Source organism: Sulfurimonas sp. ST-25, from assembly GCF_048079205.1.
Lineage (GTDB): Bacteria > Campylobacterota > Campylobacteria > Campylobacterales > Sulfurimonadaceae > Thiomicrolovo > Thiomicrolovo sulfuroxydans.
Window position 1 is genome coordinate 2,075,035 of the sequence record NZ_CP182225.1, and the last position, 114,472, is coordinate 2,189,506.

The 114,472-nt window shown below is 58.5% G+C and carries 111 protein-coding genes and 1 other RNA gene (2 of these 112 running past the window's edge); 37 read left to right on the plus strand and 75 right to left on the minus strand.

The genetic code is table 11. The features are described from left to right. On the minus strand, positions 1-906 hold the 5' portion of the coding sequence (gene gap, locus ACM66T_RS10810) for a type I glyceraldehyde-3-phosphate dehydrogenase (RefSeq protein WP_231019011.1). Its footprint begins 90 nt before the window's first position; the window shows 906 of its 996 coding nt (coding positions 1-906); the start codon lies at positions 904-906; its stop codon lies beyond the left edge, outside the window. Positions 907-990: 84 nt separating this feature from the next. Beyond that, positions 991-2,745 (minus strand): alkaline phosphatase D family protein, encoded by a 1,755-nt coding sequence (locus ACM66T_RS10815; protein ID WP_416768552.1) that lies wholly within the window; start codon positions 2,743-2,745, stop codon positions 991-993. A gap of 159 nt (positions 2,746-2,904) precedes the next feature. Here ACM66T_RS10815 and ACM66T_RS10820 point away from each other — a divergent pair, with 159 nt between their 5' ends. Beyond that, on the plus strand, positions 2,905-3,522 hold the full coding sequence (locus tag ACM66T_RS10820) for an HD-GYP domain-containing protein (protein WP_231019013.1): 618 nt from the start codon (positions 2,905-2,907) through the stop codon (positions 3,520-3,522). A gap of 11 nt (positions 3,523-3,533) precedes the next feature. Here the strand turns inward: ACM66T_RS10820 and ssrA are convergent. The 6 genes from ssrA to lptM form a co-directional block, all read right to left on the minus strand. Continuing rightward, positions 3,534-3,901, minus strand: a transfer-messenger RNA (tmRNA) gene (ssrA, locus tag ACM66T_RS10825). 81 nt (positions 3,902-3,982) lie between these two features. Next, positions 3,983-5,257 carry an OmpA family protein gene (locus ACM66T_RS10830; protein WP_231019014.1) on the minus strand — a complete coding sequence of 425 codons (1,275 nt, stop codon included), beginning with the start codon at positions 5,255-5,257 and terminating at the stop codon, positions 3,983-3,985. 195 nt (positions 5,258-5,452) lie between these two features. Next, entirely contained in the window at positions 5,453-7,003 is a 1,551-nt protein-coding gene (gene guaA / locus ACM66T_RS10835; protein ID WP_231019015.1) for a glutamine-hydrolyzing GMP synthase, read from the minus strand. A 126-nt stretch (positions 7,004-7,129) separates the two neighbouring features. Then, entirely contained in the window at positions 7,130-8,437 is a 1,308-nt protein-coding gene (gene nhaD, locus ACM66T_RS10840; RefSeq protein ID WP_231019016.1) for a sodium:proton antiporter NhaD, read from the minus strand. Between the two features lie 49 nt (positions 8,438-8,486). Further along, on the minus strand, positions 8,487-9,926 hold the full coding sequence (gene nadB / locus ACM66T_RS10845) for an L-aspartate oxidase (protein WP_416768553.1): 1,440 nt from the start codon (positions 9,924-9,926) through the stop codon (positions 8,487-8,489). After that, positions 9,926-10,033, minus strand: coding sequence for an LPS translocon maturation chaperone LptM (lptM, locus tag ACM66T_RS10850; protein WP_416768554.1), 108 nt, complete (start codon positions 10,031-10,033; stop codon positions 9,926-9,928). The genes nadB and lptM overlap by 1 nt, the downstream gene beginning before the upstream one ends. Here lptM and ACM66T_RS10855 point away from each other — a divergent pair. From ACM66T_RS10855 to ACM66T_RS10880, 6 genes are read left to right on the plus strand one after another with little or no spacing between them, the layout of a single operon-like run. Beyond that, positions 10,016-10,480: a hypothetical protein gene (locus ACM66T_RS10855; protein WP_416768555.1), complete on the plus strand. Its 465-nt coding sequence runs from the start codon at positions 10,016-10,018 to the stop codon at positions 10,478-10,480. The two genes, lptM and ACM66T_RS10855, sit on opposite strands and share 18 nt — an antisense overlap. Then, positions 10,452-12,248 (plus strand): excinuclease ABC subunit UvrC, encoded by a 1,797-nt coding sequence (gene uvrC / locus ACM66T_RS10860; protein ID WP_231019020.1) that lies wholly within the window; start codon positions 10,452-10,454, stop codon positions 12,246-12,248. The genes ACM66T_RS10855 and uvrC overlap by 29 nt, the downstream gene beginning before the upstream one ends. 60 nt (positions 12,249-12,308) lie before the next feature. Then, positions 12,309-12,728, plus strand: coding sequence for a PAS domain-containing protein (locus tag ACM66T_RS10865; protein WP_231019021.1), 420 nt, complete (start codon positions 12,309-12,311; stop codon positions 12,726-12,728). Positions 12,729-12,743: 15 nt separating this feature from the next. Further along, positions 12,744-14,477, plus strand: coding sequence for an Hpt domain-containing protein (locus ACM66T_RS10870; RefSeq protein WP_231019022.1), 1,734 nt, complete (start codon positions 12,744-12,746; stop codon positions 14,475-14,477). A gap of 12 nt (positions 14,478-14,489) precedes the next feature. Continuing rightward, a complete protein-coding gene (locus tag ACM66T_RS10875) occupies positions 14,490-17,606 on the plus strand; it encodes an ATP-binding protein (RefSeq protein WP_416768556.1) in 3,117 nt (1,038 codons plus the stop codon). A 17-nt stretch (positions 17,607-17,623) separates the two neighbouring features. Beyond that, positions 17,624-18,001 carry a response regulator gene (locus tag ACM66T_RS10880; protein ID WP_231019024.1) on the plus strand — a complete coding sequence of 126 codons (378 nt, stop codon included), beginning with the start codon at positions 17,624-17,626 and terminating at the stop codon, positions 17,999-18,001. A gap of 25 nt (positions 18,002-18,026) precedes the next feature. On the opposite strand, the gene ACM66T_RS10885 is transcribed toward ACM66T_RS10880, so the two are convergent. Both ACM66T_RS10885 and ACM66T_RS10890 read right to left on the minus strand, forming a co-directional pair. Continuing rightward, positions 18,027-18,776, minus strand: a complete 750-nt coding sequence (locus ACM66T_RS10885; protein ID WP_231019025.1) for a 3'-5' exonuclease — start codon at positions 18,774-18,776, stop codon at positions 18,027-18,029. 2 nt (positions 18,777-18,778) lie between these two features. After that, positions 18,779-19,087 (minus strand): hypothetical protein, encoded by a 309-nt coding sequence (locus ACM66T_RS10890; protein ID WP_231019026.1) that lies wholly within the window; start codon positions 19,085-19,087, stop codon positions 18,779-18,781. Positions 19,088-19,145: 58 nt separating this feature from the next. On the opposite strand from ACM66T_RS10890, the gene ACM66T_RS10895 reads away from it, so the two are divergent. The 10 genes from ACM66T_RS10895 to ACM66T_RS10940 all read left to right on the plus strand — a co-directional run bounded on the left by ACM66T_RS10895 (position 19,146) and on the right by ACM66T_RS10940 (position 31,895). Beyond that, positions 19,146-20,273, plus strand: coding sequence for a DUF819 domain-containing protein (locus ACM66T_RS10895; protein WP_231019027.1), 1,128 nt, complete (start codon positions 19,146-19,148; stop codon positions 20,271-20,273). Next, entirely contained in the window at positions 20,270-21,301 is a 1,032-nt protein-coding gene (locus ACM66T_RS10900) for a dipeptide epimerase (protein WP_231019028.1), read from the plus strand. Before ACM66T_RS10895 ends, ACM66T_RS10900 begins: the two co-directional genes overlap by 4 nt. A 381-nt stretch (positions 21,302-21,682) precedes the next feature. Next, on the plus strand, positions 21,683-24,610 hold the full coding sequence (locus ACM66T_RS10905; RefSeq protein WP_231019030.1) for a hypothetical protein: 2,928 nt from the start codon (positions 21,683-21,685) through the stop codon (positions 24,608-24,610). A 121-nt stretch (positions 24,611-24,731) separates the two neighbouring features. Further along, positions 24,732-24,980, plus strand: coding sequence for a GIY-YIG nuclease family protein (locus ACM66T_RS10910; protein WP_231019031.1), 249 nt, complete (start codon positions 24,732-24,734; stop codon positions 24,978-24,980). 61 nt (positions 24,981-25,041) lie between these two features. Further along, positions 25,042-25,302 carry a hypothetical protein gene (locus ACM66T_RS10915; protein WP_231019032.1) on the plus strand — a complete coding sequence of 87 codons (261 nt, stop codon included), beginning with the start codon at positions 25,042-25,044 and terminating at the stop codon, positions 25,300-25,302. A gap of 7 nt (positions 25,303-25,309) precedes the next feature. Continuing rightward, positions 25,310-26,071 (plus strand): pyrroline-5-carboxylate reductase, encoded by a 762-nt coding sequence (locus tag ACM66T_RS10920; RefSeq protein ID WP_231019033.1) that lies wholly within the window; start codon positions 25,310-25,312, stop codon positions 26,069-26,071. Positions 26,072-26,432: 361 nt separating this feature from the next. Further along, a complete protein-coding gene (locus tag ACM66T_RS10925; RefSeq protein ID WP_231019034.1) occupies positions 26,433-29,939 on the plus strand; it encodes a hypothetical protein in 3,507 nt (1,168 codons plus the stop codon). Then, on the plus strand, positions 29,939-30,598 hold the full coding sequence (locus ACM66T_RS10930) for a prepilin-type N-terminal cleavage/methylation domain-containing protein (protein WP_231019035.1): 660 nt from the start codon (positions 29,939-29,941) through the stop codon (positions 30,596-30,598). Before ACM66T_RS10925 ends, ACM66T_RS10930 begins: the two co-directional genes overlap by 1 nt. After that, on the plus strand, positions 30,595-31,440 hold the full coding sequence (locus ACM66T_RS10935; protein ID WP_231019036.1) for a prepilin-type N-terminal cleavage/methylation domain-containing protein: 846 nt from the start codon (positions 30,595-30,597) through the stop codon (positions 31,438-31,440). The genes ACM66T_RS10930 and ACM66T_RS10935 overlap by 4 nt, the downstream gene beginning before the upstream one ends. Next, positions 31,416-31,895: a hypothetical protein gene (locus ACM66T_RS10940; protein WP_231019037.1), complete on the plus strand. Its 480-nt coding sequence runs from the start codon at positions 31,416-31,418 to the stop codon at positions 31,893-31,895. Before ACM66T_RS10935 ends, ACM66T_RS10940 begins: the two co-directional genes overlap by 25 nt. 41 nt (positions 31,896-31,936) lie before the next feature. Here ACM66T_RS10940 and hpf read toward each other — a convergent pair whose 3' ends face one another. Beyond that, positions 31,937-32,470 (minus strand): ribosome hibernation-promoting factor, HPF/YfiA family, encoded by a 534-nt coding sequence (gene hpf, locus ACM66T_RS10945; protein ID WP_231019039.1) that lies wholly within the window; start codon positions 32,468-32,470, stop codon positions 31,937-31,939. Positions 32,471-32,583: 113 nt separating this feature from the next. Here hpf and recG point away from each other — a divergent pair, with 113 nt between their 5' ends. Beyond that, positions 32,584-34,377, plus strand: a complete 1,794-nt coding sequence (gene recG / locus ACM66T_RS10950) for an ATP-dependent DNA helicase RecG (protein ID WP_231019041.1) — start codon at positions 32,584-32,586, stop codon at positions 34,375-34,377. 165 nt (positions 34,378-34,542) lie between these two features. On the opposite strand, the gene ACM66T_RS10955 is transcribed toward recG, so the two are convergent. The 9 genes from ACM66T_RS10955 to ACM66T_RS10995 all read right to left on the minus strand — a co-directional run bounded on the left by ACM66T_RS10955 (position 34,543) and on the right by ACM66T_RS10995 (position 40,769). After that, positions 34,543-35,787 (minus strand): M16 family metallopeptidase, encoded by a 1,245-nt coding sequence (locus tag ACM66T_RS10955; protein ID WP_231019042.1) that lies wholly within the window; start codon positions 35,785-35,787, stop codon positions 34,543-34,545. A gap of 47 nt (positions 35,788-35,834) precedes the next feature. Then, positions 35,835-36,884, minus strand: coding sequence for a dehypoxanthine futalosine cyclase (locus tag ACM66T_RS10960; RefSeq protein ID WP_231019043.1), 1,050 nt, complete (start codon positions 36,882-36,884; stop codon positions 35,835-35,837). A gap of 120 nt (positions 36,885-37,004) precedes the next feature. Continuing rightward, the gene (nusB, locus tag ACM66T_RS10965) at positions 37,005-37,412 is read right to left on the minus strand and encodes a transcription antitermination factor NusB (RefSeq protein WP_231019044.1); all 408 of its coding nucleotides are present in this window, start codon (positions 37,410-37,412) and stop codon (positions 37,005-37,007) included. After that, positions 37,412-37,882, minus strand: a complete 471-nt coding sequence (gene ribE / locus ACM66T_RS10970; RefSeq protein ID WP_231019045.1) for a 6,7-dimethyl-8-ribityllumazine synthase — start codon at positions 37,880-37,882, stop codon at positions 37,412-37,414. Before ribE ends, nusB begins: the two co-directional genes overlap by 1 nt. 41 nt (positions 37,883-37,923) lie before the next feature. Continuing rightward, complete coding sequence (gene kdsA / locus ACM66T_RS10975) at positions 37,924-38,721, minus strand: 3-deoxy-8-phosphooctulonate synthase (protein WP_231019046.1); 798 nt, start codon at positions 38,719-38,721, stop codon at positions 37,924-37,926. Continuing rightward, a complete protein-coding gene (locus ACM66T_RS10980) occupies positions 38,718-39,005 on the minus strand; it encodes a hypothetical protein (protein ID WP_231019047.1) in 288 nt (95 codons plus the stop codon). The genes kdsA and ACM66T_RS10980 overlap by 4 nt, the downstream gene beginning before the upstream one ends. 102 nt (positions 39,006-39,107) lie before the next feature. Next, on the minus strand, positions 39,108-39,854 hold the full coding sequence (locus ACM66T_RS10985) for a TerB family tellurite resistance protein (protein ID WP_231019048.1): 747 nt from the start codon (positions 39,852-39,854) through the stop codon (positions 39,108-39,110). Beyond that, positions 39,842-40,336 carry a hypothetical protein gene (locus ACM66T_RS10990; protein WP_231019049.1) on the minus strand — a complete coding sequence of 165 codons (495 nt, stop codon included), beginning with the start codon at positions 40,334-40,336 and terminating at the stop codon, positions 39,842-39,844. Before ACM66T_RS10990 ends, ACM66T_RS10985 begins: the two co-directional genes overlap by 13 nt. Then, positions 40,329-40,769 (minus strand): phosphoribosyltransferase, encoded by a 441-nt coding sequence (locus tag ACM66T_RS10995; RefSeq protein ID WP_231019050.1) that lies wholly within the window; start codon positions 40,767-40,769, stop codon positions 40,329-40,331. Before ACM66T_RS10995 ends, ACM66T_RS10990 begins: the two co-directional genes overlap by 8 nt. A 66-nt stretch (positions 40,770-40,835) precedes the next feature. On the opposite strand from ACM66T_RS10995, the gene ACM66T_RS11000 reads away from it, so the two are divergent. Further along, positions 40,836-41,780, plus strand: a complete 945-nt coding sequence (locus tag ACM66T_RS11000; protein WP_231019051.1) for a hypothetical protein — start codon at positions 40,836-40,838, stop codon at positions 41,778-41,780. Between the two features lie 16 nt (positions 41,781-41,796). Here the strand turns inward: ACM66T_RS11000 and ACM66T_RS11005 are convergent, their stop codons facing one another. The 9 genes from ACM66T_RS11005 to trpA all read right to left on the minus strand — a co-directional run bounded on the left by ACM66T_RS11005 (position 41,797) and on the right by trpA (position 52,594). Further along, positions 41,797-42,201, minus strand: a complete 405-nt coding sequence (locus ACM66T_RS11005; protein ID WP_231019053.1) for a hypothetical protein — start codon at positions 42,199-42,201, stop codon at positions 41,797-41,799. A gap of 12 nt (positions 42,202-42,213) precedes the next feature. Beyond that, positions 42,214-43,401, minus strand: a complete 1,188-nt coding sequence (locus ACM66T_RS11010) for a putative metal-binding motif-containing protein (protein ID WP_231019054.1) — start codon at positions 43,399-43,401, stop codon at positions 42,214-42,216. Between the two features lie 150 nt (positions 43,402-43,551). After that, a complete protein-coding gene (locus ACM66T_RS11015; protein ID WP_231019055.1) occupies positions 43,552-44,808 on the minus strand; it encodes an ATP-dependent DNA helicase in 1,257 nt (418 codons plus the stop codon). A 30-nt stretch (positions 44,809-44,838) separates the two neighbouring features. Further along, a complete protein-coding gene (locus ACM66T_RS11020; protein WP_231019056.1) occupies positions 44,839-47,016 on the minus strand; it encodes a polyribonucleotide nucleotidyltransferase in 2,178 nt (725 codons plus the stop codon). Continuing rightward, the gene (locus ACM66T_RS11025) at positions 47,017-47,655 is read right to left on the minus strand and encodes a phosphoribosyltransferase (protein ID WP_231019057.1); all 639 of its coding nucleotides are present in this window, start codon (positions 47,653-47,655) and stop codon (positions 47,017-47,019) included. Next, positions 47,655-49,847 carry an LPS-assembly protein LptD gene (locus ACM66T_RS11030; RefSeq protein WP_231019059.1) on the minus strand — a complete coding sequence of 731 codons (2,193 nt, stop codon included), beginning with the start codon at positions 49,845-49,847 and terminating at the stop codon, positions 47,655-47,657. Before ACM66T_RS11030 ends, ACM66T_RS11025 begins: the two co-directional genes overlap by 1 nt. Then, positions 49,810-50,259, minus strand: coding sequence for an RDD family protein (locus tag ACM66T_RS11035; protein ID WP_416768557.1), 450 nt, complete (start codon positions 50,257-50,259; stop codon positions 49,810-49,812). The genes ACM66T_RS11030 and ACM66T_RS11035 overlap by 38 nt, the downstream gene beginning before the upstream one ends. 3 nt (positions 50,260-50,262) lie before the next feature. Beyond that, positions 50,263-51,528: a phosphoribosylamine--glycine ligase gene (gene purD, locus ACM66T_RS11040; protein WP_231019061.1), complete on the minus strand. Its 1,266-nt coding sequence runs from the start codon at positions 51,526-51,528 to the stop codon at positions 50,263-50,265. Positions 51,529-51,850: 322 nt separating this feature from the next. Next, positions 51,851-52,594 (minus strand): tryptophan synthase subunit alpha, encoded by a 744-nt coding sequence (gene trpA / locus ACM66T_RS11045; RefSeq protein WP_231019062.1) that lies wholly within the window; start codon positions 52,592-52,594, stop codon positions 51,851-51,853. Between the two features lie 176 nt (positions 52,595-52,770). Here trpA and panB point away from each other — a divergent pair, with 176 nt between their 5' ends. Genes panB through ACM66T_RS11065 form a run of 4 tightly spaced genes read left to right on the plus strand, consistent with a single transcriptional unit; the run spans position 52,771 to position 55,841 of the window. Next, positions 52,771-53,562: a 3-methyl-2-oxobutanoate hydroxymethyltransferase gene (gene panB, locus ACM66T_RS11050; protein WP_231019063.1), complete on the plus strand. Its 792-nt coding sequence runs from the start codon at positions 52,771-52,773 to the stop codon at positions 53,560-53,562. Positions 53,563-53,573: 11 nt separating this feature from the next. Beyond that, positions 53,574-53,765: a hypothetical protein gene (locus ACM66T_RS11055; RefSeq protein ID WP_231019064.1), complete on the plus strand. Its 192-nt coding sequence runs from the start codon at positions 53,574-53,576 to the stop codon at positions 53,763-53,765. A gap of 2 nt (positions 53,766-53,767) precedes the next feature. Further along, positions 53,768-54,778, plus strand: coding sequence for a Holliday junction branch migration DNA helicase RuvB (gene ruvB / locus ACM66T_RS11060; protein WP_231019065.1), 1,011 nt, complete (start codon positions 53,768-53,770; stop codon positions 54,776-54,778). A 10-nt stretch (positions 54,779-54,788) separates the two neighbouring features. Further along, positions 54,789-55,841, plus strand: a complete 1,053-nt coding sequence (locus ACM66T_RS11065) for an AI-2E family transporter (protein ID WP_231019067.1) — start codon at positions 54,789-54,791, stop codon at positions 55,839-55,841. Between the two features lie 51 nt (positions 55,842-55,892). Here the strand turns inward: ACM66T_RS11065 and ACM66T_RS11070 are convergent, their stop codons facing one another. Next, a complete protein-coding gene (locus ACM66T_RS11070; protein WP_231019068.1) occupies positions 55,893-56,984 on the minus strand; it encodes an OmpA family protein in 1,092 nt (363 codons plus the stop codon). A 71-nt stretch (positions 56,985-57,055) separates the two neighbouring features. Further along, entirely contained in the window at positions 57,056-57,736 is a 681-nt protein-coding gene (locus ACM66T_RS11075; protein WP_231019069.1) for a dUTP diphosphatase, read from the minus strand. A 154-nt stretch (positions 57,737-57,890) separates the two neighbouring features. Between ACM66T_RS11075 and ACM66T_RS11080 the strand changes: the two genes are divergently transcribed. Continuing rightward, complete coding sequence (locus tag ACM66T_RS11080) at positions 57,891-58,832, plus strand: carbon-nitrogen hydrolase family protein (RefSeq protein ID WP_231019070.1); 942 nt, start codon at positions 57,891-57,893, stop codon at positions 58,830-58,832. Here the strand turns inward: ACM66T_RS11080 and ACM66T_RS11085 are convergent. The 12 genes from ACM66T_RS11085 to greA form a co-directional block, all read right to left on the minus strand. Continuing rightward, entirely contained in the window at positions 58,780-59,241 is a 462-nt protein-coding gene (locus tag ACM66T_RS11085; protein WP_231019071.1) for a pyridoxamine 5'-phosphate oxidase family protein, read from the minus strand. The genes ACM66T_RS11080 and ACM66T_RS11085 overlap by 53 nt on opposite strands. Before the next feature lie 65 nt (positions 59,242-59,306). Beyond that, positions 59,307-59,531, minus strand: a complete 225-nt coding sequence (locus ACM66T_RS11090; RefSeq protein WP_231019072.1) for a hypothetical protein — start codon at positions 59,529-59,531, stop codon at positions 59,307-59,309. A 93-nt stretch (positions 59,532-59,624) separates the two neighbouring features. Beyond that, positions 59,625-60,350: an SIR2 family NAD-dependent protein deacylase gene (locus tag ACM66T_RS11095; RefSeq protein WP_231019073.1), complete on the minus strand. Its 726-nt coding sequence runs from the start codon at positions 60,348-60,350 to the stop codon at positions 59,625-59,627. Between the two features lie 100 nt (positions 60,351-60,450). Beyond that, complete coding sequence (locus tag ACM66T_RS11100; protein ID WP_231019074.1) at positions 60,451-61,161, minus strand: hypothetical protein; 711 nt, start codon at positions 61,159-61,161, stop codon at positions 60,451-60,453. An 80-nt stretch (positions 61,162-61,241) separates the two neighbouring features. Then, positions 61,242-62,432, minus strand: a complete 1,191-nt coding sequence (locus ACM66T_RS11105; protein ID WP_231019075.1) for a PatB family C-S lyase — start codon at positions 62,430-62,432, stop codon at positions 61,242-61,244. Further along, a complete protein-coding gene (locus ACM66T_RS11110; protein WP_231019077.1) occupies positions 62,419-63,054 on the minus strand; it encodes an ABC-type transport auxiliary lipoprotein family protein in 636 nt (211 codons plus the stop codon). Before ACM66T_RS11110 ends, ACM66T_RS11105 begins: the two co-directional genes overlap by 14 nt. Then, a complete protein-coding gene (locus ACM66T_RS11115; protein WP_231019078.1) occupies positions 63,051-64,019 on the minus strand; it encodes an MlaD family protein in 969 nt (322 codons plus the stop codon). The genes ACM66T_RS11110 and ACM66T_RS11115 overlap by 4 nt, the downstream gene beginning before the upstream one ends. Continuing rightward, positions 64,016-64,756, minus strand: coding sequence for an ABC transporter ATP-binding protein (locus tag ACM66T_RS11120; RefSeq protein ID WP_231019079.1), 741 nt, complete (start codon positions 64,754-64,756; stop codon positions 64,016-64,018). Before ACM66T_RS11120 ends, ACM66T_RS11115 begins: the two co-directional genes overlap by 4 nt. A gap of 1 nt (position 64,757) precedes the next feature. Next, positions 64,758-65,876, minus strand: a complete 1,119-nt coding sequence (locus tag ACM66T_RS11125; protein ID WP_231019080.1) for an MlaE family ABC transporter permease — start codon at positions 65,874-65,876, stop codon at positions 64,758-64,760. Positions 65,877-65,881: 5 nt separating this feature from the next. Then, complete coding sequence (locus ACM66T_RS11130; RefSeq protein WP_231019081.1) at positions 65,882-66,625, minus strand: UDP-2,3-diacylglucosamine diphosphatase; 744 nt, start codon at positions 66,623-66,625, stop codon at positions 65,882-65,884. Then, complete coding sequence (gene argC / locus ACM66T_RS11135) at positions 66,615-67,622, minus strand: N-acetyl-gamma-glutamyl-phosphate reductase (protein WP_416768931.1); 1,008 nt, start codon at positions 67,620-67,622, stop codon at positions 66,615-66,617. The genes ACM66T_RS11130 and argC overlap by 11 nt, the downstream gene beginning before the upstream one ends. Next, positions 67,615-68,097, minus strand: coding sequence for a transcription elongation factor GreA (greA, locus tag ACM66T_RS11140; protein WP_231021239.1), 483 nt, complete (start codon positions 68,095-68,097; stop codon positions 67,615-67,617). Before greA ends, argC begins: the two co-directional genes overlap by 8 nt. Positions 68,098-68,289: 192 nt before the next feature. Here greA and ACM66T_RS11145 point away from each other — a divergent pair, with 192 nt between their 5' ends. Then, positions 68,290-69,639: an NAD(P)/FAD-dependent oxidoreductase gene (locus ACM66T_RS11145; protein WP_231019082.1), complete on the plus strand. Its 1,350-nt coding sequence runs from the start codon at positions 68,290-68,292 to the stop codon at positions 69,637-69,639. Positions 69,640-69,689: 50 nt separating this feature from the next. Here the strand turns inward: ACM66T_RS11145 and ACM66T_RS11150 are convergent, their stop codons facing one another. The 4 genes from ACM66T_RS11150 to surE are packed head-to-tail and all read right to left on the minus strand — an operon-like array spanning position 69,690 to position 73,359. Next, a complete protein-coding gene (locus ACM66T_RS11150; protein WP_231019083.1) occupies positions 69,690-70,637 on the minus strand; it encodes an AEC family transporter in 948 nt (315 codons plus the stop codon). Between the two features lie 18 nt (positions 70,638-70,655). Then, positions 70,656-71,945, minus strand: a complete 1,290-nt coding sequence (locus tag ACM66T_RS11155) for a redoxin domain-containing protein (protein ID WP_231019084.1) — start codon at positions 71,943-71,945, stop codon at positions 70,656-70,658. Further along, positions 71,942-72,583, minus strand: coding sequence for a ThiF family adenylyltransferase (locus tag ACM66T_RS11160; RefSeq protein ID WP_231019086.1), 642 nt, complete (start codon positions 72,581-72,583; stop codon positions 71,942-71,944). Before ACM66T_RS11160 ends, ACM66T_RS11155 begins: the two co-directional genes overlap by 4 nt. Positions 72,584-72,585: 2 nt before the next feature. Further along, a complete protein-coding gene (gene surE / locus ACM66T_RS11165) occupies positions 72,586-73,359 on the minus strand; it encodes a 5'/3'-nucleotidase SurE (RefSeq protein WP_231019087.1) in 774 nt (257 codons plus the stop codon). A 74-nt stretch (positions 73,360-73,433) separates the two neighbouring features. Between surE and ACM66T_RS11170 the strand changes: the two genes are divergently transcribed. After that, complete coding sequence (locus ACM66T_RS11170; RefSeq protein WP_231019088.1) at positions 73,434-73,814, plus strand: hypothetical protein; 381 nt, start codon at positions 73,434-73,436, stop codon at positions 73,812-73,814. Here the strand turns inward: ACM66T_RS11170 and ACM66T_RS11175 are convergent. The 4 genes from ACM66T_RS11175 to ACM66T_RS11190 are packed head-to-tail and all read right to left on the minus strand — an operon-like array spanning position 73,809 to position 78,182. Beyond that, entirely contained in the window at positions 73,809-75,089 is a 1,281-nt protein-coding gene (locus ACM66T_RS11175; RefSeq protein WP_231019089.1) for an ArsS family sensor histidine kinase, read from the minus strand. The two genes, ACM66T_RS11170 and ACM66T_RS11175, sit on opposite strands and share 6 nt — an antisense overlap. Then, positions 75,086-75,754, minus strand: a complete 669-nt coding sequence (locus tag ACM66T_RS11180; RefSeq protein ID WP_231019090.1) for a response regulator transcription factor — start codon at positions 75,752-75,754, stop codon at positions 75,086-75,088. Before ACM66T_RS11180 ends, ACM66T_RS11175 begins: the two co-directional genes overlap by 4 nt. Positions 75,755-75,799: 45 nt before the next feature. Then, the gene (gene feoB / locus ACM66T_RS11185) at positions 75,800-77,962 is read right to left on the minus strand and encodes a ferrous iron transport protein B (RefSeq protein ID WP_231019092.1); all 2,163 of its coding nucleotides are present in this window, start codon (positions 77,960-77,962) and stop codon (positions 75,800-75,802) included. After that, positions 77,955-78,182: a FeoA family protein gene (locus ACM66T_RS11190; RefSeq protein ID WP_231019093.1), complete on the minus strand. Its 228-nt coding sequence runs from the start codon at positions 78,180-78,182 to the stop codon at positions 77,955-77,957. The genes feoB and ACM66T_RS11190 overlap by 8 nt, the downstream gene beginning before the upstream one ends. A 143-nt stretch (positions 78,183-78,325) precedes the next feature. Here ACM66T_RS11190 and ACM66T_RS11195 point away from each other — a divergent pair, with 143 nt between their 5' ends. Further along, positions 78,326-78,880, plus strand: a complete 555-nt coding sequence (locus tag ACM66T_RS11195) for a CDP-alcohol phosphatidyltransferase family protein (protein WP_231019094.1) — start codon at positions 78,326-78,328, stop codon at positions 78,878-78,880. Here the strand turns inward: ACM66T_RS11195 and ACM66T_RS11200 are convergent. From ACM66T_RS11200 to ACM66T_RS11220, 5 genes are all read right to left on the minus strand, one after another. Beyond that, positions 78,849-79,073 (minus strand): hypothetical protein, encoded by a 225-nt coding sequence (locus ACM66T_RS11200; protein ID WP_231019095.1) that lies wholly within the window; start codon positions 79,071-79,073, stop codon positions 78,849-78,851. The two genes, ACM66T_RS11195 and ACM66T_RS11200, sit on opposite strands and share 32 nt — an antisense overlap. Then, positions 79,070-80,056: a sensor histidine kinase gene (locus ACM66T_RS11205; RefSeq protein ID WP_231019096.1), complete on the minus strand. Its 987-nt coding sequence runs from the start codon at positions 80,054-80,056 to the stop codon at positions 79,070-79,072. Before ACM66T_RS11205 ends, ACM66T_RS11200 begins: the two co-directional genes overlap by 4 nt. Beyond that, positions 80,053-81,423, minus strand: coding sequence for a DNA recombination protein RmuC (gene rmuC, locus ACM66T_RS11210; protein WP_231021240.1), 1,371 nt, complete (start codon positions 81,421-81,423; stop codon positions 80,053-80,055). Before rmuC ends, ACM66T_RS11205 begins: the two co-directional genes overlap by 4 nt. Before the next feature lie 99 nt (positions 81,424-81,522). After that, positions 81,523-83,946, minus strand: coding sequence for an endopeptidase La (lon, locus tag ACM66T_RS11215; protein ID WP_231019097.1), 2,424 nt, complete (start codon positions 83,944-83,946; stop codon positions 81,523-81,525). Further along, positions 83,946-84,698, minus strand: coding sequence for an outer membrane protein assembly factor BamD (locus ACM66T_RS11220; RefSeq protein ID WP_231019098.1), 753 nt, complete (start codon positions 84,696-84,698; stop codon positions 83,946-83,948). The genes lon and ACM66T_RS11220 overlap by 1 nt, the downstream gene beginning before the upstream one ends. Positions 84,699-84,945: 247 nt before the next feature. Here ACM66T_RS11220 and ACM66T_RS11225 point away from each other — a divergent pair, with 247 nt between their 5' ends. Beyond that, positions 84,946-86,442: a DEAD/DEAH box helicase gene (locus ACM66T_RS11225; protein ID WP_416768558.1), complete on the plus strand. Its 1,497-nt coding sequence runs from the start codon at positions 84,946-84,948 to the stop codon at positions 86,440-86,442. A gap of 3 nt (positions 86,443-86,445) precedes the next feature. On the opposite strand, the gene ACM66T_RS11230 is transcribed toward ACM66T_RS11225, so the two are convergent. The 3 genes from ACM66T_RS11230 to gspG are packed head-to-tail and all read right to left on the minus strand — an operon-like array spanning position 86,446 to position 88,666. Further along, positions 86,446-87,660, minus strand: a complete 1,215-nt coding sequence (locus ACM66T_RS11230) for a type II secretion system F family protein (RefSeq protein WP_416768559.1) — start codon at positions 87,658-87,660, stop codon at positions 86,446-86,448. A gap of 9 nt (positions 87,661-87,669) precedes the next feature. Beyond that, positions 87,670-88,236, minus strand: a complete 567-nt coding sequence (locus tag ACM66T_RS11235; RefSeq protein WP_231019102.1) for a prepilin-type N-terminal cleavage/methylation domain-containing protein — start codon at positions 88,234-88,236, stop codon at positions 87,670-87,672. Further along, the gene (gene gspG / locus ACM66T_RS11240) at positions 88,214-88,666 is read right to left on the minus strand and encodes a type II secretion system major pseudopilin GspG (RefSeq protein WP_231019103.1); all 453 of its coding nucleotides are present in this window, start codon (positions 88,664-88,666) and stop codon (positions 88,214-88,216) included. Before gspG ends, ACM66T_RS11235 begins: the two co-directional genes overlap by 23 nt. Positions 88,667-88,824: 158 nt before the next feature. Here gspG and ACM66T_RS11245 point away from each other — a divergent pair, with 158 nt between their 5' ends. The 9 genes from ACM66T_RS11245 to ACM66T_RS11285 are packed head-to-tail and all read left to right on the plus strand — an operon-like array spanning position 88,825 to position 96,879. Further along, positions 88,825-89,727 carry a hypothetical protein gene (locus tag ACM66T_RS11245; protein WP_416768560.1) on the plus strand — a complete coding sequence of 301 codons (903 nt, stop codon included), beginning with the start codon at positions 88,825-88,827 and terminating at the stop codon, positions 89,725-89,727. Next, entirely contained in the window at positions 89,711-90,667 is a 957-nt protein-coding gene (locus ACM66T_RS11250; RefSeq protein ID WP_416768561.1) for a hypothetical protein, read from the plus strand. Before ACM66T_RS11245 ends, ACM66T_RS11250 begins: the two co-directional genes overlap by 17 nt. Continuing rightward, positions 90,660-91,067 (plus strand): hypothetical protein, encoded by a 408-nt coding sequence (locus tag ACM66T_RS11255; protein WP_231019106.1) that lies wholly within the window; start codon positions 90,660-90,662, stop codon positions 91,065-91,067. Before ACM66T_RS11250 ends, ACM66T_RS11255 begins: the two co-directional genes overlap by 8 nt. Next, positions 91,064-91,594 carry a hypothetical protein gene (locus tag ACM66T_RS11260; RefSeq protein WP_231019107.1) on the plus strand — a complete coding sequence of 177 codons (531 nt, stop codon included), beginning with the start codon at positions 91,064-91,066 and terminating at the stop codon, positions 91,592-91,594. The genes ACM66T_RS11255 and ACM66T_RS11260 overlap by 4 nt, the downstream gene beginning before the upstream one ends. Next, positions 91,578-92,387: a PDZ domain-containing protein gene (locus ACM66T_RS11265; RefSeq protein ID WP_231019108.1), complete on the plus strand. Its 810-nt coding sequence runs from the start codon at positions 91,578-91,580 to the stop codon at positions 92,385-92,387. The genes ACM66T_RS11260 and ACM66T_RS11265 overlap by 17 nt, the downstream gene beginning before the upstream one ends. Beyond that, entirely contained in the window at positions 92,371-94,278 is a 1,908-nt protein-coding gene (locus tag ACM66T_RS11270) for a secretin N-terminal domain-containing protein (protein WP_231019109.1), read from the plus strand. Before ACM66T_RS11265 ends, ACM66T_RS11270 begins: the two co-directional genes overlap by 17 nt. A gap of 2 nt (positions 94,279-94,280) precedes the next feature. Continuing rightward, positions 94,281-95,795 (plus strand): GspE/PulE family protein, encoded by a 1,515-nt coding sequence (locus tag ACM66T_RS11275; RefSeq protein WP_231019110.1) that lies wholly within the window; start codon positions 94,281-94,283, stop codon positions 95,793-95,795. Then, complete coding sequence (locus ACM66T_RS11280; RefSeq protein WP_231019112.1) at positions 95,795-96,268, plus strand: prepilin-type N-terminal cleavage/methylation domain-containing protein; 474 nt, start codon at positions 95,795-95,797, stop codon at positions 96,266-96,268. The genes ACM66T_RS11275 and ACM66T_RS11280 overlap by 1 nt, the downstream gene beginning before the upstream one ends. After that, the gene (locus tag ACM66T_RS11285) at positions 96,265-96,879 is read left to right on the plus strand and encodes a type II secretion system protein (protein ID WP_231019113.1); all 615 of its coding nucleotides are present in this window, start codon (positions 96,265-96,267) and stop codon (positions 96,877-96,879) included. The genes ACM66T_RS11280 and ACM66T_RS11285 overlap by 4 nt, the downstream gene beginning before the upstream one ends. 6 nt (positions 96,880-96,885) lie before the next feature. Here ACM66T_RS11285 and dxs read toward each other — a convergent pair whose 3' ends face one another. The 16 genes from dxs to clpA form a co-directional block, all read right to left on the minus strand. Next, the gene (gene dxs, locus ACM66T_RS11290) at positions 96,886-98,721 is read right to left on the minus strand and encodes a 1-deoxy-D-xylulose-5-phosphate synthase (protein WP_231019114.1); all 1,836 of its coding nucleotides are present in this window, start codon (positions 98,719-98,721) and stop codon (positions 96,886-96,888) included. 73 nt (positions 98,722-98,794) lie between these two features. Then, positions 98,795-99,661, minus strand: a complete 867-nt coding sequence (locus ACM66T_RS11295; RefSeq protein WP_231019115.1) for a hypothetical protein — start codon at positions 99,659-99,661, stop codon at positions 98,795-98,797. 12 nt (positions 99,662-99,673) lie between these two features. Beyond that, positions 99,674-100,768: a histidinol-phosphate transaminase gene (gene hisC / locus ACM66T_RS11300; RefSeq protein ID WP_231019116.1), complete on the minus strand. Its 1,095-nt coding sequence runs from the start codon at positions 100,766-100,768 to the stop codon at positions 99,674-99,676. After that, the gene (gene pheA, locus ACM66T_RS11305; RefSeq protein WP_231021241.1) at positions 100,765-101,847 is read right to left on the minus strand and encodes a prephenate dehydratase; all 1,083 of its coding nucleotides are present in this window, start codon (positions 101,845-101,847) and stop codon (positions 100,765-100,767) included. The genes hisC and pheA overlap by 4 nt, the downstream gene beginning before the upstream one ends. 20 nt (positions 101,848-101,867) lie before the next feature. Next, positions 101,868-102,653, minus strand: a complete 786-nt coding sequence (locus ACM66T_RS11310) for an HAD-IIA family hydrolase (protein ID WP_231019117.1) — start codon at positions 102,651-102,653, stop codon at positions 101,868-101,870. A gap of 4 nt (positions 102,654-102,657) precedes the next feature. Continuing rightward, positions 102,658-103,872 (minus strand): diaminopimelate decarboxylase, encoded by a 1,215-nt coding sequence (lysA, locus tag ACM66T_RS11315; protein WP_231019118.1) that lies wholly within the window; start codon positions 103,870-103,872, stop codon positions 102,658-102,660. Between the two features lie 95 nt (positions 103,873-103,967). Continuing rightward, the gene (locus ACM66T_RS11320) at positions 103,968-105,047 is read right to left on the minus strand and encodes an LptF/LptG family permease (protein ID WP_231019119.1); all 1,080 of its coding nucleotides are present in this window, start codon (positions 105,045-105,047) and stop codon (positions 103,968-103,970) included. A 23-nt stretch (positions 105,048-105,070) separates the two neighbouring features. Continuing rightward, entirely contained in the window at positions 105,071-105,628 is a 558-nt protein-coding gene (gene pth / locus ACM66T_RS11325) for an aminoacyl-tRNA hydrolase (RefSeq protein ID WP_231019120.1), read from the minus strand. Positions 105,629-105,630: 2 nt separating this feature from the next. Next, a complete protein-coding gene (locus ACM66T_RS11330; RefSeq protein WP_231019122.1) occupies positions 105,631-106,167 on the minus strand; it encodes a 50S ribosomal protein L25/general stress protein Ctc in 537 nt (178 codons plus the stop codon). 70 nt (positions 106,168-106,237) lie between these two features. Beyond that, complete coding sequence (locus ACM66T_RS11335) at positions 106,238-107,458, minus strand: type IV pilus twitching motility protein PilT (RefSeq protein ID WP_231019123.1); 1,221 nt, start codon at positions 107,456-107,458, stop codon at positions 106,238-106,240. 3 nt (positions 107,459-107,461) lie between these two features. Next, entirely contained in the window at positions 107,462-108,445 is a 984-nt protein-coding gene (locus ACM66T_RS11340; protein ID WP_231019124.1) for a transaldolase, read from the minus strand. A gap of 342 nt (positions 108,446-108,787) precedes the next feature. Further along, entirely contained in the window at positions 108,788-110,587 is a 1,800-nt protein-coding gene (locus ACM66T_RS11345) for a DUF4105 domain-containing protein (RefSeq protein ID WP_416768562.1), read from the minus strand. A 77-nt stretch (positions 110,588-110,664) separates the two neighbouring features. After that, positions 110,665-111,111, minus strand: a complete 447-nt coding sequence (locus tag ACM66T_RS11350) for a DUF3015 family protein (protein ID WP_416768563.1) — start codon at positions 111,109-111,111, stop codon at positions 110,665-110,667. Positions 111,112-111,206: 95 nt separating this feature from the next. Continuing rightward, positions 111,207-111,779, minus strand: coding sequence for a hypothetical protein (locus tag ACM66T_RS11355; RefSeq protein ID WP_231019127.1), 573 nt, complete (start codon positions 111,777-111,779; stop codon positions 111,207-111,209). A gap of 12 nt (positions 111,780-111,791) precedes the next feature. Further along, positions 111,792-112,463: a leucyl/phenylalanyl-tRNA--protein transferase gene (gene aat / locus ACM66T_RS11360; protein ID WP_231019128.1), complete on the minus strand. Its 672-nt coding sequence runs from the start codon at positions 112,461-112,463 to the stop codon at positions 111,792-111,794. Beyond that, on the minus strand, positions 112,460-114,472 hold the 3' portion of the coding sequence (gene clpA, locus ACM66T_RS11365) for an ATP-dependent Clp protease ATP-binding subunit ClpA (RefSeq protein ID WP_231021242.1). It continues 192 nt past the right edge of the window; the window shows 2,013 of its 2,205 coding nt (coding positions 193-2,205); the start codon falls outside the window, past its right edge; the stop codon is at positions 112,460-112,462. The genes aat and clpA overlap by 4 nt, the downstream gene beginning before the upstream one ends.

The window sequence follows — 114,472 nt, forward strand, 5'->3', positions numbered from 1 at the left end:
ACCGTCGATGACGCTCAGCATATCCGGGACGAAGGTGCAGCTGTAGGAGGAACCGACGAAGTCGCTGGAGACGCGCTTGTCGTGGTCGACCTCGACACGGCCAGCATACTCGCCCGCCGCGGCGGCTTCGAAGGCGGCAATCACCTCCTCTTTCGTTGTCGCTTTTTTCAGGTTGACCGTCAGGTCGACGACGGAAACATCCGTCGTCGGGACACGCATGGCGTAGCCGTTAAGCTTGCCCTGAAGATGCGGCATGACCAGGCCGATCGCCTTGGCGGCACCCGTTGTCGTCGGGATCATATTGACCGCCGCCGCGCGGGCACGGCGCATATCTTTTTTATGCTTGACGTCAAGCAGATTCTGGTCGTTCGTATAGGAGTGGATCGTCGTCATCAGACCGTTCTCGATCCCGAACGTGTCATCAAGGATCTTCGTCACCGGCGCCAGGGCGTTGGTCGTACAGCTGGCATTTGAGATGACCGCTTCGCCCTTGTAGCTGTCGGTATTGATCCCGATGACGTATGTCGGGGTATCGTCCTTCGCCGGTGCGGACATGACGACCTTTTTCACGCTGCCCTTGAGATGCTTGGAGGCGGTTTCCGTCGTCAGGAAAACGCCGGTACACTCGACGACGACTTCCGCGCCCGCTTTGCTGAAGTCCAGAGACTCGGGGTCGCGTTCGCTGAACATCATGACCGGTTTGCCTCCGACCTCGATGGTATTTTCATCGATCACTTTCGTATCGATTCCCGCGTGAACGGAGTCGTATTTCAGCAGGTACTCCAGCATATCCGGTTTGGCGGTCGTATTGATTGCCACCAGTTCCATATCGTCGCGTTGCGCCGCGATCTTGATCGCGATCAGGCCGATCCGTCCCGTTCCGTTTACCGCTACTTTGATTGCCATAATAATTTCCTCGTAGGATAATTTATGCCGCCATTATAGTAGAAATGGTGTATAGATTAGGTTACATCTCTGTACAAAATCCGCTCACAGCGCCGTGACGTCCTTCATGACGGGCGTGCCGTCACCGACTTCAAAACGCCTGATCGTCTCAGCGGTTGCCGATGTTTCACGGATCGTCGCAACGGCTCTGAAAGAGACCGTTACCCGTTCGGCGCTTACTTCGGCAACCGCATAACCATGCTGATGGGAGTTGAAATAGCCGATATGCGGGTTGGGAATGCGCATCGCCTCCTCAACTCCTTCCGGCCCCATCTGTTCAATAAGCGGCTGCAGCAGTGCACTGAGCGTACTGTCACCCGAGACACTGCTGGCAAGGCCCAGTCCCAGCTCGTAGAGGTTCGACGAGGTAACGGAGGTCCCGACAAACTCCGGTGCGATGATTTCGGCCAGCGGGTTGTTGAAGTCTTTGGTCAGATGCCCTGTAATATAACTGTGGATATCCCCCGTCAGCGCAACGAAATTCTGCAGCGTCCCCTCGGCCTTGTAGACGGCGACGGCATCAATGATCTCCTGCCGCTCCGCCTGAAATCCGTCCCACTGGTCCAGGTTGAAATAGCTATCAAGCAGCCCGGCTATGCCGGTGAGTTTCATCTGCATTAGCGTCACCTCGTTCCCCCAGAAAACCCAGCGTCTCCCCGAACGGCGTACCGTATCGAGGAACCAGCGCTTCTGTTCGCTGCCGAGCATCGTCCGTCCCGGGTCGGCAATGGCATCGCATCCCGGGGTCACATAGCGCTCGCCGTACTCCCCCTCCCCGCAGGGATGGGCCGAGCGGTAAAGACGCTGGTCCGTCAGCACGAGTTCCATCAGTTCGCCGAAACGGAACGTGCGGTAGACGCGGATGTTGAACGGGGTGGGGCTCTGTGCATCGTACCAGACGTCGACGGGCTGGTTGGCGAACCAGGCGAGGTTTGCCGCCAGACGAAGGTTGAACAGCCCTTCGGCATTCCCGTCGGCGGTATAGTTGTGGTCGGGGGCATGGTCGCCGTCGTAGCAGTCGTTGGCGAACTCGTGGTCATCCCAGATCGTGATAAACGTAAACCGTTCGTGGACCCGTTGCAGCTTCTCGTCGCTGCGATAGGTATTGTACAGGTGGTAATAGTCCGCCAGATCCTGGGCATAAAGCGCGCCGCTGGGCAGCGCGATCGTCCGAACAAGGTTATTTTGATAAGAGGGGTCGCCGACGGCTTCGTAGATGTAATCGCCCAGCCAGAGGACACAGTCAATCTCCTCCTGCACAAGATGGTCGTAGGCCGTATAGTAACCGTTGGTATAGTCCTGGCAACTCAAAAAGGCAAAGCGTACCGATGCCACTCCCGTGTCCGGCAGGGTCTTGAAACGTCCCGTCCGGGAGGCCGTCTGCGCATAGACAAAGCGGTAATAATACGTTGTTGCCGGGAGCAGAAGGTCGGAAGCCACTTTGAGCTTTACCGTATGGTTGAGCTCCGCCGGGTTAACAACGGCACTGCCGTGCAAAAGCACGTTTTCAAAAGCCTCGTCCGATGCGATCTCGTAGCCGACCGGCAGAGTGCTGTCCGTGATCACATCAGGAGAGACGCGTGTCCACAGGACAACGCCGTTCGTCGCCGGATCGCCGGATGCGACGCTTTGGGGAAAAACCGTTTCACTCATATTTTCCGGGTCGAATCCGAGCAACGTGCCGTCCGGCTCTGTTGCTCTCCCCGTCGTCGTGCTGTCGCCGCATCCTGCCATCGTCGTTGCGGCCGCCCCGGCCGCTGCCAGCGCCGAAAAATGCTTCAGAAAGCCCCGTCTGTCCATGTCGTACCTCCAGCAAAAATCGCCGGATGATACCTTCGGGCGGTTACCGCGACATTACGCAACGGCGACCGTCCGATTCCATCGACTTTATCTTCTGCTACAATGGTTCCCAAACGATCTCTTGCCCGCAGGAAACTACTGCGCATGCAAAGGGGAACCATGAACCTTTTCGAATCCCTCCACGCCCAGCCGTGCAGCATCAAGGGGCTGCGCGAAAGCCTTCGGCAGCGCCATATCCAGACCCACGAGCACTGCGAACGGGTCGTCCTGCTCGCAGACGCCTTCGGCCGTGCCTGTGCCCTCTCCCCGGACGAGCAGGTCCAGCTGCTCTACAGCGCCATGTTCCATGATATCGGCAAAATCGGCATACCCGACAGCATCCTCCTGCACCCGGACGCCCTGGGGCCCGAACAGCGCAAAACGATGCAGCAGCACTCCACCATGGGCGAAGCGATCGTCCGGTTGATGCAGCTGCCTCAGGGCGACAGGATTGCCGACTATGTGCGATACCACCACGAGCACTTTGACGGCAGCGGATACCCCGACGGGCTTGCAGGCGAGGCGATCCCACGCATCGCCCGGATGCTCTCTATCCTCGACAGCTACGACGCCCTGCGCGAAACGCGCCCCTACCGCGCGGCCATGCAGCACAACGATGCCATTGAGATTATGCAAAGCGAAAACGGTACCAAGCACGATCCGGCATTGCTGACAATTTTTTTGCAGCTCGATGCGATGGATATTGTTGAAAAACAGTATGGTGAAAATGAAAAGTAATTGTGAAAGATTGGTGGAGCTGTGGAGAATCGAACTCCAGTCCGAAAACAAGCTACCTGCGGCGTCTACATGCTTAGAGAGGTTGTTTGATTTAACCGGGCTTCACACAACCTGCAAAGCTAGACCGGGCGAGTCTCGAAGTTCTTCTGCAGATGAGACGCTCTGCAGATATATCTGGAGAAGGGTGATACTTCAAAATCCTTCCTATCCAGAGTCGGAAGGCGAAGCAGTCCTAAAGGTTAGTTAAAACTTACGCTACAGCGTAAGCAGGACGATAATTTGTGTTGTTTGCAGTTATGCAATCTGAGCCGTATAACGGGATGCTCAGCCCGGCATGCAACCGTAGGCGACCTGCTCCCGTCGAAACCAGGTCAGCCCCGTGTTTAAGTAAACATTCAATTATACCATAATTCCGGAGACGCCGGAGAAAACGGCGCACCGGCAGGTGTGAAGCGGCTCCTTATTTCAGCAGCCAGACTTCGATGCGGCGGTTTGCCGCGCGGCCCTCTTTGGTACCGTTGTCGGCGATCGGCTGGGACTCGCCCTTGCCTTCGGCGATGATACGGTCTTCGGAAATACCGTTGGCGATCAGGAGTGTTCTGACGCTGTTCGCACGCGCTTCGGAAAGCCCCTGGTTGTACTTGTCGCTGCCGCGGCTGTCCGTATGGCCGAGGATCTTCACATTGTATGCAGGGCTCTCTTTCAGGAACTCTGCGAATTCAACGACTTTGCCTTCGGACTCTTTTGCGATGACGGCAGAAGCCGTCTCATAGCGGATCTTCAGGGTCTTGACGACCGGGCAGCCGACCATATCAACCTTGAACCCTTCCGGCGTGTTCGGACAGTTGTCTTTCAGGTCACTGACGCCGTCGCCGTCGCTGTCCACTGCACATCCAAGCTCATCTACGCTTGCACCTTTCGGGGTACCGGGGCATTTGTCGGAAGCATCGACCACACCGTCATGGTCGCTGTCAAGCTGACATCCCATCGCATCGACCGTCGCGCCTGCAGGGGTCTCCGGGCACTTGTCCGCCCCGTCGACCACGCCGTCGTTGTCGCTGTCGAGTGCACATCCGTTCGCATCAACGCTCACGCCGGCTGCCGTGCCGGGACATTTGTCCGCGTCATCTGCAACCCCGTCGTTGTCGCTGTCCGCCGGTGCCGCAGCGACCTCAGGTGCCGGTTCCGGTGCGGGCTCGGCCGCCGGTTCGGAAGCGCCGAAAGCAACATTCACACCGGCAAGAACTGCCAGGTTGTTATCCCAGCGGTCGTCATTGTATTTCAGCATATAGAGCGCTTCGAGTTTCAGTGCAACCTCTTCGGCGATCGGGAACTTAAACCCGAGGCCGGCATCGGCCATCACGCTGTCTTCATTGTCATACTTCAGCTTGGTCATGTTTTCATACCCCAGACCGGCTTTCATATAGGGGATCGCCGTCCCGAGCGGACCGTATTCGTGAACACCGTTGAGCATAACACGGGTGATCGTCGTCTGGCCGCCTGCTTTTTTGTAGACGACATCCGGCGAATAGAGCAGCTCAAGCTCGGGCTTGATACTCTCAAAAATCGCATTGAACTGGACCGCTGCACCGATCGTCCCCTGCTTGTTCATCTCCAGATTACCTTCCGGGATCACTCCACCGACTATCGCCGTCACTTCATAATCTCCTGCTGAAGCCGTTGATGCCAGTACCGCAGCAGTGACCGCAGACATGAAAAAGCCTAGTTTGCGCATTGTTTCTCCTTTAATTTATAACGAAATTTCCCCTCACTTCATGGGAAGTACGTCATTTTGCTGCATTATAGCACGTCAAAATCTCATACTTAATGACAAAAACAAAAAAATTGATAGCAATTTGATACAAAGAGGAAACAAAAGGAGGAGAGATAAGGATTGCTGATACGGGAGCACCGCCCTAAGGGGCGCTGCTTACTCCCACTCGATTGTTGCAGGCGGCTTGGAGCTGATGTCGTAGACGACGCGGTTGATCCCGTCGACTTCGTTGATGATGCGGCGGCTGATGCGCTCGAGCAGGTCGTGCGGGAGGTGCGCGAAGGTCGCCGTCATCCCGTCGACCGCCTCGACGACGCGGACACAGACGGTATTGTCGTAGGTACGGTTGTCGCCCATGACCCCGACGCTCTTGACGTTTAGCAGCACGGCAAACGCCTGCCATGTGCGGGTGTAGTAACCGCTCGCCTTGAGCTCGTCGAGCAGAATGACATCCGCTTCACGCAGCAGGTTGAGGTCAGGCTTGTTGACGTCGCCCATGATACGGATCGCCAGACCCGGTCCTGGGAAGGGGTGGCGGTTGATCATCGATTCGGGGAGCCCCAGTTCGCGGCCGAGCTTGCGGACTTCATCCTTGAAAAGTTCGCGAAGCGGCTCGATCAGCTCAAAATCCATCCAGTCCGGCAGGCCGCCGACATTGTGGTGGGATTTGATCGTCTCGGAAGGTCCTTTGACGGAGACGGATTCGATGACGTCGGGGTAGAGGGTACCCTGGGCCAGGAACTTGATGCCGGAGTGCTTCTTCGCTTCGGCTTCGAAGACCTCGATGAAAGTGTGTCCGATCGTCTTGCGTTTCGTCTCCGGGTCGGTGACGTTCGCCAGGCGCTCCAGGAAGAGCTCGGAAGCGTCCGCCACGACGAGGGGGACTTTCAGGTTGACCTTGAAGACCTCCTCGACCTGTTCGCGCTCGCCCTTGCGCAGCAGCCCGTTGTCGACGAAGACGGGGATCAACTGGTCGCCGATTGCTTCGTACAGCAGCGCCGCGACGACAGAGGAGTCTACCCCGCCGGAGAGCCCGCAGAGGACCTTGCCGTCACCGACCTGCTCTTTGATCTTCGCGATCTGTTCTTTGAGGAAGTGACCCATATCCCACTTCTCGGTCACGCCGCAGATCTTGCGGGCAAAGTTGCGCAGCATGAGGTACCCCTCTTCGCTGTGCTGGACTTCCGGGTGGTACTGCATAGCGTAGACGCGCTTCTCCTCGTTCGCGATCGCCGCGAAGGGGGAGTTGTCGGAGTGGGCGATCGGGGCAAAGCCCTCCGGGAGAACATCAACACGGTCACTGTGGCTCATCCAGACGACACGGCCGTTCTCGCATGATTCGAACAGCGGGGAGACGTTGCCGTGCTCCTCGTTGATATAGAGCTCCGCCTTGCCGTATTCGTGGTGATCGGAGCGGATGACCGAACCGCCGAAGTCGACGGCGATACGCTGCATCCCGTAACAGATACCCATCACGGGGAGGCCGAGGTCGTAGATCGCCTTGTCCACTTCATAGGCGTCTTCGTCGTACACCGAAGCCGGGCCGCCGCTGAGGATGATCCCTTTGGGATTTTTCGCGGTGATCTCTTCGACCTTGGTGAAGTAGGGAACGATTTCACAGTAGATGCGTTCCTCGCGCAGGCGGCGTGCAATAAGCTGCGTATACTGCGATCCGAAATCCAGTACGATAATGCTGACGTCTTTCACGGTAAGACCTTTATGAATGGTTGATTGATAATGAAAGGATAGCTTAAAAGGGGTTAGATTTGGGTTAGTGTCGGGCGGTGCGCCGGAGGGGTGTTCCGCCCCGGCAGGCAACGCCGAAAGAGGCGCCTAGTAGAGGCCGAGGATCTCAAACTGGATGTACCAGAGCAGCAGCGAGAGGAGATAGCCCGCCAGGATCGTCCAGGCATATTTCATATGCGCGCCGAAGGTGTAGATCCCGCGCAGACGCCCCATGACGCCGACGCCGGCTGCGGATCCGAAACTGATCAGGCTTCCGCCTATTCCCGCCGTCATGGTCACGAGCATCCACTGGTCCAGCCCCATCTCCGGGCTCGCTTTGAGGATCGCGCTCATGACCGGGACGTTGTCGACGATCGCCGAGAGGAAGCCGACGCCGATGTTCGACGCCGTCGCACCGATCACCCCGTAGAGATCGTGGATGTAGTTGAGAAAACCGACATAGTGCAGCGCACCGACGGCGGAGAGGATTCCGAAGAAGAAGAGCAGCGTATCGTTCTCGATCTTCTGCATATTGACGAAGATATCGAACGAATCGCGCTTCTGCTTCGTCAGGCGGAAAGAGTAGAGCTTGAGCAGCGCCAGACCGAAGACCATGCCCCACATCGCCGGGAAGTGGAAGAACTGGTGTCCCAGGACCGCGATGACGATCGTTGCAGCGCCCAGGTAAACAACCGTCATCCCGCCGTCGCGCATCTGCGGTGCCGCTTCGCTGCTCGCGTCAAACGCCGGTGCACCCGCCGGAACGAAACGGGCCAGCAGCCATGCCGTCAGGACCCAGCCGCCGATGGAGGGGACGAAGAGGAAAAGGAAGTCGATAAATTCGCCCTTCTGCGCCGTCCACGCCATCAGCGTTGTGATATCCCCAAAGGGGCTCCAGGCACCACCGGCGTTGGCCGCCACGACGATATTGATCGCCCCCGGTACGAGGAACTTGTGGTTGTCACGGTCGATCGTGAAGAGTACCGTCGAAAGGATCAGCGCCGTGGTGAGGTTGTCGGCTACCGGCGAAATGAAGAAAGCCAGCAGGCCCGTCAGCCAGAAAAGTTTCTTGTAGCTGTATCCCTTGGAGACGAGCTTGTATTTCAAGACGTCAAAAACGCCCCGTTCGATCAGGGTCTCGATGAAAGTCATCGCCACGAACAGGAAGAAGAATATCTCCGCGATCTCCTCGATCAGCGTGCGCATCTCCTCGTGCAGCGGGTCCGGAGAGAGCCCGTTGAGCGCATAATAGATCCCGATCAGCATAAACGAGAACGTCCCGATGAACAGCGCCGGCTTGGCCTTGTTCAACTCATATTTTTCTTCCGTTGCAATAAAATAATAGCCGATGATAAAGACGGCCAGCACGGCGATCCCGACCCACGTCGAGGTCAGGTCAAGCATGGTATCATGCATATAAAACTCCCAATTGAAATATATTTCACACCTCCAACGGTGTCATGACTCAGTTTTCGCGGTAATGGACCCCGACCGATTCTTCCCTGGCCAGGGCGGCGCGGACGATCTCGTGCGCCGTCAACAAGCGCAATCTCAGCATCCGGCCGATCGGGGAAGCAAGCATGGCGTCGAGCGTGGCCAGTGCTTCCTGGAGCCCTTCTGTCGTCCGGACAATGGAAACGAATTTCCACATTATACGGCGCAGCTGCTCCTTTTTCTCTTTGTCCCCCTCGACAAACAGGGGCTCATCTCCCGGGGCGAAAGGGGTGGAACAGCGGCTCCCCGCTTCGCTCAGCAGCGCCGCGGTCGCGCGTTTGGCGAAGACCAGCCCCTCCAGCAGCGAGTTGCTGGCCAGACGGTTGGCGCCGTGGACCCCCGTCGACGCCGCTTCACCAATGGCGTAAAGGCCCTTGATACCGGCAACGTGGCCCTCCAGGTCCGTCTTGATCCCGCCGATGGCGTAGTGAAACGCCGGGGAGACCGGCACCCGGTCTTTGGGGACGTCAAAGCCCATATCCCGCAGGTTGGCGCTGATATTGGGGAAGCGTTTGTGGAAATAGGCCGGATCGAACTCCCGGAAGGAGAGGTAGATCTGCTTTTTCGTCTTGCGGCGGTAGTCGAAAAGCGCCCGGCTGACGATGTCGCGGGGGGCAAGTTCGCCCCGGGGGTCGTAATCGAAGAGGAAACGGTAACCGTCTTCATCCTCGACCTGCGCCCCCTCGCCGCGCAGCGCTTCGCTGAGCAGCTGCTTCTGCACGGACTGGTTGCCGAGGTAGACCGTCGGGTGGAACTGCATCATCTCCATATTTTCGAGGGCGATCCCCTTTTCGACACAGATGCCCTGGATGTCTCCGCTGATGCTGTAGGCGTTCGTGTGAAAACGGTAGAGCGAACCCACCCCGCCGCTGGCGAGGATCACCTGGTGCGCGAGGATCACTTTGCGCTCGCCCTTGTAAACGACCTCGACCCCGCAGATCTGCCCCTCCTCGATGAGAAAATCGATGACGGTGGCGTTGGCCAGCATGGGGTGGGGGTTGTTCAGCAGCAGGAAGTGGTGGAGGTGCCGTCCCGTCGCATCGCCGCCCGCGTGCAGGATCCGGTCGGCGGAGTGTGCCGCCTCCTTGGTATAGAGCAGGCGCCCGTCCTCGGCGGTGTCAAACTTGAACCCGCGCCCCATCAGGTCCCGGACCACCTCCTGCGACGTTTCGCTCAGGACCCGGACCGCCTCCTCGTTGCACATGCCCGCACCCGCTTCGAGGGTGTCTTTGATATGAATGGGGATGTCGGCGTCGTTGCGCGCCGTCGTCACGCCGCCCTGGGCGTAATAGGTGTTGCACTCCCAGGGGCGGGTCTTGTTGATCAGAAGCACTTTTTTGTCGGTGGGAATGTTCAGCGCGGCGTAGAGTCCGGCGACCCCGGCACCGATGATGAGGACGTCATACTGCATCAGCGCACCTTTTGCGGGGCTTCGTAGTAGGGATTACCTTTGTAGCCGCATCCAGAAAGGCTTAACAGGCAAACCGCTATAATCATCATATGAAAAATGCTTCGCATATTCTCGCTTCGCTGCGGCAAAAGCCGTCGTTTTCAAAATTGGCGCACTTCGAGTGCATCCGCCGCATCCAGGGGCTTTTTCCCCCGCACCTGCAGCGGCTCGTACGGTACGGCTATTTTCACAACAAAATACTCTATTTTGTCCTCAGCCATCCGGGCGCCAAACAGGAGTTCGATAATATCATTGCGTCGATTAAAGCCCCTTTAAAACGCTATACGCCGCCGGAGTGCCGGGAGCAGCTTCCCGAGGACATCCGCGCCTTCGTCACCCACCGCGCCCCGGCGGTGAACAGCAACGACCCGGGGATGGTACGCGACAGCGAAGCGCACTATATCGAACGCGCCGAAGGGGACTTCGGCAACGATACGCACCACCCCGAACTGCACCGCCTTATCGAACGGATCAGAGAACACATCCATGCTCGAACAGATTCAGAACCTGCCTGACCGTCCCGGCGTCTACCACTACTACGACGCCGGCGGCCACCTGCTCTACGTCGGCAAGGCCAAGAGCCTGAAGAAAAGGGTGAAGAGCTATTTCCGCTTTACCCCCGTGCTAGCCCCCAACCCGACCCTCTCCCCCCGCATCCGCAAGATGCTCGGCGAAACCGTTTCACTGAACTATATCGTCGTCGAAAGCGAACACGACGCCCTGATCCTGGAAAACTCTCTGATCAAGCAGCTCAAGCCCAAATACAACATCCTGCTGCGCGACGACAAGACCTACCCCTATATCTACATCGATCGCGCCCTCCCCTTCCCCCGTTTCGAGATCACGCGCAAAGTCATTACCGGCAGTCGTATCGAATATTTCGGCCCCTATTCCGTCGGGGCGCGGGACATCCTCGACTCTCTCTACGACCTCGTACCGCTCGTGCAGAAGCAGAGCTGCCTCGGCGGGGGGAAGACCTGCCTTTTCTACCAGATGAAACAGTGCCTCGGCCCCTGCGAAGGACTGGTGACGCCGGAGGCTTACGCCGCCCTTATCGACGAGGCCAAGAGCCTTATCGATTCCAAACGGAAACTGCTCTCCCGCCTGGAGGCGCGGATGGCTTTTTACGCCGAATCGCTTCGCTTCGAAGAGGCGGCGAAACTGCGCGACCGGATCGAACGGATCGAGCGCAGCGAACAGCTCTCCAAGATTGACCTGGCCAACGCCGCGGACTACGATATCTTTGCCGTCGCCCACAACGACAAATATGCCGCCATCGTCCGCCTCTTCATGCGACGGGGCAAGATCGTCTCCTCCGCGTTCGACACGATCCGCATTAATGCGCTTTTCGACCCCGGCGAACTCTATGAACGTACCCTGCTGGAGTTCTACGTCCATGACCAGCCCCCCATCGTCGCCCCCATCCTCGTTGCGGATGATTTCGATACCCGCGAGTGGGTCGCATCGGCGCTCTCAAAACACCTGGGGCGCAAAGTACAGATCCATGTCCCCCAGCGCGGCGAAAAACGCAAAGTGATCGATACCGCGCGCCTCAATGCCGAGGAGCTGCTCCAGAAGCAGCGGCATACGGGGGCCGAACGGACCGCGGAAGCCCTGCAGGAGCTCTGCGGACTCTCCGCCTTCCCCGAACGCGTCGAGGTCTTCGACAACTCCCACCTCGCCGGGGTCGCGCCCGTCGGTGCCATGATCGTGGCCGAAAAGGGGACGTTCCTCAAAAAGGCCTACCGCCACTACCACCTCGACTCACGGGACGAGTACGCCCAGATGCGCGAAATGCTGACCCGCCGGATCGAGGGTTTCGGCGCCAACCCGCCGCCGGACCTCTGGATCATCGACGGAGGGCGCACCCTGCTGCTGCTGGCGACGGACCTTCTCGCCTCCGCCGGGGTCAACCTCGATGTCATCGCTGTCAGCAAGGAAAAAATCGATGCCAAAGCACACCGCGCGAAAGGCAAAGCCGCCGACCTGATCCATACGTTTGAGGAGACCCTGAGACTCCCGACGACCGACCCCCGTCTGCACTGGGTACAGCGGCTGCGGGATGAAGCCCACCGCTTTGCTATCACCTTTCACAAAAAGCAACGAGAAAAGGAGGCAAAAAGCTCAAATCTCCTGCAACTGAAGGGCATTTCCGAGGCCAAGGTCAAAAAACTTCTCAACCATTTCGGTACCTTTGAAGCCGTTTATGCAGCCCCCGAAGAGGAACTCGCCGCCCTCCTCAACATTGCTGATGCAAAAAAGATCAAAAACAGTTATCGATAAGTTGCATTTTGCGGTTAATATGCTATATTTATCCAGACACAAATTAAAACAAGGCCGACTATGCAGGTAGTAGAACCGATAGATGAAGAGTTTAAATTCGAAGGCCGTGCGATCGTGAGCGAAACGGATCTCAATGGGATCATTACCTTTGCCAACCGGAAGTTCTGTGAAATCTCCGGCTACACCAAAGAGGAGCTGATCGGACAGCCGCACAATATCATCCGTCACCCGGATATGCCGAAAAAGGCCTTTGAGATGATGTGGAATACCATCAAACAGGGTAATGTGTGGACCGGTCTTGTCAAAAACCTGCGCAAAGACGGACGGTACTACTGGGTTGAAACAACGATCACACCGATCCAGGACGATACCGGAGCGATCACCAAATATGCCGCTGCGCGCAAAGGTGCCAGCGAAGCGGCCATCGAAGAGGCCGAAACGCTTTACGAACGCCTGCGCGGCGAAGAAGCAGAATCATAACCTGAAGGAGGCATTGTGCTGATCTACAACCACAACAAAGAATTGGTGGGTATTGACGACGAAACACTACACCATCTCGGATACAAAACCCTTTCCGAATTTCTGGCAGAACATAGGGATGTGGCTGAAATGTTTGTCAAGAAACCGGGTTACATCCACAACTTCCAGAACTTCCCCTGGATCGACTTCGTCCTCCATGCCGACGCCGAAGACACCCGTGCCATTATCCAGAACGACAAGGTCCACTTCTCCTGCACACTGGCCCTGTCGCCGATCTTCATGACCGATGCCCCTGACAACGAAGGGTATGTCGTTCATCTCAAACAGGTTAAGGCCCTCAGCGGGGCGATGGAGCCCTTTGAACGTCCTTCCCCGGCAGAGACGCCGGCATTTGAAGAGCTCCCGGTACGTTCCCCCGAACCCGAAGCGTCGATCGTACCGCCTGCACCGGCAGAGGAGTTTGAATTTGAGGAGCTCCCGGCGATCGACCTGCCAGACATCAACCTTGACGGCTCCCTGAGCGAACCGGAGAGCTTTGAACTCGAAAGCCACGAACCCGAGCCCTTCGCCCTGGAAGAAGAGCCTTATATGCCGGAAACCTTTGAACCGCCTTCCGCCCCGGCGAAAACCGAAAGGCCGATGCTCGGCGATTATATCAACCAGGAAGAGCAGGCCTATCTGGACAACCTTCAGACGGATCATGACTACGTTTTCGACCCCAATATCGCTGCAAGCGAACTCGGTCTTCCCGTCGAACTGATCGAGGAGTTCATCGGTGACTTTATCCAGCAGGCCCACGAATTCAAAACGGGGCTCTTCAATGCCAACCATGAAGAGGATTTCGATGAAGTCCACCTCCTTTCGCACAAACTCAAAGGGGTCGCGGCCAACCTGCGGATCGAAGACGCCTTCGAGGTTCTGAGCGTCGTCAACTCTTCACGTGACCAGGTCGAGATCGAAGCCAACTTGAAGCAGTTCTACCTTATCGTTGCCAAAATGGAAGGCAAACCGCTTCCGGAAATGACCGAAGCGGCGGCACCGGCAAGCGAAACCGTCGTACCCGAGGCCAGCGAGCCTGCTGTCTCAGAGCCGGCGGAAGAGGACGACCTCTATGACTTCGGCGACCTTCTGGGCACTTCCGCGCCGGAAGAGTCCCCGGTCCCCAAAGAGGAGCCTGCACCGCCGACCGTCGAGGAGGAGCCGGCGTCTCTGGAGCTGGGCAGTCTGATGGACGACGATATCGAACTGCCGCCGATCAAAGATGAAAATGCCCCGGCAATCGAGGAGGAGCCCCGCGAACCCGTCGAGGATGTCGAACCTTTCAGCCTCGATATCATCCCCGAAGAGGAGCAGCACCTGATCGACGATGCCGAAGAGGGGGAACACTACCGACAACTCAGCGGCGAGGCTTCAAAAGATAGCGCCCTGATGTCCGGTGCCGAGGAGACCAAGCTCCATTACGACCTCACGCGGGCCGCGGCCGAAATCGGTCTGAGCGAATCCTTCGTCAAAAGTCTGGTGACAGATTTCGTCGAAGACGCCAAAAAGAAAAAAAGCGAAATCATGCAGGCGATCGATGACGGTAACCTGAAGAAAGTGCGCTCCGTGGCCTTCGAATTCAAAGGCCTTTCAGACAACCTTCGCATCGAAGACGTCTCCCGCAGCCTGACCAAGCTGCTTAGACATGAGCAACTTCCGGCCCTGAAAAAGGAAGCGGAACACTTTTATTCACTCTTGAAACAACTCTAAAAAGGAAGCTATATGAATTTGGGACTTAAAAGCCAGTTACGCCTGATCAGCCTTTTGCCGATCCTCCTCCTGCTGAGCCTGGCCAGTTTCTACGTTTATACCTCGTTCAGGGACTACCAGTCCGCGGAAGTCCTGCAGACGAAGTTGGCTGAGAACAAATACCTCAACGGATTGTTCACCAATATTTCCCGCGAACGCGGGATGACCGTTATGTACATGGGTAACCACTCCGAAGCGACGAAAAAATCGCTGCTGGCCCAGCGGGACATCGTTGACCAGGGCCTGGCACAGCTCAGCAGTACGCTGAACGCCCAGGACAGCACCGCGCTGCAAGGAACGGCCAACACCATCGAAGAGGTCCGCAACGCCGTCGATACCGGCAACGCAGAGTTTGAATCCGTTTATGCCGAAGCCTACGGCAGCCTGCTGACGTCAATCCTCGATATTCTCGGGCACATCACCCAGATTTCCGACGACAAGGCGCTCTCCTCCAGTGCCTCCGCCTACTACAATCTGCTCCAGTCGGAGTTCTATACCGCTTCCGAACGCGACTTCATCTCTTTCATTCTCGCCCGCTCCACCGCGCTTGAGACGGAAGAGGTCAACCGCTGGCTCTCACTGATCGGCCGGGCCGACGCCATCAGTTACGATACCGCCCTCGACGCCGACCTCAAAGCCGCCATGGATGCCCTCTTCAAGAGCGAGGACAATGTCGAGCTCTTTGAAGATATCACCGCCGAACGCGCCGAGATCATCCAGGCCATCAACGACGGGCTCTACTCGACACAGTCCGGTGTCTGGTTCGCGATGCTCTCGGAAAAAACCAACCTTCTTTCCGAAGCCGAAACTGTTCTGATCGAGGCGATGGACAAACGGGCGGCCGTCGTCCAGACCCAGGCCCTCGAGATCCTGACCGCCGCCGTCGTCATCTGGGCCATCGCGATCATTATCGCGCTGCTAGGCTACTTCCTTGCCAACGATATCGCCCGCAACATCAAGGACCTCGAATCGGTCCTGAAACGTGCGGCAGAGGGTATCGAGACCGAAAGTTCCGATATCAACCTCGAAACAGCGAAGGGTACGGCGCAGGCCTACGCCCTGCTTGAAGGGGTCATTGAGCAGACCCGGATGGATAAGGTCTCCGCCCAGGAAGCGAGTGAAGCGAAATCGATGTTCCTGGCGAACATGTCCCATGAGATCCGTACGCCGCTCAACGGGATCGTCGGCTTTACCGAACTCCTCAAAGACACCGACCTCCAGGAGGAACAGCGCGAGTTCATCGATATCATTGAGAAGAGCTCCGAGAACCTGCTGGAAATTATCAACAACATTCTCGACCTCTCCAAAATCGAAAGCAACAAGCTCGAGATCGAAGAGATCGCCTTCAACCCTCTCGAAGAGTTCGAAAGCGCCGTCGAAGTCTATGCCGTCCGTGCTTCCGAAAAACATATCGACCTCGGCTGTTTCATCGACCCGAGCCTGGAACGTCCGCTCAAAGGGGACCCGACCAAGATCAAAGAGGTCCTTATCAACCTCCTTTCCAATGCGGTCAAGTTTACCAACAGCGGCGGCGCGATCAACGTCAATGTCCGCCGCGAAGCGTGCGATACGCCAAACCGCGCCCGCATCCGCTTCGATGTCAAAGACAGCGGGATCGGCGTTACCGCGGAGCAGAAAGCCCGCATCTTCGAGGCCTTCGGTCAGGCGGACACCTCCATTACCCGTAAATACGGCGGTACCGGCCTGGGTCTGACGATCTCGAGCAGCTTCATCGAGCTGATGGGCGGCAAACTCGACCTTGAAAGCGAACCGGGACAGGGAACCACCTTCTTCTTCACCCTTGAACTCGAAGAGATCGAGACCCTTAACGAATCGCTTCAAAACAGTTTCACCAATATCAACGCGCTCATTATGAACGATGAAACGCGCCAGAAGGCACAGACGGAATACCTGCTCGAGTACCTCAACTTCTACGGCGTCAAACATACGACATTCAATGACCTCCGCGAGCTGCAGCAGCTCCAGCAGAAGGGCAGTTACGACATTCTGATCGCCGACTTCGACTATTGTGACGAAGAGGTCCTGCAACAGGTCAGTACAACGCCGGAAGCAACCATCTTGATCACCAAGTCCTACTACATGAAGAAGATCGAGAGTATGGAGCTCGAACTGTTCAAGGTCCTCTACGAGCCGCTGAACGGTACGAAACTGCAGTCGGTGCTCGAATCCTTCGACGCCGAAGACTACGTCGTCAAAAAAGCGCAGAAAAAACGTAAAAAAGTCAGCGCTGACAGCCGTTTCGACGCGAAGGTCCTCGTCGCCGAAGACAACATCATCAACCAGAAGCTGATCCGCCGCACCCTCGAAGAGCTCGGCCTGGAGATCACCATCGCCAATAACGGTCTCGAAGCCTTCGAGAAACGTAAAAACGGCAACTTCGACCTTATCTTCATGGATATCCAGATGCCGGTCCTCGACGGGATGGAAGCGACCATGGAGATCCTCGACTTCGAAGAGGACGAAAATCAGCCGCACGTGCCTATTATCGCCCTGACGGCCAACGCCCTCAAAGGGGACCGCGAACGGTTTATGGACGTCGGGATGGATGAGTATACGACCAAACCGCTGGTACGTACCGAAATCCTCAACCTGCTCAGCCAGTTCATCGGCGACAAGATCGTCGATGTCCGCCAAACGGAAACAGCCGAGGAGACGCTCCCGACCACAGCAGAAGCAGCCCCGGAAGAAACGGTTGCCGCTGCTGCCCCGGAGATCACCTATAGCGCCGATATCCTGCTGGTGAAAAAAGGGATTCTTGAGAGCAAGCTTTTCGGGCAACTTCTTGCCGATCTCGGCTTCACGTACGACAGCGAAAGCGGTGCCGAAAACATGATGCATGCCCTCGAAGAGAAGGCCTACAAGCTCGTGCTGTTCGACCAGGAGATCGAGGGGCTTGACTTAGAAAGCCTGCAAAAGACGCTGGAAAGCAAAGGGCATAAAACCGCGACTGTCATGATGGTCGACCCGGGTGTCGAGCCCGATGAAACCACACGCAGCCGCGTGAACGACGTCATCAAAAACGTCATTAACAAAGACCTTCTGCGTCTGATCTTTGAAAAATACGTATAAACTCTAAAGGAAACTGAATGCCGAACAAACAACTGAAAGTACTCGCCGTCGATGACGACCTGATCAACCTGAAGCTGCTCAAGTCCATGCTGATGAAAACAGGATATGTCGCCGAAGTCATTGAAGCCAAAAACGGTGCCGACGCCATCGGTGAGCTTAAAAATACCGCGGACATCGACGTCGTACTTCTCGACATTATCATGCCGGTCATGGGCGGTCTGGACATGCTTCGCGTCTTGCGTGCAGACGAGAACCTGAAGCAGCCGCCGGTCATCGTACTGACGACGGACGAGACGAAAAAAGCCGAGGCCCTCGAAGCCGGTGCCAACGGCTTCCTGATGAAACCGGTGCGTGAGAAAGAGCTCAGCGCAAAGATCTCCCAGCTGATCCTCTGATCGGCCGGGCTCCCTCCTTTTCCCCCTACACGCCTGAGAGAACGCGATTGACCGAATAGCGCATATCGTCGTCCAGGTTTTCCATCTTATCCATCATCCACTGTAGATACCCGCGATCATCCGCCGCGATTTCAAAGAGCGTCTTTCCTTTGTATTTGCCAAAGCGCATCGGCCCTTTGTAAAAGACCGGTTCCTTCGTCAGCGCGACCATCTTCTCGACAGGGTTCTCTCCGGGAAAACGCTCCTGGACACGCGCGCGCAGACGGCTCAAAAAGAGTTTCAGCGTCAGGACGTCGCCGATGGCGTCATGGGCCTTGATCTCGACCCCCAGTTTCTGCGCTTCCGCCGCTTCCTCTTTGTAAAGCCCCATCTTATAGCGGAAATACTGCAGCCGGTGGGCCTCTTCCTCTTCGAAAACATGGCGGGCACAGCGCAGAGTATCGATGAGTTTCATGCCATTGGCAAACCCCTCTTTTTCCAGCATCCCCAGGTCAAAAGGGGCATTGTGGATCACGAGGTAGTTCTCGTCCCGGTTCAGCGCCATGAGTGCCCGGTACGCCGCCGTCTCGGTACAGAGGGGTTTACCTTCGATCATCTCCGGCGTAATGTGGTGCACTTCCATCGCGCCGAACGCGATCGGCACTTCCGCGGAACAGAAATCGTTGTAAACCTCCGTCTGCTGTCCCGCTTCCAGGACAATGAATCCAAGCTGGATAATGCGGTCCGTTTCCCCTGCCCCCGTCGTCTCCGTGTCCAGCAATACGAATTTCGCCATGCCTATCGTTCCTCCTCGTCAAAAAGTTCGTTGAAAAGCCGCTCCATATCAAACACGGCCTTGGGCGTCTTCCACAGCAGATGCGGCAGCAGTTCGAGGAAAAAGTAGCCTACATAGATCATCGGGTAGAAGATCTTGACCTCGTAATAGAGCTGTTTATAGGTGTGGTGCGCACGGATCCACCGCCGTGCCATCTTCGACCCCCCCATCGCCAGGTTGACCTCGAAGGAGACAATGAAGCCCCAGACGAGATAGGTGAGAATCGTTCCGAAAAAGAGGTACCAAAAAGAGAACTGGAGTGAATAAAACATCCTGTCATTGTGCCATAGCAAACCCGTAACTAACCAAAAAGTGTCTACAATGTGTCCCATGATATCAAGTGTCTTCGGTTATCTCGGTATTGTGCTCGCACTCGGCGGCGGACTCTGGCGGATCGAGACGCGCACCCCTCTCAAACTCTTTACCTGGCTGCCCGCCATCGTCCTGATCTATCTCCTTGCCATTACGCTCTCTCAAAGCGGCCTCTTCGCCCAGAACGCTGCACAGACCTTCGCCTATAAAGAGGTAAAATCCTGGCTCCTGCCGATGATGCTCTTCATCATGCTGCTCCGGCTGGACCTGCGTGCATTCCTCACGCTGGGCAGACCCTTGCTACTGGCCTACGGTGCTGCCGTCCTCTCCATCGCCGGCGCCTTCTTCGGCATCTTTGCCCTCTTTGACTTCGGACCAGAAGCCGCCGGCGTCTTCGGAGCGCTTGGCGGGAGCTGGACCGGCGGAACGGCCAATATGCTCGCCGTCGCCGCGGCCCTTGGCATCTCCGAAGCCCAGTTGGGGCCGGCGCTGGTCGTCGACTCACTGCTCTATACGCTCTGGGTCAGCGCCCTGCTGCTTGCCGTTCCCTTTGCCCGCCGTTTTGACCGCTGGAACGGGACCAAAACCATGGAAGCGGCCCCATCGGAAACCGTAGAGGGCAGAGGCGGCTTCCGCTCTTTCCTCATCCTCACTGCTGTCGCCCTCCTTATCGCGTTCGCGCTCAGATACATCGCCGCGCTGCTTCCCCTCTTACCCGAAAGCACCTGGAGCGTACTTCTCGCGACACTTGCGGGCGTCGCAGGCAGTTTCACGCCGATGAGACGCCTGGGAGGCAGCAGCACGCTCGCTTCCTTCCTGCTCTATCTGCTGGTGGCGCTGATCGGGTCCCATGCCTCCTTGCATGGTTTCACCGAAGTGCCGCGCTACCTTGCTGCGGCCGCCTCCATTCTCATCCTTCACGCCCTCTTCATGCTCCTGATCGCACGGCTCTTCAGACTCTCGTTCTTCACGATCGGTGTCGCTTCCCTGGCCAATATCGGTGGGGTCGCCTCGGCCCCCATTCTGGCGGCTGCCTATAACCGTCTGCTCATCGGCCCCGCCGTCATTATGGCCGTAATGGGCTATCTGATCGGTACCCTCGTCGGCCTGCTGATCGCCTCCGGCCTGCAGAGTATCGCCGCATGACCATCAGCAGTACGCGCGTCTATCGCGCATCCATCCCTCTCGCCACTCCCTTTGTCACGGCACTTCGGCGTGTTGAGGATGTCACCTTTGTCGTCCTCGAATTACACATGGACAACGGTGCTCGCGCTTACGGCAGTGCACCGGCGACCAAGGCGATTACCGGCGAAACCCTTGAGAGCATCGAACAGGCCCTTCAGACCAGCATCCTTCCGCTTTTGCAGGGGCGTCCTTTCGAACTGCAGGCACTGCTGCATACCGTCGCCACTTCCTTGCCGGGCAACAGCAGTGCCAAGGCGGCGGTCGACATGGCACTCCATATGCTGGCGGCGCAGTGCGTGGATCTCCCCCTTTACCGCTACCTCGGCGCGAAAGAAGCAACGCCCGTCACCACTGCCGTGACCGTCAGCCTCGATACACCCGAAACGATGCGGAGCAAAGCCACCGAACTTTTCGCGTGCGGATACGACATTCTTAAAGTCAAAGTCGGCGGGGGGGACGGATTGGACGCGCAGCGCATTAGGGGGATCGCCGATGCCCTCCCCGGGGCGCAGCTGCTCGTCGATGCGAACCAGGCCTGGAACCTGCAGGAGAGCCTCGCTTTCATCGATGCGTGTGCCGATCTGCCCCTCGCCCTGATCGAACAGCCCGTGCCCGCACCGGAGCTTGAAGCGCTCCGGCAGATCACCGCCCTCTCCCCCTTTCCCATCCTGGCCGACGAAGCCGTTTTCGACGCCGAGGATGCCCGGCGCGTACTCGATGCCGGTGCGGCAGACCTCATCAATATCAAGCTGATGAAATGCGGCGGTCTCGCCGGTGCCCTCGCCATCCTGGACGTCTGCCAGACCTACGGGGCCCAATGCATGCTCGGCTCAATGCTCGAAGGTCCCGTCTCCATCACCGCAGCGCTCCACCTCGCCACGGCCTACCCCGACCGTTTCGCCTGGATCGACCTCGACAGTCCCCTGCTCTACCGCACCCTGCCCTCCGATCTGCCTTTCAGCGTCCACGGAAACTGCTATCGTCTATAGCCCGCTTCCACCTTCTTTTATCATATCTCTCCATTTTCAATAATCCATATCAATTTCAATATTTTTTTGTCAAAATGAACATTTTCTACAGCAACTTTTCATTTTTTTCTGTTTTTAAGTTTTATCAAAATATTTCGATCTATACTTTGGAATATTTGAATGAAAATATTTAAAAAATAACAGTTTTGTTATCAACTCTATTCGAGGTTCGAAATTATGACAAGCAGTAAATCCATACGTTTGTTTGTCGCTGCTGCCACGACCTTTGTGCTTTTCTCCCATGATGGTCATGCGGCGTGTGAAGATCAAAATAATCTCAATCAGTGCAACCGGACCGGGTATTGTGCCTGGGATACGGATGCTGGGGTCTGTAGAACCGGCATGCAGGAGGACCTCTGTTACGATACGCCGGTGACGGAGTGTTCTTTACATGCTGTCGTCGGCAGCGTACTTGATATCGCAACGGATGTCCTGCCCATCCTCACCCCTATCCTTGACAGCCAGGGAATCGTCTACACCGTCGTCGACGGTGTCATTTATATCGCCTGCGATGTCGTCGATCTTGTCCAAAGTATTCTGGATGCCATCAATATCAATCTGCTGGGGCTTATCCAGATCAATTTGGGAGAGGGTATCCAGATCCTGCAAAAAAACACGATCCCGATCAAGCACGCCAATATGGACGGTGACCTTTCCGATGTTCAGGTCATCGCCGACAATTCGCTGCTCCAATCCCTGATAGGGCTCGTCGATTTCTGCGGTGTCGATGGGAACCCCGGAAACTGTCAGCGCGAAAGCGCGCTGCAGATCAATCTGGGCTACCTCGGTCTTGTCGATCTCCTGGGCGACGCCATTGTATACGACATGCCGAACATGGCCGTTGCGGACGGGAACCACACCGTCTTCGCGCTGACAACACTCAACATCGATATTCTGGCACTGCTTGGCAACGCTTCTTCGCCGCTGCTGTACGGGCGCTACGCTAAAAACGGCGAAACGTTCGGCGGCCTGATCGCCAGCTGTTCCGCCGCAGGAGGGGGAGGAAGCGGAGAGCCCTCCGTCCCCTCGACAGCGGACATCGTCGACACCGACGAATATCCCAATTTTGCGAGCCGCCAGGTTCTGAAAACAAAGGTCGCGGGGAACCCGCAGACCGCGCTGACGGTCGTCTACCTCGATCCGACGACGCATGAGCCCAAAGTCTACAACAGCAGCGGAGAGTTCAAATGGTTACCGCCCCTTGAAGTCCTGCTCTACCGCACGGACAGCAGCTGTACGGACGAGCTTCCCCTGGCGGCGCCGACGACGGGGAACCCCGTGGGCGAACCCGTCATCGCCTACATTGAAAGCGGCACAAGCTATGCCGACGCCAATACCTTTACAATGGCTTCCGTCGCCAACAGCAATACCCGTATACTCGCCCAATACGCCGACTGGGGCGATCTGCTCAACGATCTCGCCTCAGCCAGCAGCTGTTTTTTGAACTCCAACTGGGAGGGTAACTTCAACGGCCTTCCCCAGTGTCTGAACAACCTGGGTAGCAGCAGCGGAATTTCTCAAGAACTAATAGAGAAATACCCCAATATCGCCACGGTATGTCTCAACCCGCTTTTAACGGGCGACCAGCAGCCGTGCGGCTCCTCCGCCTACGACAACAGCGGCTCCAAGGGCTTTATCCTGCCGGAAAAATACAATCACGCCTACGGGTGCCTGGCCTGTATCCTTGACAATGCTGCGGATGTGACGGCCTGTTCAAGCGACAATTTTGCCATCCGGCCATCATCCTACACCCTGGGGCTCAGCGACTCCTCCACCCCCAAAATCGCCGGTATGTCCTATACGCTGGAATCCGACGCCCTTTACGTCGGCGGGGGAACGGCTCCGACCAGCGGTTATACCACGACGCTTGACAATAGCAACGACAAAAATGCCTCTTTCATTTTCAGTCCTGTAGCTGCCGCGACCAACTGCCCCTACGGCGATCACGGTTTCACGTTCAGCTTCACAGACGGCGTAGGCTCGGGTTCGATCAGTTACCCGAACGTCGGCGATGTCAATATCACCCTGGCCGATGCAAACTGGACGGGTGTAGATCAAAACAAAGTCGGATGGCAGGAGTGCCTCCCCGATTCGAACAGGACATCCCCTGACCCCGTAGGGTGTTTGGTGACGGCAAGAGTATCCGAACGTTTCATCCCCGACCATTTCGACGTCAACGCCTCGCTCGACAACGCCGGCAGCGGCTTCACCTATCTTTATGACATGAACAAAGACAACGACGTCAACCAGACAGGTTATGACTACAACCTCTCAACCGCCTCCCTGGAAATAGAGGTATCGGCGATGGGTGCGAACGGCATCGGTACCCTGAGCAACTATCTCGACAGCTGTTATGCCCAGGACACCAATATCACGCTGCAGACGGCAGGTACACAGATCAGCCCGCCGTCGGCGCTGGACTATTTCCTCTATTTCAACCCGACCGAAGCGGATCCGAATGTTTCCAACAGCGGTGAAGGAAAAACCGCCCTGCCCGCGAGCGGTCTATTAAGTTCCTTGCCCATTACCAACGTCACGGCAAGTTTCCCGTCCCGGACGGCGCCGGACGCCAACGGGACGACGTTGATCGCATACCGGATCAACTTCGACCGTCGAGTCAATCAGCCTGTCAATCCGTTCCGGCTCTCGTTGTCCAGCGTCGACATTGTGGATACCGACGGCGTTTTCGGCTCTGACAACAGCCCAAGCCCCGATACTGCCACCTTCCTCTACGGCCGGGTACACGCACCCCGCTACCGTATTGATTGCAGCAGCGCCGCGCTGAGTTCCTGCTCGTCGACACAACCGCTGCAGCTCTTTTTCGAGTTCTACAGCAGCGATAACAATCTGACGCTCAGACGACAATACGCCCTGGACAACGAGCGAAGCAAAGATGCGATCCTCTGGTTCCGCAACACGGACCACAGCGCCCTGCTTGAGGGCAATATCACCGTGCTCAGCCACCGCTACAACGGCTATGACCTCTATACGACATCGGCACCGCTGCATCAAAACGGCGGCATCGGCACTCCGGCAGCCGGGGCTTCCTCGGTGAGCATCGGTTATGACGGCAGCAGGGGCTACCCCTACAAATCATCCATCGGTCTGCATACGCAAAAGTGGTTGAACTACGACCGGTTCAATACCGATCCGGATGTCAACAGCTCTTTTATGATCGAGTTCAATGCCGTCGGCCAGAAGACAGGCGAAGGCAACGTCCCCAATACGGATAGCGGGCCGGCCAATTCGAACAGAAGAATCATGTGGTAAAGTGACCTGTCACCCATTTTTCAGCCCGTATAAAGATGCCGCAGGCGACAATGGGGCTATCGAAGACAGCATCAATCCTGTTACGGGTCCTACCGCGCTGTCCTCTGTCGGAGGAAATACCATGCCCTATAGCGTCTATATCGTTCAATGCAGCGACGGCACCTATTATACGGGCATCGCTACGGACCTTGAGCGACGCCTCAACGAGCATAACCACTCTGCCAAAGGGGCCCGTTACACGCGTGCGCGCCGCCCCGTCACCCTCGTTTACGCTGAACGCTTCCCCGACCGAAGCAGTGCACAGAAGCGCGAATACGCCATCAAGCAGATGCCCCGCACCAAGAAGAGCGCCCTGATCGAGAAGCGCTGACCTTCAAGCCTCTGCCCGCAGAGGTATGTTATAGTTTTATAAATATCTTGAAAGGCCCCCAATGACCGAAGCCGAAGACCTTACCGACCTGTTGGAGAATGACGTGATCCCCGAGATCGAATCGTTTATCGACGACCTTTATGAAAAAATTGCCGAAACCAAAAACGCGACAGAAGAGGACAAGACACAGCTGGCTGAACTGCAGGAGCTGAAAAAGGAGTTCTCCTTATTGCTTGACGAGGTCAAAAACGGCGAACTGGACGAGGAAGAGTGTCGCGCCATCATCGACGAGATCGACATGATGCGTGAAGAAGAGGAGTAAGAGAGCCATGAAAAAAACAGTGACCTTTATCGGCAACGGCAACATGGCTGTCGCCATGGCGAAAACCCTGAAAGAGCGTTATCTCATCGAGGTGGTCGGCCGGGATCTCGCGCACCTTGACACCTTTGAAGCCGCCGTCGACACCGACGTCACCAAGCACCTCCTTAATGACTTCGACATCACCGGGAAAACCCTGCTGCTCTGTGTCAAACCGGCCAATATCGTCGAGGTCGGCGGGAAACTCCAGGGAAAAGCCGAAGCCCTCTATTCCGTGCTTGCCGGCACAAAGGTTGAAACCCTCAAAAGCCACATTGCCGCCGCCGGGACCGTCCGCGCCATGCCCAATCTCGCCGCGACCGTCGGCAGGTCCATGACGACGCTGACCGGCGACCGGCACCTCGAAGCCGAAGCCATTGCCCTGTTCGATGCGATCGGGATGACGCTCTGGCTCGGCAGCGAGAAAGAGCTCGATATCGCCACGGGGCTTGCCGGGAGCGGCCCCGCCTACCTCGCGCTTATCGCCGAAGCTCTCGCCGACGGCGCTGTCAAACAGGGACTCAAGCGCGATGACGCCATGACCGTGATGCGCGGGCTTTTTGCCGGTTTCGGGGAGCTGATTCAGCACGAACACCCCGCCTTGCTTAAAGACGGCGTCATGAGCCCCGGCGGCACGACGGCTGCCGGCTACAGCGCCCTGGAAGAGGCCGGGGTCCGAAACGGCTGTATCCAGGCCGTGGAGCGTGCTTTTGAGAAGGCGCGTTCCTCCTGAACAGTGCATCTTCAAGCACCCAGCTCTCCTTCTCTCCAGCGCCATCCACAGAACATTGATGGCACCCAAAAAAAGTGTGGATCAGTGGCAGCGTTACCGACTCAACTGCGGACCGAAAAACAGAATCATATGCTTTTCATAATGGTATTCAGGCGACTCCAAGTCGTTGAGATTGTCCCATTTTTTCTATATTTTCGCTTTAAGAATAAATGAAACTATTTCAAAATACAATAGATGTAACAGGTATGAAATGTTTGATTTAAAGTATTTTTCCAAGATTTCAGACAGTAAAAGGACCACGATGTTTGGAAATGTTATTTTTCATTTTGCCAAAACAGCAAGCGCAATTTTGCTCTTTTCAATGCTGTTTTTTCTTCCCCAAACCCTCTCGGCAGTTATCACAGGTGTGCCGGGTGACTGTAGCAGCGTCACAGATACCGCCGTTTTTGATCAGTCCAATCTCTCCTATACGAACTCTACCTACGTGGGGGGAGACTCAGAGAAGTGGGATTATTACTACTTCTCCGTCGATATACCGGGCGAACTTACCATTACGTTAGAGACGAACGCCAGCCTGGATCTTCTCTACAGTGAATCCTCCTGTACCACCATGACGGAGATCACCAGCCCCTATAGTATTAGCTATCTAAACCCGACGGATCTGATGGTCAAAGTCGAATCGGGCTCGGCGAACCAAAAAGATTATATTCTAAAAGTCACCTTTGTACCGGCACCGCTCTCCCTTGTGAAAACGAATGTTCCCGGGCAGATCCTGCAGAACAGCTCCACCAACATTGATTATTCACTGATGGGGGTCAACAACCAGGCTTTCGATAGCGGCAGCATCACTATTACGGATCAACTCCCTTCCGAAGCAAACCTTTCCACGTTCAACATCATCAATGACGGCGGCTGTACCTGTACAGCCCCGGATGCAACGAGAACCTTCAGCTGTAGCTGCCCTGCACTGGCTGCTGGGGATTATACGATCGTCGATTTCAACGTCACGCTCTCCGCCGGAGCGGCCCCGGATACGATCACGAACAATGCCAGTATGACGGACGGGATACAGAGTGCCGTCACCTCGTCAACTGTCGACGTTGTCGACGGCAAAGGGGTCGTCGAACTGAAAGTGGAAAAATATGCCGAAGCCGAAGCCATTCCGGTGGATACGGATTTCTCATACTACATCTTTATCACCAACTACGACAATGCCTATGCCTATGGTGTCCAGATCTGGGACCAGATGGACCCGAACATCTACTACACCGGCTATGACACTTCGAGCGGCTGGATCTGTACCCCGCCGAACAGCCCCGCAGTCAAAGGTGACTCCTTTACGTGTAGCTACGTCGGGACAGACGGGACCGGTGCCATGGGCAAGGGGATCGTCTACCTGAAAATCAACGCGCGCACGGCCAGTGCGCTTGATACCGGCGTGACTGCCGACGTCAACGTCAGCACATGGAACAACGTCGACTTAGACGCCGCCAATACCCTTCACAACAATTCCATCACGCATGCAAGTCGAGAGGTCAATATCACCTTGAACGATGTTGCACCGGGTGGCGGGGCCATCGGCGGTGTTTACATGAAAGGGGGCCTCGTCGAGATCTCCGAGAACGATCTCAGTGGTGGCAGAAGTACAGCAGAGCTGCGTACAAAAGTAGCCGCTCAGATCGGAAGAGCCAGCGCTTCGTACGCCACGGGTGAAATGCATGTCCCGACCTACTTTCTCAACGGCAGCAGCGACAGTGCCACGCCGACCGCCTATAACCCTACGACTGCCGCCGGTTCCAACCCCATACCGCTGACGGTCATCATCAGACTCGCGAACGATGCGTGCGAGGAGGCAAGCCAGACATATGTCACTTACACAAGCGATCCTGCCGTGAGCGGGGCACCGCTAAGCGCACTTTTCGAACCTGGCGACACTTCACCACGTTATGCGGGTACGAGTACAGAGGGTATCCCCGGTGATTTCAAACTGCGCAATATTGCGCTCAAAAAAGCACGCTATATTATGAAATATGTCGATATCAACGCGAAAATCGCGGATTCGGATGAAAAGTGTACACAAACCTCGACAACGCAATCAAATATCATGGGACTGCCCCAATGTATGAACTCCGGGGGTTCCACAAGCCTTGACAACAATAAATATCTCAACGTCTTTGGAACGTCCGCATTCGTACGCTGTTTCGGCCAGAACGGCAGTCCCTGCGATTCCAACAATCACGGCTACAGCTGCGGCGAAGGCAATACCAACTGTATCGGCTACAATGCGGAATACGACCATGAATACGGATGCTACGAGTGTACGGTCGGGGGGCTCGGCTACTGTACTCAAGACAACTTTGCCATCCGCCCCAAAGCCTTTGATTCAAACATCACAACACTCGTCAGCGGCGGCGACCCCGTCAAAGCCGGTCTGGATTACGCTCTGGCGTTCAAAGGGCTGACGGGTAATACGGCCGATCCGTCCGAAGCGACCCTCCTCTATAATGAGATAGAAGACACCCTGACCGACGGCACAACGTTCCAGATCGACCTGAACATCAGTGATCCGACGAAGGTCTGCCCGCAAACCAATATCAATATGACCCCCGCAGTCCACTTTGTTGACGGCGTAGATTCAGGCCTCTTCCGTTTTGACAATGTCGGCGATATCAATTTCAGCATCCACGAAACGAACGGAACGGAGTTTGCGAAAGTGGATGTGAATGACACACCGTGGAGTGACAGACGTATCGAACCGTTCAACCTCTCCTTCCGCATTATTCCGGACCATTTCGAGGTCAACGCGACGCTTGACGACTACGGCGACGACTATACCTACCTCTATGACATGAACCTGTATGACGACTACAACGTCTCGACCGCGACATTGATGTTGGACATCAAAACAATGGGTGCAGACAACAACGTCACGAGCAACTATATGGAGACCTGCTATGCCAAGGAGACCAATGTTACCCTGCAGATGCACAGCACCCAGATCAAACCGGCCGGTGCCGTGACCGAATTCCTCTATTACAACCCGGCGGAAAACAATGGAACGGCAAACAGCGGCGAAGGTTCGTACACACTGCCGGGCGGCACCCTGACATCGGTTCTGCTTGAAAACACGACGACGAGCTTTCCGGATGATGCCGTGGATGGAAACGGTACGACCCATATCGAATACAGGCTCAACTTCAACCGGAAGGTCAACAAACCTGTCGATCCGGTGCGAATCGCGCTTAACAGTGTCTATGTGAATGACAGTGAACCATCACCTTATACCGTGACCGGTTCTCATACTTCGACGGATACGGCCACCTTCCTCTATGGACGGGGGCATGCACCGCGCTACCGCGTCAACTGCGGTACAGTCGTCACCGGCCCCTGCCTGTCGCAGAATTTGGAGCTCTTTTTTGAATTCTATGCGGACAACGACTCCAACCTGACGCTGCGCAGAGGATATGCCCAAGACAATGAGCGGAGTAAAGATGCTATCATGTGGTTCCGCAACACCAAGCACGATTCCGGGGCGGACGGCAATGTCACCCATTTGAGCCACAAGTTCTTCGGCTATGACCTCAACAGTTCGACAAGCCCCCTCTATCAGGGCACGTCGATCACCGCCCCGGGCAACGGCATTTCGAATGTGCGGATCGGTTACCGGGGCAGCGACGGTTATCCGTACAAGGCTTCCGTCAATCTCCATACGGATCGGTGGCTCAAGTACGACCGTTTCAACGCCAACCCCGACGTCAATGCGTCGTTCCTGATTGAATTCAACGCCATCGGCGTGGAGGCGGGAGAAGGCAACCTTGACGGCACGGACAGCGGTCCGGCCAACTCAAATAGGAGAATCCGGTGGTAATGAAACGCGCATTTACGATGATTGAGATGATCTTCGCAATCATCATTATCGGCATCACGGTTGCCGGCGTTTCGCAGATCATGACGCGAAGCGGGAATACAATGGAGGGCGCCCTTTCGCAAGAAGCGGTCTTCCTGGCTTCCATGGAAGCAGCCAAGATCTTTTCGCACCGATGGGACCCTAATTCCAAAGACACCTCGAGCGAACTCGCCTATTCAAAAATTCTCGATACAAACTGGGATGCCAACCACAAACGCACCTGTCTCGACACGGCTACTGGCTCAAAATATGCGGTCCCGTGTGCTGCCGACGACATCCAGACCGTCCTGCGCTACGGCGGTATCGCCGAGGACAAACACCGCCGTTTCCACAGCCAAAGTACCGCCTCCTCACAACCCTATCCTGACGGTGTCCCTAATGGTACGACGGATATCAACATCACCAATGAGCACGGCTACAAACGCACCTACCAGGTCGCCGTCAACTCCGGCTATATCGGCACGGCTTTCGCTACGGGAACGGTGGGAGGACCCACCGACATTAAAATGACCGTTGTCTCCATCAATGATAAGAACAACGGCAACGCCAATCTTGTCCGGATGCGGGTCTATTCATACAATATCGGTGAAATCGACTATGCCAAGAGGACGTTCCAATGAGAATGTATTACAATAGGCTACGGCGTGCGTTTACGATGATCGAACTGGTCTTCGTCATTGTCATTATGGGTATCCTTGCCAAGTTCGGCGTGGAAATTTTCCTGCAGATCTATGAAAGCTATACGCGGACGACCATCGCCGCCTCGCTCTTGAGCAAATCCGAGGCTGCCGTCAGTCAGATCGCCAATCGCCTGACGTATAGGGTCAAAGATTCCATCATCGCCAGCAGCAGCCCGGCGGCATCCTTCGTACCGCTCTCCAGCGTCACCGGCAACGAGACCGTCTTTGAATGGATCGGGCTGGACAGCAACGGATGGGATAAGGGCAACTTCAGCGGCATCGTCGACCTTAATGACGGCAATACGACCTATACCCAGCTTCACAGTCCCGGGACCACCACGTTACCGGCGAACGGCGCCCTGCTCTTTATCGGTTCGAAAGTCAATGTCCAGAACAGTTTTGGGTGGCACGACACGAATGCTTCTTCGAACAGCCACCAGGATCTTTATGTCTACGATGCCGTCGCAGTCACATCGCAGAACATCAACTTTGCCACCAACCCCTTTACGGCGGGTGATGAGATCTTTGAGTTCTATCATGTTGCGGACAGTGCATACGCGCTTGTGCTCGACACGGTCAATCATAAGCTCTATCTTCACCAGGACTATCAACCGTGGCAGGCTGAAATCTATACGGGCACGGGTGACCTGCTGACGGATAACGTCAAAACCTTTACGCTGCAAAAAGCGGGGGACATCATCAGAATCGAGCTTTGCCTCAGCAACAATGATTTCATGGGTGAAGGGGAGTATTCAATATGCAAAACAAAAATCGTGTTCTAAAACGGGGCGGCTTTGCCGTCATTGCCGCCGTTTTCATGATGCTGTTGATCACGCTCATGCTGCTGAAGATGCTCTCGTACTCCACCGACGTCTCTGCGCGTACCAGTAACGACTATCTCAACGAGCAGGCACAGCTGCTGGCGTTCAATGCCACCGAAGACGCCGTCTACCGCATCTCGGGAGAAAACCGCGATGCAAACCTGAGCTGTACCACTTCCTTCAGTGACACCTACCCTTCAACGGGCACGGCCATGTTCAATATCAACGTGACGATCCAATACATCTGGCAAACCGGCATGATCCCCGGCGGCACCGGATGTAACAACATCCTGACCACGGTGACGACCGATACCCAGCATGGCTCCGCATTGATCGACGTTTATATTACATCGCATGCTTCACTGAATCTGGATGAACCGATCCGGTTTCACCGGCGCACGCTGCAAAAATTGTAAAAGAGATAACAGAAGCGCGGCGGGGCGGTGGCCCTACGCGATTAGTAGAGACCGAAACGACCGTCGTTTCGTTTGTAGAGAACCCGAGTCTTCCCGTCGTTATCAAGGAAGATCTCAAACTGCTTTTCACCCGTTTTCAGCTCATCCAGCACATCGGCGACTTCCCTCGGTTTGTAACTCTCCAGTTCAACCGGGATGACTTCGTCCTCCAGTGCTTCGGCCGCCGCTTTGACGTCCGCCGAATCGCTCTTGGCATCGTTCATACTCTCATGATGATGATCGCTCAGCTTGTCATGCATACGGCGCAGCGCCTTCTGTGCCCGCTCGATCGCGATGTCGATTGCAGCGTACATATCATCGTCGCTCTGCTTGATAACAACGGTATTCTTGCCGGCAAGGTTGATGGTAAACTCCACCGAGACACCCTGTTTTTTCCCGATGCTTCGCTTGGCGCAGACCGCCTGTGCCGAAATGATGTCCAGGTTGAACTTCGAGAGCGATGCGATCGCATTTTGCAAATACTCTTTAATGGGATCGGTCAACTCGATCGCTCTACCGGTCAGTGAGATATTCATCATGGAACCTTTCCGGGCCTCGCCCTCTGTGTGAATTGTCGTAGGCAACGATTATAACACAGGAAACATGTCATTTTTCAAGCCGTAGAGCGACAAACGCGCTAAAATATCCCATGCAAATTGAACAGGCCGATATCGAAAAATTCAAAAAACTCGGCGTCTACTCGGCCGCAGAGCTCGCCATTCACACCCCGGTCCGTTTTGAGGACCGTCGGCTTTACCCCAGGCTCAAGGAGGGCACCGAGCAGGCTATCGATGCTACCGTCGAATCGATACACCGCTCCCCGCGGACCGTGACTATCTCCCTTTATGTGCACAACTTCGGGCATCGCATCGAGGGGGTCCTATTCAACCCGAAACCCTATATGCTGCGTTTTTTCACCGAAGGGGAACGCACCTTTTTCTTCGGCCGTATCGACTGCAGGCAGGGACGCTGCCAGATGAGCCACCCCCAGCGTATCCCCGAGGCGGGGACGCTCACCCCCAAATACAAAACATCCCTGCGTACCGACGTCATGGCCCGACTCGCCGCACGCTACATCACCCGCAAAAATCTCCTGGATGAGGGGCTGCCCCCTGCTGTCGCCGATGCACTGCTCGGTCTACATTTCCCCAAAGAGGCTCCGCTGAAGGAACCCACACCGCAACAGCTCTACGCCCTCAAATACACCGAGCTCTACAGTTATATGCGTTCGCTCCAGGGGAAACGACGCTATTTCCATGCATTGAAAAAACTGGAAAATGACTGGCGCGGCTGGGCCATGCGTCTGCCGTTTCTCCTGACCGGTGAACAGACAAAAGCCATCGAGGCGATTGAAACGGACTTCAAAAAGCCCCATGCCGCCAAACGGATGGTCGTCGGGGATGTCGGCGCGGGCAAAACGATGGTGATACTGGCGGCAATGCAGATGGCCTCCCCCCACCGCAGCATCCTGATGGCGCCTACGACCATCCTCGCCAACCAGCTATACGAAGAGGCACGTAAGTTCCTCCCGGAAAAAAAGATTCTGCTCATCACGAATGCCACGCCGAAAAAAATGCCGCTGGGGGAGGCCGATGTCCTTATAGGCACCCATGCCCTGCTCTACCGTAACCTCCCCGAAGCCGCGCTCATCATGGTCGATGAGCAGCACCGCTTCGGTACAGCCCAGCGCCACCGGCTGGAGAAACTGCTCTCGGAGGGTACCCGTCACCCCCATTATTTGCAATTCTCCGCCACGCCCATCCCCCGTACACAGGCGATGATCGATTCCGCCCATATCGACGTCAGCCTCATTACCAAGACCCCCTTTAAAAAAGACATCTCGACCGCGGTCATCCACAAGCCCGACTTCCCCGCCCTGCTGCAGCACATCCGCGCGGAGATCGCACAAGAACACCAGGTCCTCATCGTCTACCCCCTTGTCGAAGAGAGCGAGAATTTCGGCTATCAGAGCATTGAAGAGGCCAGAGGCTACTGGGAAAAACATTTCAAGAACGTCTACGTCACCCACGGCAAAGACAAAGAGAAAGAGGCGATTCTTGAAACGTTCAGGGAGCAGGGAGACATCCTCCTAGCCACAACCGTCATCGAGGTCGGCATTTCACTGCCGCGCCTGACGACGGTTGTCATCGTCGGCGCCGAACGGCTCGGGCTGGCCACCCTGCACCAACTGCGCGGACGCGTCAGCCGGACAGGCCTCAAGGGGTGGTGTTTTCTCTATACGAATCTGGGGGAAAGCGAGCGCCTCGACGCCTTCCGCCAAACGGACAACGGCTTTGACATCGCCGCACTGGACTTAAAGTACCGTAAAAGCGGCGATCTACTCAAAGGCAGTATCCAAAGCGGGAAAAAGTTCCTCTGGGCTGATCTGGCAGAGGATGAGGCGATCGTGAGGGAAGTCAAAGCAGCGCTATCGCACTTATAAGTAATGAGACAGCTTCAGAGTTGTCAAGGCCAAAACGGTCGTTAGCGTGTCAGGCGGCTCACCGGGGAATGGAGTGTCCCGAAGGCGTCAGCCCTTTGTGCTTTCTTCTTCCCGGTTCGGCTTCTGCTTTACACAAGTAAAGAAGAAGGGGAACGAAAAAACCTTTTACTCCTCCGTCACAATCGCGAAGGTCAGTTTCTCGATCTCTTTATGCTTTTTGATGAACGCATTGAGGGTGGCAAGATCAAGTCCCTCGATCTGTTCCAGTTCACGAGCAGACGAACCGATCCCCTCTCCTTTGTAATACTCCAGGAATGTACGCGAAAGGCGCTGGGAAAGGGTCTCGACCCGCAACGGTTCGGAACCGAGCAGGAAACGCTTCGCCTGGTCAAGCTCCTCCTGGGTCGCGCCCTTCTCTATAAACGTGTCGATCACTTCGCGCACGGTTTCAAGGGCCTCCTTTTGAGAAGCGATCTTCGTCTGGAGGTAGCCGAAGAAGTAGCTGTTGGAACGGGCGATATTCGCACGGCAGTAGGCAGAGTATGCCAGGCCGCGCTTGACGCGGACCTCCTCCATCATACGACTGCCGAAGCCCCCGCTGCCGAGAATAAACATGGCCACGCGGCTGATATAGTGCTCGGCGTCACCTACCTTCATATCAAAAGGAGCGCCGAAATAAACATAGGCCTGTTCCGTTTTTCGCTTGAACTGCTCCGTCTGTGCCGCCGCGCTGGCCGGGTAGTACCCCAGGCTCTCCAACGCCCCTTTCGGCAAGGTACTGAGCAGCCGGCGCGCGGCATCCTCTGCAGCCGTTTTGGAGATATCGCCGCCGATGACGACAATGGCCCGAGAGGCCTGGAGGTGATTTTCGACAAAGGCTTTGACCGTTTTGAGTTCCATCGCCTTGACGCTTTCAACCGTCCCGGACGCCGGGGACGCCAGCGGCGTATCGGTGAAGAGCATTGCCCTCAGTTCGCGGTTGGCGACATAGTCGAAATCATTCTCTTTGCGGCTCAGCGCGCCGACCATGGTTGTCTTCACCTTCTGAAGAGCCTCTTTACTGAGGTTCGGAGCGGTAAGCAGCTCTTCGAGCAGACCGACCGCTTCACCGAACTCCTCTTTGAGCGAGCCCATTTCAAAGACCATCGTCTCCGTCCCGGCATGCACGCTGAGATGGATGGCGCGTGCGTCGAGCGCCTCGGCAAAACCGACGGCGCCGCGTTTTTGGGTCCCTTCGTTGAGCATTGAGGCACTCACCTTCGCCAGCCCCGCAAGCGCACCGTCCTCGATCGAACCGCTCTGGCGGAAGACCAACTGCATGGAGACGATCGGTAACCGGGAATCGTGCTCAAATATCATCGGCACTTTGATGCCGTTTACTTCTACCTGTTCCACCGTCGTTTCAGCCATTACAATCTGTCCTGTCAAAAAAATGAATAATAGTAGCGCTTTGAGGCTCACGCAAAAAGCTCCAGGGTTTCATACGCCGTATTCCGGATCGCCGGGGTCTCGCCAATATCGCGGATCAGGCGGACCATTTCATCCTTGGCCATACGGAAGCCCGCCCCCGCACTGCGGACAACGTTCTCCTCCATCATCGTTGAGCCCAGGTCGTTGGCCCCGAACTGCAGCGCCATCTGACCAATATAAGGCCCCTGGGTCACCCAGGAACTCTGCAGGTTCGGTACGTTGTCCAGGAAGAGACGCGAGACTGCCAACAGGCGGAGGTAGCGGTTGGCCGAATGTTTTTTCATCTCGGGGAACTCTTCGAGCAGTTTGGTATTCTCGCCCTGGAACGACCACATGATAAAGGCGCGGAACCCCCCGGTTTCGTCCTGCAAGCGGCGAACCATATCCCAGTGCTCGACGATCTCTTCGTCCGTCTCCATCGTTCCGTACATCATCGTCGCCGTCGATTTGATCCCGAGCTTGTGCGCCTTGCGGTGGATATCGATCCAGACGTCGGCATCGATCTTGCGCGGCGCGATAATATCACGGACCCGGTCATTAAGGATCTCCGCGCCGGCACCCGGGATGGAGGAGAGTCCCTTTGCCTTCAGCCGGGTCAGGACCTCCTCCACACTGATGCGCGATACCTTGGCGATAAAGTCGATCTCGATAGCCGAAAAGCCGTGAATGGTGATCTGCGGGTATTTCGTATGGATATGCTCCACGAGATCTTCATACCACTCGATTTTCAGTTTCGGATGGACCCCGCCCTGGAAAAGGATCTGCGTTCCGCCGATGGCGAGCAGTTCGTCAATCTTTGCATCGATCTCGTCATAGGTAAGGACGTAGGCATCCTCGTCCTTTTCATGGCGGTAGAACGCGCAGAACTTGCAATCGACCCAGCAGATGTTCGTATAGTTGATATTGCGGTCGACGACAAAGGTCGTGACCCCTTTGGGGTGCAGCGCTTTTTTGCGGGCCGTGGCAAGCTTCCCGAGGGTTTTGAGATCGGCGTTGCGGATCAGGTCAACCGCTTCTTCTTTGGTGAGTCTGCTCATAGTGGTTCCACTCCCTCGTACAATATTTCCTTGGCCGCAGTATACCGCTCAAGGATTCAGCTCCGCCCCCCTGTCGGGAACGGCAGCGTTTAAAAAGATTGATTTAAGCGCAGGCAGGGCTTAGGATGCAGCTTTCTCTTTGGCGATCGCATCGAGCACGCCGTTAATGAACTTGGGAGACTGTTCCGTACCGAAGGCTTTGGCCACCTCAATCGCCTCGTTGATCACGACAGCGGAGTCCAGATCGCTGTGAAGCGCCTCGTAGGCTCCCAGACGGAGTGTCGCCCGTTCAATAGAACCCAAACGGTCGAAATCCCACTCCTTAAGGTGTTTGACAATCGCTTCGTCCACCTCTTCCAGATGCGCCATAACCCCGTCAAAGAGCGTCAGGGCAAAATCCTTCTGCTTGTTGCGGATCTTCTTCTCTTCGAGAATCTCATCGGTATGGTCGGCAATCGCACCGTTACCGAGGTCATAGGCATACAGCAGGCTGACGACCGCCATGCGTGCGTGGTGACGTGTCGCCATTACGCCTCGATCTCCGCGTACAGGTTCAGCATCTCAATGACCGTCGTCATCGCTTCGAAACCTTTGTTCCCCGCCTTCGTACCGGCGCGTTCGATCGCCTGTTCGATCGTATCGGTCGTCAGCAGGCCGAAAGCGACCGGCTTGGCGTACTTGAGCGACACCGTCGCGATCCCCTTGGTTGCCTCCGCAGAGACATAATCAAAATGCGGTGTCGCACCGCGGATCACGGCACCCAGCGCACAGACGGCGTCGTACTTGCCGGTGGCAAGCAGGCGTTCCGTCGCCATCGGCAGTTCAAACGCGCCCGGGACCAGCACAAGATCCAGCTCCGCGTCATTTCCGCCGTGGCGGGCATAGGCGTCTTTGGCGCCTTCGACCAGGCGGTCGGTGATCAGGTGGTTGAAACGCGCCGCGATAATGGCAACTTTCTTGTCCGTGGGGACTTGCAGTTTTCCCTCGATTACTTGCATCTTTCTTTCTCCTTGTTTAACTTTCTTCCGTGCCGCTTCGCCTAACGGCTGCACGCCTCGATGGCGAGCAGTGTTTCCGTCAGCTGCTTCAGTCCTTCGAGCGTGATCATATTCGGGCCGTCGCTCAGGGCGCACGAAGGGTCGAAGTGGGTTTCGAAAAAGAAACCGTCGACGCCGACAGCGGCCGCCGCTTTCGCTAGATAGGGTACCATCGAGCTGTCACCGCCGGTCTTTCCGCCGCCGCTGCCGGGCATCTGTACCGAGTGCGTCGCATCGAAAACGACCGGAGCAAACTCGCGCATGATCACCGGTGAGCGCATGTCCACGACGAGGTTGCCGTAGCCGAAACTCGAACCGCGTTCGGTGAGAAGCACCTTGTGCTTTTTCGCATTCTCATACCCCACCTCATCGCAGCCGCGGGTCTTGAGGACTTTCAGGACAGAGTAGCGCATATCCGCGGGGTTCATGAACTGTCCCTTTTTGATGTTGACGATACGGTCCGTTTTTGCCGCGGCGACGAGCAGGTCTGTCTGGCGGCAGAGAAACGCCGGGATCTGGATAATATCCGCGACTTCCGCCGTCGGTGCCACCTGGTAGGACTCATGGACATCGGTGACGATCTTATAGCCGAAATGCTCTTTCACCTTCTGCAGCAGCCGAAGGCCCTCCTCCAGGCCCGGTCCGCGGTAGCTCTCAAGGGAGGTGCGGTTGGCCTTGTCGAAACTCGCCTTGAAATAGAAGTCGAACCGCGCATCCTCATGGTAGGGCCGCAGCGCTTCTGCGATACGGAAAAGGGATGCTTCGCTCTCAATGACACAGGGACCCGCCATTAAAATCATTCGATACTCCCGTTACCCTCAATCATCGCCTTGGATTCGACCGGCCGCATCTGCGGAGAGACGACCCGCTCTTTGTATTTGCTGTTCCCGACGGCATCGTCGAAATCGTCGACCGCCTGCTCACGGAACTCCGTCAGGGAGTGGCCTGTTTCATGCGAGTAGACGATATATCCCAAAACAACAAGGACCAAAACCATTGTTTTCTTAGAGTTTGTCTGCCACTGCATGTACGCCAGAATCAACAAAACGACGATTGTCCCCGGATAAAGCCATGATGCATCCATGATGTACCCTTTTCGTGCTCGGCAGTGCCGCCGAAAATAAATAGGATTATACCAGAGGTTGTTAACAAATCCGGCATTGTGCTGCCGGTGTAAGGCACACGACTACCGCGACGCCTTGATCGTTTCATAAGCAGCATTGATCTGCTGCATCTTCTGCGTAGCCTCGGCCATATACGCCTCATCCGCCCCTTTTGCCTTCATAAGGTCGGGATGATACTGCTTCACCAGAGCACGATACTTCTTCTTGATACTCTCCATCGCTTCACCCTCTTCCGCGCCCAGCAGCGTGTACGCCTCCTGCAGAGTGGTACGGGTCGGCCCCGTTTTGTAGATCTGCGCGAACTGGGCCATGATCGCCTCGACCTGGTCCGGTGCGATCTGCAAAAACGCCGCGATCTTGGTCAGCAGATTCTCTTCGTTTCGGCTGAGCTCCCCGTCAACGAAGGCGAGATTGACAAGAAATGAGAACATCCCCAGACGCTGCTGCGGGTGGCGCACGGTCGCATAGGCCAGGCGCTGCGCAATCGCATCCGCATTGAAGCGCTGCTCCTTTTCACGGTTGAAAATCGATTTGAGCTCTTCACGGACCATCTGCGGGTCCGGAAACGCGTTGGCGATATCCGTGAAGGTGTTTCCGATCAGTTCCGCCTCCAGGGTGTCAACCCGGCCGTCGGCTTTGGCCACCTTTGCCATCAATGCGACAAAAAGCCCCAGCTCGGAGTTGCGCACCACTTCGGAGGTCACGGGACCTCTCCCGGTCGCTTCCGCCCGGTACTGGTAGCGACCATAGCTTCTGAAAACCCAGACGAGAAAGAGCCCCACAAACAGGTAAAAAATCAGTGATCCCATACGCTATCTCCCTCCACATCGATCTCGATGCCGACGATCCGATCGCACGGCACGATCAGCGTCTTTTTGGGCGCACTGACCACATAAAACCACCGGCTCTCCGCCATCAGCGCCTCGTCATACTCCCCCGTGCGTTTGACGTCTTCGGTCTCCATCCGGCGCAGAACGACCCCGGTAGAAAATCCCTGCCGGTAATCATCGGCCGCCGTATCGACATCCGCGAACTCCACCCGGTCGGCGGTGCGGATAAGACGGCAACGGTTCTTGCGGGCCCATCCTCGCACGCCGAACCAGAGTGTGACCATCCCAAGAAGCGCCACGCCCCCGGCGGCCACCGTGTACGTGAAAGCGACGGCGGCGACAAAGATCGTCAACGCTCCCCAGACAACAAATGCCGCTTCGTCGATTTTTTCAAAAGCGATGACCCGGAATGCCAATACGAGCGTCCGCAAGTACTGCAGCCACGCCAGGAGTTTAGCCATCAAAACGGTCCCAGAAAAATTCGATCCACTCCGTCGCTTCCCGGCAGCTGAAATCGGGTTGCTCGCAGGCGGTGGGCTTGGACCACGGCGCGGCGCATTTGATCGTGCTTTGCGGATAGCGCTCCCGAAGGTAGGCCTTCACCTGCTGCAGGGTTTTGCCCGAGTCAACGATGTCATCGACGATCAGGATCCGCCGGAAGGTTCCGCCGGGGCAATCGCCGTCGATGGTGACCGTTTCGCGCTGGGAGGCGTCATCGTAGGACGCCACCCGCAGCAGGCCGATGTTGCGGACATCCAGGCCGTATCCGAGCAGCTGCGCCCCCATCATGCCGCCGCGCGCAAGCGCCACGATCATATCCGGCGCGTAGGCACGGCAGGCGGGGAGCAGGGAACGCATGTCCGCTTCGAAAGCCTCATAACTGTAATAAAACATGGCCGCATTATACCACTAAAGCCCCCCTTTACCCATGCATTGCTACCATGACGAAAAGGGAGTTTTATGCGCTTGAATTTCTTGGCTCTTTTGACGGTCACCCTCCTCTTTTCGGGCTGCCTGACACCGACAACCCCCGAAGTCCCCGCCTGGGTCGAACACCCGCCGCCGCCGACGGCAACAACGCTCTACGGTGTCTCCGTTGCTAAAAGCAAAGAAGAGGCGCATATCTCCGCCCTCGGCAATATCGCTACCACCATGCTCAGGGGCGCGGAACCGGCCCTTGAGCAGCGCGTCCGGGATGTCACTGAGCGCAGCCAGACCGCAGCCGCGATGCGTACGGTACTCCGGGAAATCGACTATCCGGGTGTTACCGTCAAAGAAGAGGCGGAGATGGGAGAGGATCATGCGGTCTTGATCACCATGCCGCGCAGCGTTTTCGCCGCACAGATCGATGATCGGCTCAAAGCGCACCGTCAAACGATCGAAGCGCACCTGCCTTCCGACGACGCCCCGCTTTTCGAGCAATTGGGCAGGCTTGGCGCTGCCCATGAAGAGAAACCGATGCTGCTGGCGGAGGTATTGCTCCTCGAAACGGCCGACCCGGCGGCCGACACGAAACCCTACTACGCGTTTATGGAAAAAACGGATGCGGCGTACAACGCCCTGAAATTCGGCGTAGCCATCAGCGTCATCAGCGATGCGGAGGCGATCGTCTACGTTGATACCGTGGAGCAGACCCTGCGCTCCGAGGGGATGACACCGACAGGCAATCGTATCGGTCTGCTTCTGCTGCATGCCGACAGCCAGCAGGAACGGCGCAATGGCGTGTTTAACGTGACCATGCGTGTCCGGCTCGAATCCGTCGCGAAGGGCGAGCGGCTCGCACAAAACGAGTTTTTCCTGGAAGCCGTGTCGCCGCAGAGTTTCAGCGATGCCAAACGCCGCACCGCCGAAGCCCTCAAAGCACGTCTGCGGGAGCTGGGTCTGTTTCGTACACTCGGGTTTTAGTATCCGCTAACGCCGTTTACTCCTCCCCGAAATAGTGTTCCCGTTCGGGCTCATGTGCCCGAAGACGGTTGAACGCTTCATTGTTTCCGCTGCTCCGTGCGCTGTTCAGCGCTTTGCGCCACTCCCGCCGGGCTTCCATATATGCAATCCTGCCCCGCTGCCGGCTCGCACGCCGTTCTTCGGCGACCATGCGGTTATAGGCTCTCTCCTCTTCCCTGAGGGCGGGGACCTCCGGGGGCAGGTCAGATACGATCTGTTCCGGCAGGGCGTCCGCTGCCGGCGATGGTGGTGGCGACACCGCCTCGAACGAGGTCGGCACGGCGAGTTTTCCGTCAACCGGGGCATTTGGATGCCCCTCCATCCGTCCCGCCGCCAGGAAGGCAACGGTCATGACACCCGAGGCCAAAATAATCCAGCGCATCGCTCACTCCCTCTAGCTTGTCGGATCGCCGTCACAGTCCCAGTCTTTCGGGTCCAGCGGTCTTTCTGTCGCCCCCGGGTAGATCAGTGCGTTCGTGTCGTCGCAGTCAGGGGACCAGTCTTGGGTATAGAAGCCGTCACCGTCACTGTCGGTGCCGATCGGGACCAGGGCCGGAGCATACCAGGTCGTGGACGACCCGTTCTCCGACATCACCTCGAGGTAATAGGTCTGCGTCGTTGCAATCCCCCCGGCATCCGGCGTGCTCATCTCGATAATGCCCCCCGGGCCTTTCGAATCGGTAATCCCCAGGGCCGCCCCGCCGTTATCGAGCAGTGCGGTCTGCAGCCCCGCTGGCCCCTGTGAATAATCCACGATATAGGCCGCACCGTGCGGCGGGAGCGTCACCTTGTAGTAGTCGGTGTCGTTTCCCGGATCGATCGTATGGGCCAGGGTGTAGAGCGCACTTTGATAGATGATCTCGCCGACTGCGCTTTTGGTGCTGTAGATCGTCGTCGCTCCGCCCAACGTGCCATCCGGCTCGAAACCGTCGGTGCCGCTCGGGGCATCCGCCCCCGAACAATCTTCATCGATCCCGTTGCCGGCGATTTCGTTTGCGTACGGGTAGACGGCGTTATTGCTGTCGTTGCAGTCAAAGGTGGCGGAGTAGCCGTCGTTATCACTGTCGACAAAGAGCCGTACGCCGAGCTGATAACTGGCCATATCGTATGCATAAAACGAGTAGACATGGATCAGGTAGTTCCCCGTTTCCGTAATCGTGATCTGATCAATATTGCTGTCAAAGGAGAGGAAATTGTCGTTTGACGCTACCAGCGTCACCCCATCGGCTTTATAAAGTTCGATCACCGTGTCGGCCGTATAGTTCAGGTTCGTCGCGAAGAGTTCGTAAGTGTTGCCCGACACTAAGGCAACCTTTACCCAGTCCTCGTCCCCCTGCGGATAGATCGTGCGCGTCTGCAGTCCCCCGACCAAGATACTGCTGGGTTGGTCTTTTGTATTGTCGCCGGCGCTGCCTTCAAATCCGTCAGCGGCCGTCGGGAAGGCGGCGGCGATGATAACGCCCCCGCCTCCGCCACCGCCGCCACTACTCGCATCCGCCGTGTCGCTCTTGACCTTGCAGCCTCCGGCCATCAGTGCGATCGCCGCAAGCAGAACGATTCCTTTCTCTTTCATGGTTTTCATCACTCCCTCCTTCTTATTCTTGACAGGGAAAAACGTGAATTAAAACCATCTTACAACGCGCCGCCTTTCGCTTCACGGCGGAGAAAATAACTAGCTGTTAAAATTCAAATGCATTAAATAATCACAAAAAATAGTTTTTTTTGAAAAAAATTATTCGTGACCAAACCCCAGCGCCTTGGGGTGGACGAAAGCGAGGTTTGCCCAGTTCACGCGCGGCTGTTTCAGAATCAGACTGTGGGGCGAGACCGCCCGCGAGAGGGCGACGTAGAACTGCGAGGGGGCGAAGATCTCCGTCGTGTCGATGACCAGATCGCCGATACTCATCCCCTGGGACTTGTGAATGGTAATGGCAAATGCGAGGACGATCGGGAACTGGTAGAGGGTAAACTGCGGCACCTCGACCATCTGCTTCTCCTTCTCGACCGTGCGCTCCTCCCAACGGCTCTTCTCCGTGCCGACGCGTTCGAGTTTGACGACCGTACCGTCCTCTTTGCGGATGTGAACGTTGTCCTGTTCAAGCCGCACGACGATCCCCCGCTGGCCGTTCACGTAGTTCCAGCTGTTGCGCGTAAAGAGCACCGGCGCGCCCACCTTCAGCTCCAGTACTTCCGGGATACGGGCATCCGCCATAAAACGCTCCACCTCCCGCGGCTGTGTCTTGGCGTCGTGGCAGACGCTCTGGGTTTCAAAGGCGTAGAGATCCCCCTCGACCGCATCAAGCTGCTCGCGGTTGTGCTCGAAGGCCGAACGGTTCGTCCCGTAGAGGAAGGTGTAACGCGAGAGGTCATCCCCCGTCGGTTTGATCAGCTCATGCAGGTAGCGGTGCTCCTCCTCCGTGACCCGGGCATGACGTACGGCGTTCAGGACCCCGTTGAATTCGGTGTCCTCACTGCGCCAGTTATGCGTCAGCGTCACCGTCTCAAAGGCAAACTGTTCCCAGCTCGGGGCCTCGAAGGCAAAACGGATTGTGCCTTTTGTGACCGGCGGAAGCTGCAGAAAATCCCCCACGGCCAGGAGTGCGCCGCCAAACCCGCACTGCAGCAGGCGCAGCCGGACCATGTCGAGCACCTCGGCACTCACCATCGAGATCTCGTCGATAACAACGAGGTCCATCGCACGCACAAGTTTGACGATCTTCTTCTTGGGGATGAGTTTCCCCCGGCGTTCGAGGTCCGTTTCACTATCGGCGATGCCCAGATCGAAAAAACTGTGCAGGGTCTGTCCGCCGATCAGGGCCGCCGCCATGCCCGTCGATGCGAGCTTGGCGACCTTTTTCCCCTCGGCACCGTAGGCGGCGATGATCTGGCGGGTCAGGGTCGTTTTGCCGGTACCGGCCCCGCCGGTGAGAAAGAGGTTCTGTCCGGATTGTAGCCCAGAGAGCAGTGCGGAAAGTGAAGTGGTTTCCATGTATACGGGCCTGTCCGGCCCCGGGAGGGCTTAGGCGGCCGGGGCGCGGCCGAGGCTGATTTTGGTCCCTTTGAACTCGAGGATCTCGACGTCTATGTCGTCCCCCTCGCTCAGAACATCGGAAACGTTGCGCACGTGCGAATCGGAGATTTTTGAGATGTGCAGCAGGCCGTCGACGCCGCCGGGCAGTTCGATGAAGGCGCCGAAATCGACGATCTTCTTGACCCGCCCCTTGACGATGTCGCCGACATGGTACTCGGGTTTTTCCATCTTCGGTACGGAGACGATCTGCTCGATATGTTCGCGCGCGCCCTTGACCCCGTCGCGGTTCTTGCCCGTCACCTTCACGCTACCGGCCTTCTTGTCGATATCGATCGCGACCTCGAACTTCTCGATGATCTCTCTGATCGTCTTGCCTGCCTGGCCGATGACATCGGCGACACGGTCGGGATCGATGCTGAAGAAGTCACTGCCGGGCAGCTCCTCGCTCAGTTCGATCTTGTTCTCTGCATCGGCCATGATATCGATGATGTGGGCGCGCCCCGCCTTTGCCTGATAGAGGGCCGTTTTGAGCAGTTCCAGGGAGATGCCGCCGAGCTTGATGTCCATCTGCAGCGCCGTAATCCCCTCTTTGGAGCCCGCGACCTTGAAGTCCATATCCCCGTCGTGGTCCTCGAGGCCGGTAATGTCGGTCAGAACCATGTGCAGGTCCCCTTCGCTGACCAGTCCCATCGCCACGCCGGCGATCGGATCGGTCGTCTCCAGGTCCGCCGCTTTCAGTGCCATATAACCGCCGCAGACGGTCGCCATGGAGGAAGAGCCGTTGGACTCGAGGATCTCGGAGACGAGGCGGACGGTCTGGCCCGGGGCCTCCAGGACCGGTTCGAGGGCGCGCTTGGCGAGGTTGCCGTGTCCCAGCTCCCGGCGGCGCGGCGGCTGGACCGGCGACGCTTCCCCGACGCTGAAGCCCGGGAAGTTGTAGTGCACCATAAAGCTCTCGTACTGCGCCGAACTGTCGGTAAGCTCCTCGTACATCTGGGCGTCTTTGTTGCCGCCGATGGTCAGTGTCACCAGGGCCTGGGTCTGGCCACGGGTAAAGAGACAGGAGGAGTGGACGGAGGGAAGAACGTTGGTCAGAATGCTGATCGGGCGTACCTCGTCGAGACGGCGGCCGTCTGCGCGGGTCTGCGTCTGCAGGATCTGTACGCGGACCGTTTCGCGCTTGACCGCTTCGATCGCTTTTTTAAGGGCGTGCTCGTCGAACTCCGGTTCCGCATCGAGGATCTTTTTGCGCAGGTTGCGCAGGGCCGTGGAGCGCTCGGTGCGCGCCATTTGAGCGATGGCCGCGGCGATATCGTCGCTGTGCTGCTCGCGGACGTAGGCCATCAGGTGCTCATCCGGCTCCGCGGCGATGCAGGTGAGTTTGAAGGTCTCTTTCTTGAACGGGGCGAACGCCTTCGCATAGGAGACGTTGGCCGTCGCCAGCAGCTGCTGGGCTTCGGAAAGCAGGACGATGAAATCATCCTCGCCCATCGCGTTGCTGCGGTAGCGGGCGATCGTCTCGGCGGCAAGCGCCGGATCGACGAGCGGGTCGACCATCATCGTGTCGAGCAGCTCCGTCTCCACCGAACCCTGAACCCGCATCTCGATCATCAGCAGGTCCGACTCCGTTCCCGCGAGGAAGAGGTCCAGGGTGCTGTTTTTAAGCTGCGGCAGCGTCGGGTTGAACAAGACCTCTCCGTCAACCTTCGCCACACGGACGGCGCTGACGGGGATGTCAATGTCGATGTCGGAGACATACAGGGCCGCCGAGGCGGCGTTGAGGCCGAGCACCTGGAGGTCGGCATCTTCATCCGCGCTGAGCACCATCACGGTGATCTGGACGGGGTTGGCGAACCCTTTAGGGAAGAGCGGACGCAGGGAGCGGTCGATGATACGGGAAGTCAGTGTTTCGAAATCGCTCGGTTTGGCCTCGCGCTTGATGAAACCGCCCGGGATCTTGCCCGCGGCGTACGCTTTCTCGATGTACTGCACCGTCAGTGGCAGAAACCCCTCTTCGACGAATTCGGTCTCGTCGATGACAACGGTGGCCAGGACAACCGTGTTGCCGGCCTTGAGCCATGCGCTTCCGTTTGCCTGTCGGGCCACGCCTGTAAGCGCATACTCTTCCGTTCTGTTCTCGACGGCTACCAGTACATCATAATCCATTTAGTCCCCTAGTATCTTAATAATCATTTCATCCGAAACATCTTCTAGTTCTGAATAATAACATGATGTTTCTATATAATCCTCCAGCACGTGCGGGCAGAAGAGCGCGTCACAGAGCGGTTCGACGGCCGCATAGACCTCCTTGGGCATCACCGGTGCACAGGCATAGAGGGCATCGGGCGAGCGCGAAAGGACGGTTTTGATCGCGCACATCAGCTTCAATCCGCTCTCCGCCCCTTGGTCGACAAGCAACACTTTTTTGCCGCGCAGGGTTGTCAGCGGGCGCCCTTTGCGATAGTGGTAGATCCGGGAGAGGATCTTCTCTTCGTGCTTGCGGTGCGCCTCGCCGTAGACGTAGTCATACTGGATGCCGAAGGCCTTGACGAGGTCGTCGTTGATCACGATCTCCTCCGTCTCGCTCACCCTCCCCAGTTCGCACTGCGGGTTCTGGGGCGCTGTAATCGATTCGCCCAGCAGCCAGTCGACCTTGAGCTTCATTCGGACGTTGAGCTCCTGGCACAGTGCGATGCCCCCCTCGGAGAGCGCGATCAGTATCCACGATTCACGCTGCATCTGCGGCAGCGGCAGCAGCTCATTCAGCGCCGAAACGGCCGCTTTTCTATCTTCAAACAGTTTCATCACGAACCATCCAATGCATCGCTGAGTTTGTAGTTGACCTCGGTCCCCCCGATGGGGCGGAGTTCGACGGTGAAATAGACATACTTCTCCAGAAGCGAGTCGGCCTGGGCGTTGGTCAGGATCGGGCGGTTGTTCTCGACGTATCGCATCCCGAATTTCCAACAGCGCTTCGTGTAGTCGAAGCCGACCTCGGAAAACTTCTTCACATTCGCCTCCAGATCATAGGCGTACCGGCCGAAATAGCGATAGTGGTCATTATAGCGATATGCGGCGTCAAAGGTCAGGTAATTGACCCGGTTTGTCCCGTTAACGTCGGGCTGGTCTTCATAGAGGTCCATGGCTCCGATATTGAGCGCGCCGTCACTGTAGCGGACGCCGTTGAGCATCTTCGAAACCCGGTGGTAGTCATAGTTGTAAAAAACATCCGAATAGAGCGAGACTTCCGGGGTCACCTGCCAGTCCAGTTCGTTTTCCAGCTCGCTGAGCTGATCCTGGTTCCGGTCGAAGGAGAGGCGCTGCGAAAGACGGTGGTAGAGCACCTGTTCGCCCACGTCATTGACGAAAAACTGGCTGAACTTCAGATCCAGCGCCTCTTCGATCTCGTTGACGGCATAGAAGTCGCACTCGGGGTAGAGCGCCGAATCGCTCCCGCTGCAGAGCGTCTGCTGGGTTTCGTAGTAGCCTGTCGCATCATCAACGCCGGCCTTGGTATAGGCGAGGTCCAGTCCGGCCGTGTGGCTGAAACCTTCAAACGCTTTCGTCACCTGTGTCCCCGCATTGAAGACATGGTAGATCCGCCCGAAAAGCCCCGTTTCATACGCGCCGCCCGTCGGGATGGCCGATACGGTCGTCGGCTCGTTTCCGAAGGTGATGTATTTACCGTTTAGGCGCGCACTGTAGGAGAGCAGCAGGTAATCCTCCAGCGCGGAGGTCTGCAGCGTGACAGGCAGGTCCACCTCCCCTTCGACCGCACGTTTCCCCGTTTCGCGGAAAATGTTGTTGCCGCGGAGATCGAAGGTATAGTAGACGTGCTCGTCGAGGAAGGTGTTGATATAGCGGTGGTAACGGAGGATCGGAAGGTTCTGCGGCGTGTCGGCATTGCTCTGTTTGTTCAGGTCGAGGTAGTAGCGGAGGTTCATGCCGTAATAGGTATCTTCTTCGTTGTAGAAGAGGTTCACCCGCGAGAGCACCTGGTTGGAGGTGGCGTAGTTCACAGTATCGTTGGAAGAGAGGTTGATATAGTCGATATCGTTCATCCAGCTGATGTCGGCATAGAGACCCGACTGCCCGGGAAGGTCTAGCCCCAGCCAGCGCTGCAGCACCGCCGTATTGGTATAGAAAAGATCAAAGCCGTAGTGGTTCGAGTTGGCCAGGTCATAGGTGTTGACGTAAGAGGATTTCTCCTGGAAATAGCCCGACTGGAGCGACCCTTCCGAAACGTTCGAATCGACAAAGCGGAACTTCCCGTAAACCCCCTCGCCCCGCTCCGTGCGCAGTTGCGGACGCAGCTCAACGTCCCAGGAGGGATCGATCGCGATATAGACAGGCTGCTCGAAAAAGAACCCTTCCGTACTGGAGACACCGAAGGAGGGCACCAGCAGACCGCTGCGGCGGCGGTTGTCGAGGGAGTAGCCGAAATAGGGGAAGTAGAAGACGGGAATGCCGTAGATCTTGAGGTAGGCGTTATAGACGTTCATCCAGCGCGATTCACTGTCGAAATCGGCGCTGGAGAAGTAAAGCACCCAGAAGGGATCGTTGGGATCGCAGCCTGAGACCATCCCGTCATCGACCGTAAAGTCCTTGTCCTCCGCCCCCGAACGCGAGGAGCTCATCCAGACGTTCGTATGGCGGTCGAGCATGAAAAAGGGGGAGAACTCCCGGCTCTTATTGGCGACATCGAGCTTGGCGTAATCCCCCATCGCGAAGTACTCCGACCCCTGCATGGCGACGATATTGCCGAAAAGCTCCAGCGTACTGCTGTTGCGGTCGAAATAGGCCTCGTTGGCGCTCAGATAGTAGCTTTTGTACAGGACGAGGACATCCCCGCTCGCATGGACGACGCTGAGGTTCGAATCGAGCCGGGTCGCGAAGAATTCAATCTGCTCTTCCGCCCGCAGCGCGGACAATACAAAAAGAAGAAGGAGCAGCAGGAACCTAGGCATTGACGACAACGGTGCGCGCGGTGCGGTCATGCCACGCCTGGTTATTGGGATCGAACATCGCCCAGATAAAGCCGAGGTAGAAGATGATCTCGCTGAGAATGCGGAAGACGGCGCGGTTGAATGCCGGCAGCCAGCCCGGGATCCCCCCGTCCTCAATCGCCGCGACACGGATGCGCATCGCCATCTTCCCCAGCGACGCACCGTAGAGGGCGACGAAGAGCGTCTGGTAGAAGACCTTCATCCCCAGGTACTCCAGGGCATAGGCGTTGGTGATGAACAAGAAGGTCTCCATGTCCTCCGCCTTGGAGATAGGCCCCCAGAGCATGATCGTAAAAAGCAGGCTCAGCAGGAGCTCGTCGATCAGGAACGCCACGGCGCGCTTCGGGATGGAAGCGAGTTGCAGTTCATGCCGATCCAGCAGCGTTTCGATCGTCTCGTTCACGGGTTAGAGGGCCTGGTAAGCGATATCGGTCCGCAGTTTTTTCCCTGCGAAGTGCACCTGGCCGCAGAGAAGGTAGGCGCGGTCGCGGGCCTCGCGGATGCTCTTGCCCGTTCCGACGCAGACGAGGACCCGTCCCCCGGTCGCGAAAAGCTTGCCGTCACTCTCGCTGACGCCGGCGTAGGCAATATGCGAGTGTTCGGCCAGTTCGGTGTGAACGATCTCGTCGACGACGATCTCCGCCGGTTCGCTGCTGCTGTAGGGGTAATCGCGGCTTGCCATGACAACGCCGACAGCGTATTCGTCCTTGAACTTCACGTCCAGGGTATCGAGCTGCTTCGTCGCGGCCTTGTAGAAGAGTTCGCTTGCCGGGGAGCTGAGCAGCGGCATCAGGATCTCGCACTCCGGGTCGCCGAAACGGACGTTGAACTCCAGGGTGATCGGTTCGCCGTTCACGATCATCAGGCCGATGAAGAGGACCCCCTCAAAGGGTGCGCCCTCCGCCTGCATCCCGTCGAGCGTCGGGCGGACGATGCGCTCCTTGACCTTCTCGTAGATTTCGTCGTTGACGAGCGGCGTCGGCGCGTAGGCACCCATCCCGCCCGTATTCGGCCCCTGGTCGCCGTCTTGAAGGCGCTTGTGGTCCTGTGCCGCCTGCAGCAGGATGAAATCCTCGCCGTCGCAGATGGCGAACATGGAGAGTTCGTAGCCGTCGAGGAACTCCTCAATAACGACTTTTTTGCCCGCGTCGCCGAAGGAGGCGCCGCTAAGCATCTCCGAAGCGGCCTTTTTCGCCTCGTCGTGACTCATAGCGATGATGACGCCCTTGCCCGCGCAGAGACCGTCGGCCTTGACGACGACCGGCGTCGGCAGGGTCTCAATGAACTTGAAGGCCGTCTCAATATGGTCCGTTTCGATGTAGCGGGCCGTCGGGATACCGTACTTGGCGAGGAAGTTCTTCATGTAGACCTTGGAGCCCTCAAGCTGCGCCGCCGCCTTGGAGGGGCCGAAGATCGTTAGCCCCTTCGCTTTGAAGATGTCGACAACGCCTTCGGTAAGGGGCGCTTCCGGCCCGACGATCGTGAGGTCGATACTGTTGGCAATCGCGAAGTCCGCCAGCGCATCGTACTCCTTGATCGCAACATTCTCGCCCAGCATCGGCGTCGCCCCGTTGCCCGGTGCGAAATAGAGCTTCTCTACCGCTTCATCCTGTGCCAGTACGCGCCCGATCGCATATTCGCGCCCGCCGCTGCCGATAACCATTACATTCATTCTTTTGCCGATCCTTCTTGCTGTTTTCATTCAAAAAGACGGCATCTTCTTGAATGAAAGCGGCATCTAAACCCGGGCGGCCGTTCCGCAAGATAGCTTTGGTTCTCAAAGCCAAAATAATACGGACTGAGGGCTTCCTCAGGCGGCAGTCCCTCAGGCTTGCGCCTTCAAGCAAGATCACCGGCACACAGAAGCGGCTACACCGTCCATAAAATAGATATGTAGAACCCCCTGAAATGCGAGAGCTCGTACCGCTCAGGCTTAGAAGACAATTATAGCCGATACGCCATAAAGAGGGGCTAAAAAACGGGAGGCTTTCCCCCTACTCGTTGATGCGTTCTTTGATCGTTTTCGCGATGCGGCTGCAGTGGTTGATCTTTTCGGAGAGCGAAAGGTCTTCGCGCAGCAGCACGTTGATGAACGCCGAGCCGACGATGACCCCGTCGACCCCCTCCGCTTTCGCCTTCGCCGTCGCTTCGTTAACGCCGAAACCGACGTAAACAGGCGTCTGCGTGTGGCGGCGGATCGACGCGACGACCTCGCCGAGATCTTCGCTTTTGCCCGCACCGGTGATCCCAGCGTAGGCAACGAGGTAGATGAACTTCTGCGCCGCGCTGACGACGGTTTTCACCCGCGCATCCGTATCCGTCGGTGCGACGAAGGCGATGTTGCTGATGCGGTGCTGAGCAAAGGCATCGGCGTAGAGGGCCGCCTCTTCATGCGGCAGGTCCGGGACGATCAGGCCGCTGACACCGAGATCGTTCGCCTCGCGAAGGACCTTCTCCATCCCGAACTGGTAAAAAGGGTTGAAGTAGCCCATCCAGAGCGTATCGACGCGGGGCGCCACGGCGCGGGAGACGTCCAGGACGTCTTTGAAGCGGAACCCGTTCTCCAGGGCGACGTAGTTCGCCGCCTCAATCACCGGACCGTCGGCGACGGGATCGGAGAAGGGGATACCCAGCTCCAGCGAATCGACACCGCTCTCCCCCATCGAGAGCGCCAGGTCGATCGTAAAATCTTTGTCGGGATAGCCCGTCGTAATGTAGCCCACCAGTTGTTTTTCCACCAATTACCCTTTGACCGGATCTGCCCGTGTTCGGGCGCCGCCACCCTTAGCAACGGGACGGCGGCCTGCCATATTTATCCGCAATTGTAGCATTTTTGGATAAAATCGCTCTCAATTGACTAGGGCGCCGGAAAGGGGATTTTCCCCCTGTTCCGGCATGCCCGCAGGAGCAACCAATGGCTAATAAGCTGAGCGTCGGTGCCATCCGAAAGGCCAAGGGCGGGACACCGCTGATGATGATCACCGCTTACGACGCCCTCTTCGCACGCCTTTTCGACCCCATTGCCGACATTCTCCTCGTGGGAGATTCGCTCAATATGAGCTTTGCCGGGAAACCGGACACCCTGAGCGCCACGCTCGAGCAGATGATCTACCATACCCAAGCCGTCTGCAGCGGGGCGCCAGGCACCTTTGTCATCTGCGACATGCCCTTTGGCACCTATACGACGGCCGAGCGCGCGCTGGACAACGCGATTGCCGTCTACCAGCAGAGCGGGGCCGACGCCGTCAAGATCGAGGGGGGCCGGGACAAGGCCGGTATCATCGCCCACCTCACGGCCAACGGCATCGCCGTCTGCGGCCACATCGGCCTGCTCCCGCAGGCGGTGCGCGGCGAGGGGGGCTACAAGGTGAAGGGCAAGGACGAGGGGAATGCCCTCTCCCTGATCGAGGATGCCAAAGCCGTCGAAGCGGCCGGCGCCTTCTGCATGGTCGTCGAAGGGGTCAAGGCCGACGTCGCAACGCGGATCGCGGAAGCCGTCTCCGTCCCCGTCATCGGCATCGGCGCGGGCAGCGGCGTCGACGGGCAGGTGCTCGTCTTCTCCGACATGCTCGGCCTCTATGAGCCCTTCGTACCGAAATTCGTCAAGCAGTACATGCACGGTGCCGACGCGGTCAAAGCGGCGGTCACGCAGTACAAAGAGGAGGTCGTGGCGCGCACCTTCCCGGCAGAGGAGCATACGTATTGATCGCTCAAACCGTGTTTGTAATCACCTTGGGGGTACTGGCCTGCGGCTGTTCCAATGAAATGCGCTACGACATGGCGCATGACATCGCCAAACAGAACTGCCGCAATATCACCAGCCCCGATGAGCGGCGTGCCTGCGAGGGGCAGCACGACCAGCCCTATCAAGAGTACAAAGCTGCGGAACAATATCCGGTGGGACAGTAACGATGGAACGTATCGTAGAGATCGAAAAATTCAGCGCCGAGGAGACAGTCGAAACTTCCCTGCGCCCCGAGGGGTGGAAGGATTACATCGGCCAGGAACAGATCAAAAAGAATCTCGGCGTCTTCATCGAGGCGAGCAAAAAGCGGGGCGAAGCCCTGGACCACACCCTCTTCTTCGGCCCTCCGGGCCTGGGGAAAACGACCCTGGCGCTGATCATCGCCAACGAGATGGGCAGCAGCATCAAGGTCACCGCCGCCCCGATGATCGAAAAGAGCGGCGACCTGGCCGCCATCCTCACCAACCTCGAAGAGGGGGACATCCTCTTTATCGACGAGATCCACCGCCTCTCCCCCGCCGTTGAGGAGATCCTCTACCCCAGCATGGAGGATTTCCGCCTCGACATCATCATCGGCAGCGGCCCCGCGGCGCAGACGGTGAAGATCGACCTGCCACGCTTCACCCTGATCGGGGCGACGACGCGGGCGGGGATGCTCTCAAACCCCCTGCGCGACCGCTTCGGCATGAACTTCCGCATGAACTTCTATCACCCCGAAGAGCTCTCCCGCATCATTATGCAGGCAGCGGAGAAGCTGGGCAAGCCGATCAAGCACGACGCCGCGCTCGAGATTGCCCGCCGCTCCCGGGGAACGCCGCGGATCGCCCTGCGGCTGCTGCGCCGGGTCCGGGACTTTGCCGACGTCGCCGACGAAACAACCATTGGACATGAACGCACCGTCTACGCCCTGAACGAGCTGGGGATCAACGCCCACGGCTTCGACGAGATGGACCTCCGCCTGCTGGAGCTGCTGGTCCAGGCCAAGGGGCGGGCCATGGGGCTCAGCACCATCGCCGCGGCGCTGAGCGAGGATGAGGGGACCATCGAGGATGTCCTGGAACCCTACCTGCTCGCCAACGGTTACCTGGAGCGTACCGCCAGGGGGCGCGTCGCCACGCCCAAGTGCTACGATGTGCTCCGGCTCACCCCGCCCACCGAACAGAGCGGGCTCTTTTAGGAGGTACAGCGTGAAACCGCAGACGATCTTTGCCATCCTGCTCGCGGCGTCACTCTACTGGATGTACCTGCTCTACAGCCCCTACCTGATGAGCATCTTGATCGCTTCGCTGCTGGCGGTCTCGACCTTTTCGTTCAAACGGCGTCTGCGGGAGTGGACCGGCTCGGTCTTCGCGGCATCGGCCCTCTCCACCCTGATGATGGCACTGCTCTTTTTCGCCCCTTTGGGCTATTTTCTCGCCAAAATTACTATCTATCTGCAGCACTTCGACCCCACAACCCTCGAATCGGTCATGGACTATCTGCAGGAGCTCATAGAACGCGCGCCGGGGTTCTCCGGGCACTCCAAGTCATACGTCTCGAACTTTATCGCCTCGTACGATCCCGCCGAACTGACCAAGAAGGCCCTGGCCTACGCCGGGACCATCGGCAGCATCAGCGCGTCGTTCGTCAAGAACGCCTTCATGATCATCGTCTTCTACTTCTTCGCGCACCTCTACGGACAACGGCTGGCGGGCTATTTCAAACACATCATCAACCTTCCGCCCGATGATGCCCGCCTGTTGGGTTCGGAAGTCTCTTCGGTGATGAGCATCGTCTTCTACTCCATTCTGCTCACGGCGGCGCTGGAGGGGGCGCTCTTCGGCATCGCCGTCAGTTTTATGGGCTACAACGGGCTGCTTTTCGGCATTCTCTTCGGGTTTGCCTCCCTCATCCCCGTGATCGGCGGCGCGCTGATGTGGGTCCCCTTCTCCCTTTACGAGCTCTCCCTCGGCGATGTCGGCAGCGCCGTGTTCATCGCGCTGTACACGATCATCGTCATCTCCGTCATCGCCGACACCTTCATCAAACCCGTCATCATCAAAAGCATCGACAGCCGCCTCTCCACGACCGAGAGCAAGCGTAACGAGCTCATCATCTTCTTCGCCATCATCGCAGGCCTGACGAGCTTCGGCTTCTGGGGCATGATCCTCGGCCCTGCCATCACCGCTTTCTTCATGGCGCTGCTGACGCTGATGGAGCGTAAAAATGCCCTTGCTGATACGATAGCACAAGCCGACTGACGACTGTGCGGGGTGTCGGCCCCTTCCCGCCGAGCAGCAGGACCCCGGCGTTTACTCGACGACGCACTCCGCCTCGACGCGACGGTTCTTTGCCCGTCCCTCCTCTGAGGCGTTGTCCGCCACCGGATCGCGCATGCCTCTGCCCAGTGCCACAATGCGTTTCTGATCGATCCCCGCCTTCACCAGCAGCGTTTTGACGGCCTCCGAACGGCGCGCGGAAAGTCTCTGGTTATAGGCGGGCGTACCGGAACCGTCCGTATACCCTCTCAATATGACCTTATAGGCGGGGTTCTCATTCAAAAAGCGCACCAGCACATGTATCTGCGTTTTTCGCGCTGCGGAAACCTCCGCAGAATCATAGGGAAAGTGTACGACCTGTGCCATCGTCACCGGGCACCCCTTCGCATCCACGCGCACGCCGCCCTTCGTGCCGAGGCAGTGATCTTCCGAATCGAGCACCCCGTCATCATCGCTGTCCGTCTCCTGTGGTCGCTCCGCGGCAGCCGCTACAGGTACAGCGTCTGGTTCAACTGTCTCCGGCTCCGGTGCAGCTTCGACGGCGTGCGCAGCGCTCTGCGTGTCACCAGCGCCGAACAGATAACTCACGCCGATCATCCCGAGCCATCCCGTTTCATTCTCATCCAGATTGAACCGTTTTTTCGCTTCCACGACGAGCTGCCATGCGTCATTCAGGGGAAATTTGCACCCGAGGCCCGGCAGGACCTGCCACTGATCCCGTCCGGTGACACCGCTGATCGTGCGGTACCCTACGGCCAGCGAGAGGTAGGGCTTCACGGCGCCAGACTCCGGGAAAAGATCATAATCGATGCCGGCCATATAATCCGTCACGTTGACATGCCCATGTCCGGGAAGATCATAGGCGGCATCGAACGCAGCCGACAGCTCGGCGACCGCCGACCATCTGCCGTAAAAGCGATAGGCGGCGCGCACACCCACGCCGGGGAACAGATCTTCTAACGGGTCGTTCTTCCCCTCCTGGAAAAGCGCGACCCCCATCAGCCCGATCTCGACCTTTTTCGGAGCGTCCGGGACGATATCGCGCACGCCTTCAGATTCCGCGCATAGCACCGCCCCCGCGAAAAGCGTGAAAAAGAGTCCTATGGTTGACATGATCTTTGCCATCATCACCCCCTTTTCTGAAGCACATTTCTTGATGCTTGTGTTGCGGCGAAGCCTCCCGCCGGCGTGCCAGGCTAGGCACCCGGATAGGATGCTTCGAGCCCCTCGTACAGTTCATCGGGCGTCATATCTCCCTTCTCTTCCCACAGCCGCTTCATCACGACGTTGTCCTCTTCCCCGTTCCAGATTTTGACGTAGTGCCCCTCTTTGTAACCGTGGTCCTGGCGGAACCGGTTGAGGATGTTCTTGCCGACGTAGAGACGGTAGAGCGACGTGAGGTCGAGGTTGCTCATACGGACCAGTTCGAAGAAGTCGGCCAGCAGCTTGGTCAGGTCGGGCTTGCCGTCGAGAGCATCTTTCATTACCGACTCCACCTGGGCCATCACCAGACGTTCGACGGCAAATCCTTCCGCCGCGTCGTTGAGCATCTCGTAAAAGGGCATGATCGCGATCGCCTTCGCCGCGTCATCGAGGCTGCCCAGATCGCGCTGCTTGTACTCCTGCAGCACCAGGCTCATGACGAAGTGCCAGACGTCCACGACCTCGATCTGCAGGTTGGCCCAGTCGGGGTCGGCGGCGATGTTTTTCCAGTGCTTCCATGCGAATGAATCGATCATCTCCGCGCACTCCATGTAGATGCAGCGCTTCCAGTTGATCGCCTTGCCGTTCTTGGTCGTACCCGCTTCCCAGTCTGCTCCGTTCGTGGCATCGTTAAGCTGCTGTTGCAGCTGCAGCATCTGTAAAGCTCTGTTCATGGGTACACTCCGTATTTTTGACGACATTCTACCGGGAATTCGATTCGAACCCCCTTCCCTTAGAGCGGCGCCCCTAACCGCGCGATAAAAGTTTCCTGTATAGGCATCGATGGGATAATGAAAGCATGGTCCTGCGGACCGGAAGGAGTCTGCCATGTCCTCCGCAACCTTCACTATCGCCGCCGTCCAGGCGGAGCCCGTTTTCCTCGACCCGGAGGGGAGCATAGGCAAAGCGTGCCGCCTCATCGCCGAAGCGGCGGAGAAAGGGGCGAAGCTCATCGTCTTCCCCGAAGCCTTCATCGCGGGCTATCCCGACTGGATCTGGCAGGTCCCTCCGGGCAATATGGCTCTCAACCAGTCCCTCTACGCCCGTTTCCTCGATGCCGCCGTCGCCCTCCCCTCCCCGGAGGTAAAGAGCCTCTGCGACGCGGCAGCAGCGGCGCACGTCTACCTGGCAATCGGCATCAACGAACGCAGCGCAAGCGGCGGTTCTGTCTATAACACCCTGCTCTTTATCGGGCCGGAGGGGCGCGTGCTCGGACACCACCAGAAACTCGTTCCGACTCTCGCCGAGCGCACGGTTTGGGCCTTCGGCGACCCCGCAACTCTGGAGGTGTACGACACGCCCATGGGCAGGCTCGGCGGGCTTATCTGCTGGGAGAACTATATGCCCCTCGTGCGCCAGAGCCTTTACGAGCGGGGCATCGCCCTCTATGCCGCACCGACCTACGATGAGGGGAGCGCCTGGCAGGCAAGCATGCGCCACATCGGCAAGGAGGGGCGCGTCTACATCGCCGGCTGCTGCATGATACTGCGCAAGCAGAGCGTGCTCGACGCCCTCCCCGAGCTTGAGCCCTATTACCGCGAAAGCGGCGAATGGATCAACAGCGGCAACAGCATGATCGCCGGTCCGAACGGCGAAGTGCTCGCCGAGCCACTCTACCAGAAAGAGGGGATCCTCTACGCCGAAATCGACCCCATGCGCCAGAAAGGGGCGAAATGGAACCTCGACGTCGCAGGCCACTACGCGCGCCCCGACGCCTTCAGGCTGGAGAGGGATTTTCTGAAAGGGGTGACGCCGGAGAGGGGGGAGTAGCTTCCCAGATGAGCTTCTTTCCGAAACCGAGCCGGTTGTCGGTCAGTTTCATCCAGGAGGGCTCCAGCCGCCACAGTGTCGGACGCATCACTTTGGCATAGGGGAAACGGGCAAAGTAGCAGCGCGCGTCCGCCGCATCGCCTACGACGATCCGGCCGCGGCACTGCAGCCCCCGGATCTTTCCGACCGTATCCGTTTCCAATGCGATGCCTGCCGCCACCGAAGGATTCGCTTTCATCTGGGCAGTATGCTCCGTCTCCTCCGACGAGGCGAATACGAAGCAGTTGCGCGCATCGTCATACGCGTAAAAAAGCGGTGTGGCGTAGGGAATGCCGTCGCGGCTCGTGGCGAGGGTCAGGACATGATGTCCCCGCACAAAGTCGGCGATGGTCTTAAGGGCGGAGCGCATCGCGACGCCCCGGGAAGAGAGGTAATAGCATAGAGGGATTATAGCGCGAAAATGCGCCGCATCCCTCAGGCGCAGCGTATCAGGTTAACATACCAGTCGTCGCGCATATAGCCGCGGCCGGGGATCAGAGAGAGCTGCATTGTCCCTTCGCAGCAGTGAACCTCGCTGATCAGCTCTTCGGGAACCTCGAGCTCTTCGCAGAGGTACTCTACCGCGACTTCGTCGCTGTCGATATCGGGCCAGCCCCAACCGTTTTCCAGATGATGGATTTCAAAGGTCGTCTCTTTCATTGCTCACTCCGGATGCAAGATGGCGCAATGATAATGGCGTTTCATCTCCTCCCTGTTACGGCAACGTCTCATTTCCATTTCATAACGCTGCCTTCATTCATGCAAAAAGCGTTCCACAAGCCCCGTCAGCGGTTCGGCCGCCGCCACGGCGCCCATCTGGAGGAAGTCGGAGAAGAAAGCGTCGATGTTCTGTTCGAAGGAACCAAACATCGTCACGTACTCCTCGCGACGGGGATTGACGAGCACGGAGTGTTCGAACTCCCGGGCAATGGGGACGATATCGATCACCTGCCCGCTGGTGCCGATGGCGACGAAGAGCTCCGCATCGTTCACCGCTTCGTAGATCCGACGGTACATCGGCGCGCTCTCGCCGAACATGACGACGTTATGGCGTACGGCGGCGCTCTCGCAGCGCGGGCAGCAGTCATCTTCCGTCTGCCCGGCATAGCCGATATCCCAAAGGTGCCCGCAGCTTTCGCAGCGCAGATCCCGCAGGGTACCGTGCAGGTGGATCACCTCGTCACACCCCGCCCGCTCCAGCAGGTCATCGACGTTCTGCGTCAGGTTCCAGATCTGCCCGGAGTAGCGCCGCTGCAATTCGGCGATGGCCCGGTGCATCGCATTGGGCGCTTTGTCCGCCAGATCGTGACGGCGGGCGTTGTAGAAACGGGTCACCAGTTCCCGGTCTGCTTCCCACCCCTCGGTCGAGCAGACCTGCATGACGTCGTACTCTTCCCACATCCCGTCGTGGTCGCGGAAGGTCCGCAGACCGCTCTCGGCGCTGAGGCCGGCACCGCTGAGGATCATCACTTTTTTCATGGCCGCTCCTTCGGTAACGCTACCCGGGAAAACGCCCGGTGCATTTCGTCAGGATACCATGTCAGCCGTAAACGGAATCGTGTGCCGACACCCGCACGGCTCAGTGGCGCTCGGCGAGGCGGGGCGCCATCATCTCCATCTGCATTTTGATCTTGTAGGTCAGCGGTTTCAGACTGCTGACATCGGCATAACCGACTGCTTTATAGGCATGTTTCACTTCCTCGAAATAAGCCTTGTACGCATCGAGGTACTCCAACAGGGGCGCTTCCATCTCCTCGTCGAGATAGAGTTCCGAGATGGTGACACTGACTTCGGTCCAAGCCGTATCGAACGTTTTAGCCAGCCGCGCATCCGGCTCCTTGACAAAGCGCCCTTTGACGCGGCTCAGCTCCCGCCAGCCGTGCAGCAGCTCCCGCAGTCCGATGCTGCCAAGACGCCTGTTGAACTCACCGAGGCCGTCGAGAAGCCGGCGGTAGTGCTGATGAAGCTCCGGCGCGCTCTTCTGCAACTGCGTGCCGATGCCCCGGACCGTCTCCTTGTAGGTATCCAGATCGCTGAGAAGCGCTGTGCGCTCCTGCTCCGGCAGGCCCAGCGTAAGCACTTCCGCCCGGATACGGGCAAGGCTCTGTTCCTGCCCCTTTATCAGCGCGTATTCGCCGCGCTTGGTGATCGCGCTGGCGTCGCTGGCATTCTCCTTGAACTGCTTCAGCAGACCCATCCGCTGCGACGCCTTCTCATGCGTATCCGTCTCGAACAGGCCGGCCTTCAGACCCGCAAACATACAAACCGACAGGAAAAGAACTTTCATCATGCCTCTCACACCCCCGTGGAGGCGCGAAAGAGCGCCCCCGTTTTTTCCGCGAAGTGTAGACAAAAGAGATTACGGTCCCGTTACAGACCCGGTATCGGCTCGAAACCGCGCAGTGCCCCCTCCAGCCTTTCCAGCGCCGCATCCATGGTCGGTGTCGGTACGGCGAAGTTGAGGCGCATGAACCCGCTCCCCTCCCTGCCGAACGAAATGCCCGGGCTCAATCCGAGGCGCGCCTCGGCGATGAAAAACTCCCGCAGGGCTTTGTCGGAGCCAAACCCCATCTTCCGGCAATCCAGCCAGGCAAGGTAGGTCCCCTCCGGCGGACGAAATCCGATCTGCTCGTAGCGTCCCAGCAGCTCTGAGAGCTTGTCGATGTTCCCCTGCAGGTGCACCAGCAGCCCCTCCAGCCACGCTTCGCCCTCCCGGTAGGCCGCTTCGAAGCCGGCATGGCCGAAGACGGTCCCCTGGGCGAAATGGATCGTGTCGTAGACCGCTTTGAACTCCGCACGCATCGCGGCATCCGTCATCGCCACGGTCGAGATCGCCAGTCCCGCGACGTTGAAACTCTTCCCCGGGCCGATCGCGGTCAGCGTGATCGCGCGGACGGCCTCCCCCAGGGCGATAAAGGGGGTATGACGATGGCCGGCAAACAGCAGGTCCGAATGGATCTCGTCGGCAAAGACCCTGATGCCGTGGCGCAGGCAAAGTGCCGCCAAAGCTTCGAGCTCCGCGCGCTCCCAGACGCGGCCGACGGGGTTGTGGGGGGAACAGAGCAGCAGGAGTTTCGTCTTCGGCGTGATCTGCTTCTCAAGCCCCTCCAGGTCAAAACGGTAAACTCCCTCCGCATCCTGCCGCAGGGGGTTGGAGAGCACTTTGCGGCCGCTGTGCCTGATCGTGCTGACAAAGGGGGGATAGATCGGGGGCTGGACGACGACCTCATCGCCCGGCGCGGTAAAGGCGGCGATGGCGGCGGAGATGGAGGCGACGACGGAGTGCGAATACAGAAGCTCCTCCGGTTCCAGCGTCACCCCGTGGCGGCGCGCCATCCAGCCGCACTGCGCTTCAAAGGCGCTACGGGGCATCTCCTCGTAGCCGTACACGGGGTGTTCCGCCCGCTTCATCACGGCATCGCGGACGCACTGGGGGGTCTCGATATCCATATCGGCCACCCACATCGGCAGGACGTCTTCCGTCCCGAAAAGCTTTTGACGCAGAGCGTACTTTTCGGCGTTGCCGCCGCTGCGCTCCGTGACGCGGTCAAAGATCGACATCGCTGCGGTCGACCTTTGCCTGCGCGTCACACTGCTGCACCAGCCACGCGATCAGTGCCGTTTTAAATTCGGAGACCCCTGCGCTCCACCCTTCCATCGCGCTTCGCACATCCGAAACAGCGCTCTTGTACCGGTAGGCGAAGGTCTTTTGCGCCAGGACACGCCGGCTGTATTGGTCGACGAGAACGGCATAAAGCATCAGCTCCGTTTCACCCGCCCCCGTTTCGCCGATCGTCTGCAGCATCTGTTCGATGCGCACTTCAAGCAGCCAGTCGTTCTTGGCCAGGGATTTGTACGGCACGACCCCGACGAAAAGTCGGCTTTCGATGACGCTCTTTTCGATCATCTGCTGGATCTGCTGCACCGGGGACTGTTCCCAGCGCGCCTGCGTATAGCGGTAGAAGCGGTGGTCCGACCCGGCGTAATGGATCGCGGTCCCCCCCAGCCACTGCGGAGCTTCGATAAGGGCGATGCGGATCACACGCTCCCGGCACCCCTCCGCACTGCTCACGACGATTTGCGCCCCGTCGTTGAGCCGGTAGCTCTGTACCGGCGGCGCTTCGCGCGTCAGGCTGCATCCGCTGACCAGCAGCGCCATCAGGACTCCCGTTATCCATTTCATTTCGCTTCTCCCGGTCCCACCTGCGGCGGTTGATGTTCAAAGAGCATATCCGAAGGGTTTTCACCATAGCGCAGCAGCATCTGGTTGAGCAGGGTCAGGCTCTGCTCCATCTGGCGCATCGTCACTTCGAACTGCGCCATGCCCGGCCCCATCGTCTCTTTGATGCTGTAATCGCCGTTTTTGTTCCGCGCATTGATCACCTCCAGCGTCTTGGCCATGGAGTCAAAACTCTCCTGCAAAGAGGCCAGAGAGACCTTGACCTGTCCCATCGCGGCGTCGCTGCTCTGCAGCAGTTGCGGGAGTGACGACGTCCTGGCATCGAGCGCCGTCGCCAACTTCCCGATCTTCCGAATGGTCCCGTCCAGATGCGCAAACCGTTCCTTGGTCAGCCCGGTGTCTATCTTTTCCACGATATTCGCACTGTGATAGAGCAGCCGGGTCAACTCCTCCTGGTTCTGTTCGCCGATCAGCTCCTTTAGGCGCAGCAGGAGCTCTGAGATGTTCTCGGATGCCGACCCGAAGGTACGCTCCAGGGTGACAAAAAAGGAGGGTTCGAAGGGGATTGTCGGCATGGCGTCCTCATCCTCTTTGGATCTGAGCAGCGGGGCGGCCTCGCTCCCGCGGCTCAGGTCCACGTAACTCAGCCCCGTAATACCCTGCGACTTGAGCTTGGCGATCGTATCCGTTTTCACCGGGGTCGTCTTCCACACATCGATGATGACCTCGATCTTCTCGATATTATTGGGACTGATGCGGATGGCACTGACTTTCCCGACCGTCACACCGCGGAACTTGACCGGGGAATCGACGTTGAGGCCCGACACGGACTCGCCGAACTCGATACGGTAGCTCTGCAGCTCATCCTTTTTCGCCGGCTGAAGCATCCAGATCACAAAAAAAGCCATCAGTGCCAATGAGAGCAGCACAAATATGCCGACGACCGTCTCGTTCGTTTTGGCGTTCACGACACGTCACCTCCAAAAAATGTACGGATAAACGGACTCGGCACCCCTTTGACCTCCGACAGCGTCCCCTCGGCGGCGATGCGCCGCTCGTCGATAATCGCCATACGATCGAGGGTCGTCTCGATCGAGGCGAGGTCGTGGGTGACCATTACTACGGTTAATTGTAGCATGTCCCGCAGTCGCATGATCAGGGCATCGAACTCCCGGGCCGAAACGGGGTCGAGCCCCGAGGTCGGTTCGTCCAGAAAAAGCAGCGGCGGGTCCAGAGCCAGGGCCCGGGCCAGGGCGACTTTCTTTTTCATCCCCCCGCTGAGCTGGGAGGGGTAGAGCTTCCCCTCTTTGGGCGTGAGCCCGACGATGTCGAGTTTGAAGGCAACGATCTCGTCGATCAGCGCGACCGGGAGCGCCGTGTACTCCTTGAGCATCACGGCAATGTTTTCGGCCACGTTCAGCGAGGTGAAGAGCGCATTGGACTGGAACAGCACCCCCCATCGGCGCCGCAGCGCCTGTGCCGCGTCGAAAGAGAGCCTGTCAAGCGGATCGCCGAAAAGGCGGATGCTGCCGCTCTGAAGCGGCTCGAGAAGGATGATCTCGCGCATCAGCGTCGATTTTCCGCAGCCGCTGGGGCCGAGGAAGCCGTAGATCTCCCCGGCATTAACGTGCAGCGACACCCCGTCATGCACCAGGCGCTCTCCGAAGCGCGTCACGACGTTTTCGACCTCTATGACCGCCGCCATCTCAGAACCCCAACTTCGTAAAGACGATGGAGAAGAGCGCATCGCAGATGATCACGGCAAAGATCGCCTCGACGACGCTTTTGGTCGTATTGATCCCGATACTCTCCGTATCGTTTTTCACCTTCAGACCTCGGTAGATCCCGATGGAAGCGATAAGCACGGCGAAGAAGGGCCCCTTCACCAGCCCGACCCAGAAGTGTTTGAGGGCCACCGCCTCGGTAAAGCGGTCCATAAAGAGCGTGACCGAAAGTCCCAGCTCCGTATGCGCGATCAGCATGCCGCCGAGCATGCCGAACCCGTCGGCGAAGAAGATGAGGATCGGCATCATGATGATCAGGGCGAAGAGGCGCGGCAGGACCAAAAAGGCATAGGGATCGAACCCCATCGTCCGCATCGCGTCGATCTCCTCGGTCATCTTCATCACCCCGATCTGTGCGGCGTAAGAGGAGCCGCTGCGTCCGGCGACGACGATGGCGGTCAGCATGGGGGCGAGTTCGCGCAGTATCGAGATGCCCAGCGCGTCGACAATGAAGATGTTGGCGCCGTAGGTTTTCAGCTGTACCGCCGACTGGTAGGCGACGACGACGCCGACAAGGAACATCGTCAATGCGATGATGCCCAGGGCCTTGATGGCGCTCTCCATAATCTGGTAGCCCGTCTCTTTGTAGCGGAACCCTACTTTGCGCGAAAGCAGGTGCATAAACGCCAGGAAGGTCCGGCCGATAAAGGCGACGATGCCCGCACCGTTGGCCGCCACCTCCGCCGCGTTCCGTCCCGTCTGCGCCAGGAGACCGGGAACGGGAACGGCAAAATCGATATCGGGGTGGCCGTAGCGCTGCGTCATCGCCAGCACCCGTTCAGTCTGGGCGTCCACCCCCTGCACCACCACGACATTGCCGGCCTCTTCCAGGCCGCGCCGGAGCCGCTGCAGCAGCAGGGCCCCCGCCGTGTCGATCTGTTCGATGGCCGAAAGCTCAAGGAGCACCTCGTACTCCTTCAGACGGGCCAGCTCCTCCCCGCTGATCGCCCCGGCGACCGCGTCAAGCGTCATGGCGTGCCACGGGCCGCTGCAGTGTACCGTCATCCCGCGTTCGGTCTTTTCGATCTGCAGCTGCGCCATGGCTCCTACCCCTCGTTCCACTCCTGCGCTTGCAGGGTAAAACCGTTTTGCTCGTTCCTAACGATAGCATAGTGAAGATTACAGGCAAATGCGGCGGGATTGAAGTAGCGCACACCGTCCACGTCGAACCGCTTCCCCTGGTGGTAGTGCCCCTCAATGAAAATGTCAACGTCTGCCAAGGCCAGCGGGGCGAGATGGGCCCGCACGAACGTCTCGAAACCCGCCATCGTATGGCAGTGGTTCTTCCGCTCCAGGTAGGCCTCGAGCTTCGCGATGATCCCGTTGCCGGTCAGGCGGTTAATGACACCCAGCAGACGCAGTACCGCGCCGTTTCGGATCAGCGCCGTGTAGATCCTGTAGGAGAGCGGCTGGTTGAAATCGCCGTGGGCCAGGAGCACGGCACGATCGGCGCAGCGGCAGGCAAAGGGCTGGTAGGAGAGCGGCACGACGGTGGCCTCCGGGAAGAGCGCGGCAAGGTTGTAGTCGTGATTGCCTTCGAGGTAGAGGACGGGAATACGGCGGCTGATGCGCTGCAGCACGGCAACGGCCTCGGCGTTCATCGCATGGGTCACCTTGATCTGCCCGAAGAGCAGATCGAAGATATCCCCCATCAGCAGCAGCTGCGGAACCGCCAGCCTCCCCGTATCGATCGCCAACAGGAGTGAGAGCAGCTGCGGGCGTGTTGCGGAGTAGTGGGCATCGCTGATCAGCAGGGCGCCGGGAAGGATCTCGTAGGGGTCACGGGACATAGGCGATGATCGGGATGCCCGTGTTCTCCTCCAGTCCCATCATCAGGTTCGCGTTGGCAACGGCCTGGGAAGAGGAGCCGCGGACAATGTTGTCCACGCTGCTGTTGACATAGAGCTTCTTCCCGCGGACCTTGGCGTAGATATCGCAGAAATTCGTCCCCGAGCAGGCTTTGATATCGACCGGGTTTTCAAAGACACGTACGAAGGGTTCGTCGGCATAGTACGCCTTCAGGACGGCGATCGGGTCGATCGCCTCTTTGAGCAGGGCGTAGGCGTCGATCAGCTCGCCCCGCGTCGCCGGGATCAGGTGCGGGACGAAGTTGATATCGAACGTCTTCCCGCTTTTGAGATAGAGCTTCTCCCCGATCTCCGGTTCATGGCGGTGCTCGAACGGTTTATACGCGAAGATGTTCTCATTGATCGAAACGAAATGGGTACTGGTCGTACACTTCTTGCCCGCCCCGCTGACGCCGCTCTTCGCGTCGATAAAGACCGGAAACGCTTCATCCATATAGTCGACGAACGGAAGCAGGCCGAGGATCGAAGCGGTCGGGTAGCAGCCCGGATTCGCAACGAGCCGTGCGGATCTGATCGCCTCGCGGTTGAGTTCGGGCAGGCCGTAGACGGCGTGTTCGAGGTTCTCCGGGTCGGTATGCGGCACGTAGTGGGCCTCGTACGTCTCGCGTTTCAGGCGGTAGTCCGCGGAGAGGTCGACGACTTTGACCCCCAGCGCCATCAGCTCTTTGACGAACCCCATCGCCGTCATATGCGGCAGGGCGAGGAACGCCAGCTCGCAGGAAGCGGCAACGGCCGCGGCATCCGCTTTGTGCACATCGCAGTCAAAGATCCCCTGCATCGCCGGGTGCAGCTCGGTCAGACGCATCCCCCCTTCGCTGGTGGCCACGTATGCCAGTTCAAAGCGGGGGTGCCCGACCAGAATTTTGACCAGTTCCAGGCCGGTATAACCGCTGGCCCCGATGACCGCGACGTTAATCATGGCACTCAAAGATGATCTCCTGGTATTTGACTTCGATGACCTCGAACTCTTTTGTCCCGCCGGGGAGCTTGGCTTTGAGCTCGTCGCCCTCCTCTTTGCCCAGCAGCTGCTTGGCCAGTGGAGAGGCAAAAGAGATCAGCCCCAGCTCGGGGTTGCTTTCGCAGCCGCCGACGATGGTGTAGGTCATCTCTTCGTCCGTCTCCATGTCGCACAGCACGACCGTCGAGCCGAAACTGACGCGGCTGTGTTCCAGGGTAGAGGGGTCCACGAGCTGCGCATTGCCCAGCATCTCGGCCAGCTCGCCCAGACGGTCGTCGATCTGCCCCTGGCGCTCTTTGGCGGCATGGTACTCCGCGTTCTCCTTCAGATCCCCCAGCGCCACGGCCTCTTCGATCGCCTTGACGATCTCCGGGCGTTCGACCGTTTTAAGATGGTTCAGCTCCGCTTGCAGTTTTTCGTATCCGAAGCGGGTCATCGGTTGTGGCTGGCTCAAAATCATTCCTCGTTTTTAGAGGAATTATAGCGCACATCGCTCTCCCTTGCCAGACCAAGCGCGCGGCACGAAACGGCGGGTTAATCATTTTTTGTCTACTATTTTGGTTTCAAGCGTATCCAAAACGTCCAACAAACGGTCTCTACCCGACCCCAATATACCGGAGCTATTATCATGAAATTTTCCCGCAGAGACGCCCTGAAACTCGGTGGAGCCCTTGCGGCCGCCATGGCGGCCGGCGGTACCGCCGAAGCCGCCGAGGCGACCCCGAAAACCGACACAGCCGACAGCCCGGCCCCGCTGCCAACTCCCAAAGGCCCCCGCGTCGTCGTTGTCGGCGGCGGGTGGTCCGGGCTCAGTATGGCGAAGTACACCAAACTTTTCGCCCCGACGGCCGAGGTCGTTCTCGTCGAACAGCGCGACGTTTTCATCTCCTGTCCCGTCAGCAATATGTGGCTGGTGGACAAGGTCGGCCTGGAGTTTATCACCCACGATTACTACCAGGCGGCCCAGCACCACGGCTACTCCTACTTCCATGCCGCGGCGACGGGCGTGGACAAAGTCAACAACACGCTGTATACGACGCGGGGCGATATCGCCTACGACTACCTGGTCCTCGCCCCGGGCATCGACTACGACTACTCCTTCTGGACCGACGACCCAGGTGTGGAGAACCGCCTTCGCCAGGAGTACCCGGCGGCGTTCCGTCCCGGCTCGGAACATATGACGCTCAAACGCAAGATCCACAGTTTCCAAGGGGGGACTTTCCTCCTTACCGTCCCCGGCGGGAACTACCGCTGCCTGCCCGCCCCCTACGAGCGCGCCTGTCTGATCGCGGACTATTTCAAGCACAACGGGATCAAGGGCAAAGTGCTCCTGCTGGACGAGAACAACGACATCACGATCAAAGCGCACGGCTTCCACACGGCGTTCGAGGAGCTCTACAAGGAGTACATCGTCTACGAACCCAACGCCGTCATCGAGGCGATCGACCTCGACAAGAAGCAGGTCAAAACGGAATTCGACACCTTCGCCTTCGACGACGCCTCTTTCTACCCCCATGTCCGGGGCGGTCGGCTTCTCGAGGTGTGCGGGGTCGCCAAGGATACCGTCTACAACCGGTTCGAGGGGGACATCGACCCGATGACCTACGAGGTCCGCGGCCATCCCAACATCTACATCACCGGCGATGCCCGCCCCACGGGCTTCTCCAAGTCGGGGAACACTTCGCTGAGCGAAGGGCAGAACGTCGCGAAAATGCTCGCCGCGAAGATCAATAAACAGGCCCCCCTCAAGTGGATGTCCCCGGTGACGCTCTGCATCTCCGCTGTCTCCGCCTTTCCCGAGCACGGGATCTTTATCCACTCCGAATACGCCTACAACCCGAAACACAAACAGTTCGAGTTCGCCACCCCGGTCACCGATGAACACTGGAAAGGCGAAGAGGGGCTGGAGAATGCCCGTAACATCTACGGCTGGGCGGAAGCCTGCTACATCGATATGTTCGGGGCCGCCAAGAGCTGAACCTCAACCAAACGCTCCCTATCGACTACCGGTACGGGTGCCGTTTCCCCCTACCCCAGAAGACGTATCATGACCGTCACCGTCACCATGCTGCCGAGCAGCGTGGCAAACACCAGATGTGAGGCGAGCGCAACGTCACAGCCGTAGCGCTTGGCGAAGGCGACGCTCAGCATCGCCGAAGGCATGGCGGACTCGATGACCAGCACCTGGAGCTGCCACGGTTCAAGCGCGACATAGTGGGCCGGCAGCGCAATAAGCAGAGGGGAAGCGACCAGTTTCAGGACAAGCACGACGGCAGCGATACCGGCGATCTCCCTGAGGCGGTCGAATCCGAGTGAAACCCCGACGAGCAGGGTGACCAGCAGCGTATTGGCCTTCGCGACGATCTGCACCGCGTCAAAGAGCGGTGAGAATACCATGCCCGTCACGGGCAACCCGGCAACGCTCCAGGCACTCCCCGCCGCAATGGCAATAAAGATCGGCGAACGGAAAAAGGCCGCCGCTCCGCTCCCGCCGGAACCCGACGCTTTTTTACCGCCGTAGTGCATGGCGATCATCGCCCCCAGCGTGAACAGCGGCAACCCCACCCCCAGTTCCGAGACCAGCGACGCTTCGGCCATCGCCGCCGCGTTTTTCCCAAAGACTTCCGCCACCAGGGGATACCCCAGGAGCGTGGAACTCCCGAAAACGGCCGCAAGGATAAAACTGCCCGTTTTCGGCGCGGAGAGTCCCATCACTCTGCTGGCAGCCCACGCCAGCAGGAAAAGAAGCAGTTCTCCCGCCAGCATCAGGCCCGTGACAAGCAGGTATTTCCACTCCAGCACGGCATGCGAAAGCGCATAAAAGATCAGCGCCGGCAGGGTCAGCTGCGTGATCATAGAGGCGAACAGCGAGCCGTGATCGGGGCTGAACATGCCCGAGCGGCGTAGAAAAGCGACGAGCAGAATGATACCGGTGAGCACCAGCATCGAGCTCAGCGTGTGCACATAAATATCCATGATGCCCCTCCGCGTGTTTCAGGCGATATAGGTCTCGAAAGACATAGATGACAAATCATACCTGATGACACGGTGCGCCCCGCTTTCGGCAATATAGAGGCTGCACCCCTGCTTGCACAATCCTGTAGGTTCGTTAAGTTCTTCCATCAGTGTCATCATCCGGCCGCTTTGAGGGTCGTACACCTTGAGCTTGCCGTTATAGGTATCGGCGATAAAGAGGCGCCCGCCGCCGCAGCCGTCCCCGATCCGGCCGCAGGTGATGCCCTGGGGATGCTGCAGCAGGATCGGGTCGCTGTCCGCGTCCCCCCAGGTGAACAGCCCCTCACCGACGAGAGTCTGCACGTGATCGTTCTCAATAGAGCGCAGAGCCGAGCTCTCCGCGTCGACGAACCAGAGTATGCCGTCATCGCAGCGCGTCATGCCCATCGGCTGGGCCAGCTGCGCCGCATCCCCCGCCCCGTCGCGCAGCGCTTCGAAGCGGTTGCCGTAGGTCTGCAGCGGACGCAGCGTCTCTTTATCGTAGACCGTGACGGTGTGCGCCCCCGCCTCGGCGATCGTGATCGTCTCTGCCTCCACAAGCAGTGCCGAGGGGGCGCGCAGCTGCTCGAACAGGACCGTCCGCTCCTCGCTGCGCAGATCGATGCGGCAGACGCTGCCGCCGGCGCGGTCGGCGATATAGAGCATCCCCTCCGAGAGGGCCAGGGCCGCGGGGGTCCGAAAGGGGGTAAAACGGCGGACAAGCCGCCCGGCCGCGTTGTATTCGCGCACATCCCCGCCCCCGCTGTTGGCTATGAACGTTTGTTCACCCGATACCAGCACGGCTTCGGGAAAGCGCAGCGGGCCCTTCAGTATCGCACTTTCGGCCGCGCCCTCCCGCGGGAGCAGGCCCAGCTTTTGAAGCGCCAGGTCGATGGCGACGCCTTGCGCCTCCCCCCGGAACGTCGCCGCGATGTACCCCTCTGCGTTGACCAGGACCATCGTCGGCCACGCCTTGACCGCGTATTGATCGACCAGGGCGCCCTCCGGGTCGTTCAACACTGGGTAGGTAATCCCCAGCCGCGCGACGGCGGCACGGACGGCGTCGACATCTTTCTCATGGGCGAATTTTCCGCTGTGCACCCCGATGACCTGCAGGCCGTCGCCGTAGCGGGCCTGCAGCCGTGAGAGCATCGGGAGGTTGTTCATGCAGTTGATGCAGCCGAAGGTGAAGAAGTCGAGCAGCACGGCCCGGGGGCGCAGACCGCGCAGGGAAAGCGGCCCTCCGGCGATCCACGCGCCGTGGTCGAGCTCGGGGGCGCGGACACTCATTTTGAACCGATGAGCCGCCGTACCGCCAGCGAGCACATGGTCAGACCGAAGGCGGCGGTCACCCCCATGAAACTCCCCTTGACTTTCACCCGCGGCGGTTCGCTGCTGAAGATGACCGGGTATTTCTTGCTGAAACGGCGCTTTTTGAGCTCGTAGCGCAGCTTGGAGGCGAAGCGGTCGCCGTGGGCCGTCCAGATGGTCCCCACCTCGATTTTTGTCGGGTCCAGCCGTTTGGCGGAGCCTGTCGCGCTGATCAGCTTCTTGTAGCACTTCTGCGCGAGGGCCAGCTTCGCCTTCGTATCGTCGATGGCGTCGAGCACAAGGTCGTAAGGCTCGAAGTCGAAGGCCTCCACCCACGCCTCGTCAATGCGTGTTTCGATCACGGTGATCTGCGGATAGTGGGTCTGCAGCGCCTTGACTTTCGACTCGCCGAGGTGGTGTTCGCTCCAGAGCTGGCGGTTCTGGTTGCTCTCGTCATAGGTGTCGAAATCAACGATGGTGATGTCATTCACCCCCGAACGGATCAGACAGTCCAGGCAGAAACTCCCGACCCCCCCGACGCCCAGCAGCAGCAGTTTTGCTCCCTGCAGCTTCTCAAAATCCTCTCCCAGGAGCATACGGGAACGTTCATAACGCACGCTCAGACTCCCAGCCAGGCATCAAGTGTGGGCATGGAAGCGTAGGCGCTCAGGTCCAGCATGATCGGCGAAACGGAGATGTGCCCACGCATCACCGCCTCGAAGTCGCAAAGCTCTTCGCGCCCCTCTCTGGCCTTGTACTCCAGAGGATGCAGGCCCAGCCAGTAGTACTCTTTGCCCCGGGGGTTGCGGTGCAGGTGGGCGTCGTTGGCGTAGAAGCGGTGGCCCGCGTAGGTTACTTTCGTTGCGGCCGACGTCACCTCCGGCGGGATATTGACGTTCAGGAACTGGCGCGGCGGCAGGGGGAATTCGGAAGCGAAGATCTTTTCCACGAGGTTGGAAACAGTTTCTTTCGCCAGCGCGAAATCCGGCAGGGGCTTTTCAAAGTCCATCACCTGTGAGACGGCGATGGCCGGCACCCCGTGCAGCACCGCCTCCATCGCCCCGGCCGCCGTGCCGGAGTAGGTAATGTCCTCGCCCATGTTCGAGCCCTTGTTGATGCCGCTGACGACGAGGTCCGGCTTTCGCCCCTCGAACATCGAGTGCAGCGCCAGGTAGATGCAGTCGCTCGGCGTCCCGTCGTCGAGCTTGAAAAAATCGTCGCCGACGCTGATAAAACTGAGCGGGTGCGACAGGGTCAGGGAGTGGCCGCAGGCCGATTTCTCGCTCGAAGGCGCGACGACGGTCACCTGGCCGTGGGGCCGGAGTGCTTCCACCAGTGCCAGCAGCCCTTCCGATTCGTATCCGTCATCGTTGGTGACCAGAATTTGCTTCACGTTGTTTTTCCTTATGGGTTGTGATATTATTATTTTGTATAACTTGATTTTATTCTGAGATCGGAGTTCGTCCCATGCCTATGACACAACAGCATAACGGGGATATACACGTCCCGAAATCTTTTGCAAAACAAGAAGTCGACCTCACCAAGGTCTTTCCCATGCCGGAAGGGTATGAGCACCTCTTTCTTGGACTCTATTTTATCACGATCCCCTATGTCGCGGGGCTGTTCTTTCTGTTTATCTTTATCGCCAAGGGGAGTTTCAACAACTTCTTCTCCCTCGATATCGCCATGTTCGCCGCCGTCTGGGCGATCGGGTACGAGGTCTGCGCCGCCGTCGCCCTGACGGTCATCTTCTATAAGATGTTCCGCTACCACCGAACCCACAAAAGCCTCGTCCGCACGAAGGAGCGCAAAACGAAACCCCTGCACGAGGTGCATAACCTCTCATAGCGCAGTAATATAGAAGCGGTTGACCCCGTCGTCGTATGCGTAGGCCAGCTGCAGATCGTGAGCGTGCAAGATCGCATCCACCAGGTAGAGCCCCAGCCCGAAGCTGTTGCGCGCCGGGTGTTCCTTCGTGAAAGGCTCCACGTAATAGCGCAGCGGGTGGCGCAGCTTCTCCCCCCTGTTTTCGAAGACGAGTTCTTTGCCCTCCATGCTTATTGCCACCCGTTTGTCCGGCGAATACTTCACGCCGTTGTCGATCATATTTTTGATGACCGTCGCCATCATCGTGAAATCGCAGGCCATCCGCTCGCTGCTGTCGACATCGACGCTGATCATCTCCGGCTCCAGCATGGACTGGTCGATCGCCTCGTCGATCAGGTCCACCAGCCGGTAGGTCCCGATGTTCTTGTTGCCGAAGCCCGAGGAGGCCTCCTCGATCATCGCGAACTCGTTGATGAGCTGCTCGAGGCGCAGGAAAATATTGTTGAATCTCGCTTTCTGCTTGGGTTCGGCGAGCAGCTCCGCGGAGATCCGCCCCTTGGCGATGGGCGTTTTGAGCTCATGCATCACGTTGCGCAGGAAGAGAGTCCGGGATTCGATGAGGGTATTGATATTCTTGCGCGCCTGCTCGAGCTCGTTGGCGAGGATGGCGATCTCGTTGCCCCCTCTCATTTCGAACACGACGTCCCTGTCGCCGCCGGCGTAGCGGATCACCCGCTTTGTCAGGATGCGCAGGGGACGGATCCGGCGCCAGATGATGAAGACCGCCCAGGCGATCACGAAGACGATCGTTAGATAGGCGCTGAGCAGATGGGTCGGGAAATAGGGGCGGAGCTGTTCATCCAGCAGCAGGAACCTCCCCTGGGGCGTCTCCAGGAAAAAGTAGATCTTCCCCTCCGACTCCAGCATCGTCGCCCGAAGGTCGCTGACCCGGTCCAGGGCGTGCATCGCCTCGTTCGAAAAGTGCATAGTGCGCACCACTTCCTGGAACCCGACGCGCTTGAGGACGTCGGCTTTGTCGAAAACGGCCCGGACCGCTTTGTCACCCTGGATGTGCGACAAGCCGTAGACGGCGAGGTTTGCCTCCAGGATCGCCTCGGAGGTATGCTTCATCATATGCTCGCGGTAGATCTGCGTAATGACGGTGTACTTGTTGAAAATGTTGTCGATGTACTGGGCGCGGTTGTTCTTGTAGAATTCCCAGAAGACGAAGGTGACGCTGATCAGCGTCACCGCGAAAGCGAAAAGGATGGTCAGTAAGACGGCATTGCGCCTCATTTGATAAGCTTGTAGCCGATGCCCCGCACCGATTCGATCAGGGATTTATCTCCGAGCTTGTTGCGGATCCGCCCGACCATGACATCGATGCTCTTGTTCGAGGAGTCCTCGTTGATCGCGTTGACGTTGAGGATGATATCCTCGCGGGAGACGACCATCCCCTCTTTTTTGATCATAAAGGCGAGGATGCCGTACTCCGCGTTGGTCAGGTCCAGCGCGCGCCCCTTGTAGCTGATCTGCATCGCCCCCTCATCGAGCTTGAAATCGCTGTGGTGCTCCTGGGCCTGTTTGGCTTCCGTTTTCGCGGCATACCGGCGCAGCACCGAACTGATGCGGGCTTCGAGTTCGCGGGGGTCGTAGGGTTTGGGGAGGTAGTCATCGGCGCCCAGCTCCAGGGCGTTAACCTTGTCGGTGACGTCCGAGCGGGCCGAGGAGATGATGATGGGGATGTCCTGGCGTTCGCGGATCGCTTCACAGACCTCGAGCCCGTCCATCCCCGGCAGCGTCAAGTCGAGGATGACCAGATCATAGGGTTTGAGTTTGAGGATGCTCAGCGCCTTGAAGGGGTCGTCCTCCGTTTCGATCTCGTACCCGAACTGCTCAAGGTACTCGGTCAGGATCTCCGCAAGCTCCAGATCGTCTTCAATCATCAGTATCTTTTTCATGCGAGCATTTTATCCCAGCAGCATTAACTTTTAGCTAACGGTCCCCTAGTGCGGCAGCAGGGCCTCAGCCCCCGTCAGCATGAGGGTAAGATGGTAGGCGACAAAGGCAAGCGTATAGGCCGTCGCCGTCGTAAACATGAAAAGATAGATGAAATATTTGATCCCGCCCGCTTCCCGGGTAAAGACGACCGAGGCCGCCAGACAGGGGAGGTAGAGCATGATCACGACGATAAAGGCAACGGCCGAAGCAAAGGGGATATGCGCGCGGATGGCGCTGATAAGGGTTTTGTCCGTTTCCGTCACCCCCTCGCCGACGGCATAGAGCACCCCCAAGGTCGAAACGACGACCTCTTTGGCCGCCAGTCCCGTCTGCAGGGCGATGGCCATTTTCCAGTCCAGCCCGATCGGGGTAAAGAACGGTTCGATCGCCTTACCGATGCGTCCCAGGTAGCTCTGTTCGAGCTGGGCCGCATCCGCTTCGACGGCCAGGTGCGCCGCCGCACTCCGGTCTGCGGCCTGTTCAATCTTCGCGCTGTAAGCCGCCTCGATCTCATGCGAGTGGGGGTAGCTGCTCAGGAACCAGACCAGCATCGATGCCCCGGCGATGAAGGTTCCCGCTTTTTTCAGGTACATCAGGGTCTTGGTCAGCACCGTGTGCCAGATAAGCTTGACCGACGGCAGGCGGTATTTCGGCATCTCCATGACGAAGGGTTCGTCCTGGCCGCGGAAGGCCGTCAGCTTGAGGACCTTCGCTGCAACCAATCCGATCATCGCCCCGGCGATGTAGATGGCGAAAAGGACGTTGCCCGCGATGCTCGGCGCGAAGAAGGCCCCCGTAAAGAGCACGTAGACCGGCAGACGCGCACCGCAGCTCATGAAGCCGATGATAAAGAGCGTCAACAGGCGGTCGCTGTCGTTCTTCAGAATCCGCGCCGACATATAGGCGGGGATGGAGCATCCGAACCCCGTCACCAATGGAATAAAGGACTGCCCGTGCAGGCCGAATTTGTGGAAGACGCCGTCGAGCAGGAACGCGACCCGCGACATATACCCCGTCGATTCGAGCAGGGCGATCCCGATAAAGAGGATGATAATATTCGGCGTAAAGAGGACCACCGCCCCCACCCCGGCGATGACGCCGTCGACGATCAGGGAGCGGATATCGGCGTTGGGGATCGTCGCGCCCACCGTCTCGCCAAACCAGCCGAAGAAGGCGTCGATCCACTCCATCGGGATATTGCCGATCTCGAAAGTGAGCTGGAAGAGCCCCCACATCAGAAAGAGGAAGATCGGGATCCCCAGTACGGGGTGAATGAGCAGGTCGTCCACCCGCTCGGTGAGGCTCTTCTTCTCGATGGGCTGTTCGGTCTGGCGGACCGTTTCCGTGATGACCCCCCGGATGAACGCGGCATACTCCTCGGCGAAAACCTCTTTGACATCATCCGTATCATGGTGCGTCTCGATATGCTTGTCCGCTTCGATGAGCAGCGGCTGCAGCTCCGTCCAGAGCGGCAGGTCATGCAGGGTGCGGTAGGTCTTCTTCTCGTTCTGGAGCAGGTTGATCGCGATGTTGCGGTTGGAGATCGCCGCCTTGAAGCGGTGCTCGTCAAGGTAGGAGGCAATGATATCGATCTCCTCTTCCACGGCCTGGGAGAAGATCAGCTTCGGCTCCTGATAGGGGGTCTCGTGGGTGGCGATCACCGCTTCGATCAGCGTCTCGATCCCCATCTTGGCCGCCGCGGAGACCCGTACCGCGGTGAGGCCGAGCAGCGTCGAGAGGTAGTCGTAGTCGATCCGGATTCCCTCCCGGTCCGCCTCGTCGCTCATATTGAGCGCCAGTACCATCTTCTTGTTCATCGTCATCAGCTCGGCGGTGAGCTGCAGGTTCTTCTCCAGGTTCGTCGAATCGACGACGTTGATCATCAGGTCATACTCTTCGTTGCACAGAAAGTCGTGGGTCACGCGCTCTTCGATAGAGTAGTCGGTAAAGGCGTAGGTGCCCGGCAGGTCCACGATGGTAAAGTGGTAATCCTTGTAGTCGAAAAAGACCTCGGATTTTTCAACCGTCACCCCGCTGAAATTGCCCACGTGCAGGCGGGCATCGCTGATGGCGTTGATCAGCATGCTCTTGCCGACGTTTGGCTGGCCGACGAGGGCGATGCGGATATGTTTTTCGGTGACGGGACAGACGGGGGCGGTGTTAGGCATCGGCGGTAACCTCGATCAGTTCGGCTTCCTCTTTACGCAGGGCGAGGCGCATCCGCCCTATCTTGATCTCGACGGTGCTTTTGGCAGGCGCGAAACCCATCAGCTCCACCCGGGCCCCTTTCATGACCCCGAAGGAGACAAGACGCTGTTTCAATGGCCCCTGGGCATGCAGCTTGACGATGGTAGCGCTGCACCCTTTCATACACTCTGTCAATTTCACTGTTACCCGAGTCCCGTCCTGATTGGTTTCTAAATGATAATAAAAATCAAATTAATTTAGACTAAATTAGCGCTGCTAATCCATTGGTCGTATTATACCTACCCCACCGCCGATTTTTCCGCTTCGTCTGTTATAATGCCGCCATGAAATTTCTTTACCGCGCCGACAACCATTTCAATCTGGCCAACCTCTTTACGATGGTCAATATCGCCAGTGGACTCCTGGCCGTCTATTTTATCAGCCAGAACAACTTCTTTACCGCAATCATCTTTGCCTGGATCGGCGGGGCCTTTGATATTTTCGACGGTAAAATCGCGCGTAAATATGCCCTCTCGAACGAGTTCGGCATCCAGCTCGACTCCTTCGCCGACTTCCTCTCCTTCGTGCTGGTGCCCGTGTTTTTGATCTTCCAGGCGGTCTACACGGGACTGGACGGCGCACTGCTGCTGCTCTCGGGTGCGGTCAGCATCTACTACGTCGTCAGCGGCCTGCGCCGCCTGATCCAGTTCAACATCAATGCCGAAGAGGGGAGCGTCGAAAAATACTTTACCGGCGTCCCGACCCCGCTCGGCGCCATTTTGCTCTGGCTGGCCTATCTCACCGCCGCCTATGGCTTTACCAACGCCTACATCGTCATGGGAGCGATGGTCGTGATCGGATGGCTGCTCAACTCGACGGTGAAGGTCCCCCACCCGTAATCTCCTGCCGGAACCGGCACTCGCCTACCGTTACCGTCTTTCCCTCTTTCGTCGCTTCCAGCACATAATCGAGGATCCCCTCCGGGTCCGCGCCGCCCATCTCCTCGCTGATAATCCGCAGGGCATCCTCCCGGCGGGTCGGTACCCAGCGCGTCTCTTTGACAAAACAGGTCAGCAGGCGCAGGCTGCTCATGCCTCTTCCTCTGTTTGGTGTTTGCCTATCTTCAGGTAGAAGCAGGCCCCCCGGTCGATATTGTCAAAACTCAGCTCACCGTTGCAGTGCTCCTCGACGATGTTGCGGGCCATGTAAAGCCCAAGACCTGCGGCACGGCTGTCGCCCTTGGTCGAAAAGTAGGGTTCGAAGATACGGTCGGCGACGTCCGCTGCCACCCCGCCGGCATTGTCGCAGAGGCGGATGACGACGAACTGCCCCGTTTCATAGCACTCGATCTCGATGCGCGGCAGTGCGATCCGCCGTTCGACCAGGGCCTCCTTCGCATTATGAAGCAGGCTGATCAATACCCGGATGATCTCGTTCCGGTAAAGAGGGAGGGTCATCGAGCACTCCAGGCGCGTCTCGACCCGGATATCCGTTTCGGCCAATTCGAGCGCCAACAAGGAGAGCGCGCTCTGCACGGCTTCGGAGAGATCCACGGCTTCGCGGACGGTATCGGGGCGGAAGAACTCCTGCCACTCCCCCAGGCTTTCGAGCATCGATGTCGCGATCAGTGCCGCCGCTTCCGCCTGCTCCGCCCGGTCCCCACCTTTTCCCGGGAGCGTGGCGAGCCGCTGCAGCGGCTCTCGCCAGCGGCTTGCGACCAGTCCGACCGTCTCGTCCATGGCATTCGTCAGCGAACGCTGCATGCCCAGGCGGTCGCTGCGGCGCTGCGCTTCCACCGCATCCTCTACCCGGGCATCCACCGCCGCGTTGAACTCCTGCAGCGCGTTGTCGCGGAGGCGCACCTGCTCCTGGTAGCGCAACAGCAGCGTGTACCCCCAGTAGCCGGAAAAAAGAGTGGAGAGGAGGACCGTCAGGGCGACAAAGGCAGTGCCGACGATCAAGATGTCGCGCTGTGGGTCGCTATCATACAGCGTATAGAGAATGCCCTCCGCAATGAAGGCGAAGAGCACAGGGATCGTCGCAATCAGCCAGGGGAGCACTCCGTCGCGTTTCATTCCGTCCCCTCATCCTTGCCCGGCAGTGCTTTTTTCGGACTGAGCCCGAGCTTTTTCATCTGTTCCGCACGGCGGATCAGGTTCCCCTTCCCGCTGGAGAGCTTATTCATCGCCGCCTCCCACTGCCCCTGGGTTCTGCCGAGCTGGTCGCCGATGCGCTCCATGTCCTCGACGAATCCGACGAACTTGTCATACAGCGCTTCCGCCTGCCGCGCGATCTCCGCGGCGTTTTGCTGCTGCTGCTCGGTCCGCCAGATATTCTCGATGGTGCGCAGCGTCGCCAGCAGGGTCGACGGGCTTACGACGATGATGCGGGCATCGTACGCCTTTTTAAAGAGCCCGCTGTCGTTCTGCAGTGCCAGGTGGAACGCCCCTTCGATCGGCATGAAAAGCAGCACGAAATCCAGCGTCCGCATCCCCGGCAGGTTTTCGTACCGTTTTTCGGAGAGCCCTTTGATATGGGCATTGATCGAGACGAGGTGCTGGCGGAGCGCTTTGGCTTTCTGCTCGGGATCGTCGCTGCTCATAAACTGTTCGTAGGCGACGAGGGAGACCTTGGAGTCGATGATGACGCAGCGCTCCTGGGGGAGAAACACGACGACGTCGGGACGGAGCATATTCCCCTTGTCGTCCTTGTAGGTGCCCTGGGTTTCGTACTCGTGGCCCGGCCGCAGGCCCGAGCTCTCCAGTACCCGTTCCAGCACGATCTCCCCCCAGTTCCCCTGGGTCTTCGTCTCCCCTTTGAGGGCGTTGGTCAGATTGAGCGCATCCTCGGCGATGCGTTCATTGAGCACCTTGAGACGCTCGATCTCGCTTTTGAGCAGGTGGCGCTCCTTGCTCTCTTCGACATACTGGGTCTGCGTCTGTTTGGAGAAGGCGTCAATCTGCTCTCGGAAGGGTTTTAGCAGCAGCTGCAGTTGCTGCTGGTTCGCGGCATCGAAGGTCTTCGCCTTCTGTTCGAAGATCCTGTGCGCCAGCCCTTCGAACTGCGCACTGAGCGCCTGTTTCGCCTCATCGAGCAGGCGGAGCTGCTCCGTATGCTGTTTCTGCGCCTCTTCATAGCGGGTCTGCAGCACCGCGAAGTCGCGTTCCAGGCGCTGGTGGGCCTGTCGGGCGTTTTCAAGCTGCAGCGTCCCCGCTTCCACGCCGGCGCGAAGACGCTCCTCCTCTTTCGCGCGCCATGCCAGCGTGTCGTTCAGCCTGATAAGCTCTTGTTCGCGCTGCTGAAGCACCGCCTGCTGCGCTTCGGCGGCCTCCCGCGCCGCCGCCAGGGCCACGCCCCGTCGGCGCAGAAGCAGCAGCATGTACAGCGCAGCCGCCGCCAGCAGCAGGGCAATCAGAAGGGGAACGATCTGGTAAAGGGTCATAGTATCCACAGGCACGCGCTTTTTTAGATTCTGAATTTTGATATTGATTATAGTGAAAAAATGGTTATGAAAGCGTAAATGAGGCAGCCCGGGGAGGGCTTATTCCGGCAGCAGCGTCAGTTTGAGCACCTCTTCGATCCGTTCGACCGGGACGATCGTCACGACTTCCTTGACCTCGTCCGGGATCTCGTCGAGGTCGCGCTCATAGTTCTTTTTCGGGATGAGCGCCGTATGCATGCCCGCCTTGTGCGCGGCGATCAGTTTCTCCTTGAGCCCGCCGATGGGCAGGACGTTGCCGCTGAGCGACACCTCGCCCGTCATCGCGATCCCCGCGCGGACCGGTTTGTTGCTGAGAATGGAGGCGATCGCCGTGCTCATCGCGATCCCCGCGCTCGGCCCGTCTTTGGGCGTTGCGCCGTCGGGAACGTGGATATGGAGGTCGTAGCGCTTGTAGACTTCGCTGGCGTCCAGCGTCGTCTGCTCCTCCTGCTCTTTAAAAGTCCGCGGGATAATGGCGTGGTCCACCTTGACCTTGCCGTTGTCGATCTGGGTCTTGACGACGCTCATCGCGATACGCGCGGACTCCTTCATGACCTCGCCGAGGCTGCCGGTGAGCTGCATCTGCCCCTTGCCCTTGATACGGATCGTCTCGATCTTGAGCACATCCCCGCCGACGGCGGTCCAGGCCAGCCCGTTGACGACACCGACGCGGTTAACGTTGTCGGTCTTCTCGATCTCGAAGACCGTCTTGTCCATGAACTCCTTGAGGTTCTTGACCGTCACCGAGACTTTGCCCAGCGTAGGGTCTTCCAGGATCATCTTCGCCGACTTGCGGGCGATGTCGGCGATGCGGCGGCGCAGGTTGCGCACCCCGGCTTCCCGGGTGTAGCTGTGAATCAGCTCTTTCATCGCCGGCGCGGAGACCGTCACCTCCTGTTTTTTCAGCCCGTGCTTTTTGAGCTCCTGCGGTAGCAGGTAGCGCTTGGCGATCTCGAACTTCTCCTGGGGCGTGTAGCTGCTCACCCCGATAAACTCCATACGGTCGCGCAGCGGGGCCGGGATCCGGCCGACGTCGTTGGCCGTCGCGATGAAGATCACCTGGCTCAGGTCGAGGTCGAAGTTGACGAAATAGTCGCGGAAATGGCTGTTCTGTTCGGGGTCGAGGATCTCGAGCAGCGCCGCCGTCGGGTCTCCGCGGTGGGACATCCCCACCTTGTCGATCTCGTCCAGGACGACGACGGGGTTCATCTTCTTCGCGTCGATAATCCCTTGCACAACCCGGCCCGGCATCGCGCCGATGTAGGTGCGGCGGTGCCCGCGCAGCTCATTGACATCTTCAAGCCCGCCCAGGGCGATCCGGACCAGGGGACGTTTGAGGGCGGTGGCAATGGAGTTCGCCAGGGAGGTTTTCCCGACGCCCGGAGGGCCCGCGAAACAGAGAATGGCGCTGCCACCCTTCTGCGCGCTTTTGCCCCGAAGCTCCATCAGCTCCTTGACGGCGAAGAACTCGGAAATGCGCTTTTTCGGTTTTTCAAGGGAGAAGTGGTCCGCATCGAGCTGGGACTCGACATTCTCGATCTTGAGGGCTTTTTTGGCGAGTTTGCCGAAGGGGATCTCCAGCACCCACTCAAGGTAGCCCTGGATCATCCCCGCGTCGGCGGAGTCGGGGTGCAGGCGCGCATAGCGGTCGAGCTGCTTGGAGATCTCTTTGTAAGCGTCCTCGCCCATATGCTCTTTCATCGCTTCGAGCTGCTTGCGGTACTCGGCGATCTCCTCTTCGCGCTGGTTGTCGACGCCCAGCTCCTGCTGGATCTCTTTGAGCTGCTCTTTAAGGAAGTACTCCTTGTTGATCTGCTCCATCTTTGTATTGACCTTGGTGCGGATCTCGCGCTGCAGCTTGCTCGCTTCGATCTCCTCAATCAGGTAGTCGATGAGCAGCAGCAGGCGCTGTTCCGTATCCGCCTCGACGAACATCTCATAGGCGCGCTGCTTCGGGAGCTTGACCGTGCTGCAGATCAGGTCGGCGATGCGGTTGTACTCCTGGGTCTCCTCGATGGTGCGCAGCAGGTCCGGCGGGAAGAAGTTACTCACCTGCGACAGGGCCCGCACCTTTTCGCGCACGACCTCGAGGATCGCGTCCATCTTGATCTCGTTAACGGGCTTGGGGTCGATCGTATCTACCAGCACCCGCAGCGGGTCTTCGCCCCGCGCCTCCATCGCCTTGCCCCGCGCCAGCCCCTGAAAGAGGACCTTCACCCGGCCATCAGGCAGCGAAACCTTGCGCATAATGGAACCGATCACCCCGGCATCATGAATGCTCTCGAAGGTGCGTTCGCCCTCCTGCCCCTCTTTCGTGGGGCAGACGATGACAAGCGAGTCGTGTTCGATCGCATAGGTCACCGCCGCAATATTCTCATCGTCTTTGAGAAACAACGGCGAGATCATAAACGGGTAGAGGAACAGCCCGTCTTCAAAAATGACCGGCAGTTCGGTCGGGAAACTTGCATAATGGTCCAGTTGCATTACTCTTCCTTCATATCGGTTCGGTTTTCATCGGCTACATCATTGTAGCTGTGGCGGGAGACTACGCTCTGGGTGTCAGGGATGATGAAGGCGTACCAGCTCGCATGGCCGTCGCCTTCGAAGATCCGCCGGTACCACGCCGTCTGCGCCGGGTCCACCTTGTTCCAGTCGATCCACGGCTGGGGTTTTTTCCCGCGGTAGAACGCTGCGGCTTTCGGTTTGTCAAGCCGGTCGTAGAGCTCGGCGATCGATTCGTTCAGGGCCGCTTCGGCGAGGTAAAGCCGCGTGACCATCGTATCGACAACCGGGGCGTACGTCGAACGGGGGTAGAGGCGCAGAAAACGCTCGCCCTCCGCGATCGCCTCGTTGATCAGCCCCTGGTCGCGGCGCGGGTTCGGCAGGGCCATGTATTTGGCCTTGACCTTCATATACTCGGCGTACTCGCGTTCGGCGGGGGTCGCGTAGCGCTTGATGTATTCGGTCAGAAAATGCTCGGCGAGCAGATACTCCTCCGACTGCAGGTGCGCGATCGCCATGATCATCGTCGCCTCGGGCAGCAGCGGAGAGCCGATATGCTCGCTCTGCAGGGAACTGTAGTAGTTGTCCGCCTTGTCGAGGTTACCGTCGGAAACGGCCGCGACCATCTTCTCGTACCAGTACGCGGCCGGTTTGTTGTATTCGTCAAGTTCTTTGGTACAGCCGCCGAAAAGGACCAGCAGCGTTATCAGGGTTGCAATTGTTTGTTTTATCATTCTCTCCCACACGGGTTCCAAAAAGTGAAGCCATTTTAGCAAAAAAAGTTAAAGGGACGCGCCGCCCCGCCCCGGTAACCCCGCGCACACTGCAAAATGCAAAAATTTCGCTATAATTGCATTTAAATTTACCGGGCCCGATCAAACTATCCTTCCTGCTTTTTAAGCCGCTTCAGAAAATGCAACTCAATTTTTGATTCACTTCAGTCGCAACGATGGTTTAGCCGTGTCCGTTTCAAGAGAGAAAATGCAGACACCCCCCATCGAAACACAAGACGATACCGTCGCCGCACCGACGGCCTCCTTTGACGATTTCGGGCTCCGCCCGGAGATCCTCCAGAGCATCCGCTACGCCGGTTTCAAAGTCCCCAGTCCCATTCAGCAGCAGGCAATCCCCCTCGTCCTTGAAGGGCGCGACGTCGTCGGCCAGGCCCACACCGGGACCGGGAAAACCGCCGCGTTCGGCCTGCCGACGCTGAGCCAGATGGCCCTTGACCGCGGCGTCGAGGCGCTGATTATCGTCCCGACCCGCGAACTGGCCAACCAGGTCAGCGACGAGCTCTTCAAATACGGCAAGAAGCTCGGCATTCACACGGTCACCGTCTACGGCGGCAGCTCCTACAACCGCCAGATCGGCCTGATCGAGCGCGGCGCACAGGTCGTGATCGCCACGCCGGGCCGCCTCAAGGACATCCTCGAGCGCAACATGCTTGCTGATTTCGCCCCCTCCACCGTCATCCTTGACGAAGCGGACGAGATGCTCGACATGGGCTTCCTCGACGACATCAACACGATCTTCGATTTCCTGCCGACGGACCGCCAGACCCTGCTCTTCTCGGCCACGATGCCCAAGCCGATCAAAGCCCTCGCCGAGCGCATCCTTGTCAACCCCGCCTTTGTCTCCATCACCCAGGAGGAGACGACGAACAAGGACATCGCCCAGCAGTACTACGTCATCGAGGAGAATGAACGCGACGACGCCATCATCCGCCTGCTCGATGCCGAAGAGCTGGAAAAGACCATCGTCTTCTGCCGCACCAAGCGCGAAGTCGACCGCCTCTCCAATGTTCTCTCCTCCGTCGGCTACAACGCCAAAGGGCTCCACGGCGACATGGAACAGCGGCAGCGCGAGTCCGTAATCAAGGGCCTCAAAGACAATGCAATCGACATTCTCGTTGCGACCGACGTCGCCGCGCGGGGAATCCACATCAACGATGTCAGCCACGTCATCAACTACCACATCCCTTTCGATCCCGAAAGCTATGTCCACCGCATCGGCCGGACGGGGCGTGCGGGACAGAAAGGGGTCGCCATCACCCTGGTCACCCCGCTGGAGTTCAAGGAGCTGCAGCGCATCCGCAAGATCGTCGGTACCCAGATGGCCCACTCCTATATCCCGACAAAACAGCAGGTGCAGTCCAAGCAGATGTCCCGTCTCGTCGACGAGATCGAAAAACAGAAGATCTATGAAGAGGCGACCGAGCTGTTCAACGTGCTCTGCGACGACATGGACCAGACACAGATCGCCTACAAGCTCATCTCCCTTCTGATGAAGAACATGAACGTCAAAGGGCCGCAGAACATCGGTGTCCCCAAGCAGCGTCTGGACAAGATCATGGAAGCAATGGAGCGCAATGACAGAGGCGGACGCCGTGGCGGCAAACCGCGCCGCGGCGGCTACAACAACCGCCGGCGCAATGACGGCGACCGCAACCGTGGCGACCGCAACCGCGGCCGCCGCTAAGGTCTAGCCGATATTCATCGAGAAGATCGGCAGCAGCATCGCCGTGACGATGAAGCCGATCACCCCCCCTACCAGCAGCATCAGCATCGGTTCCAGCAGGGAGAGGAAAAGCCCGATCTTGTCCTTGTTCTCCTCGAAATAGAGCTCGGAGAGGTTCTGCAGGATCGCCGTCACCTCACTCGTCTCCTCCCCCAGCGCGATCGCCTGGGCAAAAGAGGGATCGATCTCAAACCCCTCACGCAGCAGCGCATTGGAAAGCTTTGAACCTTCGACGACCCGGTCCGAAGCGCCGGCGAACTTGCGCTGGAGCACCTGGTTGTGCAGGACGTTTGCCGAGAGGTTGATCGTCTGCGCGAAGGGCACCCCCGAACGGATCAGCACCGACGCGATATAGGAGAAGCGCCCCAGCTCCGAGGTCTGGACGACCTGCCCGAAAAAGGGGAGCTTCAGCTGCAGCAGATGCACGCCGAACCGGAAAGGGCGGTTGTACTTCATCGCCGAGGCGAAGAGCCCGATCAGCGCCACGATCCCCACCACGAGCCCGATCCAGTGGGCGGTGAAGAAATCCCCCGTTGCAATGACGAACTGCGTGACCGGCGGCAGCTCCTGGTCGAGCTGGTCGAAGATCCCGGTGATCTTCGGAACGACGAAGGTGATCATGAACGCTACCATGAAGATCGAGACGACGATGATAAACGACGGATAGGCGAAAGCGCTCTTGATCTGCTTGCTGATGCGGTCCTGCTCTTTGAGGAAGATCGCCATCTCCAGCAGGACCTCCTGCAAGATCCCGCTCTCTTCGGAGACGCGGATGGACTGTTTGTAGAACTCCGGCAGGGCCAGGATGTTTTGCCGCTCCAGCGCCTGGTAGAAGCTTTTTCCCTCGTCAAGCATCGTGATGATGCTGCTGAGGAAGTTCGTCATCTTCTTGTTTTTCGCATACTGGTTCCGGGCGAGTTTCAGGGCGTTGACGATGGAGATGCCCGATTTGATGTAGATGGAGAGGTCGCGGCTGAGGATGGAGAGCTCGTTCGCCCCGGCGACTTTTTTCCGCGAAAAGTTCAGACGGCCGACGGCGGCGCGTTTCTCCGCTTCGAGCTTGGTATAGAAGACCCCCTGGGAGCGGAGGCGCTTTTTCGCCTCCTCCAGGTCGGCGGCTTCAAGGACCCCCTTCGTCTTCTTGCCGTCTTGCAACAGGCCCCGATAGGCAAATACCATTCTTTCCCCTTAAAAGTCGTAGACCCGTTTGTCGTCGGGTATCAGTTCCGTACGGTTGTAAGCCGCCGCCGCGTCGTCGAGCGCCTCGAAACTCCGCGTCGGTTCCCCGTAGGCGTCAAACAGGTAGAAGCGCTCTTCCGATTCGACGATATAGCTCGAGCTGCTGTCGTTCGCCCGGAGCCTGAAGGCGAAGCAGACGTTCACGACATCCGTCTCCCCCCGGCGCACGGGCACGAAGGTGAAGGGCACGAACTGGCCGTACCGGTCTTTGCGGTAGACGGTGGGTTCCTGCTTGAAAAGGGTAATGTCCGCCCCTTCCACCGGCTGGCCGTCGACAAAGACGCTGCACTGCGCACAGGGCTCCGGACAGACGAGCGACACCTCCCCCTGCTCCGTCCGGAAAAGGGCAAGATAGGAGCGCAGCGTCTCCAGCGTGACGGCCCCTTTTCCCGCCGTCGGGGTGCGGCCCGTTGTCAGCTTGTTGATAAAAACGCCGTAGAGGATGGCGATCAGTACGACGACCAGCAGCAGTTCGAAGAGGGTAAACCCCCTCTTACTGCTTGATGCACTCGGCATAGGTGATATCTTTGCTCTCCGCGCTGCCGCCCTCTTTGCGGTCAGCCCCCAGCGAGATCAGGTTGATCCCCTCTTCGCCCGGGACGTAGATGTAGCGGTTCTTCCAGGGATCTTTGGGCAGGACGCCGTCTTGGAAATAGCCGCCCGAGCTGTAGTTGGGGTACTTCTCCGCATCCGGGTTCTTCGCCAGAGCCTCGAGTCCCTCCTCCGCGTCGGGGTAGTTTCCGTTATCGAGCCGGAACATATCCAGGGCGTTCTTGATCCCCTTCATCTGGACGCAGACGAGTTTCTGTTTCGCCTCTTCGCTCTTGCCAATCAGGTTCGGCATGACCAGCGCCGCCAGCAGCCCCAGAATGATGATGACGATCATCAGCTCCATCAACGTAAACGCCCGGCGGGCCGCACCCCGGTAGACTTTTTTGCTCTGCATGCACATCCTTGGAACCCTTCGCAACATACGGTATCACTCCGCCTCACGAAAGATAATTTTTTCGGCGATTATAGTATACTTAAAATAAACAGAGATAAAATGCTGGGCCAAAGCACGAAAAGAGGTATGATTTGCACCGAAAAGGGATAGCGCTGCTGATGACGCTCGCCTTCGTTACCGCCATTGCAGCTCTGATCGCCGTCGGGGGAAGCATCCTGCAGCGGGGGTACAGCCAGACGGAAAACAAAGCGTTCCTTGTACAGAGCAACACCCTTCTTCCGCGTATCTACACCATTCTGAAACAGAATACGGGGGATATCAACGACTCCGACACCCTCGATATCCTCCTGAGCGTGCCCCTCTTCTTCGAGAACAAACGCAACGGCATGATGATGGACATCACCTTCGCTTCCGATGCCGGAAAAGTCAACATCAACCACCTTCTCAAAAGTAACAGCGAGGTTACAGCGGACCCCTATACTCCCCTCCCCCTCGATACTGCGGTAGAGGGGTACCTGGAGCGTATACTAAGCGTTTACAATGTTTCCGATACCATTCTGCTCATTTCCATGGTAGCGGACAGTATTGATATGGACACCAACGAACGTTTCCCGGGCTCGGAACTCAGCCTGAAAGACCCGGATTTCACCCAGGGGCACCTTTATAACATGCCGCACTTCAAACAGGTGCTCGATGCCTACAAAGCGGTGACCTTCGATTTCACCGTCGACGAGATCCCCTGGGAACACCTCATCGGCTTCCGCAACGAGACTATCGATTTCAATCATATCGAGCCCGACACCCTCCACTTCATCGATCCTGCCATCGACCCGGCGACCCTGGCGGAGATGACGACCCAGCGGCTTGAAACCTACGCCTCCCTCGACACCCTCCCCCTCGAACCGGAGACAAGGCAGCTGCTCGAAGATCTCGGCGTCGCCTTTTACGCCCCCAACGTGGTCGGTACCATGAACCTGATGAGCAAAACCCGTCAGACCACCTACAGCTTTACCTACAATCTAGCCAACCAGAAAGTGAGCGAAATTGCAGTTTCCAATTAACTTCTCCCGACCGGAAACGCCCGTAACCACCCTGTTCCTCGACAAGGAGGCACAGCCTGTCGACGTGCAGGGGAAGGTGGACCTGGTCCTCTCCCCGTCACTGTACTGGTTCCGCACCGAGGCGCTACCCGTCAAAACGGTCTTCCAGGCCAAAAAACTCGTCCCCTCCGTCTTTGACGCCATCATCCCCGAGGGCAGCTACAGCTACCATGTGCTCAAACGCGATGAGACCTTCTGGCTCTTTGCCTACAGTGAAGAGCAGATCATCGACGCCGTTACCCGTTCGGGCATCCGTCCCACCGATATCCGGCACATCTACTTTGCCCAGACCGAATGCGTCGCCCTGCAGACCCCCCTGCGTCTGGGCGGAACGCGGATCCTCTCCAGCGTCGACGGCGTCGTCACGGAACTGCCCGCCCGGTACGCCGCCGAGGCCGAGGATGCGCGCCGCTTTTTCGAGACCCATGCACGCAAAGGACCCGCCGTCGGCATCACCCTCTACCACAGCACCCTGCTGGACAAGAAACAGTTCAAGCGCCTCAGCATCGTCGCCGCCGTTTTCGCCCTGCTCTACGGCATCGAATATTTTACGGCCCGCGCGCATCTGGCCAGCGTGCTCGAGGAACAGGAGAAGATCGCGGAGACCTACCGCCTTCCCCAGACCTCTTTTGAGCGCAACGGGCTCATCAGCGCCCTGGAAAAGAAGCAGAAGCGTCAGACCCGGCTGCGGGAGACGGCCAAAGCCCTCTTTGACCTCCCCGCCGATGCGGAGAACCACCTGGAGCGTCTGACTCTAACCCCGCGTAACCTGACGGTCAGCGCCGTTTTCAAAGAACCGGCGAAGGCCGAGGCGTTCAAAAAAGCGCTCATGAACATCGGAACGATCTCCTCGGACAAACGTAAGGGCGACACCCTCTACCTGGAGGTGGCGTATGAATAAGATCAATATCGTCTATGTCTTCGGGGCGGCCCTTTTTCTCGCCCTGCTGATGTTCGTCCAGAGCAGCCGTACGGAGCACGCCGTCCAGAACGCCCTCAAAGAGAATGCCGAAACGGCACGGCTGGGCAAGCAGATCCGCACCGCGCAGCAGCAGTGGGATGACAGCAAGCAGCTCCAGCGCCGCATCGACGCCATCTTGATGCAGGGCGAGTTCAAATCCTTTGTGGACCGGAAAAACAAGAACGGACGCACCTACCAGGTACAGTTCACCCCGCTTCCGGCGCAGACCTTTGACCGCCTGACGACGAAACTCTTCAACACCCCGGTCACGATCTCGAAGATGACCGTCAGCCGGGGGAGCGACCAAAACGTCAGCCTGAGCGTGGAGTTTGCCCTATGAGCCGCGTGAAGATGCCCCTGCTCTATACTGCTGCCTTCGTGCTCTTCCTCCTCGTTTTCCTGCCGAAGACGGCCCTCTACCACGCGGCGGAGGAGCAGATCAAGCCCTTCGGCCTCGCCATCGCCGACGAAACCCCGGTGGACCGCGGGTTCGACTTCCTCCTCAGGGGCGGCAGCCTCTATTTCGAGGATCTGCACGTCGCGGACCTCGAACGGATCACCGTGACCCCATGGCTGCTTTACAATAGTGTCCGTATCGCCCCCTTTGCGTTTAGTCCGGATATGGAGGGGTTCACCCCGGCCGGCGTCGACGGCTTCAGCGTCACCTACTCCGTGCTTGATCCGCTGCATATCCGCCTGGAGGGTTCGGGGGCATTCGGCAGCGTTACCGGCGAGGTGGCCCTGATGGAGCGTAAGGTGACGATGGACCTGATCCCCTCCGCCGCCCTGCTCGCCAAGCGTCCCTTCTGGCTGAAACAGCTGCGGAGCATCGAAGGAGGGGCATACCGCTATGAAACAACGTATTAATCCGCTCTGGGTACGGCGCTTCATCGTTCTGGCCATCCTTGCCGCCGTCGCCAAAGCCCTGATGCTCGTGCTGGCAACGCAGCTTCCCTACGGGGGCGTGGAGCCGACCGTCGCCACGGGGGACAGCCTCAGCTACTCCCGCTACGCGCCCTCGCGTCTCTTCGGGATCGAAGCGCACAAAGCCGCGCCGAAAAGCAGCGGCAAGCAGACCGAGGTTTACCGCCTCGACGCCCTGACGCTCCGGGGGATCTACCTCGAAGCGCATAACGCCTTCATCCTCGTCGAAGAGGGAGTGAAGACCGAACTCTTCTCCATCGGCGACCGTTACAAGCGCTATACCCTCGTCGACATCCTCCCCGCCAAAGCGATCTTTGAAAAAGACGGGCAGCGCTATGCCCTCGCCTTCAAAGAGGAGAACATGGGGCCTGTCGCGACCGCCGCGGTGCCGTCATCATCCGTTGTCACCCAGAACGGCTTCACCTCCATCAAACGCAAGGAAGTGCGCTACTACTCCGAACACTTCGACGCGATCTGGCAAAACATCAAAATCCAGGAGGTCTACCGGAACAAGAAGCTCACCGGCTTCGAGGTCAAATGGATCAAAAAGGATTCGATCTTTGCTAAAATGGGACTACAGGAGCACGACATCATTACCGGCATCAACGGCAAACCCCTCACCTCCGTGGCAGAGGTGCTAAAGCTCTACAAGAACATGGACCAGATCGACAACCTGACCCTGGATATCCAGCGAAACAACACAGAAAGGCAGCTTGACTATGCAATTTACGACTAAACTCCTCACCCTGCTCGTCGCGGGGGCCCTGGCATTCGGCACTGCCGCGGCCGCACGCGAACAGGTCAATCTGAAGCTCCAGGACATCAAGATCGAGGAGCTGATCAAGATGGTCGGCAAAGCCAACGGCAAGAATATCCTGCTGGACAAGCCGATCCCCGGCACCGTCAACTTCGTCTCCTCCACGCCCATCTACAAAGACGAGCTCTTTACGATCCTGCTCTCCGTGCTTAACAGCAAGGGCTTTACGATGGTGCAGGAGGGAAGCTACCTGAAAATCGTCCGCCAGAACGTTGCCGTCAAGGAGAACCTGCCGATCACTGCCCGCAGCGGTTCGGCGCTGATGCAGACGCGCTTTATCTCCGCCAAAAACGAGAACATCGACGTGATCGCGGCAAAGGTCCGCCAGTTCCTCTCCCCGGCCGGAAAACTGCTGACGATCAAAGAGAACAACATGATGATCGTCAGTGACACCCCGGGCAATATCGGCGTGATTGAGACGATCGTCAAGAAGATCGACCGGGATCAGGCCAAAGACGTCCGCGCCGAATTTATCCTGCTCTCCAGTGCCAAAGCGAGCCGCCTGGCCGCCTCCATCACCAAGATCGCCAAAGCGATCATCAACCAAAAAGTCGAGAACAACAAGGTCGAGATCCTCAGCGACGACGCCACCAACGCCATTATTATTCTCGCGACCCAGGAAAACATCGACAAGTTGACCCCGCTCATCAGCCGTCTCGATGAAAAAGACGACTCGACCAATCAGCGCCTGACGATCATCCCTCTCGAGAACAGCGAAGCCAAGAACGTCGTCGCTTCCCTGCAGGCGGTACTGGACAAGAAAAAGTATGCCAAAGAGGCCGACAAGCCGACGGTGAGCGTCTATGACGAACTCAATGCCCTCGTCGTCTCCGGTCTGGATTCCGACATCAACGATATCCGTGCCATGATCAAAGTCCTCGACGTCGAAAAGCCGCAGGTCTTCGTCAAAGCCCGCATCATCGAGATCAACCAGAATATGGCCGACAGTATCGGTGTCAAATACGGTCTCGCGGGCGGGGCCGTCACCGATGCCGGCCTCTTCACCTTCGCCGCCGATCTCGGCGGCGCGGCCATCGCCTTTGACGGCGGCGGGCTGATCAATCTCAGCAGCGCCACCTTCGACTCGGGAATCGCCTTCGGCGCCACGATCGACTTCCTTGCCAGCAACGGCGCGGCGAACACCCTGTCGCAGCCGACCCTGCTCTGTGTCAACAACCAGGAGTCCTCCATCTACGTCGGGCGCACCGAGCCCATCGTCACCTCCACCGCCCAGGCCGCCGACACCACCTCCGTCGCGCGCAACACCTACACCCGCGAAGATATCGGTCTGACCCTCAAGATCAAACCGCGCCTCTCCCAGGGGAACAAGGTGACCCTGATCACGACGGCCAAACTCGAGGACATTCTCAACAGCTCCGTCGCGGGGCTTCCGAGCACGACCAAGCGTGAAGTCGTCACCACCGCCATTGTCGGCAACGGAGAAAGCGTCATTATCGGGGGGCTTATCTACGACAAGAACCGCGACGAAGCGCAGGGGATCCCCTACCTGCGCGACATCCCGCTCATCGGCGGCCTCTTCGACTGGCGATACAGTACCCACGAGAAGATCAACCTCGTCATCGTCCTGACGCCGTTTATCGTCCGCAACAGTGACGAGATGACGAAGATACGCAAACTGCTCCAGGAACTTGACGGTATCCAGGACGAATACGAAAAACTGATTGAGCAGAAACTCGAAGAGCGCAAAGAGGAGCTTGACAAGGATGCCTCCGACAGCAACACGAACGATGCTTCCCAGACATCCGCATCCGACAGCGCCCTCTCCGTCATCACTCCGGTCAAGCGGTAACCATGCTGAACATACCCGAACTCGAAGGTGTCGACCTCAAACCCCACCCGCTTGAGTCCGTCGACCTGAACCTCAGCCTGCGCAGCTACGTGCTCTTCAGCGAGATCGACGGCGAGGTCCATATCGTTCTTGGGCGGGCACACCTCTCCCAATCCTTCGATTTCCTGGCCAAATTCGACCTCGACCTCCCCCTCGTCATCGTCGATGCCGACTCCTTTGACCGCCTCTACAACAAGTTCCTAGAGATCCGGACCGACTCCGAGCTCAGCGGGATTGAACAGGAGCAGGAGGAGATCGAAGAGGAGGAGATGTCGCTTTCGGACTTCCTGCACACCTCTTCGGACCTGCTGACCAGCGAAGAGTCCGCGCCGGTCATCAAGTTCGTCAACGCCCTCTTCTACCAGGCCGTCAAACAGCGCGCCTCGGATATCCACGTCGAGGTGCACGAATACAAGGGCGAAGTGCGTTTCCGCGTCGACGGGGCATTGACCAAGCATGCCGACATCGAGAAACGGGTCGCCAACCTCATCATCAGCCGTATCAAGGTCATCTCCAACCTCGACATCGCCGAAAAACGCATCCCCCAGGACGGCCGTACCCACGTCAAGATCGCGGGAAAGACCCTCGACGTCCGGGTCTCCGTCCTGCCGACCTACTACGGCGAACGGGTCGTAATGCGTATGCTGATGCAGTCCGAGGACATTCCCCATCTCGAGGGGCTCGGCTTCGACCACGCCCTTACCAAGCACCTCGACGAGATGCTCAAACACTCCCACGGCATCATCCTCGTCACGGGACCGACGGGGAGCGGGAAGTCGACGACGCTGCACGCCTTTTTGCAGCAGGTGGCGACTCCCGATATCAACATCATCACCGTCGAAGACCCCGTCGAGTACAAGGCCGACAACATCAACCAGGTCCAGACCAACGCCAAAGCGGGCCTGACGTTCGCCTCGGGGCTGCGCTCCATCCTGCGCCAGGACCCCGATGTCGTCATGGTCGGGGAGATCCGCGACAGCGAAACGGCCGAGATCGCCATCCAGGCCGCTTTGACCGGCCACCTGGTCTTCTCTACCCTGCACACCAACAACGCTACCGCCTCGATCACCCGTCTCGTCGATATGGGCATAGAGCAGTTCCTCATCAGCTCTTCGCTGCTGGGGGTTCTTGCCCAGCGCCTTGTGCGCAAACTCTGCCCCGAGTGCAAACAGCAGACCGTCCTCGCCGACGAGTATGCCGAAGAGCTTGACCTTCCCAAAGGAGCGGTCGTCTTCGAGGAGCAGGGGTGCAAAGCATGCAACTACACCGGGTACGCCGGCCGCCAGGCGATCGGTGAGTTCTTCGAGATGACCGATGAGCTCGTCGCGATGCTCAAGGACCAGATCAACGACCACGACCTCCGGGCCAAGGCGATCGCCCTGGGGATGACGCCCCTCTCCGGCCAGCTCAAAACCCTGCTGCTGAACGGAACGACTTCCCTGCACGAGATCATCCGCGTCGGGGTCAAGGACGCCTGATGCGTCCCGCCTTCACCCTCGTCGAAGTGTTGGCCGCCGTCGCGATCGCAGCGATCGCGGGAGCGGCCCTGCTGAAAATGAACAGTTCCAACCTCTTCTTCCTCGGCCAGCTTGAACAGACCTCCCGCATGACCGAGGATCTCGCCGTCGCATCCCTGCATGCCGACAAACGCTTCCACCGCAGCGACAAGACGCTGTACGACCTGCTGCGCGACAGCTACACCATCGAAAACGACGACCTGCGTGCCTACCTGAAATCCCAGCAGTTCCGCTACACGGAAACCCTGGTCGACACCATCTCATTCGATACCGGGATGCTGACCGAAGGTGCGGAGACGGGCAAGGAGTTCGGTGCCAGGGACATCGAGGCCGCAGGCGCCGTGCCGCCGATCCAATTCGAACTTATCCAGGTGACACTCAGCGCCGAACGCCGGCACGGTTCCATGCTCACCATCAGGCCGATCTCCCAATGAAACGCACCGCCTTTACCCTGATGGAACTGCTGATCTCCGTCGTCCTGATCGCCATGCTGGCACTTTTCCTCTACGGGGCCCTCGGCGGAAGCCGCGCCAGCAATCAGACCATGCAGCGCCACGCCGATGCGGAGGCCAAACGGCTCAAACAGTTTACGCTGCTCTACCGCGACTGCGTCGAGTCCTACGCCTTCGGCGTACTCTCCACCAATGACAAGCACTACCAGGTGCTGCAGTTGCAGACAAAGAACTCCCTCTACGGCATCGCCGCGCCGTATGTGACCTACTTCGTCCATGCGGAGACCCTGCAGCTTGTGCGCCTGGAAGCCGCCTTTCCCATTGCCCTGCCGGTGCCCTACGACGACAAGGAACGCATCCACGTCAACGTCATCGACAGCGATGTGACGGACTTTAATATCTATACAGGGAAGGTGAAAGAGACGCAGGATAGCAATGCCACCACCGCAGCGGGCGACTCTGCGGCTGCCGCCGCGGGTGCAGGGGGTTCTACAGCAACACTGGAAGGGGGAGCCCGCACGATAAAGCCCCACCTGCTCTATCTGAAAACCAAGGGGACGCAGCAACCGCTGCTGATGGAGCTTGCTTTCTAAGAGGCCTTACACCTCCTGAAGGGTTGCTCGGATCCTCTCCGCGAGCTGTTCGGGGCGCAGCCCCAAGGACGCTTCCACTTTGAGCGTCGCGCCGTGGGTGATGAAGGCGTCTGCGTACTCAAAGCTTTGCAGACGGACATCTCCGATCCCCTCCGCGGCAAGCCACTCCAGCAGGGCGCTTCCCACACCGCCCGCGGCGGCAGAATCGCTGAAAACGTACCAGCGCTTGTGGCGGGTCGAGAGCATTCGGAGCAGTTCCGCATCGAGGGGCTTGGCGAAGCGCAGGTCCAGCAGGGCCGCAGGTATGCCGAGCTGTAAGAGGGTCTGCGCCGCGCGGCCGACCCCGTTACCGTACCCGATCAGCAGCAGATCGCTCTGCGCCTCGATCAGCAGCTCCGCCTTGCCGTATTCGAACGGCGCCGACTCCGGCAGCTCCGCCTCCAAAAATGCGCCCCGGGGGTAGCGCAGACCGAGCGGGCGGTCGAAGGCCGCCGCGAAAGCCACGGCCTGATGCATCGACTTTTCGTCACGCGGGGCGCAGAGCGTCATGTTCGGGATCGCACGCAGGAAACTGATATCAAAGGCTCCCTGGTGCGTCTCGCCGTCCTCGCCGACGATCCCCGCACGGTCCATCGCAAAAACGACCGGAAGGTCCATCAGACAGACATCGTGGATCACCTGGTCGTACCCGCGCTGCAAAAAGGTGGAGTAGATCGTACAGAAAGGTTTGAACCCCTCTTTGGCCAGTGCACCCATCGACGTCACGGCGTGCTGCTCGGCGATCGCCACGTCCCAGAAACGGTCGGGATACTTCTCGAGCAGGGGCGTCAGGCCGGTGCCGCTCGGCATCGCCGCCGTGACGCCGACGACCTTCTCATCACGGTCGGCCTGATGCATCAGCGCCTCGGTGTAGATCTGTGTCGCACTCTTGCTTCCCCCGCTTTTCTTCCGCGAGATGCCGCTGTCGATATCAAAGGGACCGACACCGTGCCACTGTTCGTGCTGACCCTCGGCGATTTTGTACCCTTTGCCTTTGACGGTCTGGGCATGGATGATCACCGGTTTGCCCATCGCACGGGCCGTCTCGAAGGTCTCGACAAGACGCTTGATATCGTGTCCGTCGACGGGGCCGATATACTCTATGCCCATCTCCTCGAAAATGATGCCAGGCGTGATCAGCTTGAACGACTCTTCGAAGCGCTTGGCCAGGTAGTGCGCCCCTTCGCCGAAATGGTCCACGAAGGTCTCCGTGCCGCGTTTGATCTTCTGGTAGAGCGGGCTCGCCATGGCGGAGCTGAGCATGCGGCTCACGGCCCCGATCGGCTTGGCGATGCTCATCTCGTTGTCGTTAAGAATGATCACCATCGGATATTCGCGCTCGCCCAGTTCGTTAAGCGCCTCGTAGGCCATCCCCGCGCTCAGCGCCCCGTCGCCGATCATCACGACGGGAATCCGCTCGTGCTGCTCCTGTTTGAGCGCGATCGCCTTCGCGGCGCCGACGCCGAGGGAGATGGAGGTAGAGGAGTGTCCCGCGACATAGTAGTCGTGCTCGCTCTCCTTGGGCTTCGTGTAGCCGCTGAGGCCGTCGAACTGGCGCAGGGTGGCGAACTCCTCCCAACGCCCTGTCAGCAGCTTATGGGCGTAGGCCTGATGGGAGACATCGAAAATAAAGGGGTCTTTGGATGAATCAAACACCGCATGCATCGCCACGATCAGCTCGGTCGCCCCCAGGGTGGAGCTCAGGTGCCCGCCGTTGGTACTGACCACGTCCAGGATCCGCTCCCGGATCGCGCGGCACTGTGCCTCCAGCGCTTCATAATCGTGCAATGGTTTTTGATTCATCCTATCCTCGTACAATGGCCTCTCCCTGAAAAGGGGGAAAAAGGTGAAGCATATTAGCGAAAAGGGGCTATTATCAACCTTCTCCGCCCCGGTGCGTATTCGCGGCTTCAGCTTCAAGTAATGTGATCAGCCCCTCGTGGGGGTGCCCACGGCGCAGTGTGTTCAGCAGTGCCGTGCGCGTCGCCGGAGAGAGGCTCCGATAGATCGCGAGCATCTTCGCCGTCGTCTCCGCGGGCCGCACTCTTTTTTGCAGCGCCTTCGCCTTCGCGGCGAAGAGCTCCGCCACCCGCGTGCGAAGCCCCTCGTCACAGCTTCCGCTGAACGCCATCCGTTCCCAGACCCGGTCGCGCTCATGAGAACCCATCGCCTCCATGGCCGCGGCGGCCTCCGCCGTCGCCAGTCCGAGAAGGTAGACGGCGACGGTCTGGGGATGTTCCCCCTCGAACAGTCGCGCCGTCCCGAAGACGGCACGGGCAGCCGGCACGGGGGCGGAAGGTTCCGGCGGCGGCCGCGTTTCAGTGTCCGCTGCAGCCGCCAGGGGTGTCGTGATCAAACCCCTTAGCAGCACGGCGAGCCGCCGCGACACCACTGCAAGCGCCCCCGCCGCCGCCATCAGCAGAAGCAGCATGCCTCCCTGGGCAGCCCGGTCGGGCTGCGGCCGGGCAGCTCCCAATGAGAGCCCCTGGCGCTGAAGACGTGCCGCATCGCTTTCATCCACGAGAATGCTGCCGTCCTTCTGAACGCGGTAATCGGCGTCAAGCAGCTCCAGCCGTTCGATCAGCCGTGCCGTCCCGACCGGGTCCGCGATGGAACCGATGGCGATCTCCGTATGGACAAAGGTGCGGTAAAGCATCCCTGCGATCAGGAGCGACCCGCACAGCAGAAGCGCGGCCAAAACAGCGGTTTTCGGGAGGGATGAAAAACCTTCCGCGCCCTTCATCCCGCCCTCCGGTCAGACCAACTCCGCGGCCAGGGCGAAAAAGCGGTCGTTCTCTTCGGGCTTGCCGACGGTGACGCGGATCGCGTTGAGGCCGTATCCGGCCAGGTTGCGCACGATCATTCCCTGACGCAGCAGGGCGTCGGCGACCTCCGTGGAGCTCGTCCCCTCCTTCAGACAGAGGGTAACGAAGTTCGTATAGCTCTCGATCGCCCGGATGCCATGCGCTTCGGCGAAGACTTCGTAACGCTCCATCTCCTCAAAGTTCTTCGCGATACAACTCTGCACAAAGGCTTCATCCTCCAGGGCCACGGAGGCGGCTTCGAGGGAGAGGGTCGTGATGTTGAAGGGCGGACGGAGCTTGTAGAGCGCGGTAATGATATCGCGCTGCGCGATACCGTACCCTACCCGCATTCCCCCGAGTCCGTACGCTTTCGAGAAGGTGCCCAGGTAGAGCACGTTGTCATACGCTTCGATGAGCTCTTTGGGCTCCAGAGCCTTGGCGGAATCCTTGTAGCGGGCGTACTCCATGTAGGCGCCGTCGACGATGACGAGCGTCTCCCTGTCGATCTTGGAGAGGAAGGCTTTCACCTCCGCCGCGTCGGCGCTGTCACCGGTCGGATTGTTCGGGGTGCAGAGGAAGATGATTGAGGGTTTATGCTCCAGGTAAAGGGCATAGAACTCGTCAAGGTCATGCGCGCGCGATGCCGTGCGGATCACCTCCGCGCCGACGTGATGGGCATAGATCTCGTACATCGCGAAGGTGATGCTGTTGATGAGGATCTTCTTGCCCGGCCCCGCCTTGGCGTGCACCGCGAATTCGATCACCTGGTCCGAACCGGCACCGATGACCACTTCATGCGGGTCGATGCCGAAACGTTTTGCCAAACCGTCCTTGAGCTTGTACATGGAGTCGTCCGGGTAGAGAGCCATCTTGGAAACGATCGCGCCGACCGCTTCTTGTACCTTCGGGGAGCACCCGAAAGGGTTCTCGTTGCTGGCGAGCTTGATAATATCCTTGGGCTCGATCCCGAACTCGCGCACGACCAGCTCGATCGGCTTGCCCGCCTCATAAACCCTGATGGCATCCAGTGTCTGATTGAAAGTCATTGTTCCCCTTCGACGTAGCTTCCCAGCCACGTCACTTCATCGGTATGTTTTTTCAGTATCTTCTGTACGTTTTTGTCATCGATATGGCCGTAGAAATCGATGAAGAACCAGTACCCGAATCCCTCCTGGCTCTTCGCAGGGCGGCTCTCGATTTTGCTGAGATTGATCTTCGCCTTGTCGAAATCATGCAGGAAATGCACGAGGACCCCGGCGCGGGTCGTCTTTTTCAGCTTGGCGAGAATGGAGGTCTTGTCCTGCCCGCTCGGCGCGTTCTTGAAATCGCTGAGGATGATGAACCGCGTCGTGTTGTCGTGGACGTCCTCGATGTTTTCGAACATCATCGGCACGCCGTAGAGTTTGGCGGCGATGTGGCTGCAGATCGCCGCGGCTTCCGGATCTTCCGAGGCCAGAATCGCCGCTTTTGCCGTCGACTCCACGGGGATCTGCTGCACGTTGAGCAGCCCGTGCTCGTTGAGGAAGTTCCGGCACTGCCCGAATCCCTTATCCTTGGAGTAGATACGCTTGATACCGTCCAGATGCGCCGCTTTGGTCGAAAAGGTCATGTGGATCGGCATGTAGAGTTCCGCGACGATCTTCATCGGGCTCGTCGCCAGCAGGTCGAGGGTCTCCCCGACGGCACCGTCCTGACGGCTTTCGATCGGCACGACACCGAACTTGGCACGTCCGCTCTCGAGGGCCTTGAAGACGCCCGCGATCGTACTCATGGGGAGGTATTCGCTCATGGCGCCGAAACGGCTCTCCGCCGCCTGGTGGGTGAAAGTCCCCTCGGGACCGAGGTAGACGATGCGTTCGGGCAGTTCCAGGTTGCGCGCCACCGCGAAGATCTCCAGGAAGATCGCCTCGATGGCGCCGGCGTTGAGCAGTCCGTGCTGTTCGGCGTTGACCGTCTCAAGACGCTGCAGGATCGCCTTTTCCCGTTCGGGGCGGTAGATCGGAGCCCCGCTCTTGTTTTTGATCTCTCCGACGCGCTCCACCACGGCCATGCGCTCATTGATCAGGGCCAGCAGCTCCGTATCGATGGCATCAATGGCGTCGCGGCACGCTTCAAGGGTCTCCAACGCTTTTATCGCTTCGCTTTTCACATCACACTCTTTCCGGGCGGAATCTCAGTAATGTCATTATACACCACCGTCCCCGATTCTTCCCTGCGCAGCCGCGCTGCAAGCGCGTCTCCCGGGCGTACCTTGCCGCTAAGGACCAGTACCGGGCGCATGCCCAGCGCTTCCCCGCCGGTCAGGTCCCCCGCGTAATCGTCGCTGATCATCGTCACGTTTTCAAAGGCCGCTTCCGGGCGCTGAAGACGCAGCAGACGCAGCGCTTCGCCGTAAAAGGCGTCCGAGGGTTTCCCGACGACGGTAAAGGGGACGGAAGCCGCGTAGGAGAGCATGCGCAGCAGCGCCCCCACCCCGGGAAAGCGCCGGTGCTGCGTCGCGTAGAGCGTCGTATCGTGCATGCCGACGAGCCGCGCGCCCTGCATCAGGAAGGGGATCATCTGCGCGAAATCCTCCGCCCCGTAATCGGCACGGACGGAGAGCAGGAGCGTTTGCGGCTTTTCATAATCCCGCACATACCCTAGGGCATCGAGCTGCGCCAGGAAGGTCTCGCTGCCGTAGGCGGCCACCCCCTGTTTGGGGACTTCCCGCTCCAGCAGCATCAGGGCATCGAGATAATGGGTCCGGGGGATGGCGAAACCGAGCGCTTGGAGATAGGCCAGGAAATCGCTGCTGGCGCGTTTGGTGTTATTGGTGACGACGAGGTAGGGAACCGCGCTGCGGTTGAGGGCGTCGATAAAGGCGGCGGCCCCGGGAATGGGCTGCTGGGCCCGGTCATCGATCAGGGTTCCCTGAACGTCGATGAAGTACATGGTTTCAGCCGAGGTATTTCAGCTCCGGCGCGACCAGGTCCTCGAAAGACTCCCGGTCCCGGATCAGACGGTCTGCGCCCGCTATGAGCGCGACTTCCGCCGCGCGGCCGCGGGTGTTGTAGTTGCTGCCCATGCCGAAGCCGTAGGCCCCGGCGCTGTGCACGACGAGCAGGTCGTTGTGCGCCATCGGCGGCAGCGGGTACTCCTTGGCGAGGAAATCCCCGCTCTCGCAGACGGGACCGACGATGTCCGCCGGCGTCTCGTCGCCTTCATGCGCCGTGGCGGGGACGATGCGGTGGTAGGCACTGTAGAGGCTCGGGCGGATCAGGTCATTCATCGCCCCGTCGACGACGACAAAGCGTTTTGCGCCGTTCTGCTTCTCGTAGAGCACCCGTGTCAGGAAGTAGCCGGCGTTGGCCGTCATGAAACGTCCCGGTTCGCAGACGACGGTGATGTCCATCCCCGTCAGGGTCGAAAGCACCGCCTGGGCATAATCGTAGGGTGTGATCGTCGTTTCGTCCTTGTAGCGGATACCGAGGCCGCCGCCGATGTCGAAGAACTTCAGCTCGATCCCGATGGCCGCTTTGAGCGAACGTACAAGGTCGGCGACGATCTCGCTCGCTTCGCGGATCGGGTCGAGTTCGGTGAGCTGGCTGCCGATGTGGAAATGGATCCCGACGGGCTCAATCCACTCCGAGGCGTTGGCCCGGATGTACATCCGTTTGGCCGCATCGATCTCGACCCCGAACTTGTTGTCATGCAGCCCCGTGGAGATGTAGGGGTGGGTCTTGGGGTCGATATTGGGGTTGACGCGGATGCTGATTCGGGCCACCTGCCCCAGCTCCTGCGCGATCATTTCGACACGCCCCAGCTCCGCCTCGCTCTCAAGGTTGATGTAGAGGATATCCCGCTCGATCGCCTCGCGGATCTCGTCGTCGCGTTTGCCGACCCCGCTGAAGATCACCTTGTACTTGGGTACGCCCGCCATCATCGCGCGGCGTACTTCGCCGATGGAGACGCAGTCCGCGCCGGCGCCGAGGTCGGCGAACTGTTTGACGACGCTGAGGTTCGAGTTGGCCTTGACGGCGTAGGAGATAAGGGATTTGCGTCCGCGGAACGCCTCTTTCAGCGTCTCGTACTGCGCACGCATCGCATCGAAATCGTACACGTAAAGCGGCGTACCGTATGTCTCTGCCAGGGAGTTGAAGTCCATTGACATGCTTCCTTCTTTCGGGGCATCGGCAACGTTTTACCGCCGTGGGGTGCCCGGGAAAATTCTTGCGCGATAATAGCGAAAAAGGGCTAAAGGGGGCGTTAGGAGTGCGCGTCGACGCCGTGCCCGCGGTTGCGGTACCAGAGTATCAGCGCCGCCGTGAAAAGCGCCAGGACCGGCAGGACGATGCCCACCTCGCTGGGGATCGTTTTGTTGTTGGAGAGCTCGGTGAGCATAAAGAGAAACGACCAGGTCATCATCGTCGCCAGGATCGCGACGAAACTGAATAGCGTGATGTTGAGAAACCGGGGGCTGATCGGAACGAAAAAGAAGATCAATATGATCAGGCTCGGCACGAAGAGCGGCGTGATGAAAATACGGTAGAGCGCGCTTTTGATCTTGTCGATATTGAGATTCTCGCTCCCCAGCAGCATCAGGGCGTCGATCGCATCAAGAATGGTGTAGTTCACCTTCCCCTCGTATACCTGGTCGAGGATCTTCGGACGGAACCCCTCGAGCAGGGTCAGGTCCTGCAACTGCGTGACGGTGATCCCCTCCCCCTCCAGGCTCAGCGTTTTGGGCTTCTGGAGCGACACCGCGTGGTTGAGGTGCCAGTGCTCGTCGGCGTAATAGGCCCCCTCGGCGGAGAGCACCTGCTGCAGCGCGCCGTTTTCATGGGTGAAGATGCGGATGTCCTCGGCTCGTTCCTGGAGCGGGTAGAGCTTCCCGAAATAGACGTAGCGGTCTTTGAAGGTAAAAAAGAGGTTGCTGGTCGGCTGCAGGTACTGCGCGGAACGGCGGATATTGTTCGCGTACTCGTCCGCCCGGGCAAACGAAGTCGCATGCAGGGCGATATAGAGGGTCATGATCGCCACGGCAACGCCGACGAAGGGCTTGATGACGTCGGTTTTGTTGTACCCCAGCGCATAGATCGCCACCAGGGCGTTGGAACGGATCAGGAAAATCTTCGTCGCAATCATCGCGAAGACCAAAGAGAGCGGCAGCAGCATATCGACGGCAAAAAAGGTTTTGTAGGTGAGGTAGATGACGATAAGGTTGGCCGACTGCAGCTTGTCCGCGCTCTCCATGTAGTCAAACCCGACCATGAAAAAGACGAGGGCAAAGAGGATGACGGCGATGTACTTGAGGTAGTGATAGGCGATATACCGGAACATCAACATCGCAGGCCCCTGAAAAATATCGGTTATTGTAACGGAGTTTTTTTGACGGTGTACTTAGAGGCGACCTCGTCCATGCCCATGCGCGTCAACGCCTCCACCGCGTCAGCGGCCCGCTCGATCCACTCGGGGAGGCATTCGGCCTCCTGCGGCGTAAAGGCGCTCAGAACATAGTCGGCGACACGGTTGCGATCCCCGGGGTGGCCTATTCCCATCCGCACCCGGACATAATCGGGTGAAATCGCTGTGTCGGTCGATTTGAGGCCGTTGTGCCCCCCGTGTCCGCCCCCGCGCTTGAAACGCAGCGTCCCGAACGGCAAGTCCAGGTCGTCATGAATGACAATGACCTCATCGATCTTGTAAAAACGTTTAACGTTACCGATGGAACGCCCTGACAGGTTCATAAAAGTGAGCGGTTTGAGTAAAAAATGGGAGGAAAATTTATAGAGGTCGCCTTCAAAGACGGCTTTTTTGACGGCATCGCATTGATGGCGCCGCAAGAGCGCATCAATGACCATGAACCCGACATTGTGCCGGGTCTTCTCATACGCCGAACCCGGGTTACCCAGTCCGACGATCAGCAAAGTTACTTCGCTTTGATGATGGAGAGAACGGAAACGCGGTCAGCGTCTGTGAAAGTAAACGCTTCGGATTTCTCCAGGTCGCGAATCAAGATGGAGTCACCGAGGTCGAGCGGAGCGACATTGACAGTGATCGTATCCGGGATCTGATCGATCGCACCTTTGACGCGCAGACGCTTCTTCGCGATGTAGAGCATCCCTTTGTTCTTCAGACCGACCGGAGAACCTTCCGTTTTGACCGGAACGTTGTAGTGGGTAACGACACCCGGCTGCGCGACCATCAGGTCAACGTGCAGCAGGTTACCGGACACCGGATGAGACTCATACGCCTGAACGACAACGTTCATCTCCTGATCACCGACTTTTACCGGAAACGCCAGGGTGTCTTTGTTGCGAACTGTACGGATGAACTCATTCATCTTGAAAGCGGCGTGAACGTTTTCAAGCCCCTTTCCGTAGATGTTGGCAATCAGATAACCATCGCGGCGGAACGCTTTCGTTGCGCTTTTACCGGTACTCTCTCTAACAATACCTTCCAACATAGGTGTGTCCTTGTAATAAAATAGGACGGAATAATACTTAAATATTCTTTAAAAACAGCTAAAGAGCATGCTACTCGCTCTTGAGCTGGAAAATCTCGTCTTCACTGAAGCGCGGCTTGTCGTCATCCTCTCCTCCGGACTTCTGCGTACTGCCGTCTTTCGCGGTCACGCGGCTGGTGAGCCCCTCCATCCGAAGCTTGAGGTCCGCCGGAGACGTCGCATATTTGAACGCCTGCTCCGTCGAGATCCGCTTGGCGTTCCAGAGGTCCAGGATCCCCTGGTCGAAACTCTGGGAGCCGTAGATATCCTTCCCCTCCTCGATAGCGTCGCGGATCTCGCTGTCGCGGTCTTCCATAATGAGCTGCGCGACATAGGGCGTATTGACGAGGATCTCGAGGGCCGCCGTCCGTTTGCCGTCGACGGTGGGGATCAGGCGCTGGGAGATGACCCCTTCCAACACCGCCGCCAGTGTCATACGGACACGGTTCTGCTCCCCGGTCGGGAAGATGGAGATGACACGGTTGATGGTCTCCTTCGCATCCAGGGTGTGCAGGGTCGAGAAGACGAGGTGCCCCGAGTCCGCCGCGTGCAGCGCCGTCTCGACGGTCTCGATATCCCGCATCTCCCCGACGAGGATGATGTCGGGGTCTTCACGCAGTACGGCGCGCAGGGCGTTGGCGAAGCTTTTCGTATCCTGCCCGACACTGCGCTGGTTGACGATGCATTTGCGGTCTTTGTGGACGAATTCGATCGGATCCTCGATCGTGACGATGTGCTTGCGCAGCGACCAGTTGATCTCGTTGATGATCGCCGCGAGCGTCGTCGATTTCCCCGAACCGGTGACCCCGGTGACCAGGACCAGGCCCCGCTCGGTATGGGCGAATTTGTGGACGACCTTCGGCAGCCCGAGGTCATCGATGGAGACGATCTTGACGGGAATGACACGGAAGACCGCGGAGACCCCGTCCATCTGGAAAAAGATGTTGACACGGAAACGGGTATTCTCATCGAAAGAGTAGACAAGGTCGAGCTCTTTTTGCCGGACGAACTCGGCGAAGCGGGTCCGCAGCAGCTCCTTGGCAAAGGTGAGCGCCTCCTCTTTCTTGAAGATCTCGCCGCTGAGTGGCGTAATGTCACCGTTGATACGGGCGCGCACGACGGAGTTGGCCTTGAGATGGAGGTCGGACCCCCCGGCATCCATCATCCGCTTCAGGTAGCCGCGCACCCGCCGCAGCGTTTCAAAGGTCAGGTTCTCAATATTGATATCGGTATCGACTTGATTTGTACTCATAAATTACTCCAATTCTGCCAGGATTTCGGCAAACGCCGTTTTGAATGCTTCGAGGCCCTCGGCCATCAGTTGGGCGCAGACCGCTTCGAGATCGACCCCGGCCGCTGCCACGGCGTCGAAGTGCGCTTCGATCCGATCCGCATCGAGGGGCAGTTTCGCCTCTTTGTCGCCATGGGCCACGAACGCCTCGATCGTCTCGATCGGCGCGGTATTCACGCTGTGCGCCGCCAAAAGCGCATCGACGTAGTAGGAGGGGCACAGGCCGCCCCCCTTGACCCCCGTCGATGCGAAGAGCGCCCGGCAGCGCGGCACCTCCAGCCCCTCGATCGCTTCGTAGATCGCTGCGGCGTTATAGACGCCCGCCAGGGATGGCTGTACCCCCTTGGACTCCAGGGCCGCATCGATGGCGCGGTCCAGGCGGCTGACAAAGATACTGATCACCGTATCGACCTGCGTGGCACCCTTCTCCAAACCCCGAGCGAAGGAGTTGGCACAGGCCAAAGCCTGCGCCTTGGAGAAGATCAATGTCGCGTTGACGGGGATCCCTTCGCCGACGAGTGTCTCCATGGCGACATACCCCGCGTCCGTTGCGGGAACCTTGATCATCACGTTGGGACGGCTGATCTCCCTGAAAAGGCGGCGCCCCTCTTCGATCGTACCGACGGCATCGTCGCAGAGATAGGGGTCGACCTCGATGCTGACATAGCCGTCATTGCCCTGATCGAACAGTGGCCGTAATGCATCCGCCGCCTTCTGGATATCCGTAATCGCCAGGGCCTCGTACTTTGCCTTGGGGGTATGATTCTGCAGCGTCTCGAGCTGCATCTGGTAAGCCGGCGACGTCAAAATAGCGTTTTTAAAAATGGCGGGGTTGGACGTCGCTCCGTTGACAATTCCCTGTTCAACAAGCCGTTTCAGACCCGTATCGATAAAATCGCGTTCAATGAAATCGGCCCAGAGGGAAAACTCTATTTGCGGGATATACATCGTCTCTCTTCTTTTCTGATATAGTCTACTGATTATAACCGAAAGCGGCAGCAGTGTCTATAAAAGTATGGGTACCTCTAACAACCCTGTACGGTCTCAGCACTGCAGAGAAAGTCATAATCAAGGCGACGCGTTGAAGGCCTAGCCATAGCTAAGTCGAAAAGCGGCAACGCCGAGTATGGCTTTTCTCTGCAGTGCCCTGAGGGAGGGCTTTTGAAGCACGATCTTTCCTCCGTTTTCTTCTTGACTTAGCTACGGCTAGACCTGCGCAGAAAACAAAGAAAATCTCACGCTTCAAAAATCCTCTGAGATCCATACGGGGTTGTTAGAGGTGCCAGCACGTTAATAATAGTGGACAAATTCAGCCGTGAAACTGCGTTGCGCTCCCGCCGTTTTATCCGTGTAGTCGAAGGCAAGTTTCAGGGCGTTGTTCTGTGAAAGGCGGCTGGTGTGTTCCACCCGTCCCGTCCACTGGCGCATCCCGTCCGCATAGAAACGGTACCCCCCTTCCGCGGCCAGCTTGGAACCTCCCCCCACTTCGAAAAGGAGCCCGAGCGTCGTTTTGAGCGCACCGTACCCTTTGTCCGTCACGAACAGTTCCGGCTCCGCCAGGGCATACCCGTACCCCCATGTGCCTCCCGCCGCGACGCCCGCTCCCACGGCCATACTGAAGAGCGTGTCCCGAGAAATGAAGTTCTGGTCCCACCCCGCGTGCATCCGCCAGGAGAAGGGTTTAAAAAAGGCGCTCTGCGGGGCGATGGACGTAATGGAGACGATGGTCGCCTTTTCGACCGCGGCACCGTCTTGGTCATAGCGCGCCAGAAGGTCCAAAAACTCGATCTGCGTTCCCGGCATGAATCCGATGTCACTGTCGCCGAGGTCGTGATAGGCCGGGCGAATGCCCAGCTGCTGATAGGGGTGGCCGTCCCGCCATCCCGTCCCCAACTGCGCCCGGGTCGCCCGGTGCCCCTCGTCAGGATTGCGCGGCGTTGCCACCGGCAGCTTCTCCCCCTTCCCCAGCGACGCCCGGGCGGAGAGGATGGCGTGGAAACGCTCCGAATAGGTCGCTTTGTCCACCGCTCCTTTCATCAAACGGTACTCGGCCAGCTCCGATGCGGCTTCAAGGGTGTAGCGTTTCATCTGCGTGTCACGTGCCGAGTCGTTCAGGACTGTCCCGGGGGTAAGCGTCCCGTCGGCCAGTGCCATGGCTTCGGTTTCGCCGCGGCGGTCCAGTACCTTTTCGTAGGCCAGCAGCAGTGTCCGTTTCGAGGGACGGTAGTGCTTGGCCCGTACCAGCCTCTCCTCCTCGGTGGCATGCACGGTCTCCATCGGGATGATGTGATAGGCGAAGTGGCCGCGCACATCGACGTCCGGCCGGGCGATCTCCATCAGCCAGAGCATATTGTACGAACAGTTCTCGTCAAAGAAGAAGTACCAGTTGTACACCCCCTTGAGCTCCCAGATGTGGCGGATCATGGCCATCACCTCGTCATGGTCTAGGTCCAGGTCGTACTCCCAAACGTCGCGCTGTTCCGTATCCCGGTACTCTTTGAGCTTTTCATAATAGGGCAGCAGGGAGTAAAAACCGGGGTAGCCCCCGAAGAGCCCTTTGACCGCGAAGACGACGCCGTTCTCCTTGTCCGGGTCTGCGCCGGCGGCGTAATTGATGGCATAGGAGAGCATCTTCGATTCATAGGAGGAGTCGATGCGCAGGAAGGTGTGGCCGAACATGGAAGCCGGGGAGTTGATGTGCGCCGACGAGAAGACCAGCGTCACCGACTGCGGGTCCATCTTACGCACCAGTGTCTCGTAGGAGGTGCAGCGCAGTTCCGGCAGACCTTCCAAGCCCAGTGTCTCCTGCAGCCAGGAGCGGCGGGCGGGGAAACGACACCCCGTGGCATTGTCGTCGAAACGGCTTTCATTGTAAAGCGCCGTGAGCGTAGCGTTCAGTTCGGCTTCCGCGTTGCTTTTGCCCCCCGGAGCGAGAAAAAACGCCGGGTCGTCGACTTCGCTGACATCTTCGGGCATATGCAGCAGCAGGTGCCAGTAGCGGCTCTGGGCCACACCCGTCTTCGCCGCCTTCTCCAGGGCATTTTCCAATACGTTTGCCTGCAGGATATACGGCACGATCATCAGTATCATCAGGAAACGGTACAAGAAAAAACCCTTTGAGGGAAGATGGAAGGATGGGCCGGGGAACCGGCCCGGTAAAAGCAGATTCAGCCCTCGACGGTTGCGATGTTGTCGAGAACGTCAGCCATCTTGACGTCGCCGGACGTGTAGATGCTGTTGTAGTTTTGCTGCAGGGAAGCCGCAAAAGCCGCTTTGTCGTCGACTTTAAGCAGTTCCGCGAGCGTATCGACGCTTTCACCGCCGCCGATCGCCGCCTCTTTTGCGAGCTGATCCATGTTGGATGCGACGAATTCGGCCGCACGGTCGTTCATTACCAGCGGCATGCGCTTACAGCCGGATGTACCGGATGTGATACCGAATGTCTGGTTTGCAGAGGTACCGTTTGTTGTCGCCTGAAGGGCAAGCATAATCGCGGAGCTGTCATCTTTGATGATCATTGCGCCGAGACCACAACCTGTCTGGCTATTGACACCGGCGAACGCCGCCGAACTGAGTGCCGCAACCGCAGCAAGACTTACAAGTACTTTTTTCATAGTGACTCCTTCATCGTTTGATGATGGTTCAGTATAGGAATTGTTTCCTTAAAGCGGTCTAATAACCCACACTTTATCACCGCCGTTAGCAGCGGCTATTCGTTGAGCTCGTCATCTTTCCAGTACTTCGTGCCCTGGATCGTCGCCTGCAGCGCCAGACCGGTCTTAGTCAACTGATAGAGGCGGATGCCGGGCGCCACGGTGATCGCCCCCCCGAACGCCGCACCTTTATCATCGGCTTTGGCCGCGGCATCCGCCTGGGCGTTGGCCTCCCATCCCTTGTTGATGAAGCCCTCATAGACCTCCTTGTTCTCGAAAAGGAAGACGCCGCGGAAATCCTTGATGCCGATACCGAGCCCCACGCCGACGGTCCCCATATTCATATAGGTGTCCTTGCCCGTCTTGTTGTCGTGCGCCACGCCGGAACCGCCGCCGGCGGAGACAAGGATGATATTCACGCCGATGTTGCTGAACACCGCGTAACCGTACGCTTTTTTAATGATCGCTTTCGCCTCCGGTGCCTCTTTGTAGAGCATCGCCAGCGTTTCCGCTTTCATCTTCTGCACCTCCTGGCGCTTCTCCTCGGCCGTCTTCCCGCTCCAGAATCCCGAAAGCAGCATGACGCCCAGCAGTGCCAGAACCGTTGCCTTGATCGTTTGCCGTTTCATGCCCGCTCCTTTTTATGCTTGCATGAAACCCATTATACCTTTATCACGTAACTGTTCAAGACGCAACAAAAAATAATCGCGGCTCACTTCGATCGCCCCCAGACTCTTGAGGTGCTCCGTCGGTACCTGCGCATCGATCATTTCGAAACCGCGCGCTTTCAGATGTTCGACGAGTGCGGCAAACGCGGCCTTGGAGGCGTCGCTGACATGGGCGAACATCGATTCGCCGCAGAACATTCCACCGACCTCGACCCCGTAGAGCCCGCCGACAAGCCGCCCCTCCTGCCAAGCCTCGACCGAGTGCGCATGCCCCATCGCATGCAGCACCTCGTAGGCCTCGACCATCTCCGGAAGGATCCAGCTCCCCTCCTGTCCCGGACGCGGCGTCGTCGCACAGGCACGGACCACGTCGCCAAAGGCCGTATTGAAACGGATCTCGAAATGTTTCAGCCGCTTTCGCAGGGAACGGCGTAGCACGAAGTCGTCAAGATTGAGAATGAACCGGGGATCGGGCGACCACCACAAAATGGGATCGCCTTTGCTGTACCAGGGGAAAATACCGCTGCGGTAGGCCAGCAGCAGCCGCGAGGGCGAGAGGTCGCCGCCGAAGGCGACGATACCGGATTCGTCGGCGTCCCTCGGGTCGGGAAACGCCAGTTCGTATCGGATCTGCTGCGGGATCACACCGCCGCCTCTTCCTCCGCATGTTCGTCGTACGTGAAAACAATCTCGTTTTTGTAATCGACGTGGACCGTTCCGCCCGCCTTCAGACGGCCGAACAGCATCTCATTCGTAAGGGGATCTTTGATCTTCTCCTGGATGATCCGGCCGAGCGGACGGGCGCCCATCGCTTTGTCGTAGCCCATCTCCGCAAGATAGCCGCGGGCTTTTTCGCCCAGGGTGATCGTAATGCCCTTCGTCGCCAGCTGTGTATTGAGCTCGCCGATGAACTTGTCGACGATCCCCTCGACGATTTCGCGATCCAACGGCGCGAACTCGATGACGGCGTCGAGGCGGTTACGGAACTCCGGCGTAAAGAAAGCCTTGAGCGCCTCCCCACGGGCCAGGCTGCTGTCAGCATTGAAGCCCATGACGCTGCGCTCCGTCGCGCCGACATTGGAGGTCATGATCAAGATGACATTCTTGAAGTTTGCCTTGTAGCCGTTGTTGTCCGTCAGTGTTGCGTTGTCCATCACCTGCAGCAGGATGTTGATCAGCTCCGGGTGCGCTTTTTCGATCTCGTCGAGCAACAGAACCGTATAGGGATGCTTGCGGATCGCCTCTGTCAGCAGCCCGCCCTGCTCATAGCCGACATAGCCCGGAGGGGCGCCTACCAGGCGTGAAAGCGCATGTTTCTCCATGTATTCGCTCATGTCGAAACGCTCAAAGTGGACCCCCAGCGTCTCCGCCAGGGACTTGGCCAGTTCGGTTTTGCCAACGCCCGTCGGCCCCGCAAAGAGGAACGACGCGATCGGCCGCTCTTCAGGGTTGAGGCCGGCGCGGCTGCGCTTGATCGCCAGGGCGACCTTTTCGACCGCGGCATCCTGCCCGATCACCTTGCTGCGCAGGTCGCGTTCCAGATGTTCGAGGCGCAGGGTATCGTCTTCGCACACCTGCGAGGTCGGGATCCCCGTCATCTTTGCGATGACGTTTTCGATATCGAGGGCTTCGACGACGTTGCGGTCATGCTTTTTCAGATGGAACGACGCCCCCGCCTCGTCGATAAGGTCGATTGCCACGTCGGGCAGGAAGCGGTCGGAGATATACTTCTTCGACAACGATACCGCCACTTCGAGGGCTTTGTCCTCGTAGGTCAGTTTGTGGTGCTTCTCGTACTTCGGCCGAAGTCCCTTGAGGATCTCGATGCTCTCCGCCTGGCTCGGCTCATCCACATCGATTTTCGCGAAGCGGCGGCTCAGCGCCCGGTCTTTCTCAAACACATTGCGGTACTCGGCGTAGGTCGTCGCCCCCATACACTTCATCGCCCCCGATGCCAGGGCCGGTTTGAGCTGGTTGGAAGCGTCCATGCTGCCGCCATTGACGGCACCCGCACCGACGAGGGTATGGATCTCATCGATGAACATGATGGCGTTCTTGTGCGCCGTCACCTCATCGATAACCCCCTTAAGGCGCTTTTCGAAGTCGCCCCGGTACTTTGTGCCGGCCAGCATCGCCCCGAGGTCCAGAGCGTAGACGGGGGCCTCCTCGAGCAGTTCGGGGACCTCACCGTCGGCGATGCGAATCGCCAGCCCCTCGGCGATGGCCGTCTTCCCGACGCCGGGTTCGCCCACGAGGAGCGGGTTGTTCTTTTTCCGGCGGCAGAGCGTCTGCACGACCCGCTCGATCTCATCCTGGCGGCCGATGACCGGGTCGATGCGGCCGGCACGCGCCTGCGCCACCAGCTCCACCGTATATTTCTCCAGATAGCTTTCCTCCGCATCCGATACGGACTGGGGCTGCACATCTTTGTGCGAGATCACTTCCAGAACGTCGACGCGGTTGATATCGCTCTCGAGCAGTACCTGGCAGGCGTAGGTGTGTTTCTCTTCGTAAATCGCCGCCACGAGGTCGCCCACTTCCGCCTGCTGCTTCTGCGCGCTCTGGATATGGCGGATCATCTGGTCGATCATCCGTGAAAGCGCGACGGTCTCGAAGGGCTCCTGGGTCACGTCTTCAGGCAGGGGGTCCATTGT

Coding starts and splice junctions, on each gene's coding strand:
- ACM66T_RS10815 (WP_416768552.1), bottom strand. CDS start 2,745: ATGGACAGACGGGGCTTTCTGAAGCATTTTTCGGCGCTGGCAGCGGCC.
- ACM66T_RS10820 (WP_231019013.1), top strand. CDS start 2,905: ATGAACCTTTTCGAATCCCTCCACGCCCAGCCGTGCAGCATCAAGGGG.
- ACM66T_RS10830 (WP_231019014.1), bottom strand. CDS start 5,257: ATGCGCAAACTAGGCTTTTTCATGTCTGCGGTCACTGCTGCGGTACTG.
- nhaD (WP_231019016.1), bottom strand. CDS start 8,437: ATGCATGATACCATGCTTGACCTGACCTCGACGTGGGTCGGGATCGCC.
- nadB (WP_416768553.1), bottom strand. CDS start 9,926: ATGCAGTATGACGTCCTCATCATCGGTGCCGGGGTCGCCGGACTCTAC.
- ACM66T_RS10855 (WP_416768555.1), top strand. CDS start 10,016: ATGAAAAATGCTTCGCATATTCTCGCTTCGCTGCGGCAAAAGCCGTCG.
- lptM (WP_416768554.1), bottom strand. CDS start 10,033: ATGCGAAGCATTTTTCATATGATGATTATAGCGGTTTGCCTGTTAAGC.
- uvrC (WP_231019020.1), top strand. CDS start 10,452: ATGCTCGAACAGATTCAGAACCTGCCTGACCGTCCCGGCGTCTACCAC.
- ACM66T_RS10865 (WP_231019021.1), top strand. CDS start 12,309: ATGCAGGTAGTAGAACCGATAGATGAAGAGTTTAAATTCGAAGGCCGT.
- ACM66T_RS10875 (WP_416768556.1), top strand. CDS start 14,490: ATGAATTTGGGACTTAAAAGCCAGTTACGCCTGATCAGCCTTTTGCCG.
- ACM66T_RS10880 (WP_231019024.1), top strand. CDS start 17,624: ATGCCGAACAAACAACTGAAAGTACTCGCCGTCGATGACGACCTGATC.
- ACM66T_RS10885 (WP_231019025.1), bottom strand. CDS start 18,776: ATGGCGAAATTCGTATTGCTGGACACGGAGACGACGGGGGCAGGGGAA.
- ACM66T_RS10890 (WP_231019026.1), bottom strand. CDS start 19,087: ATGTTTTATTCACTCCAGTTCTCTTTTTGGTACCTCTTTTTCGGAACG.
- ACM66T_RS10895 (WP_231019027.1), top strand. CDS start 19,146: ATGATATCAAGTGTCTTCGGTTATCTCGGTATTGTGCTCGCACTCGGC.
- ACM66T_RS10900 (WP_231019028.1), top strand. CDS start 20,270: ATGACCATCAGCAGTACGCGCGTCTATCGCGCATCCATCCCTCTCGCC.
- ACM66T_RS10905 (WP_231019030.1), top strand. CDS start 21,683: ATGCAGGAGGACCTCTGTTACGATACGCCGGTGACGGAGTGTTCTTTA.
- ACM66T_RS10910 (WP_231019031.1), top strand. CDS start 24,732: ATGCCCTATAGCGTCTATATCGTTCAATGCAGCGACGGCACCTATTAT.
- ACM66T_RS10915 (WP_231019032.1), top strand. CDS start 25,042: ATGACCGAAGCCGAAGACCTTACCGACCTGTTGGAGAATGACGTGATC.
- ACM66T_RS10920 (WP_231019033.1), top strand. CDS start 25,310: ATGAAAAAAACAGTGACCTTTATCGGCAACGGCAACATGGCTGTCGCC.
- ACM66T_RS10925 (WP_231019034.1), top strand. CDS start 26,433: ATGCTGTTTTTTCTTCCCCAAACCCTCTCGGCAGTTATCACAGGTGTG.
- ACM66T_RS10930 (WP_231019035.1), top strand. CDS start 29,939: ATGAAACGCGCATTTACGATGATTGAGATGATCTTCGCAATCATCATT.
- ACM66T_RS10935 (WP_231019036.1), top strand. CDS start 30,595: ATGAGAATGTATTACAATAGGCTACGGCGTGCGTTTACGATGATCGAA.
- ACM66T_RS10940 (WP_231019037.1), top strand. CDS start 31,416: ATGCAAAACAAAAATCGTGTTCTAAAACGGGGCGGCTTTGCCGTCATT.
- hpf (WP_231019039.1), bottom strand. CDS start 32,470: ATGAATATCTCACTGACCGGTAGAGCGATCGAGTTGACCGATCCCATT.
- recG (WP_231019041.1), top strand. CDS start 32,584: ATGCAAATTGAACAGGCCGATATCGAAAAATTCAAAAAACTCGGCGTC.
- ACM66T_RS10955 (WP_231019042.1), bottom strand. CDS start 35,787: ATGGCTGAAACGACGGTGGAACAGGTAGAAGTAAACGGCATCAAAGTG.
- ACM66T_RS10960 (WP_231019043.1), bottom strand. CDS start 36,884: ATGAGCAGACTCACCAAAGAAGAAGCGGTTGACCTGATCCGCAACGCC.
- nusB (WP_231019044.1), bottom strand. CDS start 37,412: ATGGCGACACGTCACCACGCACGCATGGCGGTCGTCAGCCTGCTGTAT.
- ribE (WP_231019045.1), bottom strand. CDS start 37,882: ATGCAAGTAATCGAGGGAAAACTGCAAGTCCCCACGGACAAGAAAGTT.
- kdsA (WP_231019046.1), bottom strand. CDS start 38,721: ATGATTTTAATGGCGGGTCCCTGTGTCATTGAGAGCGAAGCATCCCTT.
- ACM66T_RS10980 (WP_231019047.1), bottom strand. CDS start 39,005: ATGGATGCATCATGGCTTTATCCGGGGACAATCGTCGTTTTGTTGATT.
- ACM66T_RS10985 (WP_231019048.1), bottom strand. CDS start 39,854: ATGGGATCACTGATTTTTTACCTGTTTGTGGGGCTCTTTCTCGTCTGG.
- ACM66T_RS10990 (WP_231019049.1), bottom strand. CDS start 40,336: ATGGCTAAACTCCTGGCGTGGCTGCAGTACTTGCGGACGCTCGTATTG.
- ACM66T_RS10995 (WP_231019050.1), bottom strand. CDS start 40,769: ATGTTTTATTACAGTTATGAGGCTTTCGAAGCGGACATGCGTTCCCTG.
- ACM66T_RS11000 (WP_231019051.1), top strand. CDS start 40,836: ATGCGCTTGAATTTCTTGGCTCTTTTGACGGTCACCCTCCTCTTTTCG.
- ACM66T_RS11005 (WP_231019053.1), bottom strand. CDS start 42,201: ATGCGCTGGATTATTTTGGCCTCGGGTGTCATGACCGTTGCCTTCCTG.
- ACM66T_RS11010 (WP_231019054.1), bottom strand. CDS start 43,401: ATGAAAACCATGAAAGAGAAAGGAATCGTTCTGCTTGCGGCGATCGCA.
- ACM66T_RS11015 (WP_231019055.1), bottom strand. CDS start 44,808: ATGGAAACCACTTCACTTTCCGCACTGCTCTCTGGGCTACAATCCGGA.
- ACM66T_RS11020 (WP_231019056.1), bottom strand. CDS start 47,016: ATGGATTATGATGTACTGGTAGCCGTCGAGAACAGAACGGAAGAGTAT.
- ACM66T_RS11025 (WP_231019057.1), bottom strand. CDS start 47,655: ATGAAACTGTTTGAAGATAGAAAAGCGGCCGTTTCGGCGCTGAATGAG.
- ACM66T_RS11030 (WP_231019059.1), bottom strand. CDS start 49,847: ATGACCGCACCGCGCGCACCGTTGTCGTCAATGCCTAGGTTCCTGCTG.
- purD (WP_231019061.1), bottom strand. CDS start 51,528: ATGAATGTAATGGTTATCGGCAGCGGCGGGCGCGAATATGCGATCGGG.
- panB (WP_231019063.1), top strand. CDS start 52,771: ATGGCTAATAAGCTGAGCGTCGGTGCCATCCGAAAGGCCAAGGGCGGG.
- ruvB (WP_231019065.1), top strand. CDS start 53,768: ATGGAACGTATCGTAGAGATCGAAAAATTCAGCGCCGAGGAGACAGTC.
- ACM66T_RS11070 (WP_231019068.1), bottom strand. CDS start 56,984: ATGGCAAAGATCATGTCAACCATAGGACTCTTTTTCACGCTTTTCGCG.
- ACM66T_RS11075 (WP_231019069.1), bottom strand. CDS start 57,736: ATGAACAGAGCTTTACAGATGCTGCAGCTGCAACAGCAGCTTAACGAT.
- ACM66T_RS11080 (WP_231019070.1), top strand. CDS start 57,891: ATGTCCTCCGCAACCTTCACTATCGCCGCCGTCCAGGCGGAGCCCGTT.
- ACM66T_RS11085 (WP_231019071.1), bottom strand. CDS start 59,241: ATGCGCTCCGCCCTTAAGACCATCGCCGACTTTGTGCGGGGACATCAT.
- ACM66T_RS11090 (WP_231019072.1), bottom strand. CDS start 59,531: ATGAAAGAGACGACCTTTGAAATCCATCATCTGGAAAACGGTTGGGGC.
- ACM66T_RS11095 (WP_231019073.1), bottom strand. CDS start 60,350: ATGAAAAAAGTGATGATCCTCAGCGGTGCCGGCCTCAGCGCCGAGAGC.
- ACM66T_RS11100 (WP_231019074.1), bottom strand. CDS start 61,161: ATGATGAAAGTTCTTTTCCTGTCGGTTTGTATGTTTGCGGGTCTGAAG.
- ACM66T_RS11105 (WP_231019075.1), bottom strand. CDS start 62,432: ATGTCGATCTTTGACCGCGTCACGGAGCGCAGCGGCGGCAACGCCGAA.
- ACM66T_RS11110 (WP_231019077.1), bottom strand. CDS start 63,054: ATGAAATGGATAACGGGAGTCCTGATGGCGCTGCTGGTCAGCGGATGC.
- ACM66T_RS11120 (WP_231019079.1), bottom strand. CDS start 64,756: ATGGCGGCGGTCATAGAGGTCGAAAACGTCGTGACGCGCTTCGGAGAG.
- ACM66T_RS11125 (WP_231019080.1), bottom strand. CDS start 65,876: ATGGCGCAGCTGCAGATCGAAAAGACCGAACGCGGGATGACGGTACAC.
- ACM66T_RS11130 (WP_231019081.1), bottom strand. CDS start 66,625: ATGTCCCGTGACCCCTACGAGATCCTTCCCGGCGCCCTGCTGATCAGC.
- argC (WP_416768931.1), bottom strand. CDS start 67,622: ATGATTAACGTCGCGGTCATCGGGGCCAGCGGTTATACCGGCCTGGAA.
- greA (WP_231021239.1), bottom strand. CDS start 68,097: ATGACCCGCTTCGGATACGAAAAACTGCAAGCGGAGCTGAACCATCTT.
- ACM66T_RS11145 (WP_231019082.1), top strand. CDS start 68,290: ATGAAATTTTCCCGCAGAGACGCCCTGAAACTCGGTGGAGCCCTTGCG.
- ACM66T_RS11150 (WP_231019083.1), bottom strand. CDS start 70,637: ATGGATATTTATGTGCACACGCTGAGCTCGATGCTGGTGCTCACCGGT.
- ACM66T_RS11155 (WP_231019084.1), bottom strand. CDS start 71,945: ATGAGTGTCCGCGCCCCCGAGCTCGACCACGGCGCGTGGATCGCCGGA.
- ACM66T_RS11170 (WP_231019088.1), top strand. CDS start 73,434: ATGCCTATGACACAACAGCATAACGGGGATATACACGTCCCGAAATCT.
- ACM66T_RS11175 (WP_231019089.1), bottom strand. CDS start 75,089: ATGAGGCGCAATGCCGTCTTACTGACCATCCTTTTCGCTTTCGCGGTG.
- ACM66T_RS11180 (WP_231019090.1), bottom strand. CDS start 75,754: ATGAAAAAGATACTGATGATTGAAGACGATCTGGAGCTTGCGGAGATC.
- feoB (WP_231019092.1), bottom strand. CDS start 77,962: ATGCCTAACACCGCCCCCGTCTGTCCCGTCACCGAAAAACATATCCGC.
- ACM66T_RS11195 (WP_231019094.1), top strand. CDS start 78,326: ATGAAATTTCTTTACCGCGCCGACAACCATTTCAATCTGGCCAACCTC.
- ACM66T_RS11200 (WP_231019095.1), bottom strand. CDS start 79,073: ATGAGCAGCCTGCGCCTGCTGACCTGTTTTGTCAAAGAGACGCGCTGG.
- ACM66T_RS11205 (WP_231019096.1), bottom strand. CDS start 80,056: ATGAAACGCGACGGAGTGCTCCCCTGGCTGATTGCGACGATCCCTGTG.
- rmuC (WP_231021240.1), bottom strand. CDS start 81,423: ATGACCCTTTACCAGATCGTTCCCCTTCTGATTGCCCTGCTGCTGGCG.
- lon (WP_231019097.1), bottom strand. CDS start 83,946: ATGCAACTGGACCATTATGCAAGTTTCCCGACCGAACTGCCGGTCATT.
- ACM66T_RS11220 (WP_231019098.1), bottom strand. CDS start 84,698: ATGATAAAACAAACAATTGCAACCCTGATAACGCTGCTGGTCCTTTTC.
- ACM66T_RS11225 (WP_416768558.1), top strand. CDS start 84,946: ATGCAGACACCCCCCATCGAAACACAAGACGATACCGTCGCCGCACCG.
- ACM66T_RS11230 (WP_416768559.1), bottom strand. CDS start 87,660: ATGGTATTTGCCTATCGGGGCCTGTTGCAAGACGGCAAGAAGACGAAG.
- ACM66T_RS11235 (WP_231019102.1), bottom strand. CDS start 88,236: ATGCCGAGTGCATCAAGCAGTAAGAGGGGGTTTACCCTCTTCGAACTG.
- gspG (WP_231019103.1), bottom strand. CDS start 88,666: ATGCAGAGCAAAAAAGTCTACCGGGGTGCGGCCCGCCGGGCGTTTACG.
- ACM66T_RS11245 (WP_416768560.1), top strand. CDS start 88,825: ATGACGCTCGCCTTCGTTACCGCCATTGCAGCTCTGATCGCCGTCGGG.
- ACM66T_RS11255 (WP_231019106.1), top strand. CDS start 90,660: ATGAATAAGATCAATATCGTCTATGTCTTCGGGGCGGCCCTTTTTCTC.
- ACM66T_RS11260 (WP_231019107.1), top strand. CDS start 91,064: ATGAGCCGCGTGAAGATGCCCCTGCTCTATACTGCTGCCTTCGTGCTC.
- ACM66T_RS11265 (WP_231019108.1), top strand. CDS start 91,578: ATGAAACAACGTATTAATCCGCTCTGGGTACGGCGCTTCATCGTTCTG.
- ACM66T_RS11270 (WP_231019109.1), top strand. CDS start 92,371: ATGCAATTTACGACTAAACTCCTCACCCTGCTCGTCGCGGGGGCCCTG.
- ACM66T_RS11275 (WP_231019110.1), top strand. CDS start 94,281: ATGCTGAACATACCCGAACTCGAAGGTGTCGACCTCAAACCCCACCCG.
- ACM66T_RS11280 (WP_231019112.1), top strand. CDS start 95,795: ATGCGTCCCGCCTTCACCCTCGTCGAAGTGTTGGCCGCCGTCGCGATC.
- ACM66T_RS11285 (WP_231019113.1), top strand. CDS start 96,265: ATGAAACGCACCGCCTTTACCCTGATGGAACTGCTGATCTCCGTCGTC.
- dxs (WP_231019114.1), bottom strand. CDS start 98,721: ATGAATCAAAAACCATTGCACGATTATGAAGCGCTGGAGGCACAGTGC.
- ACM66T_RS11295 (WP_231019115.1), bottom strand. CDS start 99,661: ATGAAGGGCGCGGAAGGTTTTTCATCCCTCCCGAAAACCGCTGTTTTG.
- hisC (WP_231019116.1), bottom strand. CDS start 100,768: ATGACTTTCAATCAGACACTGGATGCCATCAGGGTTTATGAGGCGGGC.
- ACM66T_RS11310 (WP_231019117.1), bottom strand. CDS start 102,653: ATGTACTTCATCGACGTTCAGGGAACCCTGATCGATGACCGGGCCCAG.
- lysA (WP_231019118.1), bottom strand. CDS start 103,872: ATGTCAATGGACTTCAACTCCCTGGCAGAGACATACGGTACGCCGCTT.
- ACM66T_RS11320 (WP_231019119.1), bottom strand. CDS start 105,047: ATGTTGATGTTCCGGTATATCGCCTATCACTACCTCAAGTACATCGCC.
- ACM66T_RS11330 (WP_231019122.1), bottom strand. CDS start 106,167: ATGTTGGAAGGTATTGTTAGAGAGAGTACCGGTAAAAGCGCAACGAAA.
- ACM66T_RS11335 (WP_231019123.1), bottom strand. CDS start 107,458: ATGAGTACAAATCAAGTCGATACCGATATCAATATTGAGAACCTGACC.
- ACM66T_RS11340 (WP_231019124.1), bottom strand. CDS start 108,445: ATGTATATCCCGCAAATAGAGTTTTCCCTCTGGGCCGATTTCATTGAA.
- ACM66T_RS11345 (WP_416768562.1), bottom strand. CDS start 110,587: ATGATACTGATGATCGTGCCGTATATCCTGCAGGCAAACGTATTGGAA.
- ACM66T_RS11350 (WP_416768563.1), bottom strand. CDS start 111,111: ATGAAAAAAGTACTTGTAAGTCTTGCTGCGGTTGCGGCACTCAGTTCG.
- ACM66T_RS11355 (WP_231019127.1), bottom strand. CDS start 111,779: ATGAAACGGCAAACGATCAAGGCAACGGTTCTGGCACTGCTGGGCGTC.